General features: G+C 64.7%; 88 protein-coding genes, 9 pseudogenes, 1 CRISPR repeat array and 1 riboswitch (2 of these 99 cut by a window edge). Of the genes and pseudogenes, 55 read left to right on the top strand and 42 right to left on the bottom strand.

The window, feature by feature from the left end:
* On the top strand, positions 1–146 hold the 3' portion of the coding sequence (locus EAG14_RS23500) for a hypothetical protein (protein WP_240456868.1). 127 nt of this gene lie to the left of the window's left edge; only the last 146 of its 273 coding nucleotides appear in the window; its start codon lies beyond the left edge, outside the window; the stop codon is at positions 144–146.
* A 266-nt stretch (positions 147–412) separates the two neighbouring features.
* Here EAG14_RS23500 and EAG14_RS21065 read toward each other — a convergent pair whose 3' ends face one another.
* A complete protein-coding gene (locus EAG14_RS21065) occupies positions 413–1,720 on the bottom strand; it encodes a Glu/Leu/Phe/Val dehydrogenase (RefSeq protein WP_121730038.1) in 1,308 nt (435 codons plus the stop codon).
* A 188-nt stretch (positions 1,721–1,908) separates the two neighbouring features.
* Here EAG14_RS21065 and EAG14_RS21060 point away from each other — a divergent pair, with 188 nt between their 5' ends.
* From EAG14_RS21060 to EAG14_RS21050, 3 genes are all read left to right on the top strand, one after another.
* The gene (locus EAG14_RS21060; RefSeq protein ID WP_121730037.1) at positions 1,909–3,561 is read left to right on the top strand and encodes a hypothetical protein; all 1,653 of its coding nucleotides are present in this window, start codon (positions 1,909–1,911) and stop codon (positions 3,559–3,561) included.
* A 625-nt stretch (positions 3,562–4,186) separates the two neighbouring features.
* The gene (locus EAG14_RS23650) at positions 4,187–5,671 is read left to right on the top strand and encodes a zinc ribbon domain-containing protein (protein WP_121730036.1); all 1,485 of its coding nucleotides are present in this window, start codon (positions 4,187–4,189) and stop codon (positions 5,669–5,671) included.
* Between the two features lie 194 nt (positions 5,672–5,865).
* Positions 5,866–7,164: a zinc ribbon domain-containing protein gene (locus EAG14_RS21050; RefSeq protein WP_240456867.1), complete on the top strand. Its 1,299-nt coding sequence runs from the start codon at positions 5,866–5,868 to the stop codon at positions 7,162–7,164.
* An 83-nt stretch (positions 7,165–7,247) separates the two neighbouring features.
* Here the strand turns inward: EAG14_RS21050 and EAG14_RS21045 are convergent, their stop codons facing one another.
* From EAG14_RS21045 to EAG14_RS21035, 3 genes are all read right to left on the bottom strand, one after another.
* On the bottom strand, positions 7,248–8,114 hold the full coding sequence (locus EAG14_RS21045) for a PPK2 family polyphosphate kinase (protein ID WP_121730035.1): 867 nt from the start codon (positions 8,112–8,114) through the stop codon (positions 7,248–7,250).
* A 162-nt stretch (positions 8,115–8,276) separates the two neighbouring features.
* Positions 8,277–10,430, bottom strand: a complete 2,154-nt coding sequence (locus tag EAG14_RS21040; RefSeq protein ID WP_121730589.1) for a TonB-dependent siderophore receptor — start codon at positions 10,428–10,430, stop codon at positions 8,277–8,279.
* Between the two features lie 177 nt (positions 10,431–10,607).
* Positions 10,608–11,546: a LysR family transcriptional regulator gene (locus EAG14_RS21035; RefSeq protein WP_121730034.1), complete on the bottom strand. Its 939-nt coding sequence runs from the start codon at positions 11,544–11,546 to the stop codon at positions 10,608–10,610.
* A gap of 112 nt (positions 11,547–11,658) precedes the next feature.
* Between EAG14_RS21035 and EAG14_RS21030 the strand changes: the two genes are divergently transcribed.
* Entirely contained in the window at positions 11,659–12,093 is a 435-nt protein-coding gene (locus tag EAG14_RS21030; protein WP_121730588.1) for a PACE efflux transporter, read from the top strand.
* Positions 12,094–12,194: 101 nt separating this feature from the next.
* Here the strand turns inward: EAG14_RS21030 and EAG14_RS21025 are convergent, their stop codons facing one another.
* Together EAG14_RS21025 and EAG14_RS21020 are read right to left on the bottom strand one after the other, a co-directional pair.
* Positions 12,195–13,139: a response regulator gene (locus EAG14_RS21025; RefSeq protein WP_240456865.1), complete on the bottom strand. Its 945-nt coding sequence runs from the start codon at positions 13,137–13,139 to the stop codon at positions 12,195–12,197.
* 9 nt (positions 13,140–13,148) lie between these two features.
* Positions 13,149–16,589: an ATP-binding protein gene (locus EAG14_RS21020; protein WP_121730033.1), complete on the bottom strand. Its 3,441-nt coding sequence runs from the start codon at positions 16,587–16,589 to the stop codon at positions 13,149–13,151.
* Positions 16,590–16,771: 182 nt separating this feature from the next.
* Between EAG14_RS21020 and urtA the strand changes: the two genes are divergently transcribed.
* The 11 genes from urtA (at position 16,772) to cas2 (ending at position 31,393) form a co-directional block, all read left to right on the top strand.
* The gene (urtA, locus tag EAG14_RS21015) at positions 16,772–18,037 is read left to right on the top strand and encodes an urea ABC transporter substrate-binding protein (protein ID WP_121730032.1); all 1,266 of its coding nucleotides are present in this window, start codon (positions 16,772–16,774) and stop codon (positions 18,035–18,037) included.
* 207 nt (positions 18,038–18,244) lie between these two features.
* Positions 18,245–19,159 (top strand): urea ABC transporter permease subunit UrtB, encoded by a 915-nt coding sequence (urtB, locus tag EAG14_RS21005; protein ID WP_099742694.1) that lies wholly within the window; start codon positions 18,245–18,247, stop codon positions 19,157–19,159.
* A gap of 46 nt (positions 19,160–19,205) precedes the next feature.
* On the top strand, positions 19,206–20,423 hold the full coding sequence (gene urtC, locus EAG14_RS21000) for an urea ABC transporter permease subunit UrtC (RefSeq protein ID WP_121730030.1): 1,218 nt from the start codon (positions 19,206–19,208) through the stop codon (positions 20,421–20,423).
* A gap of 24 nt (positions 20,424–20,447) precedes the next feature.
* Positions 20,448–21,191 (top strand): urea ABC transporter ATP-binding protein UrtD, encoded by a 744-nt coding sequence (urtD, locus tag EAG14_RS20995; RefSeq protein WP_099742696.1) that lies wholly within the window; start codon positions 20,448–20,450, stop codon positions 21,189–21,191.
* Positions 21,192–21,226: 35 nt separating this feature from the next.
* A complete protein-coding gene (urtE, locus tag EAG14_RS20990) occupies positions 21,227–21,916 on the top strand; it encodes an urea ABC transporter ATP-binding subunit UrtE (protein ID WP_121453931.1) in 690 nt (229 codons plus the stop codon).
* A 213-nt stretch (positions 21,917–22,129) separates the two neighbouring features.
* On the top strand, positions 22,130–23,356 hold the full coding sequence (gene fmdA, locus EAG14_RS20985) for a formamidase (RefSeq protein WP_121730586.1): 1,227 nt from the start codon (positions 22,130–22,132) through the stop codon (positions 23,354–23,356).
* 33 nt (positions 23,357–23,389) lie between these two features.
* Positions 23,390–23,734: a zinc ribbon domain-containing protein gene (locus EAG14_RS20980; RefSeq protein ID WP_121730029.1), complete on the top strand. Its 345-nt coding sequence runs from the start codon at positions 23,390–23,392 to the stop codon at positions 23,732–23,734.
* Between the two features lie 136 nt (positions 23,735–23,870).
* A riboswitch (S-adenosyl-L-homocysteine riboswitch) is annotated at positions 23,871–23,985 on the top strand.
* A 53-nt stretch (positions 23,986–24,038) separates the two neighbouring features.
* Positions 24,039–26,753 carry a methionine synthase gene (metH, locus tag EAG14_RS20975; RefSeq protein WP_162996056.1) on the top strand — a complete coding sequence of 905 codons (2,715 nt, stop codon included), beginning with the start codon at positions 24,039–24,041 and terminating at the stop codon, positions 26,751–26,753.
* Positions 26,754–26,966: 213 nt separating this feature from the next.
* Positions 26,967–30,101, top strand: a complete 3,135-nt coding sequence (cas9, locus tag EAG14_RS20970; protein WP_121730027.1) for a type II CRISPR RNA-guided endonuclease Cas9 — start codon at positions 26,967–26,969, stop codon at positions 30,099–30,101.
* A gap of 5 nt (positions 30,102–30,106) precedes the next feature.
* The gene (gene cas1, locus EAG14_RS20965; RefSeq protein ID WP_121730026.1) at positions 30,107–31,036 is read left to right on the top strand and encodes a type II CRISPR-associated endonuclease Cas1; all 930 of its coding nucleotides are present in this window, start codon (positions 30,107–30,109) and stop codon (positions 31,034–31,036) included.
* A gap of 30 nt (positions 31,037–31,066) precedes the next feature.
* Positions 31,067–31,393, top strand: coding sequence for a CRISPR-associated endonuclease Cas2 (cas2, locus tag EAG14_RS20960; protein WP_205603444.1), 327 nt, complete (start codon positions 31,067–31,069; stop codon positions 31,391–31,393).
* A gap of 70 nt (positions 31,394–31,463) precedes the next feature.
* Positions 31,464–33,807: a CRISPR direct-repeat array (repeat unit 36 nt; unit sequence AGTCTAGATCACTGGGATATGCGCACTGGCCGGAAC).
* A gap of 23 nt (positions 33,808–33,830) precedes the next feature.
* On the opposite strand, the gene EAG14_RS20955 is transcribed toward cas2, so the two are convergent.
* On the bottom strand, positions 33,831–34,220 hold the full coding sequence (locus EAG14_RS20955; RefSeq protein ID WP_121730585.1) for a RidA family protein: 390 nt from the start codon (positions 34,218–34,220) through the stop codon (positions 33,831–33,833).
* Positions 34,221–34,341: 121 nt separating this feature from the next.
* On the opposite strand from EAG14_RS20955, the gene EAG14_RS20950 reads away from it, so the two are divergent.
* The 3 genes from EAG14_RS20950 to EAG14_RS20940 all read left to right on the top strand — a co-directional run bounded on the left by EAG14_RS20950 (position 34,342) and on the right by EAG14_RS20940 (position 36,322).
* Complete coding sequence (locus tag EAG14_RS20950) at positions 34,342–35,298, top strand: LysR family transcriptional regulator (protein ID WP_121730024.1); 957 nt, start codon at positions 34,342–34,344, stop codon at positions 35,296–35,298.
* A gap of 134 nt (positions 35,299–35,432) precedes the next feature.
* Positions 35,433–35,891 (top strand): hypothetical protein, encoded by a 459-nt coding sequence (locus EAG14_RS20945; protein ID WP_121730023.1) that lies wholly within the window; start codon positions 35,433–35,435, stop codon positions 35,889–35,891.
* The gene (locus EAG14_RS20940) at positions 35,888–36,322 is read left to right on the top strand and encodes a hypothetical protein (protein ID WP_121730022.1); all 435 of its coding nucleotides are present in this window, start codon (positions 35,888–35,890) and stop codon (positions 36,320–36,322) included. The genes EAG14_RS20945 and EAG14_RS20940 overlap by 4 nt, the downstream gene beginning before the upstream one ends.
* A gap of 123 nt (positions 36,323–36,445) precedes the next feature.
* Here EAG14_RS20940 and EAG14_RS20935 read toward each other — a convergent pair whose 3' ends face one another.
* Both EAG14_RS20935 and EAG14_RS20930 read right to left on the bottom strand, forming a co-directional pair.
* Complete coding sequence (locus EAG14_RS20935) at positions 36,446–36,799, bottom strand: cupin domain-containing protein (RefSeq protein ID WP_121730021.1); 354 nt, start codon at positions 36,797–36,799, stop codon at positions 36,446–36,448.
* Positions 36,800–37,021: 222 nt separating this feature from the next.
* Positions 37,022–38,164 (bottom strand): serine hydrolase, encoded by a 1,143-nt coding sequence (locus tag EAG14_RS20930; protein WP_121730020.1) that lies wholly within the window; start codon positions 38,162–38,164, stop codon positions 37,022–37,024.
* 302 nt (positions 38,165–38,466) lie between these two features.
* Here EAG14_RS20930 and EAG14_RS20925 point away from each other — a divergent pair, with 302 nt between their 5' ends.
* The 3 genes from EAG14_RS20925 (at position 38,467) to EAG14_RS20915 (ending at position 40,935) form a co-directional block, all read left to right on the top strand.
* Positions 38,467–39,198 (top strand): hypothetical protein, encoded by a 732-nt coding sequence (locus EAG14_RS20925; RefSeq protein ID WP_143226017.1) that lies wholly within the window; start codon positions 38,467–38,469, stop codon positions 39,196–39,198.
* A gap of 139 nt (positions 39,199–39,337) precedes the next feature.
* A complete protein-coding gene (locus EAG14_RS20920; protein ID WP_121730019.1) occupies positions 39,338–40,423 on the top strand; it encodes a hypothetical protein in 1,086 nt (361 codons plus the stop codon).
* Positions 40,424–40,440: 17 nt separating this feature from the next.
* On the top strand, positions 40,441–40,935 hold the full coding sequence (locus EAG14_RS20915; protein ID WP_162996055.1) for a hypothetical protein: 495 nt from the start codon (positions 40,441–40,443) through the stop codon (positions 40,933–40,935).
* A gap of 93 nt (positions 40,936–41,028) precedes the next feature.
* On the opposite strand, the gene EAG14_RS20910 is transcribed toward EAG14_RS20915, so the two are convergent.
* Positions 41,029–41,625 carry a shikimate kinase gene (locus tag EAG14_RS20910; protein WP_121730017.1) on the bottom strand — a complete coding sequence of 199 codons (597 nt, stop codon included), beginning with the start codon at positions 41,623–41,625 and terminating at the stop codon, positions 41,029–41,031.
* Between the two features lie 217 nt (positions 41,626–41,842).
* Here EAG14_RS20910 and EAG14_RS20905 point away from each other — a divergent pair, with 217 nt between their 5' ends.
* Both EAG14_RS20905 and EAG14_RS20900 read left to right on the top strand, forming a co-directional pair.
* Complete coding sequence (locus tag EAG14_RS20905; protein WP_240456863.1) at positions 41,843–42,706, top strand: YihY/virulence factor BrkB family protein; 864 nt, start codon at positions 41,843–41,845, stop codon at positions 42,704–42,706.
* 121 nt (positions 42,707–42,827) lie between these two features.
* The gene (locus EAG14_RS20900) at positions 42,828–43,733 is read left to right on the top strand and encodes a glycine zipper 2TM domain-containing protein (protein WP_240456862.1); all 906 of its coding nucleotides are present in this window, start codon (positions 42,828–42,830) and stop codon (positions 43,731–43,733) included.
* Positions 43,734–43,810: 77 nt separating this feature from the next.
* On the opposite strand, the pseudogene EAG14_RS20895 reads toward EAG14_RS20900, so the two are convergent.
* Positions 43,811–44,583: pseudogene (locus tag EAG14_RS20895) on the bottom strand (ferredoxin--NADP reductase).
* A 209-nt stretch (positions 44,584–44,792) separates the two neighbouring features.
* Here EAG14_RS20895 and EAG14_RS20890 point away from each other — a divergent pair.
* The 4 genes from EAG14_RS20890 to EAG14_RS20875 all read left to right on the top strand — a co-directional run bounded on the left by EAG14_RS20890 (position 44,793) and on the right by EAG14_RS20875 (position 49,504).
* The gene (locus EAG14_RS20890) at positions 44,793–46,001 is read left to right on the top strand and encodes an ABC transporter substrate-binding protein (RefSeq protein ID WP_121730015.1); all 1,209 of its coding nucleotides are present in this window, start codon (positions 44,793–44,795) and stop codon (positions 45,999–46,001) included.
* Between the two features lie 80 nt (positions 46,002–46,081).
* Positions 46,082–48,001 (top strand): ABC transporter permease, encoded by a 1,920-nt coding sequence (locus EAG14_RS20885; RefSeq protein WP_121730014.1) that lies wholly within the window; start codon positions 46,082–46,084, stop codon positions 47,999–48,001.
* Positions 47,994–48,770 (top strand): ABC transporter ATP-binding protein, encoded by a 777-nt coding sequence (locus EAG14_RS20880; RefSeq protein ID WP_240456861.1) that lies wholly within the window; start codon positions 47,994–47,996, stop codon positions 48,768–48,770. Before EAG14_RS20885 ends, EAG14_RS20880 begins: the two co-directional genes overlap by 8 nt.
* Positions 48,767–49,504, top strand: a complete 738-nt coding sequence (locus tag EAG14_RS20875; protein ID WP_121730013.1) for an ABC transporter ATP-binding protein — start codon at positions 48,767–48,769, stop codon at positions 49,502–49,504. The genes EAG14_RS20880 and EAG14_RS20875 overlap by 4 nt, the downstream gene beginning before the upstream one ends.
* A 112-nt stretch (positions 49,505–49,616) precedes the next feature.
* Here EAG14_RS20875 and EAG14_RS20870 read toward each other — a convergent pair whose 3' ends face one another.
* From EAG14_RS20870 to EAG14_RS20860, 3 genes are read right to left on the bottom strand one after another with little or no spacing between them, the layout of a single operon-like run.
* On the bottom strand, positions 49,617–50,141 hold the full coding sequence (locus EAG14_RS20870) for an EVE domain-containing protein (RefSeq protein ID WP_121730012.1): 525 nt from the start codon (positions 50,139–50,141) through the stop codon (positions 49,617–49,619).
* A gap of 9 nt (positions 50,142–50,150) precedes the next feature.
* On the bottom strand, positions 50,151–50,579 hold the full coding sequence (locus tag EAG14_RS20865; protein WP_099657444.1) for a VOC family protein: 429 nt from the start codon (positions 50,577–50,579) through the stop codon (positions 50,151–50,153).
* A 19-nt stretch (positions 50,580–50,598) separates the two neighbouring features.
* Positions 50,599–50,976, bottom strand: coding sequence for a VOC family protein (locus EAG14_RS20860; protein WP_099658945.1), 378 nt, complete (start codon positions 50,974–50,976; stop codon positions 50,599–50,601).
* A gap of 208 nt (positions 50,977–51,184) precedes the next feature.
* Between EAG14_RS20860 and EAG14_RS20855 the strand changes: the two genes are divergently transcribed.
* From EAG14_RS20855 to EAG14_RS22985, 4 genes and pseudogenes are all read left to right on the top strand, one after another.
* Entirely contained in the window at positions 51,185–51,850 is a 666-nt protein-coding gene (locus EAG14_RS20855) for an acyl-CoA dehydrogenase family protein (protein WP_162996054.1), read from the top strand.
* A 102-nt stretch (positions 51,851–51,952) separates the two neighbouring features.
* Positions 51,953–53,370 (top strand): annotated as a pseudogene (locus EAG14_RS20850) (PLP-dependent aminotransferase family protein).
* Positions 53,371–53,517: 147 nt separating this feature from the next.
* The gene (gene ccoG, locus EAG14_RS20845) at positions 53,518–54,993 is read left to right on the top strand and encodes a cytochrome c oxidase accessory protein CcoG (protein ID WP_121730010.1); all 1,476 of its coding nucleotides are present in this window, start codon (positions 53,518–53,520) and stop codon (positions 54,991–54,993) included.
* Positions 54,994–55,241: 248 nt separating this feature from the next.
* A complete protein-coding gene (locus EAG14_RS22985; protein ID WP_162996053.1) occupies positions 55,242–55,403 on the top strand; it encodes a hypothetical protein in 162 nt (53 codons plus the stop codon).
* A 684-nt stretch (positions 55,404–56,087) separates the two neighbouring features.
* Here EAG14_RS22985 and EAG14_RS20840 read toward each other — a convergent pair.
* The 8 genes and pseudogenes from EAG14_RS20840 to EAG14_RS20805 form a co-directional block, all read right to left on the bottom strand.
* Positions 56,088–57,226, bottom strand: a protein-coding gene (locus EAG14_RS20840) for an IS3 family transposase (protein WP_371414366.1) whose coding sequence is annotated in 2 segments (ribosomal slippage) — positions 56,088–56,977 and positions 56,977–57,226 — 1,140 coding nt in all. Because the reading frame shifts where the segments join, the coding sequence is not laid out codon by codon here.
* A 94-nt stretch (positions 57,227–57,320) separates the two neighbouring features.
* Positions 57,321–58,976 carry a tannase/feruloyl esterase family alpha/beta hydrolase gene (locus EAG14_RS20835; RefSeq protein ID WP_121730582.1) on the bottom strand — a complete coding sequence of 552 codons (1,656 nt, stop codon included), beginning with the start codon at positions 58,974–58,976 and terminating at the stop codon, positions 57,321–57,323.
* A gap of 452 nt (positions 58,977–59,428) precedes the next feature.
* Positions 59,429–61,186: a tannase/feruloyl esterase family alpha/beta hydrolase gene (locus EAG14_RS20830; RefSeq protein ID WP_121730009.1), complete on the bottom strand. Its 1,758-nt coding sequence runs from the start codon at positions 61,184–61,186 to the stop codon at positions 59,429–59,431.
* A 126-nt stretch (positions 61,187–61,312) separates the two neighbouring features.
* Positions 61,313–63,087 (bottom strand): annotated as a pseudogene (locus EAG14_RS20825) (acyl-CoA dehydrogenase family protein).
* A 209-nt stretch (positions 63,088–63,296) separates the two neighbouring features.
* Positions 63,297–64,285: pseudogene (locus EAG14_RS20820) on the bottom strand (Bug family tripartite tricarboxylate transporter substrate binding protein).
* A gap of 69 nt (positions 64,286–64,354) precedes the next feature.
* Complete coding sequence (locus tag EAG14_RS20815) at positions 64,355–65,119, bottom strand: SDR family NAD(P)-dependent oxidoreductase (protein ID WP_121730008.1); 765 nt, start codon at positions 65,117–65,119, stop codon at positions 64,355–64,357.
* A gap of 61 nt (positions 65,120–65,180) precedes the next feature.
* Positions 65,181–67,058: a feruloyl-CoA synthase gene (locus EAG14_RS20810; RefSeq protein ID WP_121730007.1), complete on the bottom strand. Its 1,878-nt coding sequence runs from the start codon at positions 67,056–67,058 to the stop codon at positions 65,181–65,183.
* Positions 67,059–67,222: 164 nt separating this feature from the next.
* Positions 67,223–68,008, bottom strand: a complete 786-nt coding sequence (locus EAG14_RS20805) for a crotonase/enoyl-CoA hydratase family protein (protein ID WP_121730006.1) — start codon at positions 68,006–68,008, stop codon at positions 67,223–67,225.
* Positions 68,009–68,165: 157 nt separating this feature from the next.
* On the opposite strand from EAG14_RS20805, the gene EAG14_RS20800 reads away from it, so the two are divergent.
* The gene (locus tag EAG14_RS20800; RefSeq protein WP_121730005.1) at positions 68,166–69,053 is read left to right on the top strand and encodes an amidohydrolase family protein; all 888 of its coding nucleotides are present in this window, start codon (positions 68,166–68,168) and stop codon (positions 69,051–69,053) included.
* A gap of 163 nt (positions 69,054–69,216) precedes the next feature.
* On the top strand, positions 69,217–71,250 hold the full coding sequence (locus EAG14_RS20795) for an ankyrin repeat domain-containing protein (RefSeq protein ID WP_121730004.1): 2,034 nt from the start codon (positions 69,217–69,219) through the stop codon (positions 71,248–71,250).
* Positions 71,251–71,458: 208 nt separating this feature from the next.
* Here EAG14_RS20795 and EAG14_RS20790 read toward each other — a convergent pair whose 3' ends face one another.
* Together EAG14_RS20790 and EAG14_RS20785 are read right to left on the bottom strand one after the other, a co-directional pair.
* On the bottom strand, positions 71,459–71,968 hold the full coding sequence (locus tag EAG14_RS20790) for a MarR family winged helix-turn-helix transcriptional regulator (RefSeq protein ID WP_371414377.1): 510 nt from the start codon (positions 71,966–71,968) through the stop codon (positions 71,459–71,461).
* Between the two features lie 135 nt (positions 71,969–72,103).
* Complete coding sequence (locus EAG14_RS20785) at positions 72,104–73,030, bottom strand: LysR family transcriptional regulator (RefSeq protein ID WP_121730003.1); 927 nt, start codon at positions 73,028–73,030, stop codon at positions 72,104–72,106.
* A 121-nt stretch (positions 73,031–73,151) separates the two neighbouring features.
* On the opposite strand from EAG14_RS20785, the gene EAG14_RS20780 reads away from it, so the two are divergent.
* Positions 73,152–73,949: an SDR family NAD(P)-dependent oxidoreductase gene (locus EAG14_RS20780; protein WP_121730002.1), complete on the top strand. Its 798-nt coding sequence runs from the start codon at positions 73,152–73,154 to the stop codon at positions 73,947–73,949.
* 29 nt (positions 73,950–73,978) lie between these two features.
* Here the strand turns inward: EAG14_RS20780 and EAG14_RS20775 are convergent.
* Both EAG14_RS20775 and EAG14_RS20770 read right to left on the bottom strand, forming a co-directional pair.
* Positions 73,979–74,563: pseudogene (locus EAG14_RS20775) on the bottom strand (ATP-binding protein); the annotation flags it as partial.
* Between the two features lie 236 nt (positions 74,564–74,799).
* Positions 74,800–75,507 carry a DNA/RNA non-specific endonuclease gene (locus tag EAG14_RS20770; protein WP_240457082.1) on the bottom strand — a complete coding sequence of 236 codons (708 nt, stop codon included), beginning with the start codon at positions 75,505–75,507 and terminating at the stop codon, positions 74,800–74,802.
* A 167-nt stretch (positions 75,508–75,674) separates the two neighbouring features.
* Between EAG14_RS20770 and EAG14_RS20765 the strand changes: the two genes are divergently transcribed.
* Positions 75,675–76,031: an antitoxin Xre/MbcA/ParS toxin-binding domain-containing protein gene (locus EAG14_RS20765; protein ID WP_121730001.1), complete on the top strand. Its 357-nt coding sequence runs from the start codon at positions 75,675–75,677 to the stop codon at positions 76,029–76,031.
* On the opposite strand, the gene EAG14_RS20760 is transcribed toward EAG14_RS20765, so the two are convergent.
* Positions 75,995–76,585, bottom strand: coding sequence for an HAD domain-containing protein (locus EAG14_RS20760; protein ID WP_121730000.1), 591 nt, complete (start codon positions 76,583–76,585; stop codon positions 75,995–75,997). The genes EAG14_RS20765 and EAG14_RS20760 overlap by 37 nt on opposite strands.
* Positions 76,586–77,168: 583 nt before the next feature.
* On the opposite strand from EAG14_RS20760, the gene EAG14_RS20755 reads away from it, so the two are divergent.
* Complete coding sequence (locus tag EAG14_RS20755) at positions 77,169–77,372, top strand: hypothetical protein (protein ID WP_121729999.1); 204 nt, start codon at positions 77,169–77,171, stop codon at positions 77,370–77,372.
* Between the two features lie 206 nt (positions 77,373–77,578).
* On the opposite strand, the gene EAG14_RS22980 is transcribed toward EAG14_RS20755, so the two are convergent.
* The 3 genes from EAG14_RS22980 to EAG14_RS20745 all read right to left on the bottom strand — a co-directional run bounded on the left by EAG14_RS22980 (position 77,579) and on the right by EAG14_RS20745 (position 85,220).
* Complete coding sequence (locus tag EAG14_RS22980; RefSeq protein WP_162996051.1) at positions 77,579–78,070, bottom strand: hypothetical protein; 492 nt, start codon at positions 78,068–78,070, stop codon at positions 77,579–77,581.
* Between the two features lie 666 nt (positions 78,071–78,736).
* Entirely contained in the window at positions 78,737–81,694 is a 2,958-nt protein-coding gene (locus tag EAG14_RS20750; protein ID WP_121729998.1) for a phospholipase D-like domain-containing protein, read from the bottom strand.
* Positions 81,695–82,112: 418 nt separating this feature from the next.
* Positions 82,113–85,220, bottom strand: a complete 3,108-nt coding sequence (locus tag EAG14_RS20745; protein WP_121729997.1) for a type I restriction endonuclease subunit R — start codon at positions 85,218–85,220, stop codon at positions 82,113–82,115.
* Between the two features lie 34 nt (positions 85,221–85,254).
* Between EAG14_RS20745 and EAG14_RS20740 the strand changes: the two genes are divergently transcribed.
* Positions 85,255–86,393 (top strand): IS3 family transposase gene (locus tag EAG14_RS20740; protein ID WP_371414362.1). Its coding sequence is split into 2 segments (ribosomal slippage): positions 85,255–85,504 and positions 85,504–86,393, totalling 1,140 coding nucleotides; the frame shifts between segments, so codons are not numbered across the junction.
* A gap of 31 nt (positions 86,394–86,424) precedes the next feature.
* On the opposite strand, the pseudogene EAG14_RS20735 reads toward EAG14_RS20740, so the two are convergent.
* Positions 86,425–87,174: pseudogene (locus tag EAG14_RS20735) on the bottom strand (magnesium chelatase domain-containing protein); the annotation flags it as partial.
* 213 nt (positions 87,175–87,387) lie between these two features.
* On the opposite strand from EAG14_RS20735, the gene EAG14_RS20730 reads away from it, so the two are divergent.
* The 11 genes and pseudogenes from EAG14_RS20730 to EAG14_RS20680 all read left to right on the top strand — a co-directional run bounded on the left by EAG14_RS20730 (position 87,388) and on the right by EAG14_RS20680 (position 98,335).
* Positions 87,388–88,119: a TorF family putative porin gene (locus EAG14_RS20730; RefSeq protein ID WP_099657481.1), complete on the top strand. Its 732-nt coding sequence runs from the start codon at positions 87,388–87,390 to the stop codon at positions 88,117–88,119.
* A gap of 44 nt (positions 88,120–88,163) precedes the next feature.
* A complete protein-coding gene (gene glnK / locus EAG14_RS20725; RefSeq protein WP_099658948.1) occupies positions 88,164–88,502 on the top strand; it encodes a P-II family nitrogen regulator in 339 nt (112 codons plus the stop codon).
* Between the two features lie 31 nt (positions 88,503–88,533).
* Positions 88,534–90,081 (top strand): ammonium transporter, encoded by a 1,548-nt coding sequence (gene amt, locus EAG14_RS20720; RefSeq protein ID WP_121729996.1) that lies wholly within the window; start codon positions 88,534–88,536, stop codon positions 90,079–90,081.
* Between the two features lie 227 nt (positions 90,082–90,308).
* Positions 90,309–91,442 (top strand): glycolate oxidase subunit GlcE, encoded by a 1,134-nt coding sequence (glcE, locus tag EAG14_RS20715; RefSeq protein ID WP_121729995.1) that lies wholly within the window; start codon positions 90,309–90,311, stop codon positions 91,440–91,442.
* A gap of 10 nt (positions 91,443–91,452) precedes the next feature.
* The gene (locus EAG14_RS20710) at positions 91,453–92,313 is read left to right on the top strand and encodes a YoaK family protein (protein WP_121729994.1); all 861 of its coding nucleotides are present in this window, start codon (positions 91,453–91,455) and stop codon (positions 92,311–92,313) included.
* Between the two features lie 52 nt (positions 92,314–92,365).
* Entirely contained in the window at positions 92,366–93,661 is a 1,296-nt protein-coding gene (gene glcF / locus EAG14_RS20705) for a glycolate oxidase subunit GlcF (protein ID WP_121729993.1), read from the top strand.
* A 211-nt stretch (positions 93,662–93,872) separates the two neighbouring features.
* Entirely contained in the window at positions 93,873–95,180 is a 1,308-nt protein-coding gene (locus EAG14_RS20700; RefSeq protein ID WP_162996050.1) for an HD-GYP domain-containing protein, read from the top strand.
* A gap of 338 nt (positions 95,181–95,518) precedes the next feature.
* A complete protein-coding gene (locus EAG14_RS20695) occupies positions 95,519–96,148 on the top strand; it encodes a ProQ/FINO family protein (protein WP_121729991.1) in 630 nt (209 codons plus the stop codon).
* Positions 96,149–96,294: 146 nt separating this feature from the next.
* Positions 96,295–96,795 carry a GyrI-like domain-containing protein gene (locus EAG14_RS20690; protein WP_121729990.1) on the top strand — a complete coding sequence of 167 codons (501 nt, stop codon included), beginning with the start codon at positions 96,295–96,297 and terminating at the stop codon, positions 96,793–96,795.
* Positions 96,796–97,155: 360 nt separating this feature from the next.
* Complete coding sequence (locus EAG14_RS20685; RefSeq protein WP_162996049.1) at positions 97,156–97,551, top strand: DUF3592 domain-containing protein; 396 nt, start codon at positions 97,156–97,158, stop codon at positions 97,549–97,551.
* Between the two features lie 71 nt (positions 97,552–97,622).
* Positions 97,623–98,335: pseudogene (locus tag EAG14_RS20680) on the top strand (helix-turn-helix transcriptional regulator).
* 140 nt (positions 98,336–98,475) lie between these two features.
* Here EAG14_RS20680 and EAG14_RS20675 read toward each other — a convergent pair.
* The 3 genes and pseudogenes from EAG14_RS20675 to lplT all read right to left on the bottom strand — a co-directional run bounded on the left by EAG14_RS20675 (position 98,476) and on the right by lplT (position 101,411).
* Positions 98,476–98,964, bottom strand: coding sequence for a glutathione peroxidase (locus tag EAG14_RS20675; RefSeq protein ID WP_121730579.1), 489 nt, complete (start codon positions 98,962–98,964; stop codon positions 98,476–98,478).
* A gap of 101 nt (positions 98,965–99,065) precedes the next feature.
* A pseudogene (locus tag EAG14_RS20670) lies at positions 99,066–99,967 on the bottom strand (DMT family transporter).
* A 139-nt stretch (positions 99,968–100,106) separates the two neighbouring features.
* Positions 100,107–101,411, bottom strand: coding sequence for a lysophospholipid transporter LplT (gene lplT, locus EAG14_RS20665; RefSeq protein ID WP_099657490.1), 1,305 nt, complete (start codon positions 101,409–101,411; stop codon positions 100,107–100,109).
* 136 nt (positions 101,412–101,547) lie between these two features.
* On the opposite strand from lplT, the gene alr reads away from it, so the two are divergent.
* Both alr and EAG14_RS20655 read left to right on the top strand, forming a co-directional pair.
* A complete protein-coding gene (alr, locus tag EAG14_RS20660) occupies positions 101,548–102,654 on the top strand; it encodes an alanine racemase (protein ID WP_099742741.1) in 1,107 nt (368 codons plus the stop codon).
* Between the two features lie 95 nt (positions 102,655–102,749).
* Positions 102,750–103,550, top strand: a complete 801-nt coding sequence (locus EAG14_RS20655) for a hypothetical protein (RefSeq protein WP_240456860.1) — start codon at positions 102,750–102,752, stop codon at positions 103,548–103,550.
* A 108-nt stretch (positions 103,551–103,658) separates the two neighbouring features.
* Here the strand turns inward: EAG14_RS20655 and EAG14_RS20650 are convergent, their stop codons facing one another.
* From EAG14_RS20650 to EAG14_RS20640, 3 genes are read right to left on the bottom strand one after another with little or no spacing between them, the layout of a single operon-like run.
* The gene (locus tag EAG14_RS20650; RefSeq protein WP_099657493.1) at positions 103,659–103,973 is read right to left on the bottom strand and encodes a DUF3325 domain-containing protein; all 315 of its coding nucleotides are present in this window, start codon (positions 103,971–103,973) and stop codon (positions 103,659–103,661) included.
* Positions 103,966–105,666 carry a PepSY domain-containing protein gene (locus EAG14_RS20645; RefSeq protein WP_121729988.1) on the bottom strand — a complete coding sequence of 567 codons (1,701 nt, stop codon included), beginning with the start codon at positions 105,664–105,666 and terminating at the stop codon, positions 103,966–103,968. Before EAG14_RS20645 ends, EAG14_RS20650 begins: the two co-directional genes overlap by 8 nt.
* Positions 105,667–105,680: 14 nt before the next feature.
* Entirely contained in the window at positions 105,681–105,983 is a 303-nt protein-coding gene (locus tag EAG14_RS20640; protein WP_099657495.1) for an iron uptake protein, read from the bottom strand.
* Positions 105,984–106,247: 264 nt separating this feature from the next.
* On the opposite strand from EAG14_RS20640, the pseudogene EAG14_RS20635 reads away from it, so the two are divergent.
* Positions 106,248–108,091 (top strand): annotated as a pseudogene (locus EAG14_RS20635) (ABC transporter ATP-binding protein).
* Between the two features lie 153 nt (positions 108,092–108,244).
* On the opposite strand, the gene EAG14_RS20630 reads toward EAG14_RS20635, so the two are convergent.
* Complete coding sequence (locus tag EAG14_RS20630; protein WP_099743709.1) at positions 108,245–108,679, bottom strand: MarR family winged helix-turn-helix transcriptional regulator; 435 nt, start codon at positions 108,677–108,679, stop codon at positions 108,245–108,247.
* A 91-nt stretch (positions 108,680–108,770) separates the two neighbouring features.
* Between EAG14_RS20630 and EAG14_RS20625 the strand changes: the two genes are divergently transcribed.
* Positions 108,771–109,577, top strand: a complete 807-nt coding sequence (locus EAG14_RS20625) for a siderophore-interacting protein (protein ID WP_121729987.1) — start codon at positions 108,771–108,773, stop codon at positions 109,575–109,577.
* A gap of 22 nt (positions 109,578–109,599) precedes the next feature.
* Here EAG14_RS20625 and EAG14_RS20620 read toward each other — a convergent pair whose 3' ends face one another.
* A complete protein-coding gene (locus tag EAG14_RS20620; RefSeq protein ID WP_121729986.1) occupies positions 109,600–110,490 on the bottom strand; it encodes a LysR family transcriptional regulator ArgP in 891 nt (296 codons plus the stop codon).
* A 77-nt stretch (positions 110,491–110,567) separates the two neighbouring features.
* Here EAG14_RS20620 and EAG14_RS20615 point away from each other — a divergent pair, with 77 nt between their 5' ends.
* Together EAG14_RS20615 and EAG14_RS20610 are read left to right on the top strand one after the other, a co-directional pair.
* The gene (locus EAG14_RS20615) at positions 110,568–111,176 is read left to right on the top strand and encodes a LysE/ArgO family amino acid transporter (RefSeq protein WP_121729985.1); all 609 of its coding nucleotides are present in this window, start codon (positions 110,568–110,570) and stop codon (positions 111,174–111,176) included.
* Between the two features lie 74 nt (positions 111,177–111,250).
* Positions 111,251–112,831, top strand: coding sequence for an ABC transporter substrate-binding protein (locus EAG14_RS20610; RefSeq protein WP_099657505.1), 1,581 nt, complete (start codon positions 111,251–111,253; stop codon positions 112,829–112,831).
* Positions 112,832–113,039: 208 nt separating this feature from the next.
* Here the strand turns inward: EAG14_RS20610 and EAG14_RS20605 are convergent, their stop codons facing one another.
* The 3 genes from EAG14_RS20605 to hpaI all read right to left on the bottom strand — a co-directional run.
* The gene (locus tag EAG14_RS20605; RefSeq protein ID WP_121729984.1) at positions 113,040–113,654 is read right to left on the bottom strand and encodes a glutathione S-transferase family protein; all 615 of its coding nucleotides are present in this window, start codon (positions 113,652–113,654) and stop codon (positions 113,040–113,042) included.
* A 74-nt stretch (positions 113,655–113,728) separates the two neighbouring features.
* The gene (locus EAG14_RS20600; RefSeq protein WP_121729983.1) at positions 113,729–114,706 is read right to left on the bottom strand and encodes a 2-dehydropantoate 2-reductase; all 978 of its coding nucleotides are present in this window, start codon (positions 114,704–114,706) and stop codon (positions 113,729–113,731) included.
* Between the two features lie 47 nt (positions 114,707–114,753).
* Positions 114,754–115,343: the 3' portion of a 4-hydroxy-2-oxoheptanedioate aldolase gene (gene hpaI, locus EAG14_RS20595; protein ID WP_099743710.1), read on the bottom strand. The gene runs 241 nt beyond the window's last position; 590 of the gene's 831 nt are visible here — the last part of the coding sequence; the start codon falls outside the window, past its right edge; the stop codon is at positions 114,754–114,756.

Genomic DNA, 115,343 nt, shown 5'->3' with positions numbered 1-115,343 from the left:
GCGATGAGGAAGAGGCGGAACAGCGCCGCCGTGCACGGGGCCATTGCGACACCCCCGGCTGCCCCTACGCCGGCCGCGCGCCTTGCGAGCAGCCGTTTTGCCATGCCATGCGGGTGGAGCCGGTGCCTCCGATAGATCGGGCTTGACGCTGCGCACGGGCTTGGCGTGAACTTACGCAAACCGTTCACGCTGAGCCTGTTGAAGCGTCGCGCAGGGCTTCGACAAGCTCAGCCCGAACGGATTTCTCGTGTGCAAAGATGCCGACTCAATGGCCCGTCAAGAAAGAAAAGAGGCGGGCATAAAAAAAGCCGCCCTGTGGTGAGGGCGGCTTTGCCGGGCGCTTGTGGCGCACCTGGATTCGGGGCGCTGGCGGTGGGCCAGCGCTGCGAAAAAATTCAGACCACGGCAGGCATCATGGATACAGGCCGCGCATTTCGCGGGCGTGCAGGATGCGCTGGCAGGCCACGATGAAGGTGGCGGTGCGCAGGCTCACCTTGTGCTCTTGCGCCACTTGCCAGATGCCCGCAAAGGCCTCTTGCATGATGCGCACCAGGCGGGCGTTGATCTCGTCCTCGCTCCAGAAGAAGCTGGAGAAGTCCTGCACCCATTCAAAGTAGCTCACCGTCACGCCGCCCGCGTTGGCGATCACGTCGGGCAGCACCAGCACGCCCTTGTCGTGCAGTATGTCGTCGGCCTCGGTGGTCGTGGGGCCGTTGGCGCCTTCGATCACGAGCTTGGCCTTGATCTGGCCTGCGTTGTCCTTGGTGATCTGGCCTTCCAGCGCGGCAGGGATCAGGATCTCGCAATCCACGCCCCAGAACTCCTCGGCCTTCATCACATCGGCGCCAGCAAAACCGCCCACGCCGCCACGGGTCTTCACATGCGCCAGCAGCGCGGGCACATCAAGGCCCTTGCTGTTGAAAATGGTGCCGGTGTGGTCTTGCACGGCCACCACCTTGGCGCCTGCTTCGGCAAACAGCTTGGCGGCAATGCCGCCCACGTTGCCAAAGCCCTGCACGGCCACGCGGGCGCCGTCCAGCGCCAGGCCGGTCAGCTTGGCGGCTTCCACGCCCACGGTGTACACGCCGCGGCCGGTGGCCTCGACACGGCCCAGTGAGCCGCCCAGGTCCACGGGCTTGCCGGTGACCACGCCGGTGGAGGTGGCGCCGGTGTTCATCGAATACGTGTCCATCATCCAGGCCATGATCTGGCCGTTGGTGTTCACATCAGGCGCAGGGATGTCTTTGGAGGGGCCGATGAGCAGGCCGATCTCGCTGGTGTAGCGGCGCGTCAGGCGCTCCAGTTCACCCATCGACAGCTTCTTGGGGTCCACGCGGATGCCGCCCTTGGCACCGCCGTAGGGCACGTTCACCGCGGCGTTCTTCACCGACATCCAGGCCGACAAGGCCATCACTTCCGACAGCGTCACATCCTGGTGGAAGCGCACGCCGCCCTTGCCGGGGCCACGGCTCAGGTTGTGCTGCACACGGTAGCCTTCGTAGTGAGCGATGGTGCCGTTGTCCAGCTCAATCGGCACGTCCACGATCAGAATGCGCTTGGGGCGCTTGAGGGTCTCTACCCAGCGCGCCAGGTTGCCGAGGTAGGGGGTGACGCGGTCGACCTGCTGCAGGTAATTGCCCCACGGGCCGAGATGGTCGGCTTGCAGGTAAGAGGGCAGGGGGTGTGCGGGTGCGGCGGGTGCGCCAGAGGGGTTTGACATGTAATTTCCTTGTGGGACCAGTTCAAGGCGCGAAGCTTATGCCTGCCGATTACCTCTGTCCAAGGCCAGAGTGTTACGGGGTTATGCGTTTGCTGCATAACTTGCCAAGTTGTCCTGTTAGCGCACAGGACCGCTGCACATCGGCCCTGGCTTGTTACCCTTGGTGGCATTTCTACCGACGGTGCCCCATGTCCGCAAACACGTTCACCTTGACCTGCGTTGGCGCCGACGCAGGCGCGCTTTCCAACCTGCACGCCCATCTCCAGGCTGCCATTGGCGTTGCCAGCGGTGCCTGGGCCGAGCCATTGAACGGCCTGTTTGCTGACTGGGACCAGCCCTCGGTGCTCAGCGCATCCTTGCGGGGCACCACCTTGCGCTGCAGCATCGACACCTCGGCGCACGATGCGCTGGAGAAGGCGCAGATCATGGCGCTGCATGCAGCGGGTGCCGAGTATCTGCGCGTGCAGGTGTTCAACAGCCAAGTGGGCGAGTCGCAGACCCTGCACTACCACGGCGGCAAGCGGATCACTGCCAAGGCGTTCCCTAAGCCGACCTTGTCCGAGGCCGACCGGTTGTACGAACTGGTGCTCGAGTCCAAGGATGGCGCGCTGGTCAAGGAGATCAAGGCCGGGGCCTCCCCAGATGCCATGGTCAACGGCGTGCCTTTGTTTATGCAGGCCCTGCGCGGGGGCATGGAGAAGTCCTTGCGCGCCATGTTCGACGCCCGAGTGGACCTGGCTCCCTGCTTGCCCTGGGCGGCCGAGGCGGCACAGCAGATCGGCCAGCTGGGCGGCAGCCGCAGTGAAGCCATGCTGGCAGCGCTGCTGGCACTGCCAGGCGCGGACCTCGTGGCGCTATCGCGCTCTGTGTGGGTGATGCGGGCTGTGTGTGCACACCCCCGACTGCTCCAGTGGCTGCTGGTGCAAGAAGGTGTGGACGTGAATGCCCGGCTGTACGAAGAGGACTCAGCGCAGGAGATCGGCAGCCTGCTGTTCCACAGCGTGGAGCTCTTTGAGGACCAGCCCAAGGTCTTGGCGGTGCTCCGGGCGCGGGGTGCCCGCTCGGTGCCACCCGTGCAGATGAGCGACGTGGTCCGGCTGGACCGCATGCGTTACAGGTACCGCGATGCGGAGACACCGGCGCAACTGGTCGCGGCGGGTGTGGGCCTCGATACCTCTGTCTGGCGCGAAGACTATCCCGCAGTGCGTATGCTCCTGCGCAACTACCAGGGGGCGTTGCAGGACCTGCGGCTGGTGGAGGACTTGCTCGACGCGGGTGCCAGCATCGCTGGCTGGTTGACGCCAGAAGTGGCCCAGGAGGAGGTTCTGGCAGCGCTGCTGGAGTGGTACTGGTACGAGCATATTGCCGCCCAGGAGGGGCGCCCCGCCACCCTGGACGGGCAGCGTGCGGACGCGATCATCGGCATCTTTCGCCGCCTGCTGCAGCTCGGGCTCAACGCAGATGCCCCCGTGGTCTTCAGCGCCCGCAACCTGGCCGCCAAGGACGAAGCCTATGCAACGCCCCGCGTGCGCTACGAGGGCAACCTGCTCGGCGCCGTGGCTGGCTTGCTGTGCGCACGGGGCAGCGAACTGCGCGGCCTGTGCCTGCCCCTGCTAGAGCTGCTGCTGGCGCATGGCGCTGACCCGCGTGCGCCCTGCCGGCGTGTCGCCGACCACCTGGACTTGGGTGGCACCAGTATCTGGGTGCGCGGGGCCTGGCCGGAGATCAACCTGCCCTGGCCCGAAGGTGCCTCGGCATTGGACTACCTGGTGCTGCGCCAGGCCCAAGGGCCGGACGCTGTCGATGCGGTCGTGATCACGGCGCTGCAGGCTCGGGGGTAGCGCGGGCGACGGTCCAAGCCACCTTGACCCTGCCAACCGGCTCTACCCTGACGGGCAGCGCAGCACTAGGTTCTGCATCACTGAGCAGAGCGGGGTGGCAACCACCAGGTTGCGAGGGAGAGGGCGAGACCAGCTCCGTCTGCTACCACCAGGATGCGTCTGAAGCGCGCCAGGGCCTCTGCCCAGGGCATCAGGTGGCCCACGCAGGGGTGACACGGTGCAGCTGCTGCAGGCAGATGCACCAGGGGAATTGAGTAGGCGGGGGAGAGTGTCCGGGTGCGATGGTGCCCCAGGCCATTCTGTATCTGGACAGTGCATTTGATGCAGACAGTGGCGGGCGTGTGCTGGAGTCGGCCTGGGCAGCGCACGAAACCCCGATTTCTGTGCAATTTTTGTGCCCTGCACGCGTTGCAAGGCGCGTGGCTTGCGCTTGTTACCGGTGATTAACATTTGGCCGATAGACTCGGGCGCCAAAGCACCTGCAACCCCGCGAAGAACACGGCCTGAGAGGGGTGGGTGTTTTTCATGCCCCGCAGCCCGGCGCGGCGGCAGACCGGGCCAGCGCCTTGGCTGCGGCCCTGGGGGTTCAGCGTGCAGTCTGTCCAATCTCCAACAAGGTCCGCCAATGAGTGTCAACTGCCATGCCTGCGCCACCGTGAACCGCGATGGCGCCAAGTGCTGCAAGGGTTGCGGCACAGCCCTGATCCCCCAACCCGCTGAAGCCGCCGCCAGCACGGTGTGCCCCGCCTGTGCGGCCCCGTGCAAACCCGGTGCGCGTTTTTGCGGCCAGTGCGGCGAAAACCTGATGCCCCCACAGCCCGCAGGGGCCACCGCTGTGGCCGCCGTTGCCGCCATCACGGCCCCCACTGTGCCCCCAGTTTCCGCTGCACCAGCGCCCAGCACCAGCCCGGTAGACGAGCCCGTGCTGGAGCTGGACATGGACTTCGACCTGGACGATGGCCCCTCGGACCCCGATGCCGACACCCGGCCTGCGCCGCTGGAGTTTGTAGCGTCGGCGCAAGAGGAAGAAATGGACTTGCTGCTGGACGTGCCTATGGCCGCCGAGGCCCCCGCCGCCACGCAAGCCCACGCGGCGCCCGCACCCACAGTACCCGCCCCCACACCTGCCGAGCCGGTCGTGGCCGCCGAAGCTGCCGCCCCGGTGCCCGAAGCGCCTGCGGCGGCTGCCGCAGCGGTGGCCGCAGTCTCTGCCGTGGCTTCCTCTGCGTCAGCGTCTGGCGCGGCGCCTGCTACGCCCGCTGTGCCCGTGCCCACCGTGCAGTCCCCAGCCACCTCTGCCACTACTCCAGCGGCGGCAAGCCCTGCCCCCGCCCCGGCAGCCGCAGCGCCCGCTCCACGCCCTGCGGCATCCGCCTCGGCCTTGCCGTTGCCTGAGGAGCCCGTGGCCTCTTCCGCACCGGGCGGTGCCCTGAAGTACGCAGCCATGGGCTTTGCCGGTGTGGCCGTGGTGGCCGGCCTGGCCTGGTGGCTGCTGGTGGCCAAGCCGCAAAGCCAGCCCGCCGTGGCACAGCAGGCGGGTACGCAGATGTCAGACGCTGCGCCAGCGCCGGGCCCCAAGATCGTGATCGAATCGGCCCCCGCCGCCCCTGTGGTGGCTGCGCCCGCTGCCCTGCCAGAGCCCGCACCTGCGGCGCCAGTGGCATCGCCCGCCGTGGTGACCGAACCCCTGCAACCGCAGGTGGTGGCACCCGCCCCCGTGGCAGCCGCTGCGCCAGCGCCAGCCGCTACCGCTAAGCCCGCGCCCAAGGCCAGTGAAGCCGCCCCCAAGCCGCCCAAGCCACGCCCCGGTGTGCAGCCTGCCAACGAGCCGCCTTGGCCCCACGCGGGCTCGCGGGCCCCGGCGCCGCCCACCTTGTCCAACGCCCCGGCGCCCGCCCCGCAGCCGCCAGCAGTCACCGTCATCACCGCGCCGCCTGCCGATGGCCTGGGCCCCCTGCGCGCCGCGCTGCGCCAGTGCGACCGCGAAGACAACATGTTCAGCAAAGGCGTGTGCGTGGTGAAAGCGCGCCACCAGCACTGTGGCAACCACTGGGGCCGCGTGCCGGACTGCCCCATGAGCAGCCGCAACAACGACCCCTACGCCAACTGATACCGGGATGCGTTCAAGAAGACAAACCCGTTCACGCTGAGCTTGCCGCAGCGCCGTGCGAGGCATCGACCAGCGCAGCACGAACGGTTGGGGTCTTGACCCAGAGAACGCGAATCTGTATGAGGGGTGCAAGGGCACTGCGCCGGGCCTGCACCCATACCAACAACTGACGATTTACCGAGGGAGAAAACACCATGAACCAACCGCCCAACCCAGCGCCAAATGCACCACTGAACCCGTCGCCCGCGCGCACCGACAACCCGTATTCCATCTACCGCCTGCCCGAGGCGCTGACCTGCTGGCCCGCCATGGCGGTCATGGCCGCCGCCTTCCTGGTGGCCGCCCTGGTGTTTGCGCTGGGCGGCGTCATGGCCCGCGTGTGGTTTGGCTTCACGCTGCTGTTTGCCATCGTGGCCGTGGTGGTGGGCATGGCGGGTGTCAGCGGGGCGGGCGCATGCCTGTCTGACCTGGCCCGGGGCCGCCCCTACCGGGGACTGGTGGGGTACTTCATGGCCGGGCTGCTGTGCCTGCCCAAGCTGCTGGGCGCGGGCCTGGTGATGGGGCTGGGCGTGCTTGCCGTGTTCCTGGCCCTGGCCGTGGTGTTCTTTGTCTGCAAGATCCCGGTGCTGGGGCCGTTGCTGCTGGTGGTGGTGGTGCCTGTGGCGGTGCTGCTGATGGCGGCGCTGATGCTGGCGCTGTATGTGGCCTCGTCCATCGTCGGGCCTGCACTGTGGGACGGTGAGCGCGTCATGCACTCGCTGTCGATCGCCTGGCACATCACGCGCAAGTACCCGTTTGCGGCCATCGGCAAGATCGTGGGCGGCATGCTGCTGTCGGCCATCTTCGCCTCAATGCTGTTTGGTTTGCTCACCTCGGCCTCGTTCACGGTGGGCGGCATGTTTGCGGCCGTGGTCGGCATGGGCGGCGACTTTGGTGGGGGCATGGGCTACGGTATGGGCGGCCGCATGGGTGGCGGCTTCAACCCGTTGGCCGTCATGATGGGCGGCGCCTCGGGCCATGTGATGGGTGCGGGCGTGGGCTTCAGCCTGGTGTTTGCGCTGGCCTCGGCGTTTGTCTTCTTGCTGCCGCTGATGGTGGGCGTGCTCACCTGGTGCGAGTTTTCCGAGAAGGTGGACCTGGGCAGCATCCGTGACTCTGCAGACGAAGCCCTCAAAGAAGTGAACAGCAAGGTGGCGGACCTCAAGGAAAAAGCCCAGGCCCAAGCGGCGGCGGCTGCAGCTGCTGCCACGGCGGCCACTACCGCGCACAACACGGCGAATACGACGAATACGGCCAGCCCTGCGCCAGCCCAGGCCCCTGCGGCAGCGCCCGTGGCGCCCGCTGCTGCAACGCCCTCGGCGGCAGCGGTAGCACCCGCCACGGCGGCACCTGCGGCATCCACAGCGCCCGCCGCTCCAGCCTGCCCCCAGTGCCATGGCGAGGTGCAGGCCGATGACCGCTTTTGCGAGCACTGCGGCCACAAGCTGGTGTGATCGGTTGAAATCGAGATAGAGCGCGCAGGGGGGCGCCATGCCCAGGGCACGCTCTGGGCATGGCGGCACCTCCGCCTGGTGGATCACTCCACCGTGAAATGCTCCAGCGCCGCGTCGCCCGTGGGGTAGCGCAAGGGCAGGCCCTGCAGCACTGCACGCAGCACGGTGGCAATCATCAGGTTGCGGTGGGTTTTGGAGTTGGCGGGCACGATGGTCCACGGGGCCCAGGGCGTGTGCGTGGCGCCCAGCAGCGTGTCGTAGGCGCGGCGGTAGTCGCCCCATTGCTTGCGCACTGCAATGTCTCCCATGCTGAACTTCCAGTGCTTGGCCGGGTCGTCCAGGCGCTCTTGCAGCCGCTCGCGCTGCTCGTCCTTGCCAATGTGCAGCAGAAACTTCAGCACGATGGTGCCCGTCTCGCTGAGCATGCGCTCAAAGTCGTTGATGTGCGCCAGGCGCTGCTGGTGCTGCTCGGGCGTGATCCAGCCGTTCACCACGGGCACCAGCACGTCTTCGTAGTGGCTGCGGTTGAACACCGTGATGTCGCCTGCCTGTGGCACCTGCTGGTGGATGCGCCAGAGGTAGTCATGCGCCAGCTCGGGCTCGGTCGGGGCCTTCCAGCCCACGGCGTGCACGCCCAGGGCGCTCATGCGGCCGAACACGCCGCGAATGGTGCCGTCCTTGCCCGAGGTGTCGGTGCCCTGCAGCACCACCAGCAGCTTGTAGCGCTTGTCGGCGTAAAACAGGTTTTGCAGCGTGTCCAGCTCCACGGCCAGGGCTTCCACCGCCGCTTTGTCTTCGGCCTTGCTGCCGGTAGAAAAGGGCTTGGCGCTGGGGTCGATGGCGTCCAGCGCAAACGGCTTGCCCGGCTCGGGCTGCCAGGGCGCCCAGCGCGGGGCCAGGCTGTGGCGGGCGGCGCCCCAAAGGGCGTCATGGGCATGGGGTGAGGGCATGGGGCTCTCCGGTGTGGGGGTTGGCAGGGGCGTTGGCGCCACGATACCAGTCGAGTCCTTCACCGGGCATTCATGCCATCAAATGCTATGAAAAATATAGCTGCTAGCGCTTATTCAATAAGCGCTAGCAGCATTTTTTACCTATAACCTAGCCTGCGCCGGTCAGAACGCCACCTGCACCCCGGCCACCACCTGGCGGCCCAGGCCAGGGATCACCGTCAGGTTGCCCCACGAGGCGGTGTAGTAGGTCTTGTCGAACAGGTTGTGCACGTCCAGCGTCAGGCGCGTGCGCTTGTCGATTTGCCAGTAGCTGGTGATGCGCGCCGTGGTGTAGGCGGGCAGGCGGTAGGCATCGGTAGCGGTGCCTGTGCGCTCGCCCACGTGCACCAGCCCACCGCCAATGCCGTAGCGGCCGCCCCAGGGGGCTTGGTCTTCGCGGATGGCGAACAGCCCGGCGCTGACGCGCGGCACGTTCAGCAGGCGCTTGCCCAGCAGTGCTGCGTTGTTGTCGCGGGTGACTTCGGTGTCGGTGTAGGCCAGGTTGGCCGTCATGCGCCAGTGGGTGTCAATTTGCCCGGCCACGTCCAGCTCCAGCCCCCGGCTGCGCACCTCGCCAGCGGCAATGCTGAAGTTGGCATTGGTGGGGCTGCGGGTGAGCACGTTGGTCTTGCGAATATCAAACAGCGCCACGTTGGCGTTCAGGCGCTGGTCGGGCGACTGCCACTTGGCCCCCAGCTCAAACGCCTTGCCCTTTTGCGGGTCGAAGGCGTTGCCGTTTTCGTCGGTGCCCGCATTGGGGCGGAACGAGCGACCCGCCGAGGCATACACCGAGGTGTTGGCGTCAATCAGATAGGTCAGCCCGATGCGCGGCGTGGTGGCCGAGTAGGAGTGCACTTGGCGCGTGCCCGCCATCAGGTCTTGGTTGTCCTGGTGGTAGCTGTCAAAACGCACGCCCGCCAGCAGCTTCCACTGGGCGCTCAGGTCGATCTGATCTTGCGCAAACAGGCCGGTGGCGCGCAGGCGGTCATTGAGCAGGTAGCCCTGTGCCAAGGTGCTGCCGGTGACGGTGCCGTAGGTGGGGTTGTAGATGTCGATGGGGTACTTTTGCGTGGAATAGCGAATGTCCTGGCCCGACGTCAGCCGCCACGAATCCACCCCCGCCAGCACCGTGTGGCGCAGCGCGCCGGTGGTGACCTTGCCTTCCACTTCGGCTTGCACCGACGTGTCCCGCGAAGGCAGGCTGCGCCAGCTGTCGCTGCGCGCCAGGGTGCGGCCGTCGTTGCCCAGCACGCCCAACTGGCCCGTGCCAAGGTCCACGGCGTTGCCGTACAGCTCGGTTTCGCGGTACGACGCGCCCAGCCGCGTGCGCCAGCCGCTGCCCAGGTCATGGTCCAGCGTGATCTGGTGCGTGTCGCCATTCACATGCAGATTGCCCCGGTCGGACTCGCCCAGGAAGCGGTCGCGCGGCAGGGCACCCACGTTGCCGTTGACCTGCACCAGGCCCCGGTCCAGCGGGGTGCGGATGCGGATGAATTCGGCCTCGTAGTTCAGCACCGTGTTGGGGCTCAGGTTCCAGGTGAGGGCCGGGGCCACCACCATTTTGCGGTTGTCGACCAGGTTCGAGCGGCTGGCGCCGTCTTCAGCCGCCACGTTCAGGCGGTAGGCCACGTCCGTGCCCAGCGGGCCGGTGCTGTCGAGCGTGGTACGCCGATAGCCCAGGGTGCCCACCTGCACGCCCGCCTTGTTGGCGGCGGTGAACTGGGGCTTTTTGGTGACCACATTGAGCGTGCCGCCGGGCTCGCTGCTGCCGTACAAAGCAGCGGCGGGGCCTTTGAGGAACTCCACGCGCTCCACGCTGGCCACGTCGCGCTGCGGGCCATAGCCCCGGTTGGAGGCAAAGCCGTTGAGCAGCTGCCCGCCATCGGTGTTGCTGAAGCCGCGAATGGCGTAGTTGTCCCAGGTGCCGCCAAAGTCATTGAGGCGGGTGATGCCGCTGACAAAGTCCACCGTGTCGGCCAGGCGGCGGGCGCCCAGGTCTTGCATGAGCTGCTGGGGCACCACGCGCACGGACTGCGGCGTTTCGATGAGCGGGGTATCGGTGCGGGTGGCTGCGGTGTTGCGCTGCGCGCCCTGGTAGCCGCTGCTGCCCGAGGTTTCGCGCACCTGCACTTCCGACAAGGCGGGGCTGGCCTCGGCAGGGGCCGCTGCCTGCTGGGCCAGGGCCGCTGTGGCGGTGAAGGCGCACAGCACCAGGCTGGCGTGGGCAATGGCCGAAAGGCGGGGATGGCGCGTAGGCCGATGGATCAGGGTGTGCATGGTGAAGGGGCGGTGAACAGGCCCGCCGGGCGGCAAACTGCGCACCGAGGCGGGCCCAAAAAGGCAAGGGGCCGCCATTATCCATGCAAATGCAACTAATTCGTATTTGCTTTTGATGTCTTTTGACGCCCACAGGAATGGCACTGGCCTGGGCCGGGCCTCGGGCTGCCCCCGGCGTCAGGCCTGCGGCCCAGGGGCGGTGGCCCCTTCCATCAGCGCCACAAAGCGCCGCGCCCCCAGGCCCAGGGGCCGCTCCTTGGACCACACCACATCCACCCACAGCGCCACACCGTTGCTCAGGTTCTCAAACGGCATCTCCACCAGCGAGCCCGCCGCGATGCGCGGCTGCACCAGCGCGCGCGGCTGCCAGCCCCAGCCCAGGCCCGCCTCGATCAGGCCCAGCGCGGCCAAGTGGTTGTCGGTGCGCCAGTGGTGGCGGGCAAACACAAAGCGCGGGTCGGTCTGCGCCAGGTCGCGGCTGGCCACCACGATCTGGCGTGTGGTGGTCAGGTGCTCCTCGCGCAGCATGGCGCGCTCGGGCGGCTCGCCCCGGGCCAGGGCCGACGCGCGTGCGCCCTGCAATACCGGGTGGTCTGGCGCCATCACGGCCACCAGGGTTTCGGTGCCCACTTCCTGAAACCCCTCGCGCCCGTCGATGCTGGGCCGCTCAAACACCAGCGCCAGCTGGGCCCGCCCACTGTGCAGCAGCGCCAGCGCATCCACCTGCGGGGCCGTCAGCACCTCCACCTGCAGCAGCGGGTACTCGTGCGCCAGCGCGGCCAGCGGCGCCGTCCAGCGCGAGGCCAGCAGCTCGGGCGCAATCGCCAGGGTCAGGCGCTCCTCCAGCCCCTGCGTCAGGGCCAGCGCCTGGGCGTTGAGCTGCTGCAGCTGCCCGGCCAGCAGCCGCGCCTGGGGCTCCAGCGCCCGTGCTGCGGCCGTGGGCCGGGGCTCGCGCCCGCTGCGGTCAAACAGCTGCACGGCCAGCTCGGCCTCCAGGTGGGCGATGGTCATGCTCACCGCCGAAGGCACCCGCGACAGCGCCCGCGCAGCGGCCGAGAACGAGCCGTGGTCCAGCGCCGCCAAGAACACCTGCACGCTGTCGGAAGAAAAGGCCATGGGCTTGAGCTATCAATTAATCTGAAAGAAGCTGACTTTATATATCAGCAAGGTGCACATAAAGTGCACAGCCATGACTTCCAACTCCCTGATTCAACCCCTGTGGCGCAGCCTGCAAGGCCCCAAGCGCCGCGTGCTGTACGTCACTCTGTACGAACTCATCGCCATTGCCGCCGCGACGCTGGGGCTGGCGGTGCTGACGGGGCAGGGCGCCGGGCACTCGGGCGTGGTGGCGGTGGCTGCGTCGGCAGTGGCCGTGGTGTGGAACGTGGTCTTCAATTGGGCCTTTGAGCGCTGGGAGGCCCGCCAGGCGGTGCGTGGACGTGGCATCGGCCGCCGCATAGCCCATGCCATCGGGTTCGAAGGGGGGCTCGTCTTCACGCTGGTGCCGCTGTTTGCCTGGTGGTTCAACGTGAGCCTGTGGCAGGCCTTTGTGATGGACCTGGCGCTCATCGTCTTCTTCCTTTGCTACACCTTTGTCTTCAATTGGGTGTTTGACCGGGTGTTTGGCCTGCCCGCCTCGGCCTTGGGGCATGCGGCGGCCTGACGCGGCAGAGTGTATTTGCTATGTTTTAAATAGCTGCTAGCGCTTTAGGGGTAAGCGCTAGAGGCCTATTTGATCTAAATTTCTGGCCCAAGCCTGCAAGATCAAGTCTGCAAGAGCTGCCCTGCGATGGCCGCCGCAGCGGTGCGTGTTTCGACCCCCAGCTTTTCGAAGATGTGCTCCAGGTGCTTGTTCACCGTGCGCGGGCTCATGCCCAGGATGTCGGCAATGTCGCGGTTGGTCTTGCCCTTGCTGAGCCAGGACAGCACTTCTGTCTCCCGCGGCGTCAGGGCCACCTGCTGCAGGTGGCGCGGCGCAGCGGCCTCGGGGGCGGCATGGCTGAGCAGCAGCATCGACTCGGCCAGGCCGCTGGCCCCCAGGTGGCGCGCCAGCAACTGGCGGCCATCGGCCAGTGCCAGGGTCTGCCCGCCCGTGCGCTGTGCGCGGTTGAGCCAGGCCGCCGCCGCATCGTGCGGCGCAGGCTCTGCGGCAAAAGCGGCTTCGAGCCAGCGCAGGGCCTGGGGGGATCGCCAGGCCACGCGGCCCTGGCCGTCGAGCACCACCACGCCTAGCCCGGCCACATCCACCGCTTCGCGTGCCAGCCGTGTGGCCTGCGCGTTGCGCACATGGGTGGCCAGCCGCGCCAGCACCTCGGGAATGCGCAGCGGCTTGACGACATAGTCCACCCCACCGCTGGCAAAGCCCTGCAGGATTTGCTCGGTGTCTGACAGCCCCGTCATGAAAACGATGGGCACATGCGACCACGGCGGCGTGGCCTTGAGCTGGCGGCACAGCGCAAAGCCGTCCATGCCGGGCATCACGGCATCGAGCAGCACGCCGTCGGGCACAGTGATGTCAAAGCGCTGCAGGGCCTCCTGGGCGTCGCGCGCGGCCAGCACCGCGTAGCCTTCTGCGGCCAGGGCGTCGCACAGCATGCGCAGGGTGTCCAGCGCGTCGTCCACCACCAGGATCACGCGCTGCGGCGCCGGGGGGGCGGGCTGGGGGCCAGCCTCTGCCAGGGCTTGGGGGTCAGTCTCGGCGTCGGACATGGTGCTCTTTCATGCATCGGCCGCTTGCACCGCACGCAGGTGCTCGGCCAGGGCTTCAAAGTCGAAACGGTCGGCGCAGGCTTGCAACAGCGCCAGGGTGGCCTGGTGGTTCGGCAGCTCAGCGCGTGCACGCCGCAATTGCTCACGCAGCGCAGCGGCCTGGCCTGACCGTGCCAGGCGCGCGAGGTTTTCGCGCAGGTCGCCCGGCAGCGTGGCCAGGGTGTCGTGCGGGTCCACTGGCCCGGTGGCGCTGCGTGGGGCGTGGGCCAGCGGTGTGTTGTCGCGCACCCATTCCAGCTGCAGCGCCTGCTCCAGCGCCTGCAGCAGTTCGGATTCGATCACCGGCTTGCCCACAAAGCCCTGGCACTGCTGGGCCGCCAGGCGCGAGGACTCGTGCTCGAACAGGTTGGCCGACACGAACACGATGGGCAGCTCGGCCGCAGGCCGCAGATCGCGCAGCAAGGCGGCGGTTTGCCAGCCGTCCAAGTCGTCCATGGTGATGTCCAGCAGCACCAGGTCGGGCGGGGTCTGGCGCACGATCTCCAGGCACTCGCGCCCGCTGGCCGCCTCACGCACCACAAAGCCCAAGGGCACCAGCAGCCCGGCGAGCAACTGGCGCTGCAGGGGCTGGTCGTCCACCACCAGCAGCGTGCGTTGCGGCGCCAGGTAGCCAATCACCGAGCGCAGCGCAGCACGGCTGGGCGTGGTCCAGTGCGGGTCGGCGGCCATGCCGGGCAGGTACAGCCGCACGGTGAAGGTGCTGCCCTGTCCGGGCGTGCTGGTGAGTGTGAGCTGCCCGCCCATCAGCTCGGTCAGCAAATGCGTGATGGTCAGGCCCAGGCCGGTGCCCGCCTCGCTGGCGCGGCGACCTGCGCTGCCGCGCTCAAACGGCACGAAGATGCGCTCCAGGTCCTGCGGCTCAATGCCAATGCCGGTGTCGATCACCTCGATGCGCGAGACATGCTGGCGAAAGTCCATGCGCAGGCGCACCTCGCCGCGTTCGGTAAAGCGCACCGCGTTGGACAACAGGTTGATCAGAATCTGCCGCAGCCGCTTGGCGTCGGCGCGAATCCAGGCCGGCATGGTGCCCAGCGTCTCCACCACAAAGCGCAAGCCCTTGGCCTGGGCCTGCGGGCGCAGCATGGCCTCGATGTTCTCGATGAGGTCGGGCAGGGGCAGGGGGGCCAGGTCCAGCCGCAGCCGCCCCGCCTCGATGCGGGCCAGCTCCAGCGATCCATCGATCAGCGCGTGCATGTGCAGGCCGCTGTGCTGCATGGTCGATAGCGTCTCGCGCAGCCAGCCTTCGGTGTGCGGGTGTTTGAGCAGGATTTGCGTGTAGCCCAGGATGCTGTTGAGCGGCGAGCGCAGCTCGTGCGTCATGCCCGCCACGTAGCGTGTCTTGGCCTGGTTGGCCGATTCGGCCTGGTCCTTGGCGGCCTGCAGCTCGGCGTCGGTGCGCTTGTGGGCCTCGATCTCTTGCAGCAGCAACTGGGTCTGCCGCTCCGACTCGTCTTGCGCCATGCGGCGGCTGTCGGTGCTCAGCACCACCCACCAGGCACACACGGCCGCCAGCAAGGCCAGCAGGGCAAACACCTTGAGAAAGGGCATCTGCAGCAGGGTGGCATGCGCGGGGCTCTGCAGGCCCTCTTGCACATACACCACGCCCACCAAAAACGCCATGGCCGCGCACAGCGACACCAGCACCATGGCGTACTGCCCCACGCGAAAGTTCACCTTGATGGCCCAGCGCTTTGGCAACAAGGCCTCCACCACGCCGCGCAACTGGTCTGCCGCGCGCGAGCCCGTCTTGCAGCGGTCGTGGCAGCGCGATTCGAGCGAGCAGCACAGTGAGCAAATGGGCGCGGCATAGGCCGGGCAGCGCGCCATGTCTTCCGACTCGAACTGGTTCTCGCACACCGCGCAGCGCACGATCTCGCCGGGCTTCCAGTCGTTGTCCGGCGTGCGGGCCAGGTAGTAGCGGCCCTGGGTCATCCACGCCAGCAGGGGCGCCAGCGCAATCGACAGCACCAGCGCGATGAAGGGAGAGAACGCGGCAGCCTCTTCGCCCAGCAGCCCCGCATAGGCGCAGCAGGCCACCGTGGCCGCCAGCACCATGGCGCCCAGGCCCACGGGGTTGAAGTCGTACAGGTGCGCGCGGCGAAACTCAATGCCCTTGGGCGACAGGCCCAGCGGCTTGTTGATGACCAGGTCGGCCACCAGCGCACCCACCCAGGCAATGGCGACGTTGCTGTAGACCGCCAGCACTTTTTCGAGCGCGCCAAACACGCCCAGCGTCATCAGCAGCGTGGCGATCAGCACGTTGAACACCAGCCACACCACGCGGCCAGGGTGGCTGCGGGTGATGCGGGCAAAAAAATTGGACCAGGCCAACGAGCCCGCATACGCATTGGTGACGTTGATCTTGATCTGTGACACCACCACAAACACCACCGTCACGGCCACCGCCAGCCCCGGCAGGCCCAGGGCCTGCATCACCTGATGAAAGCCTGCGAGGAACATTTGCGTGGGCTCGGCCGCACGCTGTGTGCCCACCTCGAACTGCAACGCAGCAAAGGCCAAAAAGGCGCCGCCCGCCATCTTCAGCATGCCCGTCACCACCCAGCCCGGCCCCGCGACCAGCACCGCGCCCCACCAGCGCAGGCGGTTGGCGGCGGTGCGCTCGGGCAGAAAGCGCAAAAAGTCCACCTGCTCGCCAATTTGCACCACGAGCGAAAAGATCACCGCCGCTGCTGCACCAAACATGAGCGGGTCGAACTGGCTGCTGCCGCTCTTGAGGCCCGACAGCCCCGCAAAGTCGCGGTACAGCTGCGGCTGGGCCAGGGCAATCCACACAAAGGGCAGCAGCAGCAAGAACAGCCACAGCGGCTGCGTCCAGGCCTGTAGCCGCGAGATGAGCGTGATGCCGCGCATGGCCAAAGGCAGGATGACCAGCGACGACGCGATGTAGCACCACTCCAGCGGCCAGTCCACCACCATCTGCAGCGCCAGCGCCATGATGGCCGCCTCCAGCGCAAAGAAGATGAAAGTGAACACCGCATAGATCAGCGAGGTGATGGTGGAGCCCAGGTAGCCAAAGCCCGCGCCGCGGGTGAGCAGGTCCATGTCCAGCCCATAGCGCGCGGCGTAGTAGGCAATGGGCAGGCCCGTCAGAAAGATCAGCAGACCCACGGTGAGGATGGCCCACATCGCATTGCTGAAGCCGTAGTTCAGCGCAATGGCGCCGCCAATGGCCTCCAGCGCCAGGAACGACAGCGAGCCAAAGGCCGTGTTGGCCACGCGGAACTCGCTCCAGCGCCGAAAGCCCTTGGGCGTGTAGCGCAGTGCGTAGTCCTCCATCGTCTCGTCGGCCACCCAGGCGTTGTATTCGCGCCGGAACCGAAAGATGGTCTGCGGCGCGCTCTGGGGATCGGGGGGGAGCGGGTGGGCCATGCAGGGCACCAAGCAAGAAGCGTTCTACGTCCCCCGCCGAAGTGACACGGGCTGCGTACGCCACCTACGTTAATTGACGTATGGGCGCGAACAAGGGTTGTCCCTAATCTTCAACCCAGAGCGGACACACCGCCCCAACCCCGTCGTTTCAACCCCTTCCTGATCCTGCAAGGAGCGTCCTCATGAGCCACCCATCAGACCCCCGCACCTTTGGCCCCAACGCCGCAGAGCCCGGCCGCCGCCGCATGCTGCAAGCGCTGGGGGCTGCCTCGGTGGCAGGCTTGCCCGCCTGGTCGTTTGCGCAGCCCACGGCCCAGGTCAACACCACCAAGTTGGCGGTGACGGACACCGAGGTCACCGTGGGCCAGCTGCACTCGGCCACGGGCACCATGGCCATTTCTGAAACAGGCTCCATCCAGGCCGAGCAGCTGGCCATTGACCAGATCAACGCCATGGGGGGCGTGCTGGGCCGCAAGATCAAGGTCATCAAGGAAGACGGCGCCTCTGACTGGCCGACGTTTGCCGAAAAGTCCAAGAAGCTGCTCATCAACGACCACTGCGCCGCCGTGTTCGGCTGCTGGACCAGCGCCTCGCGCAAAGCCGTGTTGCCCGTGTTTGAAAAAGAAAACGGCCTGCTGTACTACCCCACCTTCTATGAAGGCCTGGAGCAGTCCAAGAACGTGATCTACACCGGCCAGGAGGCCACGCAGCAAATTTTGTACAGCCTGGAGTGGGCCAAGACCGAGAAGAAAGCCAAGACGTTCTTCCTGATTGGATCGGACTACATCTGGCCCCGCACCTCGATGAAGATCGCGCGCAAGCACATCGAAAACTTCCAGAAGGGCAAGGTGGTGGGCGAGGAGTACTACCCACTGGGCAGCACCAACTTCGGCTCGCTCATGAACAAGATCAAGGTGCAAAAGCCAGACTGCCTGTTTGTGGCGGTGGTGGGCGGCTCCAACGTGGCGTTTTACAAGGCGCTCAAGGCGGCAGGCATCACGGGCGACAAGCAACTGCTGGTGACGTTGTCCGTCACGGAGGACGAGATGACCGGTGTGGGCGGCGAGAACTTCGCGGGGTTCTATTCGTCGATGAAGTACTTCCAGTCGCTCGACAACGAGAACAACAAGAAGTTTGTGGCCGCGTTCAAGGCCAAGTACGGCAAGGACGCCGTGATCGGCGACGTGACGCAGGCGGGCTATCTGGGCCCCTGGCTGTGGAAGGCCGCCGTGGAAAAAGCCAAGAGCTTTGACGTGGACAAGGTGGTGGCCGCATCGCCGGGCATTGAGCTGACCACGGCGCCTGAAGGCTACGTGAAGGTGGATGCCAACCACCACCTGTGGAGCAAGTCGCGCATTGCGCAGGGCCTGCCGGACGCCACGTTCAAGGTGGTGTCCGAGTCTCCGAACCTGATCAAGCCCGATCCGTTTCCCAAGGGATATCAGTAAGAAGTCACCCCCTGAGGCGCTTCGCGCCTTCCCCCTCTCTCGCTGCGCGGGAGGGGGACGACACCGTCGGTGCGGGGCGGCCCTTCCTCGGTGTCCCTGGCATTTGCGCCGCGCCAGTAGCGGGCGCAGTGACCGGATGACTGCTGCGGGGCCGTGTTCCGCGCAAATCGCTCTCTTTTCGATTGGCCTGCACGCAGGAGCTGCAACATGACCTTTTCCGAAATGCTCAACATTGGCCTGATGCAGGGCTTTGCGGGCCTGAGCCTGTTTGCCGTGCTGCTGCTCATGGGCCTGGGGCTGGCCATCATCTTTGGGCAGATGGGCGTCATCAACATGGCGCACGGCGAGTTCATGACGATTGGCGCCTACACCATCTACCTGGGCTCTACGCTGGCGGCCAACCATGCGCCGCAGATGGCGCCGTACTACTTTCCGCTGGCCATCATCGCGGCCTTTGGCTTTGCCTTTGCAGCGGGCTGGCTGGTGGAGTGGGGCCTGATTCGCCACCTGTACAAGCGCCCGCTCGATACGCTGCTGGCCACCTGGGGCATCAGCCTGGCGCTGCAGCAGTGCTTTCGCACCTTCATCGGCCCCAAGGAGGTCAGCCCCACGCTGCCTGAATGGCTGATGGGCTCCTGGGCTCCCGCCCCAGGGCTGGACATTCCGATCAATGGCCTGTTTGTGCTGGGCCTCACCGCCGTGGTGACCGCAGGCGTGCTGCTGGCGCTGCACAAAAGCCGCTGGGGCTTGCGGGTGCGGGCCACGGTGAGCAACCGTGTCATGGCCAACGCCATTGGCATTGACACCCAAAAGACCGACCGCCTCACTTTTGCCATCGGCTGCGGCATTGCGGGTGTGGCGGGGGCTGCGTTCACCACCATTGGCTCCACCGGCCCCACCAGCGGCTCGCTGTACATCGTGGATGCGTTCCTGGTCGTCACCTTTGGCGGTGCAGCCAGTTTGCTGGGCACGGTGGTTTCGGCCTTTGGCATTGCGCAGACGCAGTCCATCACCGAGTTTTTCCTGGCGGGTTCCATGGCCAAGGTGATCACGCTGTCGTTGATTGTGCTGATCCTGATGGTGCGACCCCAAGGACTCTTTGCATCGAAGGTTCGTCGATGACATCCGCACACCCGACCATTCCCACCGCGCCCAACGGAGTCTCGTCATGAATGCCCTCAAAGCCTGGATCCTGCGCTACCAGCTCGCCAGCCTGGTGCTGCTCACCGTGCTGCTGGCCGTGGTGCTGCCGCTGGCGCTCGACATTTTTCGCCTCAACCTGGTGGGCAAGTACCTCACCTACGCCTTTGTCGCCATCGGCCTAGTGATGGTGTGGGGGTACGGTGGTGTGCTCAGCCTGGGCCAGGGTGTGTTCTTTGGCCTGGGCGGGTATGCCATGGCCATGTTCTTGAAGCTGGAAGCGTCTGACCCCATCAGCACCAAGATCCAGTCCACGCCCGGCATTCCCGACTTCATGGATTGGAACCAGATCACCGAGCTGCCTAGCTTCTGGGTGCCGTTCAAGAGCCTGCCGTTCTCGCTGGCCGCCGTCATCGTGGTGCCTGCGCTGCTGGCCTGGATCATCAGCTTTGCCATGTTCAAGCGCCGCGTGGGGGGGGTGTATTTCGCCATCATCACGCAGGCGGTGGCGCTGATCCTCACGGTGCTTATCATTGGCCAGCAGGGCTACACCGGCGGCGTCAATGGCATGACTGACCTGAAGACGCTGTGGGGCTGGGACACGCGCACCGACAGCGCCAAGTACATCCTGTACTACGTGTGCGTTGCGCTGCTCATCGGCTCTATCGTGCTGTGCCGCTGGATCCAGACCGGCAAGGTGGGCACGCTGCTGCTGGCCATGCGCGACAAGGAAGACCGCGTGCGGTTTTCGGGCTACGACGTGGCCAATTTCAAGATCTTCACCTTCTGCCTGGCCGCTGCGTTGTCGGGCATTGGTGGGGCGCTGTTCTCGCTGCAGGTGGGGTTCATGTCGCCCAGTTTCGTGGGCATCGTGCCCTCCATCGAAATGGTGATCTACGCCGCCGTGGGCGGGCGCATGAGCTTGGTGGGCGCGGTGTACGGCACGCTGCTGGTGAATGCGGGCAAGACGTTTTTCTCGGAGAGTTTTCCGGAAGCCTGGTTGTTCTTGATGGCGGGCCTCTTCATCGGCGTGACCATGGCCTTCCCCATGGGGTTGGCGGGCCTGTGGGAGAGCCACGTCGTGCCCTGGTGGAAGGGCCGCCGCGAGGCGCTACGCCAGGCCTCGGTGCAGCCCCGGCTGGTGGCTGACGCTACGCCAGCCGCTACCGCCACCTCTGCAGCAGCTGCCAGCGCAGCGCCCGCACCTGCTGCCCTGCCCGACGGCGTGAGCCGCCAGGGCGCCTGACGCGCAACCACCGCTGGAGCACCCATGAGCAATACCGACTTCGCCCTCGCTGTGGAAGACCTCACGGTGTCGTTCGACGGCTTCAAGGCCATCGACGCCCTGACGCTGTACATCGACAAGAACGAGCTGCGCGTGATCATCGGCCCCAACGGTGCGGGCAAGACCACGCTGCTCGACCTCATCTGTGGCAAGACCCGCGCCACGGGCGGCAGCATCAAGTTCAAGAACGAAGAACTGACCCGCATGGCAGAGCACCAGCGCGTGCGCTTAGGGATCGGCCGCAAGTTCCAGACGCCCTCGATCTACGAGAACCTCTCGGTCTTTCAGAACCTGGAGGTGTCGTACCCCGCAGGCCGCTCGGTGTTGGGGGCGCTGGCCTTCAAGTGCACCGACGAGGTCAAGGCCCGCGTGCAGGTGGTGGCAGAGGACATCGGCCTGGGCGACAAGCTCGATACCGAAGCGGGCTTGCTCAGCCACGGGCAAAAGCAGTGGCTGGAGATCGGCATGCTGCTGATGCAGGAGCCCGAGCTGCTCATGCTCGACGAACCCATCGCTGGCATGAGCGCCCGCGAGCGCGAGCTGACGGCGGAGCTGCTGCAGCGCATCTGCAAGAACCGCGCGGTGATCGTCATCGAGCACGACATGGAGTTCGTCAAGCGCATTGCCCACAAGGTCACCGTGATGCACCAGGGAAAGATCCTGGCCGAAGGCCCCATGGAGAAGGTGCAGGCCGACCCCAAGGTCATCGACGTGTACCTAGGCCATTGACTTCCATACCCCATCGAACCCCACAGGAGCACCGCATGCTGGAAGTCAAAGATCTGTTTGTGGCCTACGGCCAGAGCGAGGCGCTGCACGGCATCTCGTTCGAAGGCCGTGCCAACGAAACCGTGGCCATCATGGGCCGCAATGGCATGGGCAAGACCACGCTGTTCAAAAGCCTCATGGGCGTGATGCCCGCCAAGAGCGGCCAGATCACCGTGGCAGGCCAGGACGTGACGAAAGACGAGAGCTTTCGCCGTGTGGCCAAGGGCATTGCCTATGTGCCCCAGGGGCGCATGATTTTTCCGACCCTCACGGTCGAAGAAAACATCGAGACCGGCCTGGAGAACTCCAAGACGCGGCAGATTCCAGAAGACATTTATGCGCTGTTCCCGGTGCTGTGGGACATGCGCCGGCGCAAGGGCGGCAACCTGTCGGGCGGGCAGCAGCAGCAACTGGCCATTGCCCGCGCCCTGGTCACCGATCCCAAGGTGCTGCTGCTTGATGAGCCCACCGAGGGCATCCAGCCTTCCATCATCAAGGACATCGCCAAGGCGCTCAACGAGATCCGCAAGCTGCGCCAGATCACCATCGTGGTGAGCGAACAGGTGTTGTCGTTTGCCATGGACGTGGCCGACCGGCTGTTCGTCATCGAAGGCGGCCGCCTCGTGCATGAGACCGCTCGGGCCGACACCGACCAGCAGCGCATCAAAGCGTATCTGTCTGTATGACATGAAACACCCCCTGAGTCGCCTTCGGCGCCTTCCCCCTCTCTCGCATCGCTGCGCGCTGCGGGAGGGGGACGCCCCCAGCGCGGCGGGGCGGCCCTTGCGCGGGTGCACTGGCGTTGGCCGTGACCGTTTCACAGGCAGCTTGCCTTGCAGGCCCTGGAGCTTTTATCTCGCTTTTTCATTTTTCCACCCACCCTTTCCAAGGAGCACGCCATGGCTGAAACCCTGATCAAGGTCGATCTGAGCAAGTCGCCCACCGAAAACGAAAACATCCACAACCGCTGGCACCCCGACATTCCCATGGCCTGCTGGGTCAATCCGGGCGACGAGTTTGTGCTGGAGACGTTTGACTGGACGGGCGGCTTCATCCAAAACAACGACAGCGCTGACGACGTGCGCGACATTGACCTGACCACGGTGCATTACCTGAGCGGCCCCGTGGGCGTTAAGGGTGCCGAGCCGGGCGACCTGCTGGTGGTGGACCTGCTGGACATTGGCGCCAAGCAAGACAGCCTGTGGGGCTTCAATGGCTTTTTCAGCAAGAACAATGGCGGCGGTTTTTTGACCGAGCACTTCCCGCAGGCGCAGAAGTCCATCTGGGACTTTCATGGCATGTTCACCAGCTCGCGCCATGTGCCGGGTGTGAAGTACGCCGGGTTGATCCACCCCGGCCTGATCGGCTGCCTGCCCGACCGCAAGATGCTGGAGCAGTGGAATGCGCGCGAGCAGGCGCTCATCGACTCTGCGCCCACGGCTGGGCTGGCCAATCCACCCTCGGCAGGCACCGCGCACATGGGCCGCCTCACGGGCGATGCCAAGGCCAAGGCCGCTGCCGAGGGCGCGCGCACCGTGCCGCCACGCGAGCATGGAGGCAACTGTGACATCAAGGACCTGTCGCGCGGCTCCAAGGTGTTCTTTCCGGTGTATGTGGACGGTGCGGGCCTGAGCGTGGGCGACCTGCACTTCAGCCAGGGCGATGGCGAGATCACGTTCTGCGGCGCTATCGAGATGGCAGGCTGGGTGCACATGAAGGTCACCCTGATCAAAGGCGGCATGGCCAAGTACGGCATCAAGAACCCCATCTTCAAGCCCAGCCCCATCACGCCCACTTACAACGACTACCTGATCTTTGAAGGCATCAGCGTGGACGAGGCGGGCAAGCAGTACTACCTGGACGTGAACGTGGCCTACCGCCAGGCCTGTCTGAACGCCATCGAGTACCTCAAGAAATTTGGCTACTCCGGCGCGCAGGCGTATTCCATTTTGGGCACGGCACCTGTGCAGGGCCACATCAGCGGCGTGGTGGACGTGCCCAACGCTTGCGCCACGCTGTGGCTGCCCACGCAGATTTTTGACTTTGACATCAATCCGAGTGCGGCGGGGCCCATCAAGCATCTGGATGGCTCCATTGCCATGCCGTTGTCGCCCGACCTGGTCTGATCGCAGAACGCGTTTGCTGTCCAAGGAGCCGCCATGCCCACCTACGACTACGCCTGTGCCGAGTGCGGCGGCTTCGATGCCTTTCGCACGCTGGCCGACCGCAACGAGCCCGCCGCCTGCCCTGACTGCGGGGCCGCATCGCCCCGCGTGTTTGCCACGGCGCCGCGCTTGGCGCTGATGAGCGCCACCACCCGCAGCGCCATGGCCACCAACGAGCGTGCGCGGCATGAGCCGCAGCGCTCAGGTGACTACGCCCGCCTCAAGCACCCCGCAGGGTGTGGCTGCTGCTCTTCACCGTCCACGCGCAAGGCCACGGTGACAGCGCCTAGTGGCGCCAAAGCGTTCCCAAGCAAGCGGCCCTGGATGATTTCCCATTGATAGGAATGCGTCCCTGTGTTTCACAGCGATATTTCACGCAGCAAGGGCGCTTGACAGGGCAACGCCTTCAGGTGGCAGAGTCGCACGCGCGGGCTTAGGCGTTGGCCTGCGCGCACTTCCCCTTAAAATTGCCTGTCAGCCCAAGGAGCGTTGCAGCGGCAGGCCAGGCCCCACCCACAGGTGGCCGGTTGCCGTCAGGCTTGGGCCCTGTGCACTATGGCACCGTCCCCCCGTAACGACGCTCACCTGTTTTGTCCGTGTTCCTGCACAGGTGAGCCCTATGTCTGCTGTTTCCGTTCCTCCCATGAAACTCTCTGGCCTGGAGCCCGTCTCCATTGGCGAGGGCACCCTGTTCGTCAACGTGGGCGAGCGCACCAACGTCACCGGCTCCAAGGCGTTCGCGCGCATGATTTTGAACGGCCAGTACGAAGAAGCCCTGGCCGTGGCCCGCCAGCAGGTGGAAAACGGCGCGCAGGTCATCGACATCAACATGGACGAGGCCATGCTCGACAGCAAGGCCGCCATGGTGCGCTTTCTGCAGCTCATCGCGTCCGAGCCCGACATCGCGCGCGTGCCCATCATGGTGGACTCCTCCAAGTGGGAGGTGATCGAGGCCGGCCTGCGTTGCGTGCAGGGCAAGGGCATCGTGAACTCCATCTCCATGAAGGAGGGTGTGGACAAGTTCAAGCACGAGGCTCGCCTGGTGCGCCGCTATGGCGCCGCAGCGGTGGTGATGGCGTTTGACGAAACAGGCCAGGCCGACACCTACGAGCGCAAGATCGAAATCTGCGAGCGCGCCTACCGCATCCTGGTCGATGAAGTCGGCTTCCCGCCCGAAGACATCATCTTCGACCCCAACATCTTTGCCGTGGCCACCGGCATTGAAGAGCACAACAACTACGCCGTCGATTTCATCGAAGCCACGCGCTGGATCAAGCAGAACCTGCCGGGTGCCAAAGTGTCGGGCGGCGTGTCCAACGTGTCGTTCAGCTTCCGTGGCAACGACCCGGTGCGCGAGGCCATCCACACCGTGTTCCTGTACCACGCCATCAAGGCCGGGATGGACATGGGCATCGTCAACGCGGGCATGGTGGGCGTGTACGACGACCTGGAGCCCGTGCTGCGCGAGCGTGTGGAAGACGTGGTGCTCAACCGCCGTCCCGACGCGGGTGAGCGCCTGGTCGAGATCGCCGAAACCGCCAAGAGCGGCGCCAAGGACGAGAGCAAAAAGCTTGAATGGCGCGGCACGCCGGACAACCCCAAGACCGTGGGTGAGCGCTTGAGCCACGCCCTGGTGCACGGCATCACCGACTTCATCACCGAAGACACCGAAGAGGCCTACCGCGCCATCCTGGCCAAGGGTGGGCGCCCGCTGCACGTGATCGAAGGCCCGCTCATGGACGGCATGAACGTGGTGGGCGATCTGTTCGGCGCGGGCAAGATGTTCCTGCCCCAGGTGGTGAAAAGCGCGCGCGTGATGAAGCAGGCCGTGGCCCACCTGATCCCCTACATCGAAGAAGAAAAGCGCCAGGACGAACTGGCCGGGCGTGATGTGCGCAGCAAGGGCAAGATCATCATCGCCACCGTCAAGGGCGACGTGCACGACATCGGCAAGAACATCGTCACCGTGGTCCTGCAGTGCAACAACTTTGAGGTGGTGAACATGGGCGTGATGGTGCCCTGCCACGAGATTTTGGCGCGCGCCAAGGTCGAGGGGGCCGACATCGTGGGCCTGTCGGGCCTGATCACCCCCAGCCTCGAAGAGATGCAGTACGTGGCCGGCGAGATGCAGAAGGACGACCACTTCCGCATCAAGAAGATCCCGCTGCTCATCGGTGGCGCCACCACCAGCCGCGTGCACACCGCCGTCAAGATCGCTCCGCATTACGAAGGCCCCGTGGTCTACGTGCCCGATGCCTCGCGCAGCGTGAGCGTGGCGCAAAGCCTGCTGGGCGACGGCGTGCAGAGCTACGTGGATGAGCTGAACGCCGACTACGACAAGGTGCGCACCCAGCACGCCAACAAAAAGGCCACGCCCCTGTGGCCCCTGGCCAAGATCCGCGCCAACAAGACGCCCGTGGACTGGTCGGCCTACCAGCCCGCCGTGCCCCGCGCGCTGGGCCGCCGCGTGTTCAAGAACTTCGACCTGGCCGAGCTGGCCAAGTACATCGACTGGGGCCCGTTCTTCCAGACCTGGGACCTGGCCGGCCCGTACCCCGCCATCCTCACGGACGAGATCGTGGGCGTGGAAGCTACGCGTGTGTTTGCCGATGGGCAGGCCATGCTCAAGAAGATCATCGAAGGCCGGTGGCTCACAGCCAGCGGCGTGATGGCGCTGCTGCCCGCCAACAGCGTGAACGACGACGACATCGAGTTCTACACCGACGACACCCGCACCGAAGTGGCCATGACCTGGTACGGCCTGCGCCAGCAGGCCGAGAAACACACCATCGACGGCGTGACCCGCCCGAGCCGCTGCCTGGCCGACTTTGTGGCGCCCAAGGAGAGCGGCATTGCCGACTACGCCGGCCTGTTCGCCGTGACGGCGGGCCTCGGGATCGAAAAGAAGGAAAAAGCCTTCATCGACGCGCTGGACGACTACTCCGCCATCATGTTCAAGAGCCTGGCCGACCGCCTGGCCGAAGCCTTTGCCGAAGCCCTGCACCACCGCGTGCGCACCGACCTGTGGGGCTATGCCGCCGGTGAAGCGCTGAGCAACGACGACATGATTGCCGAGAAGTACCACGGCATCCGCCCCGCGCCCGGCTACCCCGCTTGCCCGGACCACAGCGCCAAAAGCGAGCTGTTCCGCGTGCTGCAGGCCGAGGAGATCGGCATGACCCTGACCGAAAGCCTGGCCATGATGCCCGCCGCCAGCGTGAGCGGCTTCTACATCGGCCACCTCGAGGCGGTGTACTTCAACGTCGGCAAGATCGGTGAAGACCAGTTGCACGACATGGCCCAGCGCCGGGGCATGGACGAGAAGGTGTTGGAGCGGTTGTTGGCGCCGAACTTGTAACGCTATGAATTAGATAGCTGCTGGCGCTTGATGGATAAGCGCTAGAGCCAAATTCGATCAGAAAGACGAAAGCCCCGCATGCGGGGCTTTCCATTTGGTGCATCTTTCAGCTTGTTAGCGTCCAGAGCGCATATCCCAGTGATATTTGGTAGGTTTCAATTGTAAGCGAATCTGTTACAACCGACAAACTAATCATTGAAATGGGAGTGTCCGATGGCTTTGACGGGTGCGTATCGTTTGGCTCTAGATTTGGGGTCCACTTCTGTGGGCTGGGCTCTGTTCAGACTGAATGCTGCGGCAGCGCCAACCGCCATCATCCGCTCAGGCGTGCGTATTTTCAGCGATGGCCGCAATCCAAAGGATGGGTCGTCCCTCGCCGTCACTCGCCGCGCTGCCCGCGCCATGCGCCGCCGCCGTGACCGGTTGCTCAAGCGCAAATCCCGCATGCTGGGCCAGCTGGTACGCCATGGGTTTTTTCCGGCGGATGAGGCTGCGCGCAAGGAGTTGGAGCGGCTCAACCCCTATCAGCTTCGGGCCAAGGGCCTGCGCGAAGCGCTGACCCCCGGCGAGTTTGCCCGTGCACTGTTCCACATCAACCAGCGCCGGGGCTTTCAAAGCAACCGCAAGACCGACCGCAAGGACAACGACAGCGGCGCGCTCAAGCAAGCCATCCACCAGTTGCGCCAGCACATGGCGGCCAGCGGTTGCCGCACGCTAGGCGAATGGTTTTGGCAAGTGCGCATGCAGCAGCGGCCCGAAGGGGTGGCTAAGCAGGGCGTGCGGGCGCGCTACCGTGAAACGCCCTACACCAACGATGAGGGCAAAAAGCGCATCGACAAAAGCTACGACCTGTACGTAGACCGCGCCATGATTGCGCAGGAGTTTGATGCGCTGTGGGCTGCCCAGGCTGCACTGCAGCCAGCGCTGTTCACCGAGGCAGCGCGTGCCGATTTGCGCGATACCTTGCTGCACCAGCGCCCGCTGCGCCCCGTGCGCCCTGGCCGCTGCACCTTGCTGCCTGATGAGGAGCGCACACCGCTGGCCTTGCCCAGCACCCAGCGCTTTCGCATCTTGCAGGAGGTGAACCACCTGCGCCTGCTGGACGACACGCTGCGCGAGGTGCCGCTGACGCTGGCCCAGCGCGACGCGGTGGTGGCCGCGCTGGAAACCAAAAACAAGCTCAGCTTTGACCAGATTCGCAAGCTGCTGAAGCTGTCGGGTTCGGTGCAGTTCAATCTGCAAGATGCCAAGCGCACTGAACTCAAAGGCAACGCCACCAGCACAGTGTTGGCGCGCAAAGAGCTGTTTGGTCCCGCATGGGCAGGCTTTGTGCCAGAGCTGCAGGACGACATCGTCTGGCAGATCGTGAATGAAGAAGGCGAAGGCACTCTGATGGCCTGGCTGCAGCAGCACACGGGGGTGGATGAAGCCCGTGCCGAGGCCATTGCCAACGTCGCCCTGCCAGAAGGCTACGGCAGCCTGAGCCGCAAGGCCCTGGCGCGCATCGTGCCGGAGTTGCTGCGGGGCGTGATCACCTACGACAAGGCGGTGCAGGCTGCCGGGTTTGCGCACCACAGCGACCTGGGTTTTGACTTTGACCACGACAGCGATGAGGTAGAGCAGGTGGGCGAGCGCACCATCGCATCCACTGGCGAAATCAAGCCCGTGTATGCCTTCAAAGAGCTGCCCTACTATGGCCGCGCACTGCAGCGCCATGTGGCCTTTGCCAAAGACAACCCGCGCAATGACGAAGAGCGCTACGGCAAGATTGCCAACCCCACGGTGCACATCGGCCTGAACCAGGTGCGGGTGGTGGTGAATGCCTTGATCCGCCGCTATGGCCGCCCTGCCGAGATCGTGGTAGAGCTGGCGCGGGACTTGAAGCAAAGCCGCGAGCAAAAGCAGGAGGCGCAAAAAAAGCAGGCCGACAACCAGCGCCGCAATGCCCGCATCCGCGAACGTATTGCCGAGACCTTGGGTCTCAGTCCCGAGCGCGTGCGCGCCAGCGACATCCAGAAATGGATCTTGTGGGAAGAACTGAGCTTTGATGTTGCCGACCGCCGCTGCCCCTACAGCGGCGTGCAAATCAGCGCCGCCATGCTGCTGAGCGAGCAGGTGGAAATTGAGCACATCCTGCCGTTCTCGCAGACGCTGGACGACAGCCTGAACAACCGCACCGTGGCCATGCGCCAGGCCAACCGCATCAAGCGCAACCGCACCCCTTGGGCAGCGCGCGCCGACTTTGAAGCACAGGGCTGGAGCTATGAAGGCATCTTGCAGCGTGCCGAGCGCATGCCCTTGCGCAAGCGCTACCGCTTTGCACCCGATGGATACGAGCGCTGGCTGGGCGAGGACAAGGATTTTCTGGCCCGTGCGCTGAACGACACGCGATACCTGTCACGCGTGGCCGCCAGCTACTTGCGGCTGGTGTGCCCACAGGGCGTGCGGGTGATTCCAGGGCAGATGACGGCGATGCTGCGCGCCAAGTTTGGCCTGAACGATGTGTTGGGGCTGGGTGGTGAAAAAAACCGCAACGACCACCGCCACCACGCCGTCGATGCGTGCGTGATCGGCGTGACAGACCAGGGCCTGCTGCAGCGCTTTGCCCAAGCCAACGCCCAGGCCCGCGAAGGCGGTTTGATCCGTTTGGTAGAGAGCATGCCCCTGCCATGGGACACCTACCGCGACCATGTGGAGCGCGCCGTGCGGCACATCTGGGTGAGCCACAAGCCCGACCATGGTTTTGAGGGCGCAATGATGGAGGAAACCTCGTACGGCATCCACAAAGACGGCACCATCAAGCAACGCCGCAAAGCCGATGGCAGCGCTGGGCGCGAGGTCACCAACCTCATCCGCATTGCAGAGCCTGCACAGCCCACGCGCCATGGCGTGGACGCCCAAGGGCAACCATTGCCTTACAAGGGCTATGTGGGAGGCAGCAACTACTGCATTGAAATCACCCGCAACGAGCAGGGCAAGTGGGAGGGGGCGGTGATTTCCACCTTCAAGGCCTATGGCATCGTGCAGGCCGCAGGTTGGGCGCAACTGCGCAACCCCACGCAGGGACAGAACGGGCAACCATTGGTCATGAGGCTGGTGATTGGCGACAGTGTGCGGTTGGAGGTGGACGTGCGAGAACAGACGATGCGTATCGTCAAAATCTACGGCAACACTGGGCAGATTTTCATGGCCCCTGTGCATGAGGCCAACGTAGATGCGCGAAACAGTGACAAGCAAGACGCCTTCGCCTACACATCCAAGTACGCAGGCTCCATGCAAAAGGCCAAGGCAAGGCAAGTCACCATCTCTCCCGCGGGTGAGCTGCGCGACCTGGGCTTTCAGGGCTGACCACCATGGTAGGTCGCATCGTCGAAATCGCAGACGATAGGAGGCACCTGTTTGTGCACCGCGGCTTCATGGTGGTGAAAGACACCGAAGGCGAGCGCAAAGAACTGGGACAGGTGCCGCTGGATGACATTGCTGCCGTCATTGCCAACGCCCACGGCCTCACCTACACCAACAACCTGCTGGTCGCACTGGCAGAGCGGGGTGCGCCCTTTGTGCTGTGCGGTGCCAACCACAACGCCATCGGCATGCTGCTGACGCTGGATGGCCACCATGTGCAGGCCAAGCGCATCGAGGCCCAGTGGGCGGCTGCGCTGCCATTACACAAGCGCCTGTGGGCTGCAGTTGTCAAATGCAAGCTGGAGCAGCAGGCCGCAGCGCTGGAGGCTGCAGGCGCACCCACGGCACCTTTGCAGGCGCTGGTGGGCAAAGTCAAAAGCGGCGACCCCGAGAACATCGAAGGCCAAGGTGCCCGCCGCTACTGGGGCTTGCTGTTTGGCCCAGAGTTTCGACGCGATCAGGATGGCGATGGCGTCAACGCACTGCTCAACTACGGCTACACCATCCTGCGCTCTGCTACAGCACGTGCCGTGGTGGCTGCGGGCTTGCATCCCAGCATCGGCCTGCACCACAGCAACGACGCCAACGCCATGCGCCTGGTGGATGACCTGATGGAGCCGTTTCGCCCGATGGTGGACTTGAAGGTATGGCAGCTGCATCAGGCTGCCGAGTCGCATGTCACCCCGGACACCAAGCGCGCTTTGGTGCGCGTGCTGTACGACGACATGCCCACGGCTGTAGGTGTCACGCCCGTGATGGTGTGCATGCAGCGCCTTGCCACTTCACTGGCGCAGGTGTACCTGGGTGAACGCACCAGACTGGATTTGCCTTTGCCTGGCTTGCCCTTGTCGCTGGCTGGCAGTTTTGAGGCGGACTGAACCCCGTCAACGCCAGCCCCTTGCTACACCATGTTGTCTGGATACCGACTTATGTGGATGGTGGTCATGTTCGATTTGCCTGTGATTGAGAAAGCCGAACGCAAGGCCGCCACGCAGTTTCGCAATGGCCTCTTGGACTTGGGCTTTGAAATGAGCCAGTTCAGCGTGTACATGCGCTTTTGCACCAGCCAGGCGCAGGTAGACACTTTGTGCAGAGCCGTTGAGCGCGCCTTGCCACAGGGCGGCAAAGTGAATATCTTCCAATTCACCGACAAGCAGTACGAACGCGCCATCACTTACCACGGACGCAGCAAACAACCGGCGCAAAAAGCACCGGACCAATTCGACCTCTTCTAGCAAATGGCGCTGTTTTCTAGTTCTCTGAAAGCGAAAACTTCTTTTGTTATCAAGAGGTTATCGCGATCAGAGTCTAGATCACTGGGATATGCGCACTGGCCGGAACTTCACCCCGTAGCTGCGGCGCTTGCTGTCGAGTCTAGATCACTGGGATATGCGCACTGGCCGGAACCTGCGAGGAACTGGCAAGCCTCCCGAGTGGAGTCTAGATCACTGGGATATGCGCACTGGCCGGAACATAAGGCGTGATCCTATCGCCAGCCTGGACAGTCTAGATCACTGGGATATGCGCACTGGCCGGAACACGCCCGTCTTTGTGCCAGTGAGGCCCAAAAGTCTAGATCACTGGGATATGCGCACTGGCCGGAACCCGATAATAACACCGGGGGCCTCCGTGGGGAGTCTAGATCACTGGGATATGCGCACTGGCCGGAACCAAAACTTGGGGAACCCGTAGCCCGGTTGCAGTCTAGATCACTGGGATATGCGCACTGGCCGGAACTGACTTACCTCTTGGCAGGCATCGCCACCAAGTCTAGATCACTGGGATATGCGCACTGGCCGGAACTGGAGCGAGATGTAATCAGCGCTGGTCAAAAGTCTAGATCACTGGGATATGCGCACTGGCCGGAACCGGATTGCATCTCAAGCGATGGCCGCCGGTAGTCTAGATCACTGGGATATGCGCACTGGCCGGAACCACTGCTCTTGCCGCTGGCGTTCTTCCTCCAGTCTAGATCACTGGGATATGCGCACTGGCCGGAACCGCATCGCCGGACACCCGCGCATCGCCGTAAGTCTAGATCACTGGGATATGCGCACTGGCCGGAACTTCAACGACAGGTTCACGCGCTTGGTGCGAAGTCTAGATCACTGGGATATGCGCACTGGCCGGAACAGACCCAGCGGCACACCGAACGCGGTAAGCAGTCTAGATCACTGGGATATGCGCACTGGCCGGAACGCTCCTTGCGGGCTTTTTTACGCCCGCTCTAGTCTAGATCACTGGGATATGCGCACTGGCCGGAACCCTGCACCCATATCAGGTGTACGACATTCGAGTCTAGATCACTGGGATATGCGCACTGGCCGGAACCTACGTGGAACTGGCAAGCCTCCCGAGTGGAGTCTAGATCACTGGGATATGCGCACTGGCCGGAACTGATGCGGCGCACACTGTTCCGCACCATCGAGTCTAGATCACTGGGATATGCGCACTGGCCGGAACTGGCCGCAGTTGCTCTGTACCTGCGCCACGAGTCTAGATCACTGGGATATGCGCACTGGCCGGAACTCTTGCACTCGGGTCAAGGTGCCAAGTCGAAGTCTAGATCACTGGGATATGCGCACTGGCCGGAACAACGCCCATGCTTGAGAGCATGCCCACCACAGTCTAGATCACTGGGATATGCGCACTGGCCGGAACGCAGGGCGGTGTTTGCTGTGGCAGACGGCAGTCTAGATCACTGGGATATGCGCACTGGCCGGAACTGGTCGATTCCTTCCACGGGGCGCGTTTTGAGTCTAGATCACTGGGATATGCGCACTGGCCGGAACCGGGAGCTTGTTAAGCTCACTTTGCATAACAGTCTAGATCACTGGGATATGCGCACTGGCCGGAACTTGGCATCGCCACTTAAGCCCCTACCTAGGAGTCTAGATCACTGGGATATGCGCACTGGCCGGAACTCAGGAGTTAACGCACTCTTCACTTGCGTCAGTCTAGATCACTGGGATATGCGCACTGGCCGGAACGCAAACGTCCAGCTGGGTTGTCGTATTTCAAGTCTAGATCACTGGGATATGCGCACTGGCCGGAACCCAATCCACTTTGCGTGCGACTCGACGGAGAGTCTAGATCACTGGGATATGCGCACTGGCCGGAACCAACCGCTTGTTTTATTGCTGGGTGAAAACAGTCTAGATCACTGGGATATGCGCACTGGCCGGAACCAAGGCCGATGTCTGCGGCATCGAATGCACAGTCTAGATCACTGGGATATGCGCACTGGCCGGAACGCGTGTACGCCAACAGCACCGAGCAGGACTAGTCTAGATCACTGGGATATGCGCACTGGCCGGAACTGTACGACCGAGAGGCGCTGACGAAAAAAGAGTCTAGATCACTGGGATATGCGCACTGGCCGGAACCAAGAGCATGGCGAAGTGGTCACCCCGAGAGTCTAGATCACTGGGATATGCGCACTGGCCGGAACAAGACCTCAGGACTTAGCGCTGACCCCATCAGTCTAGATCACTGGGATATGCGCACTGGCCGGAACCAGAGCAGGCGGGCATCATTGACTGCACCCAGTCTAGATCACTGGGATATGCGCACTGGCCGGAACGAGGAACTGGGCTCATTCAAGCCGGGCCGTAGTCTAGATTACTGGGATATGCGTACTGGCTTGGCAGGAGCGCGACGTGCTCTTCGGCCTCACGGCAGCTTCGCCACCACCTTGATCTCAAACTGAAACCCATACAGCCACGTCACCCCGATGCCGGTGAGTGTGGGGTAGGGCGCCTCGCCCCAGAACTCGGGCACGATGCCCCAGACGGTGTCGAAGTTCGCCTCGGGGTTCACCACGAACATCGTCACGTCCACCACGTCGTCAAACGTGCAGCCTGCCGCTTGCAGCACGGCGTTGAGGTTGGTGAATGCCAGGCGCACCTGGGCGGCCACATCGGGTTCGGGCGAGCCGTCTTCGCGGCTGCCGACCTGGCCAGAGACAAACAGAAAGCCATTGGCGCGCACGGCGGGCGAATAGCGGTTGCGCTCGTACAGCGCCTGGCGGCCTGCGGGAAACACGACGTCACGGGTGGGCATGGAGAGTCCTTTCATTCATGCGGGGAGGGGTGGTGATGCAGGCACTGTAGAAGCGAGCACTGTTCTTCATCGCCAAACAATCAACAATGGGAGGCGCCGTGTGCGCCTTGCCCCCGCCGCCATGGACCGTTTTGACGCTCTGCAGGCCTTTGCCCGCGTTGTGGAATCGGGCAGCTTCACCAAAGCCGCCCACACCTTGGGCATGGGCCGCACCACCGTGACCCAGCTGGTGCAGCAACTCGAAGCCCGCCTGCGTGTGAAGCTGCTGCACCGCACCACGCGCAGCGTGCAGCTCACCGCCGATGGCGCCGCTTACTACCAGCGGGTGGTGCGCCTGCTGGCGGATCTGGAGGAGGCGGACGCCAGCCTCTCCAGCGCCGTGGCCGCGCCCCGGGGGCGGTTGCGGGTGGATGTGCCCAGCCCGCTGGCCAGCCTCGTTCTCATCCCCGCACTGCCCGCCTTCCATGCCCAATACCCTGATATCCAGCTGCACCTGGGCGTCAGCGACCGGGTGGTGGACATGGTGAGTGACAAGGTCGATTGCGTGGTGCGTGGCGGCACCCTCACCAACCCCTCGCTCATCGCGCGCCATGTGGGCGATCTGGTCTTGCGCGTCTATGCCGCCCCCAGCTACCTGCAGCGCTGCGGTGCGCCACAGCACCCTACGGAGCTGGAGGGGCCGCACCACCACACGGTGGGCTTTGTGTGGGCCCGCACCGGCAAACCCCTGCCGTTTGCCATGCGCCGGGGCCACGAGCAAGTGCAGGCCCAGGGGCGCTATGTGTGTGCGGTGGATGACGGCAATGCCTACCTGGCTGCAGGCCTGGCGGGCCTGGGGGTGCTGTGGCTGCCCGACTACATGGCACGGGCGCATGTGGAGGCTGGCGCCTTGAAGCCCTTGTTTGCCGATTGGCAAATGGAGGCGATGCCGATGTCCGTGGCCTATCCGCCGCACCGCCACGTCAGCGCCAAGCTGCGCGTCTTCATTGACTGGATCGTTGGGCTGATGGCGCAGCATGCGCCGATGCAGCGGGCGGTGGATGCGGCACCGGCCGTTTACAAACCCAAACAACCGTAACCGTTAGAACCCCGATTCTGTTGGTCCTCCGTGGTCCACTACGCCCGGCCCAAACACGGCGACTGCAGAGGCGGTCGCCGTGAATGCCCGTCAGAGGCGACAGTGGGCCATCAATCCACACGGAGGGAACTATTGTGTTCAAGCGAAAAGCCAGGCCACTGGCTGGGACGGCTGCGGCTGCAGTGGCTGTAGCGCTGCTGGCTGGTTGCGCCACGGGTTACCAGGCTTCGTCCAATGGGTTAATAGGGCCGAGCATCTTTGGCTACCGCGAGGCCAAAGGGCCCGGAGAGCTCATCAAGGTCAGTTTCCATGCCAATGCCATGACCGAGCGCCAGGCGGTGGGGCGGTACCTCATGTACCGGTGCGCCGAGATCGCCCAGCGCGAAAACAAGGCTTATTTCGCCTTGTACCCCACGCTGCTGGCGGCAGCGTTGGACAAGCGTAGCGACGGCAATCCGGTGGGGTCCTTCCCTGAGCCGCAGCGGGGCTTTACCTACATCCTGCTTTTTAACGCCCCCTCACAAGGTTTGATGAATACCAAAGAGGTGTTGGCCCGACTGGGGCCTGAAGTCAAGAAAGGGGTGTCCCCATGAAGCGCGGTTGGCACATTGCGATGGTGGTGGCAATGGTGTGGCTGACGGGCTGCGCTTCGCTGCCGCCCGAGTACCGGCCCGTACCCGGCGCGCCCACTGCCCGCCTGAACATGCAGGGCGCGGGGGACAAGAGTTTCTGCGTGGATGGCGCGTGGTACAAGCCGGCGGGCGATGGCGATGGGTATGCCCCCCTGCCGGCAGGGCGTCGGGTCCACATCAACGTGTATTACAGCGTGCAGCGCCCCAACGCCTTGTACCGCTGCGAGTCACGCGTCAGCCTCGTGCCTGCGGCGGGCCAGAAGTACCTGGTGGACTTTGAACCCCACACCGAGCGTTGCTACCTCACGGTCTTCAAGGAAGACACGTCCAAACGCGCAGGGGTGTCGATGGAGCCCACGTTGGCCGCCGCCTCGGCCTGCAAGGCGCCCTGAGAAGATGTGCTGCCATTGGTGATTGCTATAAAAATAGTAGCTTTTAGCGCTTGATGAACAAGCGCTGTAGGCCACTTTTACTGCAATTTCCAGTCTGCGCTGGGCATCCCTGGCGAGTGGCCTTCAAGCCGCCACCCACACCTTGCGCACCGTCTCCAGCGTGCGCCAGGTGCCCAGGTAGCCGGGCTTCATGATGAAGCAGTCGCCCGCGCGGTAGGTGATAGGGGCGTGGCCGTCTTCGGTGATCTCGGCCACGCCGCTGAGGATGTAGCAAAACTCCCAGGTCTCCCCTTTGATGGAGCGGTTGGTGCCGGGCGTGGATTCAAAAACACCCGCGCGCACCTTGCCGTCCTTGGCGCTGTCGATGTCCCAGTTGCGGCAGACGATGTCGCCCTCAATGACGCGATCGGCAGGCGGGCGGGATTCGCGGGGCTCGCCCAGTTGGTCGAAGTGGAAGGTGACGAGTTTGCGGGTCATGGCAGGCCTTGCAGGGTGCGCAGTGTGGTGTGGGTTGACACCCCTGCACCCCGGGCCTGCGTGTGGCAACCCCCTGGGTGCGCAGGGGCACCGGATGGGATGAATGCTAGGCCCGACCGCCCTGGGGCGGGTGCCAAAGTGGTGGCCCGCCGTGGTGGCAAATGTGCGATGCAGGGGCCCTGGCAGCGCAAAGTGCTGCGGGGGCTGGCCGTGCCTTGCGGGCTACAGCGCGGCGTACACCAGCGTGGGAAACAGCTCGCACAGGTACTGCAGTTGCCCCGGTGCCTGCGTGAGCAGGATGGCGAACAGGTCCTCGGCCGGGTCCACAAAGAAGAAGGTGCCGCCCATGCCGCTCCAGCTGTAGTGCCCGGCGCTGCCGGGACGGGTGGCGTTGCCGGTGGCGGTGCGCACCGCCACGCCCAGGCCAAAGCCGTAGCCCTCGGGCAGGATGCCGCCTGCGCGGGGCAAGGCACCGATATGGTCGGCAGCCATGAAGTCCACCGTGGCGCGGCTGGCCAGGCGCACGGGGCCTGCGCTGGTGTGCAGCGTGCCCCGCCCCAGCATCAACTGCAAGAAGCGGGCGTAGTCGCCAGCGGTGGAGACCAGGCCGCCCCCGGCCGATTCAAAACGGGGTGGCGCGTCCACATCGATGAGCGTCACGCCTGCGCCCGTCTGCGGGTCGTGGGCAAAGGGCTCGGCCAGGCGATGGCGGCTGGCGGCGGGTACCGAAAAGCCGGTGTCGTGCATGCCCAGGGGCTCCAGAATGCGCCGCTGCAGCACCTGGCCCAGCGGGGCGCCTTCGATCTGCTCGATCACCGCGCCCAGCACATCGGTGGCGCGGCTGTATTCCCAGCAGCTGCCGGGTGGGTGCAGCAGCGGCAGCGGGCCCAGAGCCGTTGCCAATTCTTGGTTGCTGTGCCTGCGCGAGCCCACGCGGGCGCTGCGGTACTGCTCGGCAATGGGGCCGGTGTCCCATGCGTAGCCCAGGCCTGCGGTATGGCGCAGCAGGTCGTGCACCGTGGCCTCGCGCTCGGCAGGGGCCCGGGCGCCGGTGGCGGGCTGGTACACCTGCTGCCCCTTGAAGGCGGGCAGGTAGTGCGACACCGGGTGCGCCAGCAGCAAGCGACCTTCCTCCATCAGCATCAGCGCTGCCAGCGAGGCGATGGGTTTGGTCATCGAGTAAATGCGGAACACGGTGTCCAGCGCCATGGCGGGGCTGTCGGCGCCAGGGCGCTGCCGCCCTACGGCTTCGTGCAACACGGTGTGGCCCCGGTGCTGCACCAGCGCCACCGCACCGGGCAGCAGGCCTTGGGCGACATCGCGTTCCAGAACGGCGCGCAGGCGCGCCAGTGCGGTGGGGTTCATGGGGCTCCCTGGGGTGGTGTGTGGGGTGGGTGTGGCGGTGATTTTGCCTGGGGGTCTGGACAACCGCGGAACGGTTCGGCATAGGTGTTCTTCCCAGCTAGGGCGATTCCTAGCTGGGAATCGCCTGTATAGCTTTGGTGGGGCAAAGCCGATTCAATCACGTCCATTGCACAGGGTCGCCGCGAGCAGCAGCCGCCCCGCGCAATGGCCCCAGGCCCCAGTGCAACAACGGGTCCTGCGGGTCCAGGGAAGGACAGACAGCTAAATCGGCCACAGAGCCAAACCAATTGAAGGAGTTGAACATGGGTGCAGCAGTAGGCGTAGTGGGTTCCGCATTGATGGGTGGTGGCGGCATGGGCGGCTTGCTCGGCGGAATCGGCTCCCAGTTCCTGGGCGGCATGGTCAGCGGGCTGCTGGGCGGCTCGGACATGGGCAAGACACTGGAAGGCTTCTCGCCCGTGAACATCCTCAACGCCACCACCAACTTGGTCAGCACCATCATGGGCGGCGGCGCCCAGCAGGCCACGCAAACCCTGCAGCGCGAAGACGGCATGCCCAAATTCCTGCAGGACGCCATCAGCCAGGCCATCGAGAAAGTACTGCAAGACTGCCACAAGCCCAGCGAAGGCGCAGACGAAGCGATCTCGGACGCCGCAGGTGGGGGCATCCAAAGCGCAGTGGACGACATTGCCAAGCAAATCGTGGACAGCGTGCGCCGCCAGATGACGGAAGGCACCTCGGACATGGGCAAGGAATGCGGCGGCGGTGGCAAGACAGGTGCCAAGAGCTGGCTGCAGGCGATTGCACAGGCCATGGGAGAGGCCATGGGCAACAAGGCCTCCAAGATGGTGGAGCTGTCCAACAAGCTCAAGGAGAACTCGGGCGGCAGCGAACAAGACCAGGCCAAGGAGATGCAGGCGACGAATGCGGAGTTCCAGGCGGTGAGCCAGGAGTTCAAGCTGCTCACGGATGCGTTCAACACGGCGCTGAAGTCGCTGGGCGAAGGCATGAGCAGCATGGCGCGCAAGCAGTAAGGGGCGGTAAAGGGCAGCAGGGGGCTGGGGCGGGGCAGGCCATGCAGCCCGCTCCGGCCCCAGCCCCAGCCACTTCCCGGCAATCATCGCCAGTTGCAACAATGGAAACGGGCCGTTCTGCGGCCCGTCGCGCTTCACTATGCAAATCAATACCAACACCAGTACTTGGGCGTTTCCTGGCGGTGGCACGGCTGCAGCTGCGGCAGACTCCAGCGTGTCTTGGGGTGACACCCTTGTCGGCGGCAACACCTCGACGGCTGCACAGCCCGGTGTCCTGCTGGCGCAGGCCGATACCCACAACCCCAGCGCCAGCCGCCAGAACGGCAACAACGGCACCCCTGCGCAAAGTGCCAACACCACGCCGTTTTGGGGGGCTGGCACCGTGCCTGCCCCCAATGCTTTGACGGCGTTGCGGCAGGCCGAGCGCGACCGGACGGACCCGCTGCGCCTGGGGGTGAACGAGGTCTACCGCGACGCCATCACCTTGGCATCTGACCGCACGGGCTACCCGCGCGCCACGATTGCGGCGGTGATATCGGCCGAAGCCGGCCCGCTGCGCGGCAAGCGGCTGGACGAGGCCACCAACCAGCGCTTCTACGGCGAACTGCACTTGCAGCTCGACCCCAAAGCCAAGCTGGGCAAGGCCGATGCTGCCGAATGGAAGGCCGTGCGCCGTGAACTGTCTGCCACCTGGGACCCGCAGAGCTACAACACCACCAGCAAGGCTGGGGGGCTGACGCAGTTTCTGGAAAGCACCTGGATCGAATCGGCCACCAAGCCCGGCAGCTACGTCAATCAACAGGCCAAGTCCCTGGGGCTGGTGAACGACGCCAACCAGGTGGTGGACCGCGCTGGGCTGCTGGACCTGCGCTTTGACGCCACCACCTCCATCGTGGCTGCGGCTGAGCTGGACAAGGGCTACTTCACCCAGCTGAGCGCCCGCACCAAGGACGATGGCACCCCTCTGGTTCCTGCCGATCTGCCCGCAGATCAGAAGGCGCAGTACATCTACCTGGTGCACCACGAAGGGGCGGGCGGTGCGGCGCAAATCCTCAAAGGCACGCTGACCGATGCGCGTGCGGAAGGCTTGCTGCAAAACCATGTCGCCGATGCCGACAAGCGCCAATCGATGATCGACGCCCACGAAGGCAGTGCGGCCAAGGCCTATACCGCCTACCTGTGGCAGTACATTGAGCAGCGCATCGTGCCCGCCAACTTCCGCTGAAACTCTTGAACGCTGCCATGACCTCGCCCGCTCGCCTTCACCTCCATTCACGTTTTGTAGGGGCCGTGCGCAGCTTCGTGCGCGCTGGGGCTCGAAAGGCGGTGTTCGCCGCATTGGTGTCCGCCTTACCCGCCTGCTGGGCACAGGCACTGGCGCCTGCCCCGGCCGCCAGCACTGCCTTGCCAGCCAGCCGGCTGGCTGCACAGTGGGATGGCCCGGCCCTGGTGGGGCAACTGCGGTTGCGGCTCATCGTGCTGGATGCGGAGCGTGGCACCGTGGCTGCTGCGCTCACGGTGGGCTCACCGCAGTGCAGCGGCGGCCTGGACAGCCTGGGGCAGTGGCAGCAAGGCACCTTGGTGCTCAAGCCCTATCGGCCTGAACCCGACGCCGCCGCCTGCGAGGTGCGTGTGCGCGTGGATGCCAACGGGCGCCAGGCCTGGGTGTCAGAGACGGGTTGTGGCGCCTACCGGGGCGCGGCCTGTGTGTTTGAGGGGCAGTTGCAAGCGCGGTAGGGGCAGGCCATTTGCAGCGAATGCTCCATAAGAAAATAGCTGCTAGCGCTTACCAATAAAGCGCTAGCAGCTATTGTTTTTGTAGTGTCTGATTCAAGATCCGTCGGCGTGCGGCCTGCCTGGCGGGGTTGGGGCATCTGGCGTGCCATGCGGCACTTGTGGCTCCTGTGCCCCCTGGGCCATCTCCAGCTGCATCATGATCATGTTGACCAGGGTGTGCACGGTGGGTCGGCCAGTCTCGATGACGTAGGTGGCGGTGTCGCGGTACAGGGTGTCGCGCTGGGCGTACAGCTCGCGCAGGCGGTGCAGGGGGTTGCCCACCTGCAGCAGGGGGCGGGTGCGGTCGTGCTTGACGCGTTTGAAGATTTCTTCTGGCGAGGCGCGCAGGTACAGCACGTTGCCAAACTGGCGCAGCACCTCGCGGTTCTCGGGGCGCAGCACGGCGCCGCCGCCGGTAGACAGCACCATGCCGCCGGGCTGGGCTGTGGTGTCGGCCAGCACCTGGGCCTCCAGGTCCCGAAAGCGGTCCTCGCCCTCGGTCTCGAAAAAGTTGCGGATGCTGGTTTTAAGCACCAATTCGAGTTGGTGGTCCAGGTCAATGAAGGGAACACCGAGCCGCTGGGCGAGCTGCTTGCCTACGGTGGATTTGCCCGAGCCGGGCATGCCGACCAGTGCACAGCGAACTTGCATAAATCTCCTGTCTTCCCCCAACTGAACTGGGGGGTGAGTTTACGGCCCCGGCAAGGGTGGGGGGCGACGCTGCGACACGACGTGCTTGTCAGCTTTGGCTGACGCGTGGCCTCGCGTTGTGCTGATAGCTGCGCTGAGTGCGCTGGCATACCCTTGTCCGATGACTCCTCATGAGCCCGGTCAGGGTAGCCTCCACACCGCCGGGGCAATGTCTTCCATGCATCTCCGCTCTTGGCTGGGTTGGGCGCGCAGGGTGGTGGGATTGTGGTCTGGGGCCGACGGCGCACGCATGAGTGCGGCAATGTCGTTCTATGGCGTGCTGAGCCTGGCCCCTTTGCTGGTGTTTTTGGTGGCGCTGCTGGGCTGGTGGCTGGACCGCGACCAGCTGGAGCACAGCCTGGTCGAGCAAATCGGCACGGTGCTGGGCGCGCAGGGCGCGGCCGTGGTGCAGCAGGCGCTGGCCAGCGCGCAGCAGCCCGCGCAGGGCGTGATGGCGTCGCTGCTGGCCCTGGGGGTGCTGTTGTTTGGCGCCACCGGGGTGTTTGGCGAGCTGCAGGCGGCGCTGCACCGGCTGTGGGCTTTGGACCGGCCGGGGCCGGGCGCTGAGGCGCCCTGGTGGCAAGGGGTGTCGCTGCGCTTGCGTGGCGTGGCCTATGTGATGGCCTTTGGCTTCTTGCTGCTGGTGTCGCTGGCTGTGTCGGCGCTGCTCAATGTGCTGGCGGCTTGGGCGCAGACGTGGCGCTTGGTGGCGCCTGCCTTGCAGCTGCTCAATGAACTGGCAGGTTTTGCCATTTGCGCAGCCCTGTTTGCCGGGCTGCTGCGCATGAGCACGGGTCCCAAACCCCAGCTGCGCTACCTGGTGCGCGGCGCGCTGTGCGGGGCCGTGCTGTTCACGGTGGGGCGCCACGGGCTGGCGCTGTACCTGTCGCAGGCGGCCGTCGTGTCAGCCTACGGGGCCGCTGGTTCGTTGGTGGTGGTGTTGATGTGGATTTACTTCTCGTCCGCGGTGCTGCTGCTGTCTGCCGCTTGCGCCCGGGCCTGGCAGGAGCTGGAAGGCCGCGCGTCCCATCCACGTCCCTGAACAGCTTCTTACAACGCTTACCGGCCAGGGCCTGCATTCGGTTCCCAGGCTGTGTACCTTAGGCACATGCAAGTACGGCGGGGCACATCTGGCCCTGGCCAATGAAAGAAAAGGAAAAACGATGCACAAAGCAAACACACTCTCCGTGCAACCCGCTACCCCCATGGCGCTGCCCGGCGCGGCAGGCGCCAATGGGGCCCCCGGTGCCCTCAAGTGGATGTGGGTGGCCATTGGCGGCCTGGGCGCTTGCGTGGTGGCGCTGGCAACGGTGCTGGTGGTGCAGCACACCGGCACACCGGGGGCAGAGGCGACCGCTTCCGGCGCGCAGCCTGCCGCCTTGGCCGCAGCGCCCGGGGGGCTGACGGCGCCAGCGCTGGGCTCATCGCTGCAGCCACTGCCTGCCGGGCAGGGGGGGCCGGGCCTTCAGGCGGCCGGATTTGCCGCTCCCTCAGCAGCTCCCGCCGCTGCTGCACCGATGGGCGGCCAGCCGCGCCCGGTGGCACAGCAGGGTGGGTCGTGGCCAGAGCCTGCACCTAATGGCGCCATGGGTGCTCCAGGCGCTATGGGCAATGCGGGTAACGTGGGCACTCCTGTGGCCCAGCGCTCTGTCAGCATCTGCAAAGCCTGCGGTCAGGTCGAATCGGTACAGGCCATTGAACAGGCAGCGCCCGCCACGGGCGTAGGCGCTGTGGCCGGTGGTGTGTTGGGTGCGGTGGTGGGCAACCAGATCGGCAAGGGCAACGGCCGTACCGCTGCCACCGTGCTGGGGGCCGTGGGTGGCGGTTACGCAGGGCACCAGATTGAAAAGCGCACCCGCACCCAGACCACCTACCAAGTGCGCGTGCGCATGGAAGACGGCTCCAGCCGCGTTTTCACCCGTGCACAACCCCCTGCGGTAGGTACTCCCGTGGTGCTGCAGGGCAAGGGCTTCCGGGTGGCCGATGAGCGTGCCATGCCGCAAGCGCAGCAACCCCAGCCGCAATACCAGACGGTGTCGCAGCCCGGCTATGTGGCCATGCAGCAGTGAGCGGGGCGCCACCCGCGTGGGGCGGCATGAAAAAAGGGAGCCCTCGGGCTCCCTTTGTTTTGGCGGCAGCGCTTGGATTACTTCTCGACGAAGGCCCGTTCCACCACAAAGTCACCAGGGGTGCTGGTGTTGCCTTCTTCAAAGTCGCGCTTTTCCAGCATGGCCTTCAGGTCGTTCAGCATGGCGGGGCTGCCGCACAGCATCACGCGGTCGTTGATCGGGTCCAGCGGAGGCAGGCCGATGTTGGCGGGGAAGGTGCCGTTATCGATCAGGTCCGTGATCCGGCCCTGGTTGCGGAAGGGCTCGCGCGTCACGGTGGGGTAGTAGATCAGTTTGTCCCGCACGATGTCGCCCAGGAGTTCGTGGTTGGGCAACTCTTTTTCGAACAGGTCTTGGTAGGCCAGCTCGTTGACCTCACGCACGCCGTGCACCACGATCACTTTCTCAAAGCGTTCGTAGGTCTCGGGGTCGCGCACGATGGACAGCCAGGGGCCAGGCCGGTGCCGGTGCCGATCAGGTACAGGTTCTTGCCGGGCAGCAGGTAGTCGATCAGCAGCGTGCCGGTGGGCTTCTTGCCCACGATGATGGTGTCGCCCACCTGGATGTTTTGCAGCTTGGACGTTAGCGGGCCGTCTGGCACCTTGATCGACAGAAACTCCAGATGCTCTTCCCAGTTGGGGCTCGCAATAGAGTAGGCGCGCAGCAGGTTTTTACCGTCCACCTTCAGGCCAATCATGGTGAAATGGCCGTTAGAGAACCGCAAGGCGGGGTCGCGGGTGGTGGTGAAGCTGAACAGACGATCGGTCCAGTGGTGAACAGTCAGAACGCGTTCTTCGAGAAAAGCACTCATGGTTTCTTGCAGAGATGAGAATCAGGGAGCGGCCGCCAGACACCGAGCGTTGGCGGAACAACAGAGCTTGGCTGGCGCGTACACAACAAGAACAGGTTCTGAGGGCCGAAGCGCCTTTGGCTAGCAGGCAAACCCGCCTATTGTCAGGCAATTGGGCGCGCGGGTACATTGTCGGCCCTCAAGCCTTTGATTCAAACGAAAGAAAAGTCATGCCCTTATGCACCGCTTTGCTCCGAACCTGGGCACCCCTGGTCGGGTTGGGCCTGTTGGCAGGCTCTGCGCTGGCGCAGGGCACCCTCAAAATCGGTGAAATCAACAGCTACAAGGCCCAGCCCGCGTTTCTGGAGCCCTACAAAAAGGGCATGGAGCTGGCCGTGGAAGAGGTCAACGCAGCAGGCGGCATTGCTGGCCGCAAGATCGAGCTGATCGTGCGCGATGACAACGCCAACCCCGGCGACGCGGTGCGCGCTGCCGATGAGCTGCTCACCCGCGAGAAGGTGGATGTGCTCATGGGCAGCTTTCTGTCGCACATCGGCCTGGCGCTGACGGATTTTGCGCGGCAGAAAAAGGTGTTCTTCCTGGCCGCTGAGCCGCTCACCGACAAAATCGTGTGGGAAAACGGCAACCGCTACACCTACCGCCTGCGTGCCTCCACCTACATGCAGGTGGCCATGCTGGTGCCTGAAGCGGCTGCGCTCAAAAAGAAGCGCTGGGCCATCGTCTACCCCAATTACGAATACGGGCAGTCTGCCGCCGCCACCTTCAAAAAGCTGCTCAAGCAGGCCCAGCCCGACGTGGAGTTTGTGGCCGAACAGGCCCCCCCGCTGGGCAAGGTGGATGCGGGCAGCGTGGTGCAGGCCCTGGGCGATGCCAAGCCCGATGCCGTGTTCAACGTGCTCTTCGGTGCAGATTTGGCGCGCTTTGTGCGCGAGGGCAACACGCGCGGCCTGTTCCAGGGGCGCGAAGTGGTCAGCCTGCTCACGGGCGAGCCCGAGTACCTGGACCCGCTGAAGAACGAAGCCCCCAACGGCTGGACCGTGACCGGCTACCCCTGGTACGGCATCACCACGCCGGAGCACCAGGCCTTTTTGAAGGCCTACCAGGCCAAGTTCAAAGACCACCCCCGCCTGGGCTCGGTGGTGGGCTATTCGGCGGTGCAATCGCTGGCTGCAGGCATGCGCAAGGCTGGCGGTGCTGATACCGAAAAACTCATCGCGGCGTTCAAGGGGCTCGAAGTGACCTCGCCATTTGGCCGTATCCGTTACCGTCCAGAAGACAACCAGTCCACCATGGGCACGTTTGTGGGCAAGACCCGCAACGATGGCGGCAAGGGCGTGATGGTGGACTTTCGGTACGCCGACGGCGCACGCTTTCAGCCCAGTGCCGATGACATCAAGAAGCTGCGCCCGGCGGATTGAGGTCAACGAAAGCCGCCTGAGTGGCACTGCTCTGACCTGATCCACTCCCCTCGACTCGCCCTGCAACGGACCCCATCTTTGTGAGCTTCTCTGGTCTGGTCGTTCAACTGCTCAACGGGCTGGCCTCGGCCTCGTCGCTGTTTCTGGTGGCGGCGGGGCTGTCGCTCATCTTCGGGGTCATGCGCATCGTCAATTTTGCGCATGGTTCGTTCTTCATGCTCGGCATCTACCTGGCCTACACGCTGGTGGAGCGGCTCGCGCCTGCGCTGGGCTTTTGGCCCGCGCTGTTGCTGGCGCCTTTGGTCACGGGGTTGCTGGGGGCGGTGGTCGAGGTGGCGCTGCTGCGGCGCATTTACCGTGCGCCCGAGCTGTTTCAGCTGCTGGCCACGTTTGCGCTGGTGTTGGTCATCAAGGACGCCGTGCTGTGGGTCTGGGGGCCTGAGGAGCTGTTTGGCCCCCGCGCGCCAGGGCTGGAAGGTGCCGTCAGTATCTTGGGCCGCCAGTTCCCGGTGTACGACCTGTTCCTGATGGCCGTGGGCCCCGTGGTACTGGGCCTGCTGTGGCTGCTGCTGCACCGCACCCGCTGGGGCACGCTGGTGCGCGCCGCCACGCAAGACCGCGAGATGGTCAGCGCCCTGGGCGTCAACCAAGCCTGGCTGTTCACCTCGGTGTTTGCGCTGGGTGCCTTGCTGGCAGGGCTGGCCGGGGCGCTGCAGCTGCCGCGCGAGCCAGCCCATCTGGAGATGGATCTGCTCACCATCGGCGCGGCGTTTGTCGTGGTGGTGGTGGGCGGCATGGGCTCCATCACCGGCGCGCTGATGGCGGCGGTGGTCATTGCCGAACTCAAGGCGCTGTGCATCTGGATTGGGTTGGTGGAAGTGGCGGGCGTGAGCCTGTCGCTGTCCAAGATGACGCTGGTGGTCGAATTTGTGGTGATGGCCGTGGTGCTGGTGTGGCGCCCCTGGGGCCTGCTGGGCCGCCCGCAAGCCACGGTGCGCGCGCTGGCCCAGGCCGAGGCCCCACTGCGCCCGGCCAGCGTGGGCCTGCGCCGCCTGGTCTGGGCCGTGCTGGCGTTGCTGGCGCTGGTGCCCCTGGTTGCGGGTGTGTGGCCCTACCTGCCCGTGTTGCTGGTCGATGTGCTGGTGGCCGCTCTGTTTGCCAGCAGCCTGCACTTCATCATGGGCCCGGCGGGCCTGCATTCGTTTGGCCATGCGGCCTACTTTGGTCTGGGGGCCTACGCTGCGGCCCTGCTGGTGCGCAGCGCCGGTGTGCCTATGGAGCTGGTGCTGCTGCTGGCCCCGCTGGCCGCAGGCTTGGGTGCGCTGCTGTACGGCTGGCTGTGCGTGCGCCTGTCGGGCGTGTACCTCACCATGCTCACGCTGGCCTTTGCGCAGATCACCTGGGCGCTGTGCTACCAGTGGGATGCCGTCACCGGCGGCAGCAACGGCCTCACGGGCGTTTGGCCCGCTGCATGGTTGGCGCATCCACTGGCGTACTACGGCCTCACGCTTGCCGTGGTGGTGGCCGCCGTGCTGCTGCTGCGCCGCATGCTGCTGGCCCCCTTTGGCCTGGCGCTGCGCGCCGCGCGCGATTCGGCCTTGCGGGCCGATGCGCTGGGTGTGGATGTGCGCCGCCTGCAGTGGGCGGCCTTTGGGGTCGCCGGGGTGATGGCGGGGCTGGCAGGGGCGCTGTATGTGTTTTCCAAAGGCAGCATCTCGCCCGAGGGGCTGTCGGTGGGCAAATCGGTCGACGGGCTGGTGATGGTGCTGCTGGGAGGTGTGCAAACGCTGTCGGGCCCGTTGGTGGGTGCCGCCGTGTTCACCTGGCTGCACGACACGGTGGCCCGCAACACCGACTACTGGCGCGCCGTGCTGGGCGCCACCATGCTGGTGCTGGTGCTGCTGTTCCCGCAGGGGCTCGCAGGCTTTGGTCAGCAGCTGGCGCAGCGCTGGCAGGCCCGCAATGCAGGTTCTATAGATCAAAGGGGCTCGCGTGGATAAGACAGAGCCGCCCCTGCTGCAAGTCGCCGGTCTCAGCCGCGCCTTTGGCGGCGTGCAGGCGGTTGACCAGGTCGGCTTTGACCTGGCTGCGGGCGAGATGCTGGCCCTCATCGGCCCCAACGGCGCGGGCAAGTCCACCACCTTCAACATGGTGGGCGGCCAGTTGCGGCCCGATGCGGGGCAGGTCCTGCTGGGCGGGGTCAACACTACTGGCCTGCCGCCGCGCACCATCTGGCGCCACGGCGTGGGCCGCACCTTTCAGATCGCCGAGACCTTTGCCTCGCTGACCGTGCTGGAGAACGTGCAGATGGCCTTGCTGTCGGCCGACCGCCGCATTTACCGCTTCTGGCGCCCAGCGGGCCTGCACCGCCCTGCCGATGCCCTGGCCCTGCTGGCGCAAGTGGGTATGCAGGCCCAGGCCGACCGCCCCTGCAGCGCGCTGGCCTATGGTGATGTGAAGCGCGTAGAGCTGGCCATGGCACTGGCCCACAGCCCGCGCCTGTTGTTGATGGACGAGCCCACCGCTGGCATGGCCCCGGCCGAGCGACAGGCCCTGATGGCGCTGACCCGCCAAATCGCCCGCGAGCGCCGCATGGGCGTGCTGTTCACCGAGCACAGCATGGATGTGGTGTTTGGCCAGGCCGACCGCGTGCTGGTGCTGGTGCGTGGCCGCCTGCTGGCCGAGGGCACGCCCGAGCAGATCCAGGCCGATGCCCGCGTGCAGGAGGCCTACCTGGGCGCGGGCTTTGATGTGGGGGCGGCCGCATGACAGAAAACGCAACGGCGCCACTGCTGCAGGTGCAAGGCCTCAACGCCTGGTACGGCGCTGCGCAGATCCTGTTTGGCGTGTCACTGCAGGTGGGGCGCGGCGAGGTCGTCGCCCTCATGGGCCGCAACGGCGCTGGCAAGTCCACCACGCTCAAGGCCCTCATGGGCATGGTGGCGCGGCGCGGCGTCGTGCAGTTTTTGGGGCAAGACCTTGCGCGGCGCGAGCCGCACGACATTGCCCGCCTGGGCCTGGGCTATGTGCCCGAGGAACGACGCATCTTCACCGACCTGTCTGTGATGGACAACCTGGAAGTCGGCCGCCAGCCCCTGCGCTGCTGGCCGGATGGCACACCCGCCCCGGTGTGGACGCCCGAGAAACTGTTTGCACTCTTCCCCAACCTGGGCGAAATGCCCCAGCGGCTCGGTGGGCGCATGAGCGGGGGCGAGCAGCAAATGCTCACCGTGGCGCGCACCCTCATGGGCCAGCCGCTGCTGGTGCTGCTCGATGAACCGTCGGAAGGCGTGGCGCCCCTCATCGTGCAGCAGATGGCCCGCACCATCCGCGCGCTTAAGGCGCAGGGCGTGAGCGTACTGCTCAGCGAGCAGAACCTGCCTTTTGCCGAGGCCGTGGCCGACCGCGCCTACCTCATCGAGCAAGGCCAGATCGCTCATGAGGGCCGCATGGCCGAGCTGGTGGGCAACCCCGAGATTCGCAAAACCTACCTGGGTGTTTAGATGCAGGGCTATTGTGGAAGTCCTGCTTGAATGCGAAATATCCGTTCACGCTGAGCCTGTCTAAGTCTTGCGCAGCGCCTCGAAAGGCTCAGCGTGAACGGTGGACTGCGGTTCAGCCCGCTGTCTGAGGGCAATACAGACCCAGTGCTGGCAGAGATGCGCCCATGGCCTCCGCGATCAGGCCCATGTCGTGGTCGCTGATGGCGAACAACCCAAAGCGAAATTTGCTGCCCCAACGCTGGCGATCGTCCACAAACTCAAAGTGGTCCAGCAGCGGCGCAATCGGTGCCTCGCATGCGGGCAGGTAAGACACATCCTTGCGATAAGGCACAAATCCGCCACCCATGTCAAACGCATACGCATCACCCGGCAGCACCACGCCAATCGACACAAAGGCTTGCAACCGGTCGGCGCCGCCCATGGTCACGGTGGGGGCGTAGTAGGCCACGCGGTCTCCCGCCTGTACGCGCTTAAGCGGCGCAGACTTGCCGTGGCAGACCTGCATGAAACCTGCCTGCGGCTGGGCGCAGCCTCGGCGGGCATGGGCAGCGCTGGCCACCGCAATCCAGTTGCGGCGGGCGCCTGAGAGGGATGTGGCTGCAGTCTGCGCAGCGGGCCACAGTGCTTGCTGCTTCATGCAACTGCCTCAGAACGTGACCTTGACCGATGGCGCACTGCGCTTCGCATCGCCATGGAACACGGCCTCGATGTTGTTGCCGTCCGGGTCCAGCACAAACGCCGCGTAGTAGCCGGGGTGGTAGGGCCGCTCCCCCGGTGCCCCGTTGTCTTGCCCGCCGTGGGCCAACGCAGCCTGGTAGAACGCATGGACCATGTCACGGTCCTGCGCCTGGAAGGCCAGGTGGACCCGGCCCGTGAGGTGGCCCTGCGCAGCCACGCTGTCAGCGGTTGAGACAAACAGCTCGTCTGCCCAGAAATACTCTGCCGTGGCGCCGCCCATGGGCACGTTCAGGGCCTTGAAGGCCGCCGCGTAAAAGGCCTGGCTGGCCGCGAGATCTCGCACCACCAGCTGGACGTGATCGATCAGCCGGCCGCGATGCAGTTCCTGGGTTTCCATGGCGTTGTCCTTTCAAAGGTCAGTTCAATGCGTGCAAGCCCACACGGTTGCCGTCCAGGTCATGGATGTGCGCAAAAAATCCCATGCCCGGGGGCAGTGCCTGGCGTGGCAATGCGATCTTGCCACCCTGTGCGACCACACGCTCCAGTGCTGCATCCAGCGAGGGCGATGCATCCAGGTACACCACTGTGCCTTGCCCGCTGGGCTGCGCAGCGGCGGTGCCCGTCATCAGCGCGCCGCCCACACCCGCGCCCTGGTTGTACGCAAACACTGCCAGCTCGCACTGCGGGCCCATTACCTCGCGCCGCATGCTCTGGCCAAGCACGGCTTCGTAAAAAGCCTGGGCGCGGTCGATGTGGGGGGTGGGGATTTCAAACCAGGTGATGGCGTTGTTCATGGGAACCTCCTTTGCGTCAAAGCGCGTGATGAAAAAATGCAAGACCGCATGGTGCGGCTCCCCTGCTGACACCGCCATGTCAGCAGGCTCTGCATCCCGATGCCCTTGGAACGGGTTTTTGCGCAGGCTTCTGCGCCCTGCCTGCTACGGTCCGTTTTGTGCGCCTCTGCCATGGCACAGCCCCGCCGGCTTACCGCACCATCGGCCCATGCAGTCTTCCAGCGCCCTCCACGTTGCCCATCCCCAGTCGTTGCGCGCCGCCATCCCGGTGGACTACCTGCGCTGCGCCGTGCCCACCCACATGGGTGGATTGGGGGGTGGGCCTGAAGAGCTGGGGCTGCTGATGCGCTCGCTGTGCGCACAGTCGCTATCGGCTGGGGTGCTGTTCTGGTGCCAGCGCACCGCCATCGAGTTTTTGGTGCAGTCCTTCAATGCGGCGCTGCGTGAGCACCTGCTGCCTGACCTGCTCAGCTTCCAGCGCGCAGCCACCACGCCCCTGTCGCTCGATGCCCCCGCGCTCACTGCGCAGGACGGTGCGCGCGGCCTGCGCCTCAATGGCTGGGTGCAGTCGGTCGCCAATGCGCAGGCCGACGGGGTTTCGCTCATCGTGCCCGTGCACATGCCTGCACCCACGCCAGGTTCCGCTGGCTGGGCCGTGCTGCAAAGCGAGGAAGACGGCGTGCACCTGGAGCCCGGCACCCTGCTGCCCCACCTGCACAACACCTGCCCGGCCCGCGTGCGGGTCGATCAAGCCTTCTTTCGCGCTGACGAATGGCTGGGCGACAGCCGCCTGCTGCAACAGACCGAGCCCGTGCGGCTGGCGCTGGGCGTGCTGTACCAGTCGCTCATTGCCGCGCCCGAAACGCTGCTGTGAGCATGCGCCGCGCCTGGGCGCGTCACCGCGCATCGCGGCTCCTAGAATGTCCACAGCAGGCCGCTTCATCATCCTGGGACGCGGGCCGTGCGCTCCCTCACCATGACGCAATACGAGCAACTCGCTGACGAAATCCACGCCCTGATCCGATCGGGCTCGCTGCGCGTGGGCGACAAGCTGCCCTCGGTGCGTCTGTGCAGCGAGCGGCGCAAGATCAGCCAGTCCACCGTCTTCCAGGCCTACTACCTGCTCGAATCGCGCGGGGTGATCCAGGCGCGTTCGCGCTCGGGCTACTACGTGCTGCCGCGCCTGCAAGAGCCACTGCAAGGGCCGGACACTTCGCGCCCATCGCTCACCTCCCACACCGTGGCCATCAATGACCTGGTGGTGGAGATACTGAACCTCTCGCGCCGCAAAGACGTGGTGCCACTGGGCTCGGCCTTCCCCGACCCGGCCCTGTTCCCGCTGGATCGGCTGGCCCGCTGCATGGGCACGGCCCTGCGCCGCCTGCCACCGCACAAACTCATCGAAGACCTCACCACCGGCCACCTGCGCCTGCGCCAGCAAATTGCGCAGCGCTACGCGGTGGATGGCGTGCGCGCCGAGGTGGACGAGATCGTCATCACCAACGGCGCCATGGATGCGCTCAACCTCAGCCTGCAAGCCGTCACCTCGCCGGGCGACCTCGTGCTGCTGGAGGCCCCCACGTTCTATGCCCCGCTGCAAGCCATTGAACGCCTGAAGCTGCGCGCCCTGCAACTGCCCACCAGCGCCAGCGAAGGGGTGGACCTGGCTGCGCTCGAATCAGCCCTTGCCAGCGGTGAAGCCAAGGCCTGCTGGTTCATGCCCAACTTCCAAAACCCGCTGGGCGCGCTGATGCCCGAGCACCGTAAGCAAGCCCTGGCCGCCTTGCTGGCGCGCTACCAGGTGCCTCTGATCGAAGACGACGTGTACGGCGACCTGTACGCAGGCGCCCACAAGCCGCGCCCCATCAAGGCGTTTGATCCCGAAGGCTGGGTCATCCACTGCGCATCGTTCTCTAAAACCCTGGCCCCCGGCTACCGCGTGGGCTGGGTGGCCGCTGGGCGCTGGACGCGGGCCGTCGAACGCCTCAAGGTCATGAGCAGCCTCTCGGCCTCCGTGCCACCGCAGGCCGCGCTGTCTGACTACTTGGCCCAAGGCGGCTACGACCTGCACCTGCGCCGACTGCGCCAAACCCTGGCCCTGCAACGCGACGTGATGATCGACGCCATCGCCGAATCCTTCCCTGCAGGCACCCGCGTCACGCGCCCACAGGGCGGCTACTTTCTGTGGCTAGAGTTGGCCCCCACATCGACGCCCTGGCCCTCATGCGCCAGGCGCTCCAAGCGGGCGTGAGCCTCATGCCCGGTCAGCTGTTTTCCGCCGACCAGCGCTTTGCGCACTGCATCCGCCTGAACTTCGCCGCAGCCCCCGCCCACGACATCACGCGGGCTACGCATGTGCTGGGTGGGTTGGTGCGGGGGATGGCGGCTCGGTAGGAGCAAAGCGGCTGAATCCGCTGCTGCTATGCCCCCAACCGCAGCCTCTGCCGCTGTTTTTCATAGCCCATCGCAGGCCTACTAGCTGGCACACAAGGCGGCCTGTGTGGGGGTGCATTGGCACCCCGCTGGCCGCAGGAGCCAGCCATGTCATCCGCCGCCGCGCCACGCGCCCAGCCCATCCACTTTTACCCTCCCAAGTCCACGCTGCAGTTTGGCATCCGTGCGATTGCGGGGCGCTTCAACCGTGCCCGCTGGTGGTCCATCGGCATCACGCAGATGCTGTTCTTTGGCCTGTGTTGGGCGCAGTGGCAGGGGCGGCCGCTGGTCAGCTTTGACCTGGTGCGCCAGCAGGTGCATTTGTTTGGTGGGTTGTTTGGGCCGCAGGATTTGTTGTTGCTCACACTGCTGCTGATCGGTGGGGCGCTGGCCTTGTTTGTGACCTCTGCCGTGGGTGGCCGCATCTTCTGCGGCTTTGTGTGCCCGCAGTCGGTCTACACGGCGCTTTTCATCTGGATCGAGCAGCGGGTGCAGGGCACCCCCGGCCAGCGCCAGCGCAGGCAGGCCAGTGGCGCCCCAGCCGTCATCGCCGCGCTGTGGGCGCGGCGGCTGCTCGCCTGGGCGTTGTGGGCAACGGTGTCGCTGGCGCTGGGCTGGACGCTCACGGCCTACTTCTCCAGCGCGCCTGCACTGTGGCAGCGCACCTGGCAGGGCCAACTGGGCGGGGCCGAGTCCACGTTGATGCTGGGCTACGCCGCATTTGCCTTGGCGCAGGCGGGTTTTCTGCGCGAAAAGGTCTGCCAGCACATGTGCCCCTATGCGCGCTTTCAGGGCGTGATGGCCACGACGCAAACACAGTCGGTGGTGTACGACGTGCCCCGGGGCGAGCCGCGCCGCAGCACGGCCCACACGGTCGCGAACGCAGCGGCGCATACAGCAGCGGTGCGTGCATCGGTGCCCGCAGCCAGCACCGCGCACCCCCCCAGCCGGGGCGATTGCCTGGACTGCAACCTGTGCGTAGAGGTGTGCCCCGCAGGCATCGACATCCGCAACGGCCTGCAGTACGAATGCATCAGCTGCGGCCTGTGCATTGATGCGTGCGACCGCGTGATGGACAAGGCGCGCCAGCCCCAGGGGCTCATCCGCTTTGCTTCGCAGCAGGGCGCCGACTGGCGCCACACCCTGCGCCAGCGCCGGGTGCGGGTGTACTTTGCGCTGCTGGGGCTGACGGCACTGGCCGTGGTGGCCACGGTGGCCTGGCGCGTGCCGCTGCAGGTCGAGGTGGTGCGCGACCGGGGTGTGATGGCGCGCCAGCTGCGCAACGGCGATGTAGAGAACATCTACCGCGTGCACATCCAGAACTACGACACACAGGCCCACGCCTACCGCATTGCCCTGGCGGGCGACACGCCGCTGCAAATGCCGCCGCAAGAGCCCGTGGTCATCGCATCTGGCGAAGAGCGCACGGTGGCCGTGGCGGTGGTGCAGCCCTACCGCTCCACCAGCGGCGCAGACCCTGGCCGGGGCGTGTCCACCATCACACCCATGGCCCTGCAGGTGCAGTCGCTGGTAGATGCGCAGCAGCAGCGCACCCGCTCCAGCAGCTTCATCCAGCCACGGTAGTGGCTCACGGGGTGCTGCTACGCATGCGGTCTATTGCTGGGGCGCTATCCCGGCAGGCCGCGCAGGGCTGCGGCCCATCTGCTATGCACCCCTGCGCAACCAACTGATGTGGCCGCGCGGCTCGTAGGCTCGGTAACATCGCCCCCTGCTTGCCGCTCCACATTCCCCGCGCCTCCAACGGTGCTACGGGCGTCAGCAGGGCACTGCACACATGGCAGTGCCCATCAACAGCCAGGAAAAATCAAACCATGGATTGGGTCCCAGTCGTTTTCATCACCTTCAAGGTGATCGTGTTTGGCACGTGCATGTTCTACGCCATCAAGTGGCATCACGATCAGGGGAAGAAGGCGAAAGAAGAGGCTAGCAAGCAGCAAGGCTTGACTGAACGAGCGCTGGATGAGTCGGAGTAGTCGCTGATTTATAGCGGCGGTTTTGGCTGCATCAGTCCAACTATGCGCGATTTACTCCAACCTATGAGTTCAGCCCTGCCAACGCCATTGTTCGGCGGAACCGCAGCCCTGTGAGCCGGCTGGCAATCGATGGCGTGAATTAAGCCACTGCGGAATTGGGGAAAGAGAGGTGGTAAAGCAGGTATTTCTGGGGCGGCTGCATCAGGGTGCAAGCGGTCCTACAGGCGAGGTGGAATAAGCGGCAGCTTTCATCCATAGCGAACGATCTCGGGAAGAGATTGTCTGTAGGTTAGTTCCGCATAAATACACAGCGATTCAGGATCGTGAGTTGCCGTGCAATACTTCGCTGAAAATTTTGGACTTATGCCGCTTGAGATTGCGTTTCAGACGAGGGAGTTGCGTGCCATCTGTGAAAGCCAGACGAGGGCGAAGCGGGAGCTTGGCGATCTAGGAAGCAAGGCGCTACGGAGGGTGCTGGCCGATATGAATGCGGCCGAAACTGTCGCTGAATTGTTTGAGTTTGGGCTAGAAATTGAGAATTGCACGCAGGGACACGGAATGCTAAGGTTCGAGTTAAGCGAAGGACTAAGCCTCTTCTGCAATGTCAATCAGCAAAGTACGCCGATGAATGGTGAAACGATTGATTGGGCCCAAGTGGACTTCACCCGGTTTCGTAGACATATTTCAACTTCCGTTTCGAAGTTGTTCGAATGCCAGCGGACTCAGTTGGTCTAGGTGACTGTGCCGACGGATTCGATTGTAAAAACCTTCGATGTAGTCAAACACATCTGACTTGGCGTCTTGCCTGGTGGCATAGATATGGCGTTTGATTCTCTCCTTCTTCAAGCTGCTGAAGAAGGACTCTGCTACCGCGTTGTCCCAACAGTTTCCACGTCGGCTCATGCTTGGCACCAATTGGTTGTCCTTGCACCAGCGGGCGAAGTCGTCACTGCCAAACTGACTTCCTTGGTCGGAATGGATCATCACTGGACCCGTTGGGCGCCTGCGCCACACTGCCATCGTGAGCGCATCCAACACCAACTCTGTAGCCATGCTGGAGTTCATCGCCCAGCCGACCACCATGCGCGAGTACAGGTCAATTACGGCCGTTAGGTACAACCAGCCCTCATGGGTTCGGATATAGGTAATGTCGGTGACCCACACTTGGTTCGGTAGCGTGACCGTGAACTCACGTTGCAACCGGTTCGGTGCGGCAGTCGCAGGAAGACCGACTCGGTAGCGTGGCCGCTTGTAACCACGCACTGAGCGCAGTTGGGCCTGGCGCATCAGGCGTGCTACACGTTTTTGACCGCACGCCATACCGTCCTCTCGCAAGTCCCGCAGGATGCGTGGGCTTCCATAAATCCCGTGGCTGTCGTCAAAGGATTGCCGAATGCTTGCCAGCAAGACATCGTCGGCTAAGGCGCGTTTGGACTTTGGATTGGCCTTCCAAGCGTAATAGCCACTGCGCTGTACGCGCAGAACGCGGCACATGCTGCTGAGCCGGAACTGGCCTTTATGTTCGGCCATGAATGCGTACTTCACCCGGACAGCTTGGCAAAGTACGTTGCGGCCTTTTTTAGGATGTCGCGCTCCTCATTGGCCCTTTTGAGCTCCGCTTTGAGCCGGGATACCTCGGCCTTGAGCTGGCTTGTCTCTGCCCCCCCTGCGCTCGATTGCTCTTTGGCAAGCCGCACCCACAGGTACAGGCTTTTGTCCGACATGCCCAATCGCTTGGCTACATCCACTACCCCATGACCACGCTCGGTCACCTGTTTGACGGCTTCTGCCTTGAACTCAGCCGGGTATCGCACTCTCTTCATTTCTCACTCTCCAGTTCAATTTCGACCTTGATAGGTGTCTATTGAACCGGGTGAAGTCCAGACACAAGCCGGGCTTCTCACTTTCAATCCCCCCTCACTTGCAGCTAAAACTGCTCGCACTCTCCACATCCCCCTTGCCGTTGTAGCGCGCCACTTTGGGGTACACGCACAGTGGCCGCGTGCGGTTTGCAGACCAACTGGCGGGCAGTTCAGTGTTCACCACATTGGCCCCAGCACCACGGGCGTTGGCGGTCACCGTGTCGGGGGCCTTGCCTTGTTCCACCCAGGCTACCAGCGGGGCCAGCATGTCGAACTGGTCGGTGGCGGGGCCGCCCGCGCAGTGGTTCATGCCGGGCACCATGAAAAGGCGAGCAAAGGTGTCGGCCTGGTTGCCGTGGTGGGCTTGCAGCTGGTCCATCCACTGGGCGGTGTCGATGGGCGAGAACACCGAGTCTGCGGTGCCGTGGTAGACGATCATCTTGCCGCCGCGGTTCTTCAGGCCGCTCAGGTCTGTGGCGTTGGGCGGCGTCATGTAGGCCCAAGGCGATTCGGGGTACAGCGCGGTGGTCGCGAAGATGCGGGGGAAGTCGGTGTCCAGGTCGAACTCCATCGCGTACTGCATGCCTGTCTTGGCGCGGAAGTCGGCCACAGAGAGGGGCGGTGTGGTGAAGATGAACGCCACCGAGCCTGCGTTGCGCGTAGGGGGCGCATCAAAGTGCCACCACGAGAAGTTGCTGCCCATCACGCCGGGGTCCCACCAGGTGCCGGGGTACAGGGCTTCGCCCTTGCTGTTTTTGGGGCCTGCAAAGATGGTGGAGAGCACGCCCTTTTGCTCGCTGGAGATGCAGGTGCCGTCGCGTGTGCCCGTGCAGTTGGGCACATCGCGCTGCAGGTCAAACACGGCCTGGCATGCGGCCACGTCGTTGACCTGGCCGTCGGCTACGCCATCCAGCGCATCGCACTTTTCCACGATCTTGCTGCTGATGAGCTTGAACTCTGCCGGGGTGACGGCGGTTTTCAGGTCGGGCTGGCCGTTGGCGTCTTTGCTGGCCACTTTGGCGTATTGCTGGGCCTTCCACAACTGGGTGGCTGCGGCCTTGGGCAGATACACGCCGGGGTTGCCCGCCAGAATGCCGTCGTACTGGTCTGCATAGCGCGATGCGCCCACCATGGCGTGGCGGCCGCCGTTGGAGCAACCGGCCAGGTACGAGCGGTCGGGGCCTTTGCCATAGGCGCTCTTGATCAGGTTCTTGGCCATGGGCGTGAGGGCGCCCACGGCCTGGTAGCCATAGTCCAGCCGGGCCTGTGGGTCTACGCCAAAGAAAGGGCTGGGCGTGGGGTGGCCTGCGTCAGAGCTGAGCACGGCAAAGCCCTGGACCAGCGCAGGGGCCACGGGGGCACCACCGCTGACAGCGCCCAGGGCCGGCACGATTTCACCATCCAGCCCGCCGTTGGCCTGGTACAGAAATCGGCCATTCCAGTGAACGGGCATGCGGACTTCAAAGCCCAGGGCATACGCGGCACCGTCCACCGGACCAGTGCGCTCTTTCATCTTGCCTTTGACAAGGCAGTGCGCGGGCACGGGCGTGGTCATCTCCTTGATGGTGAGGTTGCCTTCTGTCACCAGCTCTGACGAGGTGATGCGGGTGTCGGGCAGCTTCAGGCGGCTTGCCAGGTCGGTACACGATTGCAAGGTGGCGGGCTGCGCCGCCGTGAGCTGGGGCAACGCAGCGTGGGCGGGGGCGGCCATGGCCAGCAGGCTGAGCGCTATGCCCGACAGAGCCAGGGTGCCACCCACGGCGCTGCGGCTGGAAGACGTGGCGGCATGCTGGCCGGGCAAAGGCAATGAAGGCGACAAAGGTGTGCGCTGATTGGAGTGGTTCATGCGGTTGTTGGGGTCGGCAGGGTGAGTGGTTCGGTGCTCATCCGCCGGTAGTCTTGCGGCAGGCTGGTGTCCAGTGCGCCCGCAGAGGGACGGGATGGATGAGGCGGATGCGTATGTAAACAGGTGCTTGGTTGCTACTGAATCCATAGCTGGCGTCATTATTCATCAACCTCACCCCTCGCACACCGGCGCTGCGCGCAGGACCAAAGTCAAAGGCCCTGGACGGGCGTGCCAGTCCAGGGCCTTTTGCGGTGGGGCGAGCGCGGTCCGTGGCGCCTGGCGCGTAGGTGTGCGCTAACCGCGCTGCGCCGCCGGGCTTATTTGCAGCTAAAGCTGCTGGCACTCTCTACATCCCCCGTGCCGTTGTAGCGCGCCACCTTGGGGTACACGCACAGTGGGCGGCTGCGGTTGGCAGACCAGCTGGCGGGCAGTTCGGTGTTGACCACATTGGCCCCTGCGCCGCGCACCTTCGCTGTCACGCTGTCCGGCGCCTTGCCTTGTTCCACCCAGGCCACCAGCGGGGCCAGCATGTCGAACTGGTCGGTGGCGGGGCCGCCGGAGCAGTGGTTCATACCGGGAATGAGGAACAGGCGGGCGAAGGCACCCGCGTCGTTGCCGTGGTTGGCCTGCAGCTTGTCCATCCATTGGGCGGTGTCCATGGGCGAGAACACGCCGTCGGCCACGCCGTGGAAGACGATCATCTTGCCGCCACGGTTTTTCAGGGGGCTCAGGTCTGCCTCATTGGGCGGCGTCATGTACGACCAGGGCGACTCGGTGTACGTGGCGTTGGTGGCGAACATCTTGGGGTAGTCCGTCTCCATGCTGAAGTTCAGCGCGTACTGCAGGCCGGTGGTGGCGCTGAAGGCGGCCACGGTGCTGGGCGGTGTGGTGAAGATGAAGGCCACCGCGCCCGCATCGCGCGTGGCGGGCGAGCCAAAGTGCCATGACGCAAAGTTGGCGCCCGCAATGCCGGGGTCAAACCAGGTGCCGGTGTACAGCGCTTCGCCCTTGCTGTTCTTGGGGCCTGCAAAGATGCTGGCCAGCACGCCCTTTTGTTCGGCAGAGATGCACGAGCCATCGCGCGAGCCGGTGCAGGTGGGCACGTCGGTTTGCAGGTTGAAGGCGGTCTGGCAGGCGGCCACATCCTGAACCTGGCCGTCGACCACGCCGTCCAGCGCGTCGCACTTCGCCACGATCTTGCTGCTGATGAGCTTGAACTCTGCGGGCGTGACGGCGGTGGTCAGGTCGGGCTGGCCGCTGGCGTCTTTGCCTGCCACCTTGGCGTATTGCTGCGCCTTCCACAATTGGGTGGTGGCCGCCTTGGGCAGGTGAAAGCCGGGGTTGCCCGCCAGGATGCCGTCGTACTGCTCTGCATAGCGCGATGCGCCCACCATGGCGTGGCGCCCGCCGTTGGAGCAGCCTGCCAGGTACGAGCGGTCTGGGGCCTTGCCGTAGGCGCCCTTGATCAGGTTCTTGGCCATGGGCGTGAGGGTGCCCACGGCCTGGTAGCCGTAGTCCAGCCGGGCTTGCGGGTCCAGCCCGAAGAAGGGTGTGGGGGCGCCGTGGCCTGCGTCTGAGCTGAGCACCGCAAAGCCCTGCACCAGCGCAGGGGCCACGGGGGCAGCGCCGCTGACGGAGCCCAGCGCGGTGACCACCGAGCCATCGAGCCCGCCGTTGGCCTGGTAGAGGAAGCGGCCGTTCCAGTTGACGGGCATCCGGATCTCGAAGCCGATGGCGTACGCCGCGCCGTCCACCGGGCCGGTGCGCTCCTTCATCTTGCCTTTGACGAGGCAGTGCGCGGGGATGGGCGTGGTGACGCCCGTGGCCGTCAGGCCGCCCTCTGCCACCAGTTCAGACGATGTGATGCGCGTGTCGGGCAGTGCCAGGCTGCTGGCCAGCGTGGCGCACGACTGCAGGGTGGCGGGCTGCGCAGCCGTGAGCTGCGGCAATCCTGCGTCTGAGCCGCCACACCCCGCCAGCAGCGCGACGGCGATGGCCGAGAGCGCCAGGGTGGGGTGGTAGCGGCCGGTGGATGGCTGCGCAGCGTAAAAGGCACGGTTCTTTCGGGTGCTCATGCGGTGGTCTCCGGTTGGTTTTTTCGAGGCGCAAGGTCGCCCGCAGCGTGGCCTCAACACGCTGTGGGTGGGGAAGGGATGTGGTTTGGTTTTGCTATTGAATCAATAGCTGTTTGCGCTTATCCATCAAGCGCTAGAGAGCAATTTCTCTTGAGGTGTGGCCGCGTCGCTCAGGCGCTGGCGCACGATGGCCAGGCGCATGTCGAACTCGGGCAGCACCCAGGTGCGCAGGGCGTGGGCCGGGTCTTGCCAGCGCGCGGTGGCGCTGCCCGGCGTGCCGGTGATGCGCCCCCAGGCCCATTCCAGCAGCACCAGCGCGGTGGCGCGCAGGTAGTCGTCGGCCACCCAGTAGGGCAGCTCGGGCTGGTCGGCGTGCTCGGCCACGGCGGCCACCAGGTCGCGTGTGGTTTGCGCCAGGGCGTTGCGGCGGGGCGTGGCTGGCAGGGTGGCCAGCAGGGCCTGCATGCCCGCGCCGCCATCGGCCAGCACCTTGCGCACCAGCAGGTCGATGGCCTGGATTTCGTTGGTGCCCTCGTAGATCATGGCCACGCGGGCGTCGCGCACGATCTGCTCAATGCCCCATTCGCTCACGTAGCCGTGGCCGCCAAACACCTGCAGGCAGGCGCTGGCGCCGTGAAAGCCCTGGTCGGTGAACGCGGCCTTGAGCACGGGTGTGACCAGGGCGCACCAGCGCTGCGCGTCGGCGCGCTCGGCCGCGTCGGTGCTGTGCTGGGCCACGTCCAGCTGCACGCCCGTGTGGTAGGCCAGCACGCGCCCGCCGTCGATCCAGGCGCGCTGCGTGTGCAGCGTGCGGCGGATGGCGGGGTGGTCCTGGATCAGGCTGGTGTCTTGGGCGCCGGGGGCGCGCATCTGGCGGCGCTCGGCGGCGTAGGCGCTGGCCTTTTGCCAGGCGGCTTCGAGCAGGCCAATGCCCTGCAGGCCCACGTGCAGGCGGGCGGCATTCATCATCACAAACATGGCGGCCAGGCCCTTGTTCGGCTCGCCCACCAGCCAGCCGGTGGCATCGTCAAAGCGCATCACGCAGGTGGGGCTGCCGTGCAGGCCCATTTTTTCTTCGATGCGCTCGCAGACCACTGCGTTCGGTACTCCCACGCTCCCCACTTCGTGTGGTTCGCTGCCCCCGAGGGGGCTGGCCTTGCTTGGGGCGGCCCGGCGCGGCGGCCGTCACCGCTCTCCAACATTTTGGGCACCAGGAACAACGACAGGCCCTTCGGGCCAGCCGGAGCATCGGGCAAGCGCGCCAGCACCAGGTGGACGATGTTGTCCGTCAGGTCGTGCTCGCCGCCCGAGATAAAAATCTTGCTGCCGTTCACCCGCACGCTGCCGTCCGGCTGCGGCACACCGCGCGTGCGCACCTGGCCCAGGTCGCTGCCCGCGTGGGCTTCGGTCAGGCACATGGTGGCCAGCCATTCGCCGGTGGCCACTTTCTCCAGATACCGGGCCTTGAGGGCATCGCTGGCGTGGTGCTTGAGGCATTCGTACGCACCGTGCAGCAGGCCGGGCGCCATGGTGAAGCCGTGGTTGGCGCCGTCCAGCCATTCGTACAGCACGCACTCCAGCACGGCGGGCAGGCCCTGGCCGCCGTCCTCGGGTGCACAGGCCAGCGCGGGCCAGCCGCCTTGCCAGAAGGCCTGGTACGCCTCGCGAAAACCCGGTGGCGTGTGCACTTTTCCCGCGTCAAACCGGCAGCCCACCTCGTCGCCTACGCGTTGCAGTGGGGCGATGGCGGTGTCCACAAACTTGGCGGCTTCTTCCAGCACCTGTGCCGCCAGGTCGGCATCGGTCTCGGCAAACGGCGCCAGCGCCTGCCACTGCGCGGGAGCGTGCAGCACCTCGGTCAGCAGGAACTGGATGTCAGCGAGGGACTGGCGTGCTTGCATGGTTTGCTCTTGATTTGATAGCTGCTTGCGCTTGATGGATAAGCGCTAGGGGCTGTTTTTGTTTGAAGTGGCGTAGTGCCCTGGCTTCGACAGGCTCCGCCCGCCCACACGGGCGCGGCCCAGGCTAGCGCCACCGTGGAGCTGGCTTTGCCAGGCCACGGGTGGCGTCCCCCTCCGGGGGGAAGGCGCGCCAGCGCCTCAGGGGGGAGTCAAGACTCTGCCGTGAACCCGATCTTCTTGATCAGCGGCCCCCAGGTGTCGTACTCGGCCTTTTGCCAGCGGGCCATTTCCTCGGGGTGGTGCCGTGCGGGATCAGGCCCACGATGGCCAGGCTGTCGGTGACGGATTTTTCCTTCAGCGCCGCATTGATGGCAGCGTTGGCTGCGGCAATGATGGGCTTGGGCGTGGCGGCCGGGGCGTAGAAGCCGAACCACTCTTCGGTGGTGAGCTCAGGAAAGCCTTGCTCGGCAAACGTGGGCACATCGGGCACATACATCGAGCGCTTGGGGCCCGAGGTGGCCAGGATGCGGATCTTGCCCGCCTTGTAGTTGGAGATGAAGTCGCCGTGCGGGGTGACCATGGCTGCGATCTGCCCGCCCACCACGTCTGTCACGCCGGGGATGGAGCCACGGTAGGGCACGTGGCGCAGTTCCACCCCGCTGTTGATGCCCAGCAGCGCGCCCAAAAAGTGGGGCGTGGAGCCCGCGCCGGGCGAGCCGTAGCTGGCTTCTTTGGGGTTGGCCTTGGCCCAGGCGAGGAAGTCTTTCACCGTCTTCACGCTGGCGGGCACCATGGGGCCCACGGCCAGGCCGTGGTGCATGATGGCGCCGATGGACACGGGCGCAAAGTCCTTGTCCGTGTAGTTCATCTTGCTGTAGATGTGCGGGTAGTTGGCGATGGCCGAGACCTGCGCCACGGCCAGCACGCTGCCGTCGGCCGGTGCGGCCTTCAGCGCCTCCAGCGCAATGCGGCCGCCCGCGCCGGGCTTGTTCTCCACCACCCCAGCGTTCTTGGAATACGCGGTGCCGAGAAACTTCTCGGCCACGCGGCGGGCCACGGTGTCACCCGAGCTGCCGGCCGGAAAGCCGAACAGCACCTTCACCTGGTCCACCGGCTGGGCCGATGCAGACAAGGGGTACAGCGCCCCGAGGGCGGCGGCAGAGCCAAAGGCTTGCACAAATTGGCGGCGTGTCGTCATGGTTGTCTCCTGTTGTGTGTCTTGGTGCAATGACGTGCGAAAAAATCGAAAAGGGGCGGCAGCTTGCGCTTACCGGGGGGCCATGCGCAGGGCGCCATCCAGGCGGATCACCTCGCCATTGAGGTGGCCGTTGGTCACGATATGGCAGGCCAGCTCGGCAAACTCTTGGGGTTTGCCCAGGCGCGGCGGGAACGGGATGCTAGCAGCGAGGGACTGCTGCACGGCCTCGGGCAGCTCTTGCATCAGCGGCGTGGCAAACAGGCCGGGGGCGACGGTGCACACGCGGATGGCGTGCTGCGCCAGATCGCGCGCCATGGGCAGTGTCATGCCCGCCAGGCCGGCCTTCGATGCGCTGTAGGCCTGCTGGCCCACCTGCCCGTCAAAGGCCGCGACGGAGGCTGTGAACACCATCACGCCGCGCTCGCCGTTGTCCAGCACGGGCAGCTTGGCACAAGCGGCGGCAAACAGGCGGCTCACGTTGTAGGTGCCGATCAGGTTGATCTGCACCACGCGCACAAAGTCTTCCAGCGGCGCGGCGCTGCCGTCGCGCTGCACCACGCGCTTGGCGCTTCCAATGCCGGCCACGTTCATGAGGATGCGGGCGGGGCCGTGGGCGGCGGCGGCCTTCTCCAGCGCGGCCGTCACGCTGGCGGCGTCGGTGATGTCGCAGGGGCAGGCAACGCCGCCAATGTCGGCGGCGACCTTTTCGGCCAGCTCGGCATTGCGGTCGAGCACGGCGACCTTGGCGCCCAGGCGGGCCAGTTCGCGCGCGGTGGCCTCACCGAGGCCCGATGCGCCGCCGGTGACGAGGGCGGCTTGTCCTTGAATTTGCATGGTGTGTGTCCTGTCGGGCTGTCGTGCCTGTGTTTACGGCGGGTCGTGTGGGCGTGGGGGCTCAGGCGCCGGGCTTGAGGATGTGGGGCGCCGTGTCGGCGTGCAGGGCCTGCACCAGCGCATCGCGGTGCTTGAGCACGGCGCGCTGGTTGACCGAGCCCTTGTCGGTGATCTCGCCCAGGTCGATGGACGGAGGCTCTGTCATCAGCAGCGCGCGGGCCACGCGGCTGGCGCTGCCCGTGGCCTCGCGGGCCAGCTCGTCGAGCACGGCCTCGATGCGCTGGCGCACGGCGGGGTGGTCCACCACGTCGGCCCAGGGTGCGTCCGGGCCCAGGCCCGCCACTTCGCGGCAGGCGGGCGAGGGGAACAGCAGGGCGCCGACTTCTTTCATGTTCAGGCCGGTGAGCACCACGTCCTGGATGTAGGGCGCGCCCGCCACGATGATCTTGGCGCGCATGGGGCCTACGCTCACAAACGTGCCGGTGGAGAGTTTGAAGTCTTCGGCAATGCGGCCGTCAAACGCCAGGCCCCGGTGGATGTTGTCCTCGTCGATCCACTTCACGGCGTCGCCGGTGCACAGGTAGCCTTCGTCATCGAACGCGTCACGCGTGGCCGCGTCAGAGCGCCAGTAGCCGGGCGTGACGTTGGGGCCGCGATAGCGCACCTCGGTCTTGCCGTCCACATCGACCAGCTTGAGCACCATGCCGGGCACGGGCGCGCCGATGTGGCCCGAGCGCACGTCGGGGCTGTTGCAGAACATGGCCGAGGGGGCAGATTCGGTCATCCCTAAGCCGGTGCACATCACGATGCGCTCGCCAATGGCGGCCTCTTGCGTGGCGTGCAGGCTGTCCCACACGGGCTGGGCCAGCCCGGCGCCCGAGTAGAAGAACATGCGCACGCGCGACAGCAGGTTGGTGCGCAACTGCGCATCGGCCTTCATCGCCTCGGCAATCATTTCAAAGCCGGTGGGCACGTTGAAGTACACGGTGGGCGCGATCTCGCGCAGGTTGCGCAGGGTTTCGCCAATCAGCGCGCCCGTGGGCTTGCCGTCGTCGATGTAGAGCGTGCCGCCGTGCATCAGCGTGAGGCCGAAGTTGTGGTTGCTGCCGAAGGTGTGGTTCCATGGCAGCCAGTCCACCAGCACGGGCGGGGCTTCGGCCAGCACGGGCAGCGACAGCGAGATTTGCTGCAAGTTGGCGCACCACATGCGCTGGGTGTTGATGACCGGCTTGGGCATCTTGGTGGAGCCGCTGGTGAACAGGAACTTCACGATGGTGCCGGGGCCGGTGGCGTGCATGGCCGCATCCACGGCAGGCGTGGCGGGGGTGGCTTTGAGGCTGCCGAACGTCTGGGTGGCGCGGCCTTCGATGCTGCCCTGGGCCAGCACCACCTCCACATCGGCGGCCACGGTGGCTTCAATGGCTTTGCCGTAGCGCGCACCGTCGGCCGCAAACACCAGCCCTGGGGTGAGGGTGGCGATGACGTGGCGCAGCTTGTCGTAGTCCTGACTCACGGTGGCGTAGGCGGGCGACACGGGGCAGTAGGGCACCCCCGCGTAGATGCAGCCCAGTGCCAGCAGCGCGTGTTCGATGGTGTTCTCGCTCAGCACCACCACCGGGCGCTCGGCATTCAGGCCCCGGTCCAGCAGGGCTTGGCCAATGCTGCGGGCGGCGTCGAGCGCTTGGGCGTAGCTCACATGCTGCCAGTCGCCCGTCTGCAACGGCTTGCCTGTGCCCAGCTGCTCGCGCCGCGCCAGAAAGCTGTGGTCGGGCGTGGCCTCGGCCCAGTGCACCAGGTAGTCCGTCACGCGCCGTGCAAAGGCGCCCAGCGGCAAGTCGGCCTGCAGGTAGCGCACGCCCGGCGCGCCTTCGCGCAGGTTGACCCGGGTGACGCCGAAGTTCATCGGGCGGTAGCGGGCAGTGGATGCAGCGGGGGTCATGTTTTCTTGTCTCCAAATCATCTTTGTTGTTTGCGCTGCGGTGGTTCACGCATGGCTCGGGGCCAGGACCGCCGCGCAAGGGCCTACGCCGGCCGCACCGCCCCGCTGCGCTGGCGGTGTCCCCCTCCCCGCGCAGCGAGAGGAGGGGGAAGCGGCGCAGCCGCTCAGGGGGTGGTTTTCACTTTGGCTGCGCGGCCTTCTAAGAAATCGGCCAGGCGCTGCTTGGCTTCCGGCGCGCTCTGGGCAATCGCGGCCATCATGGCTTCGGTGAAGAAGCCCTGGTCGGCAGGCTGTTCGGCAATGCGGGGCAGGGCGTGCATCAGGGCGTAGTTGGTCAGCGGTGCGTTCTGCGCTACGCGCACGGCCAGCTCAAAGGCCTTGTCAAACGCCTGGCCTTCGGGCACGAGGTACTGGGCAAAGCCCGCTTTTTCACCGTCTTGCGCGTTGTAGACGCGGCCGGTGAGCATCATGTCCGTCATGCGCGCAGCGCCGATCAGCTTGGGGATGCGCACTGCGCCGCCGCCGCCCACGAAGATGCCACGCGAGCCCTCGGGCAGGGCGTAGAAGGTGGATTCATCGGCCACGCGGATGTGGCAGGCGCTGGCCAACTCCAGCCCACCGCCCACCACAGCGCCGTGCAGCGCCGCGATGACGGGCACGGGGCCGTACTGCACGCGCTCCAGCGCGGCATGCCACATGCGCGAGTGGTGCAGGCCCTGACCTGCGTCGCGCTCTTTGAGCTCTGACAGGTCCAGCCCCGCGCAGAAGTGGGGGCCTTCGCCATCAATGACGGCAGCGCGCACGCTGGCGGGCATGGTTTCAAACAGGTCACGCAGGGCCAGGATCAGGCCGTCGTTCAAGGCATTGCGCTTGGCACTGCGGGTCAGGCGGATCACGGCCACTTCCTGGTGGTCGCCGCGCAGCTCGAAATGGATGTCTGGATGGGTCATGATGTCTTTCGTGTGATGGGAATTGTGGTTATAGTTAATAACCAATTCAAGCAAGCAAAACCTGTTTTTTCTCAGTACTTACCCTTGATCTGCGTCATAGGATTGGCGCGCATCCAGGCCCCGCACTGTCAAAAGACGCCGCCCACAGGAGACAACCATGGACCACGCCAACCTGCTCGCCATCGACATCCACACCCACGCTGAGGTGAGCTGCTGGAACCCGTTTGACAACTACGGCGAGGAATACGACCGCGCCGCCGACAAGTACTTCAAGAACGGCCGCCGCCCCACCATCGCCGAGACGGTGGCTTACTACCGCGAGCAGAAGATTGGCCTGGTGATGTTCACCGTGGACGCAGAGTCCAAGATGGGCCGCCGCCGCATCCCCAACGAAGAGATCGCCGAGGCGGCCAAGGCCAACAGCGACATGATGATGGCGTTTGCCAGCATCGACCCGCACAAGGGCAAGATGGGCGCGCGCGAGGCCCGCCGCTTGATCGAAGAGCATGGCATCCGGGGCTTCAAGTTCCACCCCACGGTGCAGGCCTACCACCCCTACGACAAGATGGCCTGGCCCATCTACGAGGTGATTGCCGAATACGGCATGCCCGCCATCTTCCACACCGGCCATAGCGGCATCGGCAGCGGCATGCGCTGCGGTGGCGGCCTGCGGCTCGAATACAGCAACCCCATGCACCTGGACGATGTGGCGATCGACTTCCCCGACATGCAGATCGTGATGGCGCACCCGAGCTTTCCGTGGCAGGACGAGGCGCTCTCTGTGGCCACGCACAAGCCCAATGTGTGGATCGACCTGTCGGGCTGGAGTCCTAAGTACTTCCCCAAGCAACTGGTGCAGTACGCGAACACGCTGCTCAAGGACCGCATTCTGTTCGGCAGCGACTACCCACTGATCACGCCCGAGCGCTGGATGAAGGACTTCCAGGAAGCGGGCTTCAAGCCCGAGGTGATGCCCGGCATCTTGAAGGGCAATGCGGTGCGGTTGCTGGGGCTGGACAAGGCTGCGGTGTCTCCTGGGGTGTGACCCTCTGTGGCGCAGAGCGTGGTGCGTGCGCCGATTGGTGCAGGTCAACGCGGGGTGGGTTTGCTGGGCGCAGTGACGGGGTGAGACACTGGGGGCCGGATCTACCGTCCGCCTGACCACCTCTTCACCACGCACCGCGGGTTCCCGCAGCCAAGTTCTCCACATGCCCTTGTCTTTTGTCGCCCGGCTTCTCGCCCTCCTGTCGCTTGGGTTGGTGTCGCAAGCCGCGGTGGCGTTGGATTGCGGCGAGGCGTTGCTCGGTGACTACGCGCTGCAAGAAAACGGCGTTGCGGTGCTGCGGGTGGAGCAGACCCAGCACCGGCTCTACACCCGGCAAAAAGATGCGGACGGACAGTGGAGTGCGAGCTTCTTTGAAAGCGCGGTGGTGCGGCCAGACGACGTGCGCAAGGTCATGGGTGCTGCAGACGGTGTTGTCCCGTTGTGTGGCATCCGGCTGCCTGGCGGGGTGTTGTTCAAGCTGCCAGTGGGGCATGCCTATGCCGTCAGCAGTGCCACGGAGAAGTCCACCGTCCCCCGCAAGGCCTTGAGCGGCTACCTGTATTACGAGGCCAGCGGGTTTGCGGTCTCTGCCGCCGATCTGTTCCCGGTGGCCCGGGCGGGGGCATCGCCGGCACTGCCTGTGGCCCCTGCAGCCGCAGGCCTCCAGGTACCAGCCACAGCCATGTGCCCGGGCCAGCGCTTGCCCGATATGCAGCAGGCCGCTTTCGATGCGCTGCCAGAGGCTCAAAGGCAGTGGTTTGCGCGCCTGGATGGGCCTGGACAAGCCCGGTTTGTGTGCGGGCAATACCTGCACGATGTGATCGGTCGCTACATTGCCTCGAACAGGCCTTCTGCTGCGCCGAAGGAAGTCACGCTCAGAGAAGCTTCGTTGTTGCTGCAGGCGGGGCAAGTGCCCCGCAACGCCCAGGGAAAGGCGTCGTGGGCCACGGTCTCGCAAAGCCTGCTGGTAGGGCATCTGGGTACGGGCCGCGACACGATTCCGTGGCAAAAGGAGGTGTTTGCGCTGTTTGTGAATGACCTGCTGCCGCACATCGATCCCGCCCCGGACAACGAGCGTGACCTCTACGACCAGGTTGCTCTCATCAAGGAGGTGGCGTTGATGCCGCCAGAGTTCGGGATGGTGGCGCTGAAGTCATTGAACCGGCAAGGCACCTTGCAGCGCACGCTGGGCGGTTCGTCAGAGCGCATCGCCTTGCAGGTCTTGCGGTTCAACACCTGGCGCCTTCCTGGGCCAACGTTGGATTACCTGCTGGCAGAGGCCGGGCCCGACGCTGCCAACGACGGGGACGTGATGACGGGCTTGATCGACAGGAACGGCATCGAAGGTGTGCAGCGTGTGCTCAATGCCGGGGCCAACCCTGCCCAGCAAGGCTGGCTGGCCCGTGCGCGAATGGACCCGGCCGCAGCCTCTGGCGTGTACCCCTTGCTCTTGAATGCGGCTTTTGCTGCCGCGCAAGGAGATGCGGTGCGGTCCCGTCTGCTTGGCGATCAACTGACCCTGGTGCTTGGGAAGCTGCTGGCCCAGTGCCCCAGCGAGCCTGATCGCTGGAAAGAGATCGACTTTCTGGTCGATCGGGGCGCTCGGGTGCGCGGTGTTTTTGACAATGGGGCGTTTGCAACCACCAACCTGGGCGTGTTCGCGCTCAAGTGCCCGCAGGGTTTCACGGCGCTGCTTGATCGTGGCCTGCCGCTTGACGCCCTGTACCCCTATCCCTCCTATGCGGGCGAGCGGCAAGATACGCCGTTGCTCATGTACCTGACGGCAGCGATGGAGGACTTCCCTCCTCAGGCACCGGTGCTGGTGCAAATGCTCAGCAGGCACAACAACGCCAACGTTCGACCGGGCTGCGCGGGTTGCAGCCCATACAACCCCCTGGAAATGGCCATCATTTCAGGGAATACCGATCTGGTGCAGGTGCTTCTGGACTTTGGCGCCGACCCCAATGACCCCAACAAGGACGGCAGACCGCCAGCCATACGGGCGGTGGTTCAGAACCGGGTCGACATGCTCGAGATGATGCATGCCAGGCGCAAACTTGACGTCAACCGGCTGGACAGGCCCCAGATTTCCCTGCTGGCATGGGCTGCTTGCGCGGGTGCGCAGGAAGCCATGGCCTGGCTGGTGCGCGAAGGGGCGGTGAACACTGGGCAGGAGCGGTGCCAGAAGAAAGGCTGACGCTTTGCAATATGCCTTTGGGCCTTTGGACCGTGGAATAGGCGGTGGGCCAGCACGGTGGCCAGCGGGGGATCTGGTGGCACCCCAAGTGCCACAGCGACCCTTTGCACAAATCACCGCGCCGTGTGCATAGGTGTATTGATGGTTTGCTGCGTTTTCCACCTCGGCCCGCAGCGCGCACTGCCCGCAGGATTGGTGCAGAGGACCTCTAGTCGTAGACCTTTTGCAGCAGGCGGATCAGCGTCTTGCGCTCGGCCGTTGTCAGGCGGGCCGTGGCGTCTTCTTCCAGCTGCGCGGCGGTTTGTTCGGCCTGCTGCGTCAACTCGGCCCCGGTGGGCGTGAGGTGCACGCCCATGGCGCGGCCGTCGCTGGGGTGGGGGCGGCGTTCGATCAGGCCGCGCCGCTCCAGCGCGGCAATCAGGCCCACCAGGTTGGGAGGCAGCACATTGAGTGTGGCGCACAGCTGGCGTGAGGTGATGCCCGGGTTGTGGGCCACCAGCGACAGCACCGAGAAGTCCACCACCTTCAGGTCATACACCGCCATGCGCTCCATGAACACCGCAATGATGGACAGCGACGCGCGCCGCGTGTTGTAGCCCACCAGCGTGCGCAGCAAGGTGGTGTCCACCATGTCCACGGAGGGGGCGGGTGCGGCTTCCTCCACGGTGGAGGTTTCGGGCAAGGGCGGTGGGGGCAGTTGGCGGGTGCGGCGGGCCATGGGGTGCGGTGGTGTTGGGGCGTGGCGCTGTCTGGGGCCGGTTGGGGCAGGTGCCCAGGCGCTGGGTGGGCTGATTCTAATGAAAATGGCCTCCAGCCCCATTTGATAAAGCGCTGGCAGCTATCAAAAATATAGCTATTGCACGTGTGGTGCAGGCGCTTGTCCCAGCTTGGCCTGCACCACGGCGGCCAGCCAGTCCATCACCACGCGCACGCGCTGGGGCAGGTGGCGGCGGTGGGCGTACAGCAGCGTGACGGGCATGGGCGGCGGTGGGTGCTGCGCCAGCACCGGCACCAGCAGGCCTTGCTCTACCAGGTCTTGCGCGCCCAGCAGGGGCACCTGGATCAGGCCCAGCCCGGCCAGGCATGCGCCCAGGTAGGCCTCGGCGCTGTTCACCGTCACGCGCCCGCCCATGGGCAAAAAGGTGGTGGCGCCGCCTTCTTGCACCTCAAACCCGGCCGACCGCGTGCCCAGCGTGCTCACGTAGTGCACCAGCTCGTGCTGGGCCAGGTCTTGCAGCGTGTGCGGCGTGCCCAGGCGCGCCAGGTAGGCGGGGCTGGCGCAGGTGGCCACGGGCACCTGGCCCAGGGGGCGGGCCACCAGGCCGGGCTCGGCCACCGGGCCCACGCGGATCACGCAGTCAAAGCCCTCGCGCACCAGGTCCACGCGGCGGTCGGTGCTGCTCACTTCCACCTCCAGCTGCGGGTGGCGCTGCAGCAGCTCGGGCAGGCGCGGCAGCACCATGTGGCGGGCAATGCCGGTGGACATGTCGATGCGCACCCGGCCGCGCAGGGCGGTGCCCTCGGGCTGGTGGAACATGGTTTGCAGCTCGTCCACATCGTCCAGCACGTCCTTGCAGCGCTCGAAATACGCCTGCCCGTCTTGCGTGAGCTGCACGCGCCGCGTGGTGCGGTGCAGCAGGCGCGTGCCCAGTTGCGCTTCCAGTTGCTGCACGGCCAGGGAGGCGCTGGCTTTGGGAATGCCCAGCACCTGCGCGGCCTGGGTGAAGCTGCTCAGCTGCGCCACGCGGGCAAAGATCTGCATGCGATCCAAAGGGTTCATTGTTCGCCTTGTTAAGACAATGAATCTGATTTTGCGCCATTTATTCGTCTTGTCTACGCCAATAAAGTTCACCCCAGCCCGGCACATGGTGTGACTGGGCCACAGACCCCAGGACTGCACCATGACCACATCGACCCCCTCCACCGCTTCTTCCGCATCGCCCTCTACCCCCATCGTGCTTATCACCGGCGGCAGCCGGGGCCTGGGCCGCAGCGCCGCATTGGCCGCTGCCCGCACCGGCATTGACGTGGTGCTGACCTACCGCCAGCAGGCCACTGAGGCCCAGGCCGTGGTGGCCGAGATCACCGCCCTGGGCCGCCGCGCCGTGGCCTTGCCGCTGGACGTGGGCGATGTGCGCAGCTTTGAAGGCTTTGCCGCCCAACTGACGCAGGCGCTGCAGACCCACTGGCAGCGCGAGCGCTTTGACTTCCTGGTGAACAACGCCGGGATGGGCGTGCACGCCCCCATCACCGACACCACCGAGGCGCAGTTCGATGCGCTGGTGAATGTGCACCTCAAGGGCGTGTTCTTCCTCATCCAGCGCCTGCTGCCGCTGATGAACGACGGCGGCCGCATCCTGAACCTGTCCTCGGGGCTGGCCCGCTTTGCGCTGCCGGGCTACGCCGCCTATGCAGCCATGAAGGGCGCCATCGAGGTGCTCAGCCGCTACCTGGCCAAGGAACTGGGCCCGCGCGGTATTGCGGTGAACGTGGTGGCGCCCGGCGCCATCGAGACCGACTTTGGCGGCGGTGCCGTGCGCGACAACGCGCAGCTCAACGCCTTTGTGGCCGCGCAAACGGCCCTGGGCCGCGTGGGTGTGCCGGAGGACATTGGCCCGCTGGTCGCCTCGCTGCTGCAGCCCGCCACCCGCTGGGTCAATGCGCAGCGCATCGAGGCATCGGGCGGCATGTTCCTGTAAAGCAACCCTGGGGGGTTGCGTTTGTGCCCTTAGCTCGGCGCGTGCAGCCCGCGCCGGTACTGCACCGCCTCGGCCACATGGCTCACTTCGGTGCGCTCAGCCCCGGCCAGGTCGGCAATGGTGCGGGCCACCTTCAGCGCCCGGTGCGTGCTGCGGGCCGACCAGCCCAGCCGTGCGGCCGTGGTGTTCAGGAACTTGGCGGCGGTGTCATCCAGGTGCAGATGCTCGTCAATGGCCTGGCCCTGCAGCGCATGGTTGGTGCTGCCCTGGCGGGCCATGGCGCGGCCACGGGCCTGCACCACGCGCTCGCGGATGGCGGCGGTGTCTTCGCCCGGCGGGGCTTTGAGCAACTGGTCGGCGGGCAGGGCAGGCACTTCCACATGCAGGTCAATGCGGTCCAGCAGCGGGCCGCTGAGCTTGCCCTGGTAGCGCGAAACCTGGTCGGGCGTGCAGCGGCAGGCGCGTTGGCTCGATCCCAGGAAGCCGCAGGGGCAGGGGTTCATCGCCGCCACCAGCTGAAAGCGCGCCGGAAAATCCGCCCGCTGCGCCGCCCTGGCGATGGTGATGTGCCCGGTCTCCAGCGGCTCGCGCAGGGCTTCGAGCGCGGCGCGGGGAACTCGGGCATTTAGCTTTCTTGACAAAGATGCAAGGTTTTTTGTCAGATCTACAAGGAGGACAGCAGCGCATTCTCAACTCATACGGCTGTCAATGGCAAGGCTGCTCCGCACGACAAGGTCTGTTCAATCTCCTCACAGCCGCCGAACCTACGAGTCTTCGATGCATTCGCCATGCACGGTGTTCTACAACCAACTCTTGGTACAACTTGTCGAGCTTGTTGCTGCGGCTACGCTCACCGGCCCGCTGTAGGCAAGAACTCCACGCCAGTACGCCGCACCAGCTCCCGGTAGCTGATGGGGGCTGACACTCGCTCTCCCTCCCGGTTCTCTTGCCAGTGGGCCCAGCTGCGACCCGTCGTGGCGTCGTACACCAGTTTGAAGAGGTAACGCGGTACGCGCACTCGTCCTTCTCCAATCGCAGGAGCATTGGGCTCAAACACCGGCCCCGTGATCACGTACACATCACCGCTGGCACGCAAAACGTACTTGCGGGTGTCCTGTTCAATCTTGGCCCAGGAACCACCGTTTTGTTGTGCGTTCTGGGGAACCATGTTTGCCAAAGAAAAACTCTGCGCCATGGAGGTAGGCGTGGCCATATCGCCAGCCGGTGCCATGTGCCCTCTCGAATATCCAGAATGCTTGTAGTCGCTGAGCTCGGCACGTTCCACCGCAGGCAGACGTGCATCCGCAAAGAACTTGTCTGCTCTTCGTTCGTGCGCATCTTCAAGGCTTTTACGGTTGAGCCTCTGGGCGACATAGACAGGCGTCTTGGTCTCCCCACTGTGTAGGACCGCAAACGCTGCGTAGCAAAGCTCACGTAGTGCAGCTCTCTTGGGCACCACCGGTGGGCGACCGTCCGCAAAAAACTGACGACATTCAGAAAAGCTCGTGGGGTGCGGAACCGTCAGCGGTGCTTGATCACTGAAGTGGCCACGGGCCAGGGCTGAAAAAGAAACAGACAGTGCCAGCGCAAGGACAAGCGCTGGTCGGCAAACAGAAATATTCACAGGGTCTCGGGTTTCAAAGGGGCGCTGATTTGACCACCTTCCCAATTGGAAACGGGTGGATACACTGGCACGAATGGGGGTGAAGATGCGAGTGCAGGCGTATGACAAGTGACCAAGTCTTGACCAACGGCGCTTTGAGAGCGGGCGCGCAGCTGGGGTTGACCCATGCCGAACTCGCCCAAGTGCTGCACCTTGATGCACAAGCGATCTCCGCCATGGAGGCAGGCATCGAACCTCTGCGGGCGGATACCCCCCCTGGGCAACGCGCCATCACACTGATCAAGATCCTCCATGCGTTAGCGGTCAACGTGGGCTTGGACGAAGAGACTGCAAAACGGTGGATGGCCTCGCACAACACAGCGCTTGCAGGAACCCCGGCCTCGCTCATGCAGACTGACGAAGGACTTGGGGCTGTGTTGGCTTACCTGCAGCGCGCGGAAGCTCCGCAAGGGGCCTGACAGTAGCGCAACTTCTCTTTTAGTTCCTGTTGGACGTCGGGGTTCGACAAGCCCTTCGTTCCATCGCATGCGACGAGGTTATGCCGACAAGATTCAGGCCAATCCTCGACGTCGTCGTCCATAGCTATCCACTGCCGGGGTTTTCGTCGCTGAGCGTCTTCTTGAACTTGCACCCCTCTCGGTGTGGCGCGAAACATGGACAGGTTCCAGGGATCCACGCCATGGACACGCTTGTGGTACGTCCCACCAATGAACCGGGCACGCAGGGAGGCTGGAAGCCGCTTGAGGGTGGCGCTGTATCCAGGACGGATGCACCAAGTACTACTCAGTACCAAGGCGACTGAGGGGTACGGCTCAAGAACAGACTCCAGGATAGGAACCCATTCGAAAAGAGAATGTCCTGCAGCCTCATACGGGCTCATGTAGATACCCTTGCGGGGATGCCAGAGCACTTTTTCGTGGTGGACCACACCGTCAAGGTCCAAGTACAGAACGACGTCCGCACTGCGCGGAGTAGATGCCGGGAGATATGGGGAATTCTGGCCAGGGGGCATTGCCGTAGGGATTCTGCTTGGTGCTATTGGTCTTCGGGGACGACGGGATGGCCAGAGCGAGCTCCGGACATTCAAACTAACTCCCTCGGTGGATGATGGTGCGATCCCCGGTGTTAAGCGACAGATTTTGGCCTTCGCCGACGGCTGGTCAGATTGGATGCTCCCATTTTTCGGACTACAAAATTATTGAGACGTTACCAAAATAAATGAGATGCCCCTTCCCACGCCAATGGGGGAGCGGATACAAACTCAGCCTAGCTCGATGTCGCAAGCTCATAGCTCACAGGGGTCTCAATGGGACTGAGATAGCCTGAGATGCGTTGATCTGCTGATGCTCGGGAACCATAACCATTGGGCGGGAAAGTCTCACCAGTGCACACTGCGCAAGCCGGTCACACCCGTAACCCTCTCAAGATTGGCACTGATTCACGGCCCCGAATTTTGCACCAGGAAGTGGAAGCCAAGCTGCAGGAAGTCTTGGGGCAGGTGGCGCGCCGCGATGGTGTTTACAAGCCCGCAGACGATGTTCGAGACACCTTGGGCGACGGGGGTACAGCGTGAGTACACAGTTAAAGAGTTGCCCATGGACAATTTTGGTGAGCTCTACTACGGCCGTACCGGGCTTCGCAACGCGGCCAACAGCATCACGGAAGATCAGCGCACCAACTGCATGCAAAAGTTGCAAGAGGCCAAGACCACGCTGATCAGTCAATATGGCCGCTTCACCACAGGAAACCTTGCGAGGCAGCTGGACAAGGCGATGAAGGCCTTACAGAACTGGCGCTGAACGAAATTGGGCATAGTTCGCATGCGTCCATCGCTGGCGAACCATGCTTGCACCAGCACCACGGTCGATGAACCCCCTGCCCTAAGCTCGAATACGACTCGTCGGATTTCTGATTCGCTCCACCTCGTCCTGTGGATCGCCTTGGCCGATGAGTGCGATGAATTGGGAGCCGACGACCAAAGGCTCGTATCGGGCATCGAACTCGTTCACGAACTCATGCGCCCTTGCGGCGAGCAAATCGCGATCAAAACTGGGGGGCAATCTCCAGAAGCAGCCATGCGAGACGCCAGTCCACCATCAATGATGGAGTCACCACCAACCGTGACCCATGCATGCAACGACACCGCGTCCTCATCCCCGCCTGGGTGTTCCACCTCATGGTGCAGGCTTTCCACCGTGCACGGAAACAGGGTTTTGCCTCGCTGCTGGATTGTGCCAATCACTATCTCGGCTGGTATGTCATGTGCGACTAACGTGGCGTACAGCTTGACTGCAATGGGAATGCAGCGATTTCCGAGATAGCCTGGAATCGCATCCTGGATCGGAGTCCAGAGGATTCTGACGAGCTCACAAGCTCGATTGAATTTAGCTTCAGGAAGTTTGTCCAGTCGGATATCGCATGGACGGGTAATTCCAAAATCGGGCGCCCTTTCCATCGCACTCTGAAGAAACTGTAAATACTCTTTGGTGTATTTCATGTCAAGGTTGTGTTAGCTGAGTCACAGTGCACCTTGAAAGAGGAATGACAATTTTAGATTGATATTCCCGCACTGGTGGATGATCGTTTTGCCAGCGCACATTGCCATACTCCATCATTATCCTCACCTCCTCTTCACTGAGGGAAATAACTGCCCGCCACTTGCATTCTTGAACAAATATACCGGTTCCACGGCTCGCTGCTTCGGACGAATCCGTTTCAAATTCAGTCCAATAGGTTCCCACTTTGAAATCGTAGATTGGCTCATTCTCGCAATAGTGGACAAAGACGTATGGAGGGCCAACCACCTTAATACTTGATGAAATAGACCCGTCTGCATTTAGAGCCCAAAAAGAATATTTGTACAAAATTCTCCACATTGCTCAATTTTCCTCCGACAAACATTGAAGCTGGATCGATTATTACCGACACACACGAACCGGAAATATACATCTACGGCTTATTCACATTGAGGTTCAACTGAATTGTCAATGAGAATTTCTTGTAATAGAGCAGGCGTGCAGTTCGAAACGTCACGGTTTTCCTTGCTTTTCACCTCCATTTGGATAGCCGTCATGCCTCATGGCCCGAGGCCATCCATGCATGCATGCATGCCAGTATTTCATTCGTCAAAGACTCGCCTCCCGCTTTCGCGGGCCGGTGATGCTCACACCTCCCTGAGCTTCATTGCGGTTTGCGCGAGGTATCGCTCCAGCTTGGGGTAATGGTGGATGTACCCCCGAAACCCTCGGTAGATCACCACTTCCACTTTGGGCTGCTCACCATCATGAATCTCCAACGAAAGCACGGGCTCGTGCTTGTTGCCGCTGTGTTTTCTGTGCTCACAGATCTTGAGGTACTTGGCTACTGCAGCCTCTCGAAATTGCGTCTGAAGTGCCGACGAACCAAAACCGGCTGAAGGCCGTTCATTGAAAAGCTTGGCAAATTCAACATAGAGCATGTCGATTGCAAGGTGGTACTTATCCTCCCATTGGAGCGGGGCAAATTGCGTTTGCGCAGCACCAGTAAGCGATGGCGTAAATGAAATTGGAGGGGCCAGTCCTTGGAGCCCTGCGGGGACGGCCAACCAAGGATGCAATTGCGCTCCTTGCTGGACTTCACGCTCAACAAACATTCGGCAAATCGCGTATGAGGCCAGCGCCTTCGCGTCCGTCTCGATATAAAACCCATTGACACCCTTTCGAACCCGCATCAGCTGCTGCGGGGGCTCGCCGTCGATGCCAAGGAGATACTCGATAACAAAGCGCTCCAGCTTTGATTGCGACAACTTCTTGACCAGTTCATCCCTGGTTGTGAAGCGGTCCAATTTGCTAACTCTTGTAGTGATAAAGCGAAGAAGAGTGCAGTAGGCTGTATCCCGTTTAGACAGTCTACGTCGAAGTGCAGACAGCGCATTGGTCCTGGCGTCCGTAGTCAGCGCTGCACGCATTTGCTCAGGGCTCTCCAGCCATGGGTGCCCTGTGCTGGATTGCCATACCACCCCCCTAAGGAACGAATGCGTGTTGGGGTAGTGGTTGAGGATCGGATGAAGCAGTCTGAGTGATTTTGACTTGCTCTGATACATGAACAACTTTGGAAACCTGCCAGAGCGTTCGAACAACAAACGTCTAAGGTTGTCACGATACACGCCGCTTGCATCGAGAGTTCTGAGCAGTTGCTTATCCGTCGATGGCTTTGCAGTTGGTTTCGCGGTAAAGATCCAGCGGACTATTTGCAGGTAAGCCTCGTCCGCTTCAGATACGGAGGTCACTGGAACTCGCACAGCTTTCCCAGATTTCGCTTTTGAGATGGTGATATCTGCAGGACGAGCTGGTGATAGGAGGCCTCGCAGAATTGGCGAGTTTTCGATCTCTCTCCGCGTCAATGGAAGGTTCTGAAGATGTGGGTTACCGTCAAGGTCAGCAACGATATCCACGGTGAGAACATTGCTGGTGACCATCGCCAGAAACGGGCTGCGGTACATGGGATAGGTGCCTCTGAGTAGCCGCGTCACATCCTCCACGCTGAGGCCTGATCTTCCCACTAGGCCATGAATCAGGAGATGCATCTGAACATTGGTCTTCTCACCAGCGCTGTGGCGCAACTTGGCCAGATATGAGAAAACCATGTCCTTCTGGTGATCGCGCCGCTCGATCAGTACCTCTGGGGGCTCTATGTCGTCTTCCATCGATTCAACAACATGCTCCACGACAGGCAACTGTGTGCTTACCTCTGAAGGGTTCGATATGCCCAAAGATGCTTCTTCAGGGTTCGGTCCTGGGGCTCTGCTGAGACTGCGCTGCGTGATGCGGTTGGTCCATCTGATGTGCGAGCGTTCCAGCAGCCTCAGCCGTGGACTCCATTGAGCGGAACGAGCTAGTAAAAACCCCTCGTCTACCTCCAACACAAAGCCCGCCTGCAGCATCCCTTCCAACACGGTCGCCTGTTTGCCGATGGAGATGCCCTGCGCGGCCGTGACGTTGATACCCGGTGACGGCTCATCAAAGGACAGGCTATTGATGATCTCCGCTAGCATGCCGTCCAGTGGCTTCAGCGCCTCGCTCAGCAGCTCCTTGCTGCTCTGCGCGAATCGCCCATCCCGGTAGACCAGGCGGTGCATCGCATCGGCAGAAAACAGCGTTCTGGGGTGAGATGCACAGGCATCCAGTATTGCGAAGTAGGTCTCGCGGAAGGTCACTGCCGGTGATTTACTGCGCATGCTCTGGTGGAGTTGCGCGAAGGTGAAGCCCTGTGCTGCGTGTCGGCCCACATACGCATCAATCTCCGCGTCCAGGTCAAACGAAGCGGATTGCGGTTGCGCAGGTGGGGCTCCCAAGGCGGGAGGAGACGGACTGAGCAGCTGAGCTTTGCTGTGTAGCTGCGTCGATGGTGATGGCACGACCGAGACGGCGGGTTTGGGGGTGGCCACGGCCACTGTTGCTGTTGCTGTTGCTGTTGCTGGTGCTGGTGCTGGTGCTGGTGCTGGTGCAGTAGATTCACTGCCGATGGATTGCGCCACCCTTTCAATGACAGTCAGGGGCTCGTGCCCAAGTATCTTCACCAGCTTGGCCCGCACGCGCCGCGCGCCTGACTCCAGCTGGGTAGCCTTCAGATCCGCAAAGTCAGCCGCAACATGCGAGATTTGGTTCAGTTCAGCAATCAGATCCTGCACGCTCTGAAGCGGCGGAGGTGAAGTCTGGCTCCAAATGGAGTCGAACCAGTGCTGCACCTCGCCCACCTGCTCAGGATCAGTCAGCAGTACACCGAACTCGGTGCGCCGCAACACACCCGCGTCCGTGAGGTTCGCAGAGCCTGTGTACGCCCCAACGCGGCTGACCACGGTCTTGGCGTGGATTGCTGGGTAGTGATGCACCGAACCATCGTGCTCCCTCAGGAACTCGTAGACAGCTCCACGTTCTTTGGCGGGGGTAGCAGACAGCCACTCCAGCACATCCGAGATCAGCCGCCATGAGTCGGACAACCCAATCAGACGGTGGAGGTAATGCAGACCAATGTAGGGGCTCACGATGCTGACGTTTTGGCCCTGCACAACCTGCACGATGGCACGGTCAAAGGGCGAATCCTGGTTCGGATTGTCTGGTGCGTGATACAGGAGTCGCTGCATTCATCCCCCTCTGTTGTTCGAAGTCCTCACTTCCTCTTGCCCTTGAGGTGCCCACCGATGCTTTCAAGCAAAAACACGATTTCTTTGCGACCTTGCAGCTCAGTGTTTTGACAGACGCTTCGAAGCTCACTTGGGTTCGTCTTTTGGTGAAACTGGAGCTGTCCCAACTCAATTTGCAATCCCACCGAGACCTTTTAGCCACCAAATCAGGATAGGTATCAATCACTAAGTTCGAAGTACGAAGTACGAAGTACGAATGTACTGATACAGCGCCAACTCCGCGTCTCTGGCCGCGTTGTCGTAACGCATAGCCAAAGACACCACCCCAATTCATGCACTGTCAAAGCCTTCTGTCGCGCAGACCTCTGAAAAAACCGCTCTCAAACATCTAGGAATCGATCGACCCCAGAGCTCAGTCCTAGATGCTGCCCCAGTTCTCCCCGAACACCGTCGCCTGCTGCAGCACCAAGTCCACAGCCTCTTCCTGCAAGTCCGGCGGGTACTTGTACTTGCGCAAGACCCGCTTGACCATCAGCCGCAGCTTGGCCCGCACGCTCTCGCGCTCGGACCAGTCCACCGTCAGGTTCTGGCGCAGGTTCTCGGTCAGCTCGTGGGCAATCTTCTTGAGGGTTTCGTCGGTGAGTTCTTTGACCGCTGATTCATTGGTGGCCAAGGCGTCGTAGAACCGCACCTCGTCCTCAGTCAGGCCCAGCATCTCGCCCCTGCTAGCGGCCTCGCGGAACTTCTTGGCCATCTCGACCAGTTCTTCCATCACCTGGGCAGTTTCGATGGAGCGGTTCTGGTAGCGCTTGATCACGTTACCCAGCAGGTCGGAGAACTTCTTTTCCTGCACCACGTTGCTGCCGAAGCGGCTCTTAATCTCGCCTTCGAGCAGCCGTTCGAGCAGTTCGACGGCGAGGTTCTTCTCGGGCAGGTTCTTCACCTGCGCCAGGAATTCATCGTCCAGCAGGCCGATGTTGGGTTTGTCGAGGCCCACCGCGTCAAAGATATCCACCACCTGATCGGACACCACGGCGTTGCTGATGATCTGGCGGATGGCTTCGTCGCGCTGTTCGTCAGTGCGCTTCTTGGCGGTGATGTCGCGCTTGGTCAGGATGACCTTCACGGCCTGCATGAAGGCGACTTCTTCGCGAACGGCCTTGGCCTCGTCCAGCGTGCAGCACAGCGAGAAGGCTTGGGTCAGTGCCAGGGTGGTGTCGGCAAAGCGACGTTTGCCATCCTTGCCGCCTTCTTCCCGAAGGCCCAGGATGTGGTTGGCAGCCCTCGCCAGGGTTTGATGGCCCCCGGTGAGGAAGTCGCTGTAATCGCAGCCATGCAGCATGGATTGCAGGACATCGAGCTTCTCCATCAAGACGCTGTACGCCTCGCGGGCATCCACGGTGGGGGTGCCACGGCCTTTGCTGGCGGTGTACTCCTTCATGGCGGCTTTGAGTTCGTTGCCGATGCCGATGTAGTCCACCACCAGGCCGCCTTGCTTGCCCTTGAAGACGCGGTTCACGCGGGCGATGGCCTGCATGAGGTTGTGGCCCTTCATGGGCTTGTCCACGTACAGGGTGTGCACGCAAGGTGCATCAAAGCCGGTGAGCCACATGTCGCGCACGATGACCAGGCGCAGCGGGTCGGCGGGGTCTTTGAAGCGCTTTTCAAGTCGCTTTTTGACCTTACCGTCGTAGATGTGGGGGCGCAGCAGGGCTTTGTCGCTGGCGGAGCCGGTCATCACGATCTTGATGGCGCCCTTTTCTGGATCGGGGTCGTGCCAGTCGGGGCGCAGCTTGATGATCTCGTTGTACAGGTGCACGCAGATGTCACGGCTCATGGCCACGACCATGGCTTTGCCCGATTGGGCAGTGCTGCGCTCTTCAAAGTGCGCTACCAGGTCGGCGGCCACGCTGGCCACACGAGGCTCTGCGCCGACGATCTTTTCCAGGGCGGCCCAACGGCTTTTGAGCTTGGCCTGCTGGCTTTCCTCTTCGTCCTCGGCCAGTTCGTCTACTTCGTCGTCAATGGAGGGTAGATCTTCGTCTTTCAGCCGCAGCTTGGCCAGGCGGGACTCGTAGTAGATGGCCACGGTGGCACCATCTTCCTTGGCCTGCTGCATGTCGTAGACGTGGATGTACTCGCCAAACACCGCACGGGTGTCGTGGTCGGTGCTACTGACTGGGGTGCCGGTGAAGCCCACAAAGGTGGCGTTGGGCAGGGCATCGCGCAGGTGCTGTGCGTAGCCCGCCTGGTACTTCTCTTCGCCGGGCTTGCCTTTGAGGATGGCCTTGAAGCCGTATTGGGTGCGGTGGGCTTCGTCAGCGATCACCACGATGTTGCTGCGCTCGGACAGCACCGGGAAAGTGTCTTCATCCTCCCCCGGCATGAACTTCTGGATGGTGGCAAAGATGATGCCGCCCGAGGGGCGGTTGCCCAGCTTGGCGCGCAGGTCTGGGCGGGTCAGTGCCTGGGTCGGCTGCTCGCGCAAAAGGTCTTGGGCCAGGCTGAACACGCCAAAGAGTTGCCCGTCCAGGTCATTGCGGTCGGTGATGACCACGATGGTGGGGTTCTCCATCGCGGCTTCTTGCATCACACGGGCGGCAAAGCAGGTCATGGTGATGCTCTTGCCGCTGCCTTGCGTGTGCCACACCACACCACCTTTGCGGGAGGCACCGGGGCGGGACGCCGTCACCACTTCCTCGATGGCAGCACGCACCGCATGGAACTGGTGGTAGCCCGAAATCTTCTTGACGAGTTGGCCGTCGTCCTCAAACAGGACGAAGTAACGGATGTAGACCAGCAGGTACTGTGGGGCCAGCACGCCACGCACCAGGGTTTGCAGTTCTTGAAACTGCCCCAGTGGGTCGAGGTTCACCCCATCAATGGTGCGCCAGGCCATGAAGCGCTCGGCGTTGGCAGACAGCGACCCCATCAGCGCATCGGTGCCGTCCGAGATCACCAGCACTTCGTTGTACTGGAACACGTCCGGTATCTGCTCTTTGTACGTCTCGATCTGGTCGAACGCCTTCCAGATGTTGGCGTTCTCGTCGGCGGGGTTCTTGAGTTCCAGCAGCACCAGCGGCAGGCCGTTGACGAACAAGATGATGTCGGGACGGCGGGTTTTGTGCGGGCCTTTGATGGTGAACTGGTTGACCGCCCACCATTCGTTCTTCTCGGGATGAGCCCAGTCGATCAGACGAACGAAGTCGCCGCGTGTCTCGTCGTCCTTTTGATACTGGACGGGAACACCCCCCACCAGCAGCTTATGGAAGGCGCGGTTGGCCGCCAGCAGGGAGGGGATGCCTAAGTCAGTGACTTGCTTGATGGCATCTTCACGGGCAGCGACGGGAATGCCTGGATTCAGGCGGTTGACGGCTTCGCGAAGCCGGAAGGGCAAAACAACTTGGCGGTAGTCGGCACGCTCGGGCGAAGAACCGTCGAAGGCGATGTCGGGGCCGTAGCGGTGGGTGTAGCCCACGTCTTGCAGCCAGGCCAGGGTTTGGACTTCACCCGGTTCAATAGACACCTATCAAGGTCGAAATTGAACTGGAGAGTGAGAAATGAAGAGAGTGCGATACCCGGCTGAGTTCAAGGCAGAAGCCGTCAAACAGGTGACCGAGCGTGGTCATGGGGTAGTGGATGTAGCCAAGCGATTGGGCATGTCGGACAAAAGCCTGTACCTGTGGGTGCGGCTTGCCAAAGAGCAATCGAGCGCAGGGGGGGCAGAGACAAGCCAGCTCAAGGCCGAGGTATCCCGGCTCAAAGCGGAGCTCAAAAGGGCCAATGAGGAGCGCGACATCCTAAAAAAGGCCGCAACGTACTTTGCCAAGCTGTCCGGGTGAAGTGCGCATTCATGGCCGAACATAAAGGCCAGTTCCGGCTCAGCAGCATGTGCCGCGTTCTGCGCGTACAGCGCAGTGGCTATTACGCTTGGAAGGCCAATCCAAAGTCCAAACGCGCCTTAGCCGACGATGTCTTGCTGGCAAGCATTCGGCAATCCTTTGACGACAGCCACGGGATTTATGGAAGCCCACGCATCCTGCGGGACTTGCGAGAGGACGGTATGGCGTGCGGTCAAAAACGTGTAGCACGCCTGATGCGCCAGGCCCAACTGCGCTCAGTGCGTGGTTACAAGCGGCCACGCTACCGAGTCGGTCTTCCTGCGACTGCCGCACCGAACCGGTTGCAACGTGAGTTCACGGTCACGCTACCGAACCAAGTGTGGGTCACCGACATTACCTATATCCGAACCCATGAGGGCTGGTTGTACCTAACGGCCGTAATTGACCTGTACTCGCGCATGGTGGTCGGCTGGGCGATGAACTCCAGCATGGCTACAGAGTTGGTGTTGGATGCGCTCACGATGGCAGTGTGGCGCAGGCGCCCAACGGGTCCAGTGATGATCCATTCCGACCAAGGAAGTCAGTTTGGCAGTGACGACTTCGCCCGCTGGTGCAAGGACAACCAATTGGTGCCAAGCATGAGCCGACGTGGAAACTGTTGGGACAACGCGGTAGCAGAGTCCTTCTTCAGCAGCTTGAAGAAGGAGAGAATCAAACGCCATATCTATGCCACCAGGCAAGACGCCAAGTCAGATGTGTTTGACTACATCGAAGGTTTTTACAATCGAATCCGTCGGCACAGTCACCTAGACCAACTGAGTCCGCTGGCATTCGAACAACTTCGAAACGGAAGTTGAAATATGTCTACGAAACCGGGTGAAGTCCAGGCGGCAGCAGCCCGGCAAAGCGCTGGGCCAGCATGGACTTGCCCGAGCCTGGGGGCCCCAGCATCAACACGCTGTGCCCGCCGGCTGCGGCAATCTCCAGTGCACGTTTGGCGGCGGCCTGGCCTTTCACGTCGGCCATATCCGGGCCTGCGGCGGCGGCACCCAGCGGTGTGGGTTGCAGGGGGCTCCAGCCGTCGTTGTCTACCTCGGCATCGCCACCGGCGCTGCTGCCGGGGGGCAAAAAGGCGCGCACCACGTCCAGCAAGTGGCGCGCCCGCACCACCTGGGCATCGGGCACCAGGGCGGCTTCTTCGGCGCTGCCCGGGGGCAGCACCATCTGCACGCTGATTTGCTGCGCCGCCAAGGCAAGGCTGGTGGCCAGCGCGCCGCGCACCGGGCGCAGCTCGCCCGATAGCGACAGCTCGCCCGCAAATTCATACCCCTGCAGGCGCTGCGCATCCACCTGCCCGCTGGCGGCCAGGATGCCCAGGGCAATGGGCAGGTCAAACCGGCCCGAATCCTTGGGCAAATCGGCGGGTGCCAGGTTCACGGTAATGCGCTTGTTGTGCGGAAACTCCAGCCCTGCATTTTGCAAAGCCGAGCGCACGCGCTCGCGGGCTTCCTTCACCTCCACATCGGCCAGGCCCACCAGCGTGAAGCTGGGCAGGCCGTTGGCCAGGTGCACCTCGACGGTGACGGCTGGGGCCTGCAGCCCCAGAAGGGCGCGGCTTTGCACCAACGCAAGACTCATATGTAACTTTCTCCCCAGATGGGTGCACTTGCTAAAGCGGTGGGATGTAACGGCTTGTGATTGCACCAGTCGGGTGCATCGTCAAAAAAAGCTTGCACCGCTTTGCGCAGCCGATCAGCGCGCATTGCGGTGCATTCAATTTTGGAATGCAGCAGGCGGTGGCACGGTCCGTGCTTAAAGCCCTTGTCCCTACTTTGTCCAACCGGAGGAAACATGATTCGCACTTCCATCAAGACCCTGGGCGTTGCCCTTGTCGCTGCGCTGCCCGTGTTGGCCAGCGCGCAACTCACTGGCAATGTCAGCCTGACCACCAACTACAAGTTCCGTGGCCAGGACCAGGACACCAGCAAGGTCAAGGCCGTCAAGCCCGCGCTGCAAGGTGGTTTTGACTATACCTTTGGCGAAACCGGCTTTTACGTGGGTAACTGGAATTCCAGCGTGGATTGGCTCACAAGCAACTCGCTGGAGATGGATTTCTACGGCGGCTACAAATTCAAGGCCGGCGCGGTGGACCTGGACGTGGGTGCGCTGACCTATGCCTACCCCGGCAACTCGCTGGGCAACACCACCGAGCTGTACGGCGCCGCCACCTACGGCCCGCTGACCGCCAAGTACTCGCACACCATCTCCAAAGACTACTTCGGCTACGCCGGCAACAAGCTGGGCACGGGCCGCAAAGGCACCAACACCGGCTACCTGAACTTCGCCTTCTCTCAAGAAGTGATGCCCAAGGTCACGCTGAAGGCATCGGTGGGCTTCACCCGCTTTGCCAGCGACATCAAGGACTCGGGCGTGCCCAACTACATGGACTACAGCGTCGGCGGAGCCTATGATTTTGGCAGCGGCCTGTCGCTGGGCGCTGCGGTGGTGGGTGCCAACAAGAAGGACGTCTTTGGTCCGGTCAACAAGTCGCGCGTGATCGTCACGCTTACCAAAACCCTGTAAATCTCAGCGGGCACCGCGCGTGCCCGTTGCCGGAGGACATGAACATGAAAATGGTGACAGCCATCATCAAACCCTTCAAGCTCGACGAGGTGCGTGAAGCCCTGTCGGACATGGGGGTGCAAGGCATTACGGTGACCGAGGTCAAGGGCTTTGGGCGCCAAAAGGGCCACACCGAGCTGTACCGTGGCGCTGAATACGTCGTGGACTTTCTCCCCAAGGTCAAGATCGAAGCCGCTGTGGCCGACGACCTGGTGGACCGCGTGATCGAAGCCATCGAAGGCGCTGCACGCACCGGCAAGATCGGTGACGGCAAGATCTTTGTGACCCACCTGGAGCAGGTGGTGCGCATCCGCACGGGCGAAACCGGCAAGGAAGCCCTGTAAGGGCCCGCCGCATCACACAGAGAGAAACGCCATGAAAAAACTGCTTGCTTCTTTCGTACTGGGGTTGAGCCTGTTGTCTGCCGGCACCTTGTCGCTGGCCCAGGCACCTGCCGCTGAACCCGCTGCCGCCACCGCCCCTGCCGCAGCCCCCGCTGAAGCAGCTCCGGCTCCTGCCGCCGCAGTCGCACCTGCTGCAGCCGTTGCGGCAGCCCCTGCTGCCGAGGCCGCTGCACCCGCAGCCCCCGTGCCCAACAAGGGCGACACCGCCTGGATGATGGTCTCCACCATCCTCGTGATCCTGATGGTGCTGCCCGGCCTGGCCCTGTTCTACGGCGGCCTGGTGCGCAGCAAGAACATGCTGTCCGTGCTCATGCAGATCATGGTCACGTTCTCGCTCATCACGGTGCTGTGGTTCATCTATGGCTACAGCCTGGCCTTCACCGAAGGTGGGGCCTTCATCGGCGGCTTTGATCGCCTGTTCATGAAGGGCATCTGGGACAACGCAGCGGGCACCTTTGCCAACGCCGCCACGTTCAGCAAGGGCGTCGTGATTCCTGAAATCTCGTTCGCAGCCTTCCAGGCCACGTTTGCAGGCATCACCTGCGCACTGATCGTGGGTGCCTTTGCCGAGCGCATCAAGTTCTCTGCCGTGCTGCTGTTCATGGTGCTGTGGTTCACCTTCAGCTACCTGCCGATCGCTCACATGGTCTGGTTCTGGATGGGCCCTGACGCCTACACCGCCAAGGACGTGGTCGATGCCATGAATGGCAAGGCTGGCCAGATCTGGCAGTGGGGTGCGCTGGACTTTGCCGGCGGCACGGTGGTGCACATCAACGCTGCGGTCGCTGGCCTGGTGGGCGCCTTCATGGTGGGCAAGCGCATTGGCTACGGCAAGGAAGCCATGGCCCCTCACAGCCTGACACTGACCATGGTGGGTGCTTCCCTGCTGTGGGTGGGCTGGTTCGGCTTCAACGCTGGCTCTGCCCTGGAAGCCAATGGCTTCGCCGCCCTGGCTTTCATCAACACGCTGGTGGCTACGGCTGCTGCGGTGCTGGCCTGGTGCACGGGTGAAGCGCTGATGCGCGGCAAGGCTTCCATGCTGGGTGCTGCCTCCGGTGCGGTGGCTGGCCTGGTGGCGGTCACGCCTGCTGCAGGCAACGTCGGTATCGGCGGCGCCTTGGTCATTGGCCTGGTGGGTGGCTTTGCCTGCCTGTGGGGTGTGCATGGCCTCAAGAAGATGCTGGGCGCTGACGACTCGCTGGACGTGTTCGGCGTGCACGGTGTGGGTGGTGTCGTTGGTGCGCTGCTGACCGGCGTGTTCAACTCCCCCGCCCTGGGCGGCCCCGGCTACGTGGCCGACTGGGTCACAGCCTCCATGGTCACTGCGGCCGATTACTCCATCGCTGCCCAGGTGTGGACACAAACCAAGGCCGTGCTGCTGACCATCGTCTGGTCTGGCGTGGTGTCGTTCATCGCCTTCAAGGTGGTGGACCTGGTGGTGGGCCTGCGCGTGTCGGAAGAAGACGAACGCGAAGGTCTGGACATCACGTCCCACGGCGAAACGGCCTACAACCGTTGATTGGGGGACCACCGGTGGCGGTATCTGGTGGTGCCGCCGCCGCCCCATGGTTTTCTAGCGAGAGTCTCCTCAAGAGTTGGGCCCACCCTGTCGGTGGGCCCTTTTTTTATGGGCGCTCCGGTGTGGCGGCCCTGGCCCGGTGGGTGGCCAGCGCAAAGAACCTGCACGGGCGTTATTCAAAAAATTCACGCCATGCGGGGCGCCCCTGCCAAGCCGCACCCGCTACGATGCAGGCCATGGACCAAGCCCTTGCCCAGATGATCGAGCGCGTGCGCGCCGCTGCCGCAGACCACACCCCTTTGCGCATCCGGGGTGGGGGCAGCAAAGACTTCCATGGCCGTGCGCTGCAGGGCGAGGTGCTCGATACCCGTGTCCTCTCAGGCATCACCAGCTACGAGCCGAGCGAGCTGGTGGTGACCGCCCGCGCAGGCACCCCCCTGGCCGAGCTGGAAGCCGCTCTGGCCGACAAAGGCCAGTGCCTGCCCTTTGAACCCCCGCACTTTGCCCCTGGCGCCACCGTGGGCGGCATGGTGGCTGCGGGCTTGTCAGGGCCCGCACGGGCCAGCGTGGGCGCGGTGCGCGACTATGTGCTGGGCGTGGGCCTCATCAACGGGCGGGCCGAGGCGCTCACCTTTGGCGGGCAGGTGATGAAGAACGTGGCGGGGTACGACGTTTCGCGCCTCATGGCGGGCGCCTGGGGCACGTTGGGGCTGCTGACGGAGGTCAGCCTCAAGGTGCTGCCGGTGGCCCCGGCCGAGGCCACGCTGCGCTTTGAATGCAACCAGGCCGACGCCTTGCGCAAACTGCACGCCTGGGGCGGTCAGCCCCTGCCGCTGAACGCCAGCTGCTGGCTACACGACACGGTGATGGACGCAGGCGTAGGCACCCTGTATGTTCGCCTGCGCGGCGCAGTGGCGGCGGTGGAGGCTGCGTGCAAAACCATGGGCGGCACGCGGCTGGACAACGGCGCCACCGCACCAGACTGGGCTGCCTGCCGCGACCACACCCTGCCCTGGTTTGCCGCACGCGCCCAGCAGCCCGGCCACGCGCTGTGGCGTCTGTCGCTGCCCGCCACCGCGCCGGTGCTGACGCTGCCCGCTGCCGCCCAACCGCTGGTGGAATGGCACGGCGCGCTGCGCTGGGTGCAGGCACCGGCCCATGCGGGCGAGGCCCTGTGCGCCGCCGCCCAGGCGGCAGGTGGTAATGCTACTGTTTTTGTAGCTGCTAGCGCTGATTCATCAAGCGCTAGCGGCCAGTTTGATCCAAAGTCTGCTGCGCTGGCGCAGATCCATGCCCGCCTCAAGCAGGCGTTTGACCCTGCGGGCATCTTCAACCCCGGCCGCCTGGCCGCCGACTGGTAAGGCGGCCGCCATGCGCCGTCTGCGCCACCTCACGGGCCACCACCGCACCGTCACCACCAACCGGGTGCTGGGCCTGCTGCTGGCGTTCAACGCCGGGGCGGTGAATGCGGGGGGCTTTCTGGTGGTGCACATGTACACCTCGCACATGACGGGCTTTCTCTCGTCGCTGGCCGACAACCTTGTGATGGGCAACATGAAGCTGGTGCTGGGGGCCGTGGGGGCGCTGTGGGCCTTCCTCTCCGGTGCGGGCAGCACGGCCATCATGGTCAACTGGGCGCGCCACCACCGCCTGCGCGGCACCTACGCGCTGCCGCTGCTGCTCGAAGCCGTGCTGTTGCTGCTGTTTGGCCTCATGGGCGCCATCACGCTGGGCTGGCGCACACCGTTTTCGGTGCCGCTCACGGTGCTGCTGCTGGCCTACCTCATGGGGCTGCAGAACGCGGTGGTCACCAAGATGTCGTCGGCCCAGATCCGCACCACCCACATGACGGGCGTGGTGACCGACCTGGGCATCGAGATGGGCAAGATGCTGTACTGGAACCGCAGTGGCACCACGCCCGATCGCCATGTGCACGCCAACCGCGAGCGGCTGCGGCTGATGGCGGGGCTGATGGGCATGTTCCTCATGGGCGGGCTGGTGGGCGCGGCGGGGTTCAAGCATGTGGGCTTCATCTTTGTGGTGCCGCTGGCGCTGGTGCTGCTCACGCTGTCGCTGCCGCCGCTGTGGGCTGACCGGGTGCGCCTGCGGCAGTTGCTCAAGGCGTTGTGCAGCGGCCCTCCGGCGCCGCCACCCCCCGCCCATTTGCCTCCCCATTCGCACCCCCATCCCCACGGCACGGCCCATGGGCCCGACCCGCACGAAACGCGCTGATCGGGCCTGAACGCCCCCGCGCTGTTGTTGACTCTTTCCCTAGGCACGCACCATGCAGACCCAACTCGCCCCCGAATACGCCGCCCGCGCCGATGGCCTGGAGGCCGAAGCCATCTTGCGCAAATGCGTGCACTGCGGCTTTTGCACCGCCACCTGCCCCACGTACCAGTTGCTGGGCGACGAGCTGGACGGGCCGCGTGGGCGCATTTACCTCATCAAGCAGGTGCTCGAAGGCGCTGTACCCACCCGTGCCACGCAGCGCCACCTGGACCGCTGCCTGACCTGCCGCAACTGCGAAAGCACCTGCCCCAGCGGCGTGCAATACGGCCACCTGGTGGACATTGGCCGCAAGATCGTGGACGAAAAAGTGCCCCGCCCCGTGGGCGAAAAGGCCCTGCGCTGGGCGCTGAAAGAGGGGCTGCCGTCGCCCCTGTTTGCCCCGGCCATGAAGGTGGGCCAGGCCCTGCGCGGTGCCTTGCCCACGGTGCTCAAAGAGAAAGTGACCACCCCGCGCAGCGCCGGTGCCTGGCCCGCGCGCGAGCATGCCCGCAAGGTGATCATGCTGGCGGGCTGCGTGCAGCCGAGCATGATGCCGAACATCAACACCGCCACCGCCCGCGTGCTCGATGCTGTGGGCGTGCAAACCGTGGTGGTGGCCCAGGCCGGGTGCTGCGGCGCGGTCAAGTTCCACCTCAACGACCAGGAAGGTGGCAAGGCCCAGATGCGCGCCAACATCGACGCCTGGTGGCCGCTGGTGGACCCTGACGGGGCAGACGGGGTGGAAGCCATCGTGATGAACGCCTCGGGCTGCGGCGTGACGGTGAAGGAATACGCCCACACCCTGAAGGACGATGCGCAGTACGCCGCCAAGGCCGAGCGCATCAGCGCCCTCACGCGCGATTTGTCGGAGCTGCTGCCCGCCATGCTGCCCGAGCTGGCCACCAAGCTGCAGGGCCGCGTGGACGCCACGCGCCAACCGGACACCCTGTACGCCTACCACCCACCCTGCACCTTGCAGCACGGCCAAAAGCTGCGCGGCGGGGTGGAGGCGCACCTGAACCAGCTGGGTTTCAAACTGCGCACGGCGCGCAACGAGTCGCACCTGTGCTGTGGCTCGGCGGGCACGTATTCGGTGCTGCAGCCGGACCTGTCGCACCAGCTGCGCGACCGCAAACTGGGCGTGCTGGCCGAAGCCTTTGGCGAGCAGCCGCCCGATGTGATTCTGTCGGCCAACATCGGCTGCATCACCCACCTGCAAAGCGGCACGGGCACGCCCGTGCGGCACTGGGTGGAGGTGCTGGACGAGGCACTGGCCACGGCCTCAGCGGCCGCCCTTACCGCCTTGTAGCCGCTGCGCCAGGCAAGGAGTGCTGGTCGGGCCCTGGGCTGTTGCAGCCAGCCCACGCGTCGCCCTGTTTGTCATGGCGCAGGCCGTGTCTGCGCCCACAATCCGATGACAACGTTGTCTGGCCTGCCCGGCGGCAGCGTTGGCACGGTGGCTGCCGTGGGCCCGCACCTGTGGCCCTGGCCGCCAGCACACCGGTAAGGACCGCCACAAGATGCCAAACGCACAGACCAGGGAAGACCCAGAGGATTCGCACGCGGGCAGCACCGCCAACCCGGTGGCGCTGAACGCCATCGTGCGGGCCGCCGAGATCTACAGCATCGTCGCGTCCGAGGACATCGTCGATGTACGGGGCGTCAAGCTCTGGGCCAAGAACCAGCCGGTGTCGGCCAGCCTGCAGCAGCGCCTGCTCGAGCGCAAGCTCAGCAAGCCGCTCGAATCGTGCCTGGCCGCTGAAGACGGCGTGAGCCTGATCACGCTGCAGGAAGACTTTGAGCGTTTCATGGCCGAGCCCACCCCGCTGGTGCAGGGCCTGCGGCCCTGGGCCGAGGGGGTGGGCCAGCAGCTGCGCCAGCTGCCCCTGCACTCGGTGGCCCAGTTGCTGCTGACCACTGCCTTGGCCAACCGGCCCGAGATGGTGACCCACGCCGTGCAGGCCATGGCCTTGATGGGTGCGCTGGCCACCAAGTACCTGGGCCAGGCCATGGATGTGCGCATGGCCATGCTCGCAGGGCTGCTGCACGACATTGGCGAGATCTACATCCAGCCCGAGTATCTGGACCCCGGCCGCAGCATGGACCTGCTGGGCCACAAGCACCTGGTGGTGCACCCCCGCGTGGCGCAACTGCTGCTGGACAGCACCACCGACTACCCGCGCGCCATTGGCCGCGCGGTGGGCGAGCACCACGAGCGGCTCAACGGCTCGGGCTACCCCGCGCGGCTGCGCCAGCCCGATTTGTCGCCCCTGGGCCGCATGCTGGCCGTGACCGAGGTGACCTTGGGCATCGCCCGGGCGCAGTCTGCGCCGCTGACCCGTGCCAGCTTTGCCCTGCGGGTGCTGCCCGGCGAGTTTGATCCGCAGTACATCGGCTTTATCAGCGACATGGCGCGCCGCGTGGCCGAGCCCGCTGTGGCCGATGTGCCCGCCCCCGCCTCCCTCGTGTGCAACCCCCTGGCCGAGATCCAGCAGCGCGCGGCCCTGGCCTCTGAGCTGCATGCACAGCTACAGGCCCTGGGCGGCGAGGCCCAGGCGCTGGAGATTGCCGACACCGCCAGCACGCGGCTGGAGCGCCTGAAGGTGGCCTGGAACTCGCTGGGGTACTGGGGCGCGCAGCACGCCGAAATCACCGTGCGCGAGCGGCTGGAGCTGCACATGGCCGACCGCGAGCTGGGACAACGCCTGCGCGATCTGGACCGCGAATGCCTGCTGCTGGCCGAGCGCATCTCGCCACTGGAGCGCGAGATGTTGTCGCCCTTGTGGCAGTCGCTGCACTTGGCGCAGCCTCCCCAAACCCTGGTCTGATGTCCTGCCAGAGGGGCACCCAGGGTGCGCGAAAGGCCATCGGTGGCATGATGGAGGGTTTGTTGCTCCCCCGTCCCCTGAAGGACTTTGATCGCTATGACCGAATCCGTGCCTGAAGTCGTTGCCGCCCCCCTGCCCGCAGACGCTGGGGCAGCCCATGCTGGGGCCGCCAGTGAGCGCGCCACCGCAACGACACCAGAAGGCGCTGCCGCCGCAGACCGCGCTGGCAACGCCGCAGGGCGTGCCGCCCGTAACCGGGGCCGCCGTGGCGGCAAAGACCGCGGTGGCCGCAACGCTGAAGGCGCGCCCGCCGCCGCCCAGGCGCCCGCCCCCAGCGCGTGCACCCTGCACTGGAGCAGTTGGCTGGCCTGTACCCGCACTTGTTCGGCGCGGTGTTCCGCCCCCTCAAGCGCGGCATCTTCCAAGACCTGCTGGCCGCTCATCCCGAACTGTTCGAGCGCGAAGCGCTCAAGGTGGCGCTGGGCATCCACACCCGCTCGACCCGCTACCTGCAAACCGTGGCCGCTGGTGAGCAGCGCCACGACCTGCAAGGCCAGCCCGTGGAAGCCATGGCGCCCGAGCATGTGCACCATGCCTTGCTGGAGGTGTACCGCCGCCGCAAGAACCAAAAGGGCCGCCCCACCGAAGACCTGCTGCCCAAGCTGCGCAACCGCATGATCGCCGCGTTCGAGGCCTCAGGACTCACCCGCGAGGCCTACACCGAGCTGGTGGTGGGCCGCGACGACGCTGCCAACGCTATCCTGGAAGAAGCCTTTGCCGAATGGGCCGCCCGCAACGCCAAGGCCGAAGCCCTGCTGCGCGCCTTTGAGGCCAGCGGCAGCACGCTGGAGCAGTTTGCCGACATGTACGGCATGGACCCGCGCAGCACCGGCCAGCAACTGGAGCGCGCCCGCAAGCTGGCAGCGGCCAAGGCTGCCCCACAGGCAGATGGCGGCGCCGCTGACTGATGGATTGACCTGATGCAACCACCCTGGTGTGTGCCAGGCTTCAGGGCGTTGCACGGCAGGCCGGGGCGCCTGCCACCCTGCTGACATAACGGTGTCAGTAGCCCCAAGGCAGTATCCAAAACCTGTTTAAACATACAGGAGTTTGCATGTTGTGTGCCATCACGCCTTGGGCGGTGTCTGTTCCTGCATTCCGCGCGGTGGGCATTCGCACCCGTACCTCCAACCCGGCCGAGGCCGACCCCGCCACCGCACGCATCGGCGCGCTGTGGGACCGCTTCTTCAGCGAAAGCTGGGAGCACAAGCTGCCCCCTCCTGGCGACGATGGCCGCGTGTTCGGGGTGTACAGCCACTACGCCTCAGACCAGCACGGTGAATTTGACGTGCTGGCAGGGGTCGCTGCCCCCGCAGACCACCAAGCCATGCCCGGCGCGAGCGCGGTGGACATCGAGGCCGGCACCTACCTGGTGTTCGAGTCGGAGGGCCACATGCCCCAGCTGGTGATCGACGCCTGGACGGCGGTATGGCACTACTTTGCCGCCAACCCCCAGGTGCAGCGCCGTTTTGGCACCGACTTCGAGGCCTACAGCGGGCCGTACCAAGTGGCCATTCACATTGGGGTTTATGGGTCCGGGGCCGTTCCCCGTTAAGCGCTTTGGTGCCTATCACCCCCCTTGGAGCGTTGGATGCGTTCCCATGGGCTTGCTGTCAGACAACATTCGTTACAACTGCAGGCCGGGCGTTGTTGCGGCCATTCATGTGTGTGATTGCTATGAAAAATATAGCTTCAAAGCTAATGAGGAAAGGCGTAATCGCCATGTGGAACACTCAATGCGATGTCTTTTCTAAGGTGACTCTTGCGATGGTGTCACCGCTGTACCCCTATGCGATGCGTGGACAATGGCGGCCGACCGCTGGCTGGGCCGTGGTGTGCCGCTGCCATCCGCGCTGCGCTTATGCCACACATGCCCCTCAATGGCGGTCTGCCACAACAAGAGAGAGGGAAAAAAATGGAGTTGAGCAGCGGGGTCAAGAAGATCGCGTGCGTTGTGATCGGCGCAGCGTTTCTGATTTTTGGTTACCAGGACTATTCCAAAAACAAGTCCTTGCACAAGCGGGGCGTAGCGGCTGTGGTCGAGCCGATCAGCAAGTACACCGAGCGCTCTCGCAAGGGATCGACCACCTACACGGCGGAGTTCGATTTCACGACGGCATCGGGGCAAAAGGTCCACAAGTCCAGCTCTTTCCCCAAAGCGGCGCTGGACGACTTCCAGGCGGGCAAACCGGTCAAGGTGTTCTACGATGAGCGCAACCCCTACGAGTTCGTCTTTGAAAAGGACGACCCCGCTTGGTGGCCCATGTTGTTGGGCGTGGCCATTGCCGTGGGCGGGTTGCTGCTGCTCTGACTGGCAAAACGGCGGCTTGCCTCTGGCTGGCCACTACCGTTGCGCTGAGGCTGTGAATGCGCGGAGGTTCTATGCGCCGCGCTGACCGCCTGTTCCAGATCGTGCAGCTCATCCGGGGGCGGCGGCTGTCGACGGCGGCGTTCCTGGCGGAGCGGCTGGAAGTCTCGCAGCGCACGATTTACCGCGATGTGGCCGACCTGCAGCACCAGGGCGTGCCCATTGAGGGCGAGGCCGGTGTGGGGTACCGCCTGGGGGCGGGGTTTGAGCTGCCCCCACTCATGTTCAGCCAGGGCGAGGCCAATGCGCTGGTGGCGGCCGCCCGCCTGGCGCAAGTGTGGCTGGACCCAGGCCTGGCGCGCGAGGTGGAAGGGGCGCTGGGCAAGATTTTGTCGGTGCTGCCCCAGCGGCCCGGCTGGCGGCCGAGGCCCAAGCGCTGTACGCGCCCATGGTGGGGCTCGACGCCCGCGCCCAGGCCACGCTGCAGGCCCTGCGCGAGGCGGTGCAAAGCTGCCATGTGGTGGAGATCGATTACGCCGATGTGCAGGGCCGCCCCAGCCTGCGCAGGCTGCGGCCGCTGGGCTGCTTTTACTGGGGCAAGGTGTGGACCTTGTCGGCCTGGTGCGAGCTGCGCAGTGACTTTCGGGGCTTTCGCATCGACCGCATTGCCGCCTTCACGGTGCTGCCCGAGCGCTTTCGCCAAGAGCCTGGCAGAACGCTGGCCGACCTGCTGCGCCAGGTGGAGGAAGAGCGCGCCTGCTGGGCCGCCGAAGCGCCGCTGCAGTGATGTGGCGGTGTTTGATTGAGCCGGAACGAACCCACTTGAACCGTTCACTGAGCGCTGTCAAAGCGCCGCGCAAGGTTTCGACAAGCTCAACCCGAACGGGTATTTCAAGTTCAAAGAGGCCGGATCAATAGAACAAGTGATCAGGCGCGCAGCGCCGCCTCAATGTCTTGCGCCAGCTTGGCGGGCGCGTCCTGCGGGGCATAGCGGCGCACCACCTGCCCGTCTTTGCCCACGAGGAATTTTGTGAAGTTCCACTTGATGGCCTTGGTGCCCAGAATGCCGGGCGCTTGCTCGGTCAGCCAGCGGTACAGCGGTGCGGCTTGCTCGCCGTTCACGTCGATTTTGGCCATCATGGGAAAGTCCACGCCGTAGTTCAGCTGGCAAAAGCCCGCGATCTCGTCGTTGCTGCCAGGGTCTTGCTTGCCAAACTGGTTGCAGGGAAACCCCAGCACCACCAGCCCCTGGCTTGCGTACTGCTGGTGCAGCGCCTGCAAGCCCGCAAATTGCGGCGTGAAGCCACAGGCGCTGGCCGTGTTGACGATGAGCAGCACCTGGCCCCGGAACTGTTCCAGCGCCACGCGCTGGCCGCGAATGTCCTGGGCGTCGAAGGTGTAGATGTCTTGGGGCATGGGCAAGGCTCCGTCGGTGAGGTGGTGGGTGGGGATGGGCAGGCCCATGGTATCGGGACAGGCCCCGGGGGTGTCAGCCCATTGTTGTCAGCGCCTGTTCGTCAGCGCTTTGGCCTCCACGGCACGGTGGCCAGCAACGCGGCCGACACGATCATGGCGCCGCCCAGCACGGTGCGGGCGTCCAGCGCGGTGCGGGCGTCCAGCGCGGTGTCTGTCAGCAGCACCGACGACACGCTGGCAAACACCACCTCCGACAGCATGATGAGCGCCGTGGTGCCCGCCGCCAGCCGCGTGGCGCCAAACTGCAGCGCGTAGTTGCTCAGCAAAAAGGCCGCTGCCAGCAGCAATGCCACCGTCACCCAACCGCTGGCCAGTGCGGGCACGGGGGTGACAAAGCCCGCCAACAAGCCTGCGCAGGCGCTGGCTGTGGCCATGAGGGCGCCGCCGCCAAACATGGCCAGCATGCGGCACTCGCTGGGCAGCCGGTGCAGGCGGCGCAGGGTGACGTTGGTCAGCGCAAAGCAAAAGCCCCCGGCCAGGGCCAGCAGGTCGGCCCCTGAGAGGTGGCCCAGCAGGCGCTCTATCGAAGCATCGGCAGGCACCAGCACCAGGGCCACACCCGCAAACGCAAGTACCAGCCGCACCACGGCCATGCGCGTGGGGCGCTCGCCCAGCACGCGCCAGGCCAGCAGCACCGACCAGGCGGGCATCAGATAAAACAGCAGCACCACCCGCACCACGTCGCCCACCGTCACGGCCCAGTTGAAGGCCACATTGGTCAGGCCCGACGACAGCGCCAAGAGCCACAGGGCCGGGTGCTGCAAGGTGCGTGCGAGCAGGCCGGGGCGCACCAGCAGCAGGCCCCCACGGCCAACGCATACATCAGCGCCGTGGCCCACAGGGGGTGCAACCCGGCGCCGTGCAGTTGCCGAAACGGCCACCACGAAACGCCCCAGACAAAGGCGTTGAACACCAACGCCAGTACAGGCAAAAAACTATGCATTAAATCGGGTGCCAGCGCTTGTTTAATAAGCGCTGGCAGCTATCAAAAAAGGAGTGATTGAGCGCCTGGGCAGCGTGGCGCGGATCCCCGGTGCATCACCTGCCGCGCCTGTGCGGCCGGGGGGGCTTGGAACAGGGACTCAGTGGTGGTGGTCTTGCCGCGCAATGTGCAGAAGGTGCTCCACCTCTTCGCGGTGGCGGGTGCAGTTGCTGATGTGCCAGCGGCGAATCAGCCACATGATGCCCGCCACCACCAGGCCAAAGGCGGTGATGGCGCCAAACACCGACAGCCCCAGCTTGAGCGACAGGCTGTAGAACGCGCCCAGGCCCAGGATGCAGGCCTGCTCGTTGAAGTTCTGCACGGCAATCGAGCGCCCGGAGCCCATCAGGTTGTGGCCCCGGTGCTGCAACAGTGCGTTCATGGGCACCACCAGGTAGCCGCCCAGGCCACCCAGCAAGATCAGGAACGGAATGGCCAGCCAGATGTTGTTGATGAACACCATGAGGATGAGCAGCAGCCCCATGCTGATGCCCAGGGGAATCACCTTGGTGGCGGCATCGAGCCGCATGCGCATGGACGCCACCACCGCGCCCACGGCGGTACCGATGGCCACTACCCCGGTCAGGGCCGAGGCCTGCGTGGTGTTGTAGCCCAGGGCCACGGCAGCCCAGGCCAGCACGATGAACTTGAGGTTGCCACCAGCGCCCCAGAAGAGGGTGGTGGTGGACAGCGAAATCTGCCCCAGCTTGTCGCGCCACAGGCGGCTGTTGCAGGCCCAGAAGTCGGGCAGCAGCGCCAGCGTGTTGGACAGCACATTGCGCGAGGGGTCGGTGCGCAGGGGGCGCATCTCTACCCCGGTGTGCGGGATGCGGGTGTTGAACCAGGCCGCCACCACATACACCAGGATCAGCGTCGCAATGGCCGATTCGGCCGGGGTGTCCACACCGGTGTCGATGAGGGGGATGTCGATGCTCAAGAGCATCACCGACAGGTGCTGCCCCACCAGTTGCCCGCCCAGCAGCACGCCCAAAATGATCGATGCAATCGTCAGCCCCTCGATCCAGCCATTGGCCTTGACCAGTTGCGACGCGGGCAGCAGCTCGGTCAGGATGCCGTACTTGGCGGGCGAGTAGGCCGCCGCCCCCAGCCCCACCACGGCGTAGGCCATGAGCGGGTGCGAGCCAAACAGCATCATCAGGCAGCCCACCACCTTGATGGCGTTGCTGATGAACATGACCCGGCCCTTGGGCAGCGCGTCGGCAAAGGCGCCCACAAACGGCGCCAGCACCACATAGAACAGCGCAAACATGGGCACCAGCGCGGCGCGTTGCCATTCGGGGGCGCCATCGGCCCGCAGCAGCTCCACGGCGGCCACGAAGAGTGCGTTGTCGGCCAGCGAGCTGAAAAACTGCGCCGACATGATCGTGTAGAAACCGCGCTTCATCGATGGGCTTGTGCGGGCATCAGCTGGGCTGATGCCCTGTTAAATGTGGAAAACCGTGGCAAGTGACCGGCGGTTATATCACGCGGATAAACGGTGGCAGTGCCAGAATCTGGGGCTGATCACCCGGTTAAACCCCATGCCACGCCCCATACAAGCCCACATCCACACCGCCGCTTTGCAACACAACCTTCAGCGCGTGCGCCAGGCCGTGCCAGACGCCAATGTCTGGGCCGTGGTCAAGGCCAACGCCTATGGCCACGGCATCGAGCGTGCGTTTGAGGGGCTGCGTGGCGCCGATGGCTTTGCCCTGCTGGACCTGGCCGAGGCCGAGCGCGTGCGCGCCCTGGGCTGGCGTGGCCCCATCCTGCTGCTCGAAGGTGTGTTCGAGCCGCGCGACCTGGAGATCTGCTCGCGCCTGGGCCTGTGGCATGCCGTGCACTGCGACGAGCAGATCGACTGGCTGGCCGCCCACAAGACGCAGGTGCCGCACCGCGTGTTCCTCAAGATGAATTCGGGCATGAACCGCCTGGGCTTCACACCTGCCCGCTACCGCGCCGCCTGGGCGCGGCTGAATGCGCTGCCGCAGGTGGATGAAATCTCGTACATGACCCACTTCAGCGACGCCGACGGCCCGCGCGGCATCGCCCACCAGATGGCCGCCTTCAACACCGCCACGCAAGACCTGCCCGGCGAGCGCAGCCTGAGCAACAGCGCCGCCATCCTGCGCCACGCCACCGATGCCGGGGTGCGGGCCGACTGGGTGCGCGCGGGCATCGTGGTGTACGGCAGCGCGCCCGACCACCCTGAAAACACCTCTGCCCACTGGGGCCTGCAGCCCACCATGACGCTGTCCACCCGCCTGCTGGCCACCCAGCAGCTGCAGGCGGGCGACACCGTGGGCTACGGCTCGCGCTTCACGGCCGAGGGGCCGCTCACCATCGGCGTGGCCGCCTGCGGCTATGCCGACGGCTACCCCCGCCACTGCGACACCGGCACGCCCGTGCTGGTCAACGGCGTGCGCACCCGCCTGGTGGGCCGTGTGAGCATGGACATGGTCACCGTGGACCTGACCCCCCTGCAGCAGGCCGGTGTGCCTGTGGGCTTGGGCAGCGAGGTCACGCTGTGGGGCCGCGCCAGCAATGGCGAGGTGCTGCCCGTCGACGAAGTGGCCCGCGCCGCAGGCACCGTGAGCTGGGAGCTGCTGACCGCGCTGGCGCAGCGGGTGCCGGTGGTGGCGGACTGAGGCAGAGCGCCACAACGCCGCGCCGCCAAGCCCCCGGGAGGGGGTGGCACTTTGCCCCTTGGGCTTGCGCGGCCAGCCCCTTATAGTGCGGCCCCATGACCACCCAGCGCCCCACTCACCGCGCCTCACGCCGCCGCTGGACCTCGGTGCGCCTGTCCGCACGCGATGTCGCCCATGACCTGGAGCAACGCCACAGCCTGCGCTGGCATGGCCTGTGCATCGGCACCCTGACCCTGCTGGGCATGCTGCTGGCGGCCTGGGTGCAGAAGCTGGCGGGCGTGCACATGCTGTCGGTGCGCTACGCCATCACGCTCACGGTGGGGTATGGCATTTACTTGCTGGTGCTGCGCTGGTGGGCCGCCCGGCTGCTGGACGATGAGGAAGAGGGCGCCGACGTGGACGGGGTGGACGCCCTGGATGTGGCGCTGGACGTTGCCGACCTGGCGCGTGCCGTGCCGCGCAGTAGCGGCCCACGCATGCCCGAAGCGCCCAGCCTGGGCGATGCCGCCGATGCTGGCAAAGGCCTGGGCGAGTGGGCTGGGGATGCGCTGGACGGCCTGGGCAGCGCCGATGAAGGCGCGGTGGTGGTCATCCCGGTGGTGGCCATCTTCCTGATTGGCGCCGCCGTGCTGGCAGGTGCGGGGGCGCTGGCCATGCTGTTTTTCGGCTGGAATGTGTTGCTGGCCGTGGCGGTGGAACTGGCCTTTTCAGTGGCCGCCGCGCGGGTGGCCACCCGGGTGGAGCGCGAAGGCTGGATTACCGCAGCCGTGCGCCTGACCTGGAAGCCTCTGCTGGGTGCGCTGCTGTGCGCTGTGCTGCTGGGCGCCACCATCGACCATTTCATGCCTCAGGTGGATTCGCTGCCCGAAGCGGTGCGGGTGTTGCAGGGCAAGTGACGGGCGAAATCTGTGATTTGCTATTGAATGTATAGCTGCTAGCGCTTATTCATCAAGCGCTAGAGGCATAAAACACTTAAAGCCAAGAGCGGATGGATCACCAGGGGCTCAGCGCACCCAGGGCATCAGCACTGCCAGCCAGCGCGGGCGCCAGCTCAGGGCAAAGGCCACGGCCAGCGCGCTGGCGGCCAGGCCCATCACCCACACCAGCGCGGCCATGGAGGCATGGTCCACCGCCAGGCACAGCGCCAGCGAGGCGCCCAGGCCTGCGGCGCCCAGCAGGCGCAGGGCGCGCACCGTGCGGGCGGGCAGGGGGGCGGTGCCGCGCACCTGCTCCCAATGCGTCTCCATGGCCAGGGCCAGCCAGGCCATGCCCAGCACACTGGCGGCCAGGGCCGCGGCAAGCATCACTGCATCAGGCATGTGCGGTCTCCGTGGGGTTGGTGCGCGGGTGGGTCGCCCGGGCCGGGGTGGCCGGGGCGCCTTGCGCACGCTGGGTGAGCTTGCGCGCCGCCAGCAAGGCCACGGCGGCGCCGGTCAATATGAACAAGTCCACACCTGCCACGGGCCAGTAGCCTGCGCTCAGCGTCTTGATGAGGTGGTCGCCGGTGGTCACCCAGTTCAGCACCACGGCGCACACGGCCAGTGCGGCAATGGCCCAGCACTGCTCGCGCCATGCGGGTGACATGCGGCCCTGCGCCACCGGCGCGCTGCGCCAGAAAGCGTGGCCCAGCGCCAGCGCCCAGGTGGCCCAGAAGGCGTATTGCTCCAGACTGCCGCGGTTGGGCCAGCCAGCGGGCAGGGCGTCAGGCAGCAATCGGTTGGCAATCAAAATGCCCAGCGCGGCCAGCACCATGCCCGTGACGGTGGTGGTGGCCAGCGCGTCCACCGCGCGTGCGCCCTGGCTGCTTTGCTTGGCGTGTTGCTTCTTGCGCTTTTCTACAAAGAACACAAAGCCTGTGGCAATGCACACGCAGCCCATCAGCCCGCCCAGCACATACATCCAGCGCAGCAGCCAGTGCCTGAAGTGCTGCAGGTGCAGCCCGGTGAGGAACTCGTTGACGCTGTTGACGGCACTGTGCGGCGGGTCTTCGCGCAGCAGCGCGCCCGTGCTGGCCTTGAAGTGGATGCCGTTGCCCACCAGCGCAATGCGGTCGGTGCCCGCGCGGTACACGCTCACGTAGCCATTGGCGTCGCCCACGTGCTGCAGCGCCAAAAAGCCCACGTCGCCCGCCATGCCCTGCGCGGCCCAGCGGCGCTGGGCCTCGGCCACCATCGCATCGACCGAGGCCAGCGGCGCAGCCACGCCTGAGCGTTCGTGCGGCAGGCCGGTCTCGGCGGCTTCGAGCTTTTCGTGCAACTCGTGCAGCGGGTTGAGCTGCGTGTGCGCCACCGGGAAGTAGATGCCCGCAAAAATCACCAGCCCCGTGAAGGCAAAGAAGAAGTGGAACGGCAGTGCCAGCACGCCTGTCATGTTGTGCAGATCCAGCGCGCTGCGTTGCGTGCTTTTGGTGGGGCGGAAGGTGAAAAACTCGCGGAAGAACTTGCGGTGCATGACCACGCCGCTGACCAGCGCCACCAGCATCATCAGCGCCGCAAAGCCCACGATCCAGGTGCCCAGGTCCTTCCAGTGGAAGTTCAGGCTGTAGTGCAGCGGGTAGAAGAACTGGCTGCCCACCTTGAGCCGGTCGTCTGGCAGCGCTGCGCCGGTGCGTGGGTCGATGGTGCGGTTGCCCCAGGCCACGTCGTCGTGGTCCTTGGAGCCGGGCAGCTCAAAGCCTGCAAACACGCCCAGCACCGGGTCGCGGTGGGTGGTGTAGGCGCCCAGGCGCTGGATGGTCTCAAACCGCTCGGGCATGGGCAGGCCGGTTTTGGTGCGCAGGGCTTCCACGCTCTCGGGCGTTGGCTGCATGCTGTCAAACACCGGGCGCAGCACCTTGTCAAACGAGGGCATGGGCTGCGGCGCAAAGCGCGACTGCGGAATCGCCCAGCGGTCGATCTCGCGGTCGAACACCGACAGTGCCCCGAAGAAGAACACCACCATCAACACAAACCCGAGCGCCAGCCCGAACCAGGTGTGCAGCCAGGTCAGCGCCTGGCGAGCGTTTTGAAACATCGTGATCTCCCGTCTCAGACCAGCGTGGTCTGCAAAAGCGAGGCCGCGCCCGCCATCAGCGCTGCGCCGCCCGCCAGCACCGCCCACACCCGCGCCAGGCTGCGGGCCGCAAAGGCCCAGCAAAACACCGTCACGTACAGCAAAAAGGCCAACATGGCGCACAGGTGTTCTGCGTCGTGGAACGACATGCCCAGCGCAAACAGGCCGGCCATGCTGAGCGCCACAAAGCCCCAGCAAAAGGCGTAGCCCCCCAGCACGGCGGCCGCAATGCGCAGCAGCACATGCCTGCGAGGGGTGGAGAGGGTTCCGGTGCTCATGGTGTGGGTGGATGAAAATAAATGAGAATGATTGGCGATTATCGTTTGGTGAAGACGTTTTGCCCACCTGTGGCCCTATGTCCTGGGGCGATGCGCGGGTGCGGTTGGCGCAGTATTTTGTGAGGAAATGGATTGAAGCGCCCGTGCGATAAGCGCCAAAAGCTATGAAATTAATAGCAAAAATGCCTTGGGGCCAATGTCGCCGTGCGGGCGCCGGCGCGCGTCCCCCACTACCATGGCGGCCTCTGGAGACCCTTGCCTGTGCTGTTCAAATTTTTCGAGAAACGCGTTCTTTCCTACCCCGCCACGAGCCCACCCTGCCGCCCAAGGGCTTTGTGGCCTTTGTCTGGGCCTGCGCGCGCGGCGTGCGCGGCTACGTGCTGGCCATGGCGGGGCTGTCGGCCCTGATTGCCGTGTACGAAGCGCTGCTGTTTGCCGTGCTGGGCCGGGTGGTGGACTGGATTGCTGCCGCCACGCCCGCCACACTGTGGGCCCAGCGGGGCAACACCATGCTGTGGGTGGCCGCCGCCATGGTGGCCAGCATCGTGCTGGTGGCGCTGCAAACCAGCCTCAAGCACCAGGCGCTTGCCATCAACCTGCCGCTGCGCCTGCGCTGGAATTTTCACCGCCTGATGCTGGGCCAGAGCATGGCCTTCTATGCCGACGAGTTTGCGGGCCGCATCACCACCAAGATCATGCAGACCGCCCTGGCCGTGCGCGACATGCTCTTCACCACCACCGACGTGGTCGTGGGCATGGGCGTGTACCTCGTCACCATCTTGCTGCTGGCGGGGGGCTTTGATGCACGGCTGCTGCTGCCCTTTGGCGCATGGATCGTGTGCTATGGCCTGGCCTGCTGGTACTTTGTGCCGCGCCTGGGCCAGGTCAGCCGCGCGCAGGCCGATGCCCGCGCCCTCATGACCGGGCGCATCACCGACGCCTACACCAACATCGCCACCGTCAAGCTCTTCTCGCACACCCACCGCGAGGCCGAATTTGCCCGCGCCGCCATGGACGCCTTCAAGCTCACCGGCTACGCGCAGATGCGCTTGGTGAGCCTGTTTGAAATCGTCAACCAGGTGCTGGTGGTGGGCATGATCCTGGGGGCCTGCGGCACCGCGCTGTGGCTGTGGACCCAAGGCCAGGTGGGCGCAGGCGCCGTGGCCGCCGTCACGGCCATGTCGTTGCGCGTGGCGGGCCACGCCCACTGGGTGATGTGGGAAGTGACCACCTTGTTCGAGAGCGTGGGCACCATCCAGGACGGCATCAACACACTGACCCGCCCCCGCCAGGTGGTGGACGCCGCTGGCGCCCAGCCGCTGCGCGTCACGCAGGGCGAAGTGCGCTTTGAACAAGTGCGCTTTGCCTACCAGGACGGTGGGCGCCCCGTCATCGACGCGCTGGACCTCACCATCCGCCCCGGTGAGCGGATCGGCCTCATCGGCCGCTCCGGCGCGGGCAAGTCCACGCTGGTCAACCTGCTGCTGCGTTTTCATGACCTGCAGGGCGGGCGCGTACTGATCGACGGGCAGGACATCGCCCACGTCACGCAAGACAGCCTGCGCCACGCCATTGGCATGGTCACGCAAGACACCTCGCTGCTGCACCGCTCCATGCGCGACAACATCCTGTACGGCCGCCCCGACGCCAGCGAGGCCGACCTGCATGCCGCCGCCGAGCGCGCCGAGGCCGCCGCCTTCATCGACACCCTGACCGATCTCCAAGGCCGCCGGGGCTATGAGGCCCATGTGGGCGAGCGCGGCATCAAGCTCTCGGGCGGCCAGCGCCAGCGCGTGGCCATCGCCCGCGTCATGCTCAAAGACGCGCCCATCCTGCTGCTGGACGAAGCCACCAGCGCCCTCGACTCTGAGGTCGAAGCCGCCATCCAGCAAAGCCTGGATGGCCTCATGCAGGGAAAAACCGTCATCGCCATCGCCCACCGCCTGTCCACCATCGCAGCGATGGACCGCCTCATCGTCATGGATGCAGGCCGCATCGTCGAAGAAGGCACCCACGCCCAACTGCTGGCCCAGGGCGGCATCTACGCCCGCCTGTGGGCGCACCAGAGCGGCGGGTTCTTGGGAGAGGCGCAGCGCGGCGAGGAGTGAGGCCCGCATGCACTCAAAAATACGAAACCGTTCACGCTGAGCTTGTCGAAGCGCTGCGCAAGGCTTCGACAAGCTCAGCCCAAACGGTTTGGGTTCTTTGGGTTCTGATGGGCTGAACGCGAATCCGTATAAGGCGTCACAAGACCCAACAGGCTAGCGCCCTAACTGCCCCCGCAACTGCTCCAACAAGTCCAGCAACTGGGCTTGCGATGCAGCGGGCACGGGCTGGAGCAGGTCGGCGGCCAGGGTGCTGCGGGCCTGGCGCACGGCGTTGAACAGGGCTTGACCCTGGGGGCTCAGGTGCAGGCAGCGGCTGCGTTTGTCGTGCTCGTGCGGGGCACATTGCAGCCAGCCTTTGTCCAGCAGCAGGGCCACCAGGCGGGCGATCTGGGCCTTGTCGGCGCTGGCGTGTTGCACCAGTTCTTTTTGCGTGGCGCCGGGGTGGCGCCCCACGAACATGAGGGCGCGCACCTCGTTGTGCGTCAGCTCAGGGTGGATGGATGCCACCCCCTCCATCATGCGGGCGCGGTACACATGCACCAGGTCGTGCATGGCTTCAAAAATCTGGGCGGGGCGGTTCGTGGACATGGCTTTGTTGTTGACAAAGTCAACCAAATACATGATATTTGGTTGACTTAATCAACAATTTTAAATCGTGACCCAGCATTCTGATCCCTCTGTGACTTCTCCCCCCGCGGCCACCGCCAATGTGGCCGACCCTTTGGCCGTGCAGCGTGTGCGCCACCCTCTCAAGGGGCGGCATGTGCAGGTGGTGCGCCGCACGCAAATCAGCCCCGGCTTTGTGCGGCTGACGCTGGCAGGCCCCGATCTGGCCGGCTTTGCTAGCGCCGGGTTTGACGACCATGTGAAGCTCATCCTGCCCGTGCCGGGGCAAGAGCGCGCCAGCCTGCCCGAGCTGGTGGATGGGCGGCCCCAGTTCACCGGGCCGCGCCCGGTGCTGCGCGACTACACCCCGGCCCACTTTGATGCGGTGCAGGGCACGCTCGATATCGAGGTGGCTTTGCACGATGCCGGGCCTGCATCGGATTGGGCGGCCGCTGTGCAGGTGGGCCAGTGGGCGGGCATTGCGGGGCCGCGTGGCAGCCTTGTGATTCCGGTGGGGTTTGACTGGCACTGGCTGCTGGGCGATGAAACCGCGCTACCCGCTATGGCCCGCCGCCTGGCCGAGCTGCCTGCCACCACCCGCGCCGTGGTGCGCGTGCAGCTGCGCAACCCGCAAGACCAGCGCACGCTGGCATCGGCGGCGCAGCTGGACGTGGCCTGGGTGGATTCGCTGACAGAGACTGCGCAGGCGCTGGCGGTGCCCGCAGGCTCTGGCTACATCTGGGCGGCGGGCGAGCACAGTGAGATGGCTGCGCTGCGTGGCGTGCTGGCTGCCAAGCCGGGTGTGGACGCCAAGCGCATGCGCATCGCCGCGTACTGGAAGCGCGGCGAGGCCGACCACCACGAGAACCTGACGGCCTGAACCGGCAGGGAGGCTGAACCTATCAGCGTGCAGGCAGCGCACTGCGCGCCTGGGCCTGCACGGCGGCGGTCATGTGCGCCAGGGCCTGCACGTTCAGCCGCCAGTATTGCCAGTACAGCGCCACGTCCACGGGCTTGCCCGGAATCAGCTCGACCAGCGTGCCCGCGCGCAGATGGCTCTCCACCATGGGGTCTGGCGTCATGCCCCAGCCCAGACCGGACTCGGTGGCTTTGACGAAGGCATGCGCCTCGGGCAGCCAGTGCACGGGCGGTGTGAGGGCGCGGCGGGTGATGCGGCGCACAAAGCGCTCTTGCAATGCGTCTTTGCGGTTGAACACCAGCATGGGCGCCAGCGCCAGGGTGGCGGCCGTCACGCCCGTTGCAAAGTGCCGCTGCATGAAGGCCGGGCTGGCCAGCGCGCGGTAGCGCAGGGTGCCCAGGGGCAGCACCTTGCAGCCCTGCACAGGCTGCGGGTCGGCGGTCACGGCGGCCATTACGCGGCCTTCGCGCAGCAGGTTGGCCGAGTGGTCCTGGTCTTCCACATGGATGTCGAAGGTGATGGGCTGGTCCTCGGCCGCCTGCGCCATCGCGGCCGGGAACCAGGTGGCCAACGAGTCGGCATTGACGCCGATGGCCAGGCGCGTGGCGCTGCGCTGGCCGCCGCCAATGGTGGCCAGCGCGTCGGCCTCGCTCAAGGCCACCTCGCGGGCGTGGCGGTACAGGGCCTGCCCGGCATCGGTGGGGGTGCAGGGCGTGGCGCGGCGCACCAGCACCTGGCCCACGCGCTCTTCCAGCAGTTTGATGCGCTGGGACACCGCCGAGCGCGTGACATGCAGCACGGCGGCCGCGCGCTCAAAGCTGCCCTCGTCGATCACCGTGGCAAAGGCGTTGAGCTGGGCGGAGTCGAGTTGCATGGGTGGTTAGCGATTCTGACGGATCGTTAAAAAGTATAGCTGGCGTGACTAGTGTGCAATGCCGAAAATCCACCGCCATGACCACCACTGCTTTTGTCCACGGCTTCAGTTCCACCGCCATGCTGATCATGGCCATTGGCGCGCAAAACGCGTTTGTGCTGCGCCAGGGCTTGCGCCGCGAGCATGTGCTGCCCGTGGTGGTGCTGTGCGCTTTGTCCGACGCGGTGCTGCTGCAGGCCGGGGTGTGGGGCATGGGCGGGGTGCTGCTGGCGCGGCCCGAGTGGGGGCAGTGGATGCGTTGGGCGGGTGCGGCCTTCTTGCTGGCCTATGCCTTGCAGGCCGGTGCGCGGGCGCTGCGGCCCGGTCAGTTGCTGGTGGCCGCGGGCGGGCCGGGCAACCCGCTGCGCAGCACGGTGCTCACGCTGCTGGCCTTGACCTGGCTCAACCCCCACGTGTACCTGGACACCGTGGTGCTGCTGGGCACCATGGCAAGCCCTTACCCCATGTGGGGGCGGGCCGCCTTTGCAACCGGGGGGGCGTTGGCGAGTGCCCTGTGGTTCACCGCCATTGGCTTTGGCGCCCGCTGGCTGGCCCCGCTGTTTGCCTCGCCCCAGGCGTGGCGGGTGCTCGATGGGGTCACAGCGGCTTGCATGATGGCGCTGGCATTTGCGATGGCTCTAAGCTAAGAACGATAAGTTCGTTACATCGCGCTGCGGTTTGGTTCATAGTGGGGGAATTGACTGATCTGGAGTGATTCCCCATGCGTTTCAAAACCCTTTTGCTGGCGGCTGCCGTGGCCACGGCCTTGCCCCTGGCGGCGCAGGCCGCTACTTTCCGTTGGTCTCGCTCGGTAGATATTTCCACCTGGGACATCCACACCCAGAACGTGGGTGTGAACAACACCATGCACGGCGCGGTGTACGACACGCTGGTCGAATACAACAGCAAGACCTTCAAGCCAGAGCCGTCGCTCGCCACCGAGTGGAAGCTCATCAAGCCCACGCAGCTGCGCCTGACGCTGCGCAAGGGCGTCAAGTTCAGCGATGGCAGCGAGTTCACGGCCGACGATGCCAAGTTCTCGCTGGAGCGGGCCAAGGCCAAAAGCTCCAACTTCGCTGTCTACACCCAGGGCATTGATCGCGTGGAAAAGGTCGATGCCTACACCATCGATATACACTCCGACCTGCCCAACCCGGTGCTGGTGAACCAGCTCACCGAGCTGCGCATCATGAGCAAGGCCTGGGCCGAGAAGAACAAGTCGGTGGAGCCCAAGGACATCAAGACCAAGGACGAAAACTTTGCCCACCGCAACGCGCTGGGCACCGGCCCTTACCAGCTCAAGCAGTGGGCACCCGACCAGCGCGTGGTGCTGGAGCCCAACCCGAACTGGTGGGGCAAGGGCAAGTACCCCACCAACCTGACCGAGATCGTCTACACCCCCATCAAGGCCGATGCCACGCGCACGGCGGCGTTGCTGTCGGGTGAGGTGGATTTTGTGATCGACCCCAGCCTGCAAGACCTCTCGCGCATCAAGCAGACGCCCAATCTGCAGGTGCTGGAAGGGCCGGAGTACCGCACCATCTTCCTAGGCCTGGACCAGTTCCGCGACGAGCTGCCCGGCTCGGACGTGAAGGGCAAGAACCCGCTCAAGGACCTGCGCGTGCGCAAGGCGCTGTACCAGGCGATCGATATCCAGTCCATCCAGCGCGTGGTGCTGCGCGGCCTGGCGCAGCCCACAGGCACGCTGATTGCCAACCAGGTCAATGGCTGGAGCAAGAAGGCCGATGTGCGCTATCCCTACGACGCCAAGGCCGCACAAAAGCTGCTGGCCGATGCGGGCTACCCCAACGGGTTTGAAGTGGACTTTGCGTGCAGCGCAGGCCGCTACATCAACGACGAACAGCTGTGCCAGGCCATCACCTCGCAGTGGGCCAAGGTGGGCGTGAAGGCCAAGCTGCGCTCGCTGCCGTTTGCCACCTATTTCCCGATGATCCAGCGCAACGAAGCCAGCATCTACCTGTTGGGCTGGGGTGTGCCCACGTTCGATGCGTTCTACAGCCTGCAGTCGCTGGTGCGCACGACGGGTGCGGGCGGCGATGGCAACTTCAACCTGGGCCGCTTCTCTGATCCGCAAATCGACGCCCTGGTCGAGCGCGTGAAGAAGGAAACCGATGCCACCACGCGCAACCAGCTGATCGAGCAAGCGCTGATCAAGGAGCATGAGCTGGTCTCGCACATCCCGCTGTACAACCAGGTAATCCCTTGGGCTGCCACGAAGAAGGTGGACATCATTCACCGCGCCGACAACCGCATTGACTGGCGCTATTTGAAGGTGAATTGATGGGTGAGGGGCCTGGGCGACCGGGCCGTCTTTGGGTCTGCTGCTCTGTTCCACCATCGCCCGTTCGGGCTGAGCCTGCCCTAGCCATGCGCCGCGCTTCGACAGGCTCAGCGTGAACGGTGGGTAGGTAGAAGCAGACCCGAACCAGAAAAAAAGCCCCGGTGCTGCCCAAGCCCCGGGGCTTTTTTTGTGCCGATTGCGGGATGCTTTAAGCCAGCGCGCGCTGCACCGCAGGCCGCTGCAACACGCGCTGTGTGTGGGCGTGCACCTTGGGGAATTGGGCAATGTCCACCCCATCGCTTTGCAGCCAGGTGCCGATGGTGAACAGATAGCCGTCGGCCACGGTGTACTGCTCGCCCATCACCCACGGGCCATCGCCCAGATAGTGGGTTTCGATGAGGTTGAAGCAGTCGATCATGTTCTGCGCCACTTTGCGCTGCATCGCGGCCTGGGCCTCGGGCTCGTCGGCCCAGCGGCTGGCGCGGGGGCGGTGGGCATGGGCGATGTGCACGGTGGACGCGAGGTAGCTTTGGAACTCTTGCAGGCGCGCAAAGCCGTAGGCATCGGTGGGCGCCAGCTGCGCGGCCGGATAGCTTTGCGCCACATAGGCCAGCAGCGCGGGTGTTTCGGTCAAGGTGCCTTGGGGCGTGACCAGGGCAGGCACGCGGCCCTTGGGGTTGATGGCGAGGTACTCGGGCGTGCGCTGCTGGCCCGCTGCAAAGTCCACGCGCACCAGGTGGTGAGCGGCACCGGCCTCTTCCAACGCAATGCGCACAGCTTGCGCGCAGGTGCCGGGGGTGTAGTAAAGCGTGAGTGTGGTCATGGGTTTGCTATGAAGTTGATAGCTTGTCGCGCTGGATGAATAAGCGCTAGAGGCTATTTTGGTTTAAAAATCAATCAATACAGGCCGCGTGTGCGCGCCATCAGCCGCACCAGGCCCAGCAGGGCGTCGGTGTGGGGCGTGGGGGTGCCGGTGATCTGCCCCAGCTCGCGCACGGCGCCCACCAGGGCGTCGATCTCCATGGGCTTGTTCGCTTCCACGTCCTGCAGCATCGAGGTCTTGAACGCGCCCAGCTTGCGGGTGACGGCGTGGCGGTCTTCGGGTTGCTGGTCAATCGGCAGGCCCAACTTGTCGCCAATGGCCTTGGCTTCGAGCATCACGGCGCTGACAAAGCCGCGCACCAAGTCGTCGTCCAGGATGCGGTCGGTGGTGGCGCCGGTGAGGGCGCTGATGGGGTTCATGGTGAGGTTGCCCCACAGCTTGAACCAGATGTCTTTCTGGATGCAGCCTGAGGCTTCCGCGTCGATGCCGCCGCGCTGCAGCATGCCCACCAGCGCCTGCAGGCGGGCGCTCTGGCTGCCATCGGGCTCGCCCACGATCAGGCGGTTGCCAAAGTGCTGGCGGACGAAACCCGGGGCTTCCAGCGAGCAGCTGGTGTGCACCACGCTGCCCACCACGTTGCGCGCGGGAATGGCGCTGGCGATTACGCCGCCAGCGTCCACAGACTGGAGCGCGTGCCCTTCGGCGGCACCGCCAAACCCGTCCAGAAACCACCAGGGCACACCGTTCATGGCGGTGAGCACGATGGTGTCCGGCCCGATCAGCGGGGCGATGGCGCGCGCCACATCGGGCAGGCCGGGCGCCTTGACGGCCAGCACGACCAGGTCTTGCACGCCCAGCGCGGCGGGGTCGGCGTGGGCGGTCACGGCCGTTTGCGCCACCGATCCATCAGGGCGCCGCAGGCGCAAGCCATCGGCTTGCAAAGCCGCCAGCGTGGCGCCGCGGGCCACCAGGCTGAGCTGGCAGCCCGCCTGCGCCAGTGCCATGCCCATCCAGCCGCCAATGGCGCCGGCGCCGTAAATACATGCTTTCATGGTGATAGAGCCTTTGTCTTGCGTTGTGTTTTGAATGCGTGGCGGTATCAATAGCCCGCTGGGCGGGCAACCGGGGTGGTGGTTGCTGTGCGAAAGCGTGCCAGCAAATCCTGGGCGGCGCTGGCCAGCAGCATGGTGTCGACCCCCACAGCCACAAACAGCGCGCCAGCGGCCAGCCACTGGCGCGCCTGCGACTCGGTGGTGGCCAGAATGCCCGGTGCCTTGCCCGCGCGCAGGATGCGCGCAATGCCGTCATGGATGGCGGCCTGCACGTCCGGGTGCCCCGGGTTGCCGGGGTGGCCCATGGAGGCGGACAGGTCGGCCGGGCCGATGAAGATGCCGTCCACACCGGGTGTCGCCGCGATGGCATCGAGGTGGCCCATGGCCTGCACCGTCTCGGCCTGTACCAGCAGGCAGACCTGCTGGTTGGCTTCGTGCACATACTGGGGGTAGGCCTGCCAGCGCGATGAGCGGGCCAGGGCGCTGCCCATGCCGCGCACGCCTTCGGGCGCATAGCGCGTGGCGCGCACCAGTTCCTGGGCCTGCTCGGGGGTGTCCACCATGGGCACCAGCAGCGTCTGTGCGCCCAGGTCCAGGTACTGCTTGATGAGTGCAGTGTCGCCCACGGGCACGCGGG

The organism is Acidovorax sp. 1608163 (assembly GCF_003669015.1).
Taxonomy (GTDB): Bacteria; Pseudomonadota; Gammaproteobacteria; order Burkholderiales; family Burkholderiaceae_C; genus Acidovorax.
This window is presented reverse-complemented; position numbering and strand designations above follow the sequence as displayed.

Coding starts and splice junctions, on each gene's coding strand:
- EAG14_RS21065 (WP_121730038.1), bottom strand. CDS start 1,720: ATGTCAAACCCCTCTGGCGCACCCGCCGCACCCGCACACCCCCTGCCC.
- EAG14_RS21060 (WP_121730037.1), top strand. CDS start 1,909: ATGTCCGCAAACACGTTCACCTTGACCTGCGTTGGCGCCGACGCAGGC.
- EAG14_RS23650 (WP_121730036.1), top strand. CDS start 4,187: ATGAGTGTCAACTGCCATGCCTGCGCCACCGTGAACCGCGATGGCGCC.
- EAG14_RS21050 (WP_240456867.1), top strand. CDS start 5,866: ATGAACCAACCGCCCAACCCAGCGCCAAATGCACCACTGAACCCGTCG.
- EAG14_RS21045 (WP_121730035.1), bottom strand. CDS start 8,114: ATGCCCTCACCCCATGCCCATGACGCCCTTTGGGGCGCCGCCCGCCAC.
- EAG14_RS21040 (WP_121730589.1), bottom strand. CDS start 10,430: ATGCACACCCTGATCCATCGGCCTACGCGCCATCCCCGCCTTTCGGCC.
- EAG14_RS21035 (WP_121730034.1), bottom strand. CDS start 11,546: ATGGCCTTTTCTTCCGACAGCGTGCAGGTGTTCTTGGCGGCGCTGGAC.
- EAG14_RS21025 (WP_240456865.1), bottom strand. CDS start 13,139: ATGTCCGACGCCGAGACTGACCCCCAAGCCCTGGCAGAGGCTGGCCCC.
- EAG14_RS21020 (WP_121730033.1), bottom strand. CDS start 16,589: ATGGCCCACCCGCTCCCCCCCGATCCCCAGAGCGCGCCGCAGACCATC.
- urtA (WP_121730032.1), top strand. CDS start 16,772: ATGAGCCACCCATCAGACCCCCGCACCTTTGGCCCCAACGCCGCAGAG.
- urtB (WP_099742694.1), top strand. CDS start 18,245: ATGACCTTTTCCGAAATGCTCAACATTGGCCTGATGCAGGGCTTTGCG.
- urtC (WP_121730030.1), top strand. CDS start 19,206: ATGAATGCCCTCAAAGCCTGGATCCTGCGCTACCAGCTCGCCAGCCTG.
- urtD (WP_099742696.1), top strand. CDS start 20,448: ATGAGCAATACCGACTTCGCCCTCGCTGTGGAAGACCTCACGGTGTCG.
- urtE (WP_121453931.1), top strand. CDS start 21,227: ATGCTGGAAGTCAAAGATCTGTTTGTGGCCTACGGCCAGAGCGAGGCG.
- fmdA (WP_121730586.1), top strand. CDS start 22,130: ATGGCTGAAACCCTGATCAAGGTCGATCTGAGCAAGTCGCCCACCGAA.
- EAG14_RS20980 (WP_121730029.1), top strand. CDS start 23,390: ATGCCCACCTACGACTACGCCTGTGCCGAGTGCGGCGGCTTCGATGCC.
- metH (WP_162996056.1), top strand. CDS start 24,039: ATGAAACTCTCTGGCCTGGAGCCCGTCTCCATTGGCGAGGGCACCCTG.
- cas9 (WP_121730027.1), top strand. CDS start 26,967: ATGGCTTTGACGGGTGCGTATCGTTTGGCTCTAGATTTGGGGTCCACT.
- cas1 (WP_121730026.1), top strand. CDS start 30,107: ATGGTAGGTCGCATCGTCGAAATCGCAGACGATAGGAGGCACCTGTTT.
- cas2 (WP_205603444.1), top strand. CDS start 31,067: ATGTTGTCTGGATACCGACTTATGTGGATGGTGGTCATGTTCGATTTG.
- EAG14_RS20955 (WP_121730585.1), bottom strand. CDS start 34,220: ATGCCCACCCGTGACGTCGTGTTTCCCGCAGGCCGCCAGGCGCTGTAC.
- EAG14_RS20950 (WP_121730024.1), top strand. CDS start 34,342: ATGGACCGTTTTGACGCTCTGCAGGCCTTTGCCCGCGTTGTGGAATCG.
- EAG14_RS20940 (WP_121730022.1), top strand. CDS start 35,888: ATGAAGCGCGGTTGGCACATTGCGATGGTGGTGGCAATGGTGTGGCTG.
- EAG14_RS20935 (WP_121730021.1), bottom strand. CDS start 36,799: ATGACCCGCAAACTCGTCACCTTCCACTTCGACCAACTGGGCGAGCCC.
- EAG14_RS20930 (WP_121730020.1), bottom strand. CDS start 38,164: ATGAACCCCACCGCACTGGCGCGCCTGCGCGCCGTTCTGGAACGCGAT.
- EAG14_RS20925 (WP_143226017.1), top strand. CDS start 38,467: ATGGGTGCAGCAGTAGGCGTAGTGGGTTCCGCATTGATGGGTGGTGGC.
- EAG14_RS20920 (WP_121730019.1), top strand. CDS start 39,338: ATGCAAATCAATACCAACACCAGTACTTGGGCGTTTCCTGGCGGTGGC.
- EAG14_RS20915 (WP_162996055.1), top strand. CDS start 40,441: ATGACCTCGCCCGCTCGCCTTCACCTCCATTCACGTTTTGTAGGGGCC.
- EAG14_RS20910 (WP_121730017.1), bottom strand. CDS start 41,625: ATGCAAGTTCGCTGTGCACTGGTCGGCATGCCCGGCTCGGGCAAATCC.
- EAG14_RS20905 (WP_240456863.1), top strand. CDS start 41,843: ATGCATCTCCGCTCTTGGCTGGGTTGGGCGCGCAGGGTGGTGGGATTG.
- EAG14_RS20900 (WP_240456862.1), top strand. CDS start 42,828: ATGCACAAAGCAAACACACTCTCCGTGCAACCCGCTACCCCCATGGCG.
- EAG14_RS20890 (WP_121730015.1), top strand. CDS start 44,793: ATGCCCTTATGCACCGCTTTGCTCCGAACCTGGGCACCCCTGGTCGGG.
- EAG14_RS20875 (WP_121730013.1), top strand. CDS start 48,767: ATGACAGAAAACGCAACGGCGCCACTGCTGCAGGTGCAAGGCCTCAAC.
- EAG14_RS20870 (WP_121730012.1), bottom strand. CDS start 50,141: ATGAAGCAGCAAGCACTGTGGCCCGCTGCGCAGACTGCAGCCACATCC.
- EAG14_RS20865 (WP_099657444.1), bottom strand. CDS start 50,579: ATGGAAACCCAGGAACTGCATCGCGGCCGGCTGATCGATCACGTCCAG.
- EAG14_RS20860 (WP_099658945.1), bottom strand. CDS start 50,976: ATGAACAACGCCATCACCTGGTTTGAAATCCCCACCCCCCACATCGAC.
- EAG14_RS20855 (WP_162996054.1), top strand. CDS start 51,185: ATGCAGTCTTCCAGCGCCCTCCACGTTGCCCATCCCCAGTCGTTGCGC.
- ccoG (WP_121730010.1), top strand. CDS start 53,518: ATGTCATCCGCCGCCGCGCCACGCGCCCAGCCCATCCACTTTTACCCT.
- EAG14_RS22985 (WP_162996053.1), top strand. CDS start 55,242: ATGGATTGGGTCCCAGTCGTTTTCATCACCTTCAAGGTGATCGTGTTT.
- EAG14_RS20835 (WP_121730582.1), bottom strand. CDS start 58,976: ATGGCCGCCCCCGCCCACGCTGCGTTGCCCCAGCTCACGGCGGCGCAG.
- EAG14_RS20830 (WP_121730009.1), bottom strand. CDS start 61,186: ATGAGCACCCGAAAGAACCGTGCCTTTTACGCTGCGCAGCCATCCACC.
- EAG14_RS20815 (WP_121730008.1), bottom strand. CDS start 65,119: ATGCAAATTCAAGGACAAGCCGCCCTCGTCACCGGCGGCGCATCGGGC.
- EAG14_RS20810 (WP_121730007.1), bottom strand. CDS start 67,058: ATGACCCCCGCTGCATCCACTGCCCGCTACCGCCCGATGAACTTCGGC.
- EAG14_RS20805 (WP_121730006.1), bottom strand. CDS start 68,008: ATGACCCATCCAGACATCCATTTCGAGCTGCGCGGCGACCACCAGGAA.
- EAG14_RS20800 (WP_121730005.1), top strand. CDS start 68,166: ATGGACCACGCCAACCTGCTCGCCATCGACATCCACACCCACGCTGAG.
- EAG14_RS20795 (WP_121730004.1), top strand. CDS start 69,217: ATGCCCTTGTCTTTTGTCGCCCGGCTTCTCGCCCTCCTGTCGCTTGGG.
- EAG14_RS20790 (WP_371414377.1), bottom strand. CDS start 71,968: ATGGCCCGCCGCACCCGCCAACTGCCCCCACCGCCCTTGCCCGAAACC.
- EAG14_RS20785 (WP_121730003.1), bottom strand. CDS start 73,030: ATGAACCCTTTGGATCGCATGCAGATCTTTGCCCGCGTGGCGCAGCTG.
- EAG14_RS20780 (WP_121730002.1), top strand. CDS start 73,152: ATGACCACATCGACCCCCTCCACCGCTTCTTCCGCATCGCCCTCTACC.
- EAG14_RS20765 (WP_121730001.1), top strand. CDS start 75,675: ATGACAAGTGACCAAGTCTTGACCAACGGCGCTTTGAGAGCGGGCGCG.
- EAG14_RS20760 (WP_121730000.1), bottom strand. CDS start 76,585: ATGCCCCCTGGCCAGAATTCCCCATATCTCCCGGCATCTACTCCGCGC.
- EAG14_RS20755 (WP_121729999.1), top strand. CDS start 77,169: ATGGACAATTTTGGTGAGCTCTACTACGGCCGTACCGGGCTTCGCAAC.
- EAG14_RS22980 (WP_162996051.1), bottom strand. CDS start 78,070: ATGAAATACACCAAAGAGTATTTACAGTTTCTTCAGAGTGCGATGGAA.
- EAG14_RS20750 (WP_121729998.1), bottom strand. CDS start 81,694: ATGCAGCGACTCCTGTATCACGCACCAGACAATCCGAACCAGGATTCG.
- EAG14_RS20730 (WP_099657481.1), top strand. CDS start 87,388: ATGATTCGCACTTCCATCAAGACCCTGGGCGTTGCCCTTGTCGCTGCG.
- glnK (WP_099658948.1), top strand. CDS start 88,164: ATGAAAATGGTGACAGCCATCATCAAACCCTTCAAGCTCGACGAGGTG.
- amt (WP_121729996.1), top strand. CDS start 88,534: ATGAAAAAACTGCTTGCTTCTTTCGTACTGGGGTTGAGCCTGTTGTCT.
- glcE (WP_121729995.1), top strand. CDS start 90,309: ATGCAGGCCATGGACCAAGCCCTTGCCCAGATGATCGAGCGCGTGCGC.
- EAG14_RS20710 (WP_121729994.1), top strand. CDS start 91,453: ATGCGCCGTCTGCGCCACCTCACGGGCCACCACCGCACCGTCACCACC.
- glcF (WP_121729993.1), top strand. CDS start 92,366: ATGCAGACCCAACTCGCCCCCGAATACGCCGCCCGCGCCGATGGCCTG.
- EAG14_RS20700 (WP_162996050.1), top strand. CDS start 93,873: ATGCCAAACGCACAGACCAGGGAAGACCCAGAGGATTCGCACGCGGGC.
- EAG14_RS20690 (WP_121729990.1), top strand. CDS start 96,295: ATGTTGTGTGCCATCACGCCTTGGGCGGTGTCTGTTCCTGCATTCCGC.
- EAG14_RS20685 (WP_162996049.1), top strand. CDS start 97,156: ATGGAGTTGAGCAGCGGGGTCAAGAAGATCGCGTGCGTTGTGATCGGC.
- EAG14_RS20675 (WP_121730579.1), bottom strand. CDS start 98,964: ATGCCCCAAGACATCTACACCTTCGACGCCCAGGACATTCGCGGCCAG.
- lplT (WP_099657490.1), bottom strand. CDS start 101,411: ATGAAGCGCGGTTTCTACACGATCATGTCGGCGCAGTTTTTCAGCTCG.
- alr (WP_099742741.1), top strand. CDS start 101,548: ATGCCACGCCCCATACAAGCCCACATCCACACCGCCGCTTTGCAACAC.
- EAG14_RS20655 (WP_240456860.1), top strand. CDS start 102,750: ATGACCACCCAGCGCCCCACTCACCGCGCCTCACGCCGCCGCTGGACC.
- EAG14_RS20650 (WP_099657493.1), bottom strand. CDS start 103,973: ATGCCTGATGCAGTGATGCTTGCCGCGGCCCTGGCCGCCAGTGTGCTG.
- EAG14_RS20645 (WP_121729988.1), bottom strand. CDS start 105,666: ATGTTTCAAAACGCTCGCCAGGCGCTGACCTGGCTGCACACCTGGTTC.
- EAG14_RS20640 (WP_099657495.1), bottom strand. CDS start 105,983: ATGAGCACCGGAACCCTCTCCACCCCTCGCAGGCATGTGCTGCTGCGC.
- EAG14_RS20630 (WP_099743709.1), bottom strand. CDS start 108,679: ATGTCCACGAACCGCCCCGCCCAGATTTTTGAAGCCATGCACGACCTG.
- EAG14_RS20620 (WP_121729986.1), bottom strand. CDS start 110,490: ATGCAACTCGACTCCGCCCAGCTCAACGCCTTTGCCACGGTGATCGAC.
- EAG14_RS20615 (WP_121729985.1), top strand. CDS start 110,568: ATGACCACCACTGCTTTTGTCCACGGCTTCAGTTCCACCGCCATGCTG.
- EAG14_RS20610 (WP_099657505.1), top strand. CDS start 111,251: ATGCGTTTCAAAACCCTTTTGCTGGCGGCTGCCGTGGCCACGGCCTTG.
- EAG14_RS20605 (WP_121729984.1), bottom strand. CDS start 113,654: ATGACCACACTCACGCTTTACTACACCCCCGGCACCTGCGCGCAAGCT.
- EAG14_RS20600 (WP_121729983.1), bottom strand. CDS start 114,706: ATGAAAGCATGTATTTACGGCGCCGGCGCCATTGGCGGCTGGATGGGC.